Source organism: Schlesneria sphaerica (assembly GCF_044336245.1).
GTDB classification, from domain to species: domain Bacteria; phylum Planctomycetota; class Planctomycetia; order Planctomycetales; family Planctomycetaceae; genus Schlesneria; species Schlesneria sphaerica.
Genome location: NZ_CP172346.1, coordinates 2,329,777 through 2,445,119, shown reverse-complemented (window position 1 = coordinate 2,445,119; position 115,343 = coordinate 2,329,777). Strand labels below are relative to the sequence as shown.

Here is a 115,343-nt window from a genome sequence, read left to right as displayed (position 1 = left end):
TTCAGGACACTGAAACGAGATCTGGTTGGGCAGGCCGACCATCATGGCATGGACCTCTTCGGCCGTGCCGGATGCGAGCAGGCGACCGCCGCAGATCAATAGAAAGGAATCGGTGATGGATTCAATTTCATGAAGCAGGTGGCTGGCAAACAGCAGGCTTTTCCCCTGGCCAATCCAGTCCTTTAAAACCAGCGTCAGCTCGTGCCGGCCGATCGGGTCCAGGCCGTTGAACGGTTCATCCAGAATCAGGAACTCGGGATCATGCGCGATGGCCTGTGCCAGCTTGGTCCGCTGCCGCATGCCTCGTGAGTAGCTGGAAATAGGGCGGTGCATGGCGTAGGTCATACCGACCAGTTCCAGCGATGTTTCCGCCGCCGACTTAGCCGCATGAGCGGACATCCCCTGTAGCTGCTGCAGGTAACGGACCCATTCATAGCCTGAGACGTCTGAGTACATTCCTTCGCCGCCGGGACAGTAACCGAGCTGACGGAACAATTGAACGTTGTTGCGGGGGGAACGACCCATCACCCGGACAGTTCCCAGTGTGGGACGGAGCTGGCCCGTAATCAGGTTCAGCAGGGTGGACTTCCCCGAACCATTCGGGCCCAGCAGGCCATAGGCACCAGGCTCCAGCGTCAACGTGAAATCATTGACTCCGATGACCTTGCCATACAGTTTTGTGACGTTGTGAAGTTCGATCATACACGGGTTGTCGTCAACAGGAACAAGTGGAAAGGGTCATGACGGCTGCTGATAGACGATGCCTCAACAGTCAGCGGCTTACACACGCATCGGTGCCGAAATTCGATAGTACGTGACGCCGAGAGAGATGCTCGTTAACAGGACCAGAATTGCGATCGAGGCCACGACATCCTCGAACTGATCAAAGCCGAACACCCAGCTCTGGACGCGACCCAGGGTGTGATAGAGCGACAGGTGAGTCCAGGCGGATTCACTCGGGACAGCGACTTCGGCCTCGGGAAAGGGGAACTGCTGATGCCGGGCGGCCTGTTGAGCGTTGAACCCTTCTGCAGACGTCACGGCCCCATAGGTAAACCAGCCGAGGATCCAGACGGCGAACCAGGCGAATCCCGCGTACCGGCTTTCTTTCGTCAGGGAGGAAATACAAAGTGCCAGCGCCGATGTCGGAAGAATAAGGACGAGTGTAGCACCGATGATGCGGAGAGGCAGATCCCAGGTCGTCAAGACGACACTGATGCTGGGAGACAACATGACTCCGATGAAGTAGAGGACCAGCGCGGGAACGCCTGAAATGAGGCAGAGGAATGTCCAGAGGCTTCCCATCTTCCCCAGCACGTACTCGCTGCGGGTGAGGGGGCGTGAGAAGTACAGCAGGAACGCGCGCGAGCGGATGTCCTGCGAGATCAGCGGTGGAGAGATCAGGCCCACGACAAGGACCATCAGGACTGCCTGTGGATAACGAAAGAACATCTGAAGTAACCCGGCCCAGAACAGATGACGACTTTCCGTCAGGTCATCGCTCCGTACGGCTTCCTGGATCACGTCAATGGGCGGGGAGGGGGGGAAGTTGCGCAGCAACTGCCGCAGAAGCTGCTGCCATTCGGGATATTGCGTCGCCTGCTCCCAGAGAAAGAAACCAAACCCAAACCAGACCGCAGGCAGCCATGCGAAGAACAGCATCCGCTTCAGCCATTGACTCTGCCAGGCCCGTTGGACGCCGACTTGCGAAATCACCATCCAGCGACTCCACCCCGATGTCCGGACGCCCGACCACCCTCGGTAACCCAGGTGGTGGACTCCCCGTCCGGCACCCACCCCCGATCGATGCGCGGGGGCGGCACCAACCTCTGGTGAAGGTGACGTCGGGGCTTCATTGCCGGTACTTGCGGACATCCTACGACTCTCCTCGTATGGCATTCAGGAAGATTTCTTCCAGAGTGTTGCGCGCGGGGGTCATGGATCGAACTCCCACGCCGCATTCCGTCGCCACCTGCCAGGCCGTCTGTGTGAGTTCGTCCGGATTTCCTTTCAGTACGAGATGCCCATGTGCGGGTTGTGTAACCTCGATGCCCCGTTCGCGAAATCGCTCCACCATCACCTCAGAGGGACCGGCGAGTCGCAGTTCCAGTGCGGGAATGGTTGCGCGACTCAGCTCCGTCAATGTCTGGGAAACTTGTACCCGTCCCCCCGCGAGGATCACGACAGAATCGCTGATCGACTGGACGTCAGGAAGAATATGAGTACAGAGCAGAACACCTTTTCCTTTGTTTTTCGCAAGCAGTCGGATGCGGTTGAGCATCACCAGTCGTTCCTCAGGATCGAGTCCCGAAGTCGGCTCATCCAGGATGAGGATCGGCGGATCATGAACGATCGCCTGGGCAAATCGAAGTTTCTGCCGCATCCCCGTGGAGTACGTCTCGACGGTTCGGTAACGCTCCTGCGCCAGACCGCAGAAGTCGAGCGTTTCGTGGGCCCGTCGCAAGGCTTCGATGGCCGGGATCTGCGAAAGCTGGGCGACAAACTGCACACTCTCGATCCCCGTCATGCCGTACAGGAAGCAATCATCTTCCGGCATGTAACCGACGAGACCGCGTATCTGGCGCGACTGGCGTCCAAGTTCGAAGTCGAGAAAGCGTCCGTGGCCACTGGTCGTGCGAACCAGTCCCAGCAGCACCTTGATCAGTGTGGTCTTGCCAGCACCGTTCGGACCCAGCAGGCCGGTGATCCCCGCCTGAATCTGCAGCGAAACACGATCCAATGCCCGAAATCGGCCATAGTACTTCGTGATTTCTACGAGGTCGATCAGCACCGTCATAAGTTGAGCGATCGTCTTACAGGGGGGACTTCGATGTCGCCATTCGATAACACATCGTGTCAGGCCAATCGTCCGAATGCAATCGTCAGCATCCTGATGGAGACGCGACTACAGGAAACATATCGCCCTGAGTCAGGTTCCACGCAAACCCAACATGGTTAGTCCAAGAATGGCTTTTCCCGGCAGTCCGCCATTCCGCCACTTGGCTGTCGCAATCTGCGGAAATACCCACAACACAAATTCCAGTCTGAATCCTTCGCGAATTAGATTATTTCGAAGACGGAATGTCTATTGACGGTGTCAGCATCGAGTCGGAAGATATCTGAAGCCTCTTCGATCAATCCTGTATCCAGAGACAGTCGAGCCAGACCCGCACCAGGAAATTATCATGAAGCGGCTCAAGATCGTCGGAGTGGTTTTGCTGGTCTTATCCGGTCTGGCTGCCATGCTGATCCCCGCTGTTCAAGCCGCACGACAGGCCGCTCGTCAAAGCCAAAGTCACTGTCGCTTGAAACAACTTGGATTGGCCCTGCACAATTACCAGGGGACTTACGGCGTCTTCCCACCGGCATACACAGTGGATGCCGATGGGAGTCCGCTACACAGTTGGCGGACACTGATTCTGCCCTATCTCGACGAGCAGAAGCTTTACGACTCGATCGATCTCGCAAAACCCTGGAACGACGCCGCGAACGAACCAGCCCGCAAAACCGCCGTCCGTGTGTATCAAAGCCCGTGGGGGGCTGAAGATTCAACCCGTACTCCCTTCCTGGCAATGGTGACCCCTGAAAGCGTGCTACGGCCGGTGCAGTCGTGCAAACTTGAAGATGTCACCGATGGGGCTTCGATGACTCTGATGCTCATTGAAGTCCCGACTGACCAGATGGGGGACTGGATCTCTCCGGTCGACGCCGACGATGAAACATTACGCAAGCTGGCAAGCACCACAAAGTCACCTTCTGCCAAGGGGCCTGGTATCTTGCTAGTGGATAGCTCGGTTCGGAACCTCGATTACAAGACTCCCTACGATCAGCTTCGCGCGTTAGTGACGGTAAGTGGTCGCGATGCGGCCGACGGTTTCTGATGCGTTTAACGCTGAAAAAACGGAGCTGATTGAACAATTGGTGAGATCTGGAGAAAAGCCAGCATGAGCAGGTTTCTTGAATACGTTGTAGCGACGCTTGTTATTGGACTTGTCGTAGTGGTGCTATGGCCAGCGACTCGCGGAAGTAGGGAACCTTCGCGACGAACACATTGCAAGAACAATCTGAAGGCAATCGGCCTGGCTCTGTACAACTACCACGACAAGTACAACTCATTTCCTCCTGCGTACACGGTGGATAAGGATGGGAATCCGCTGCACAGCTGGCGGACGCTGCTTCTCCCCTACCTTGATCAACAACCACTCTACGACAAGATTGATCTCTCCAAGCCATGGAACGACCCAGTCAACGCCGAAGCGTGTGAAACACCCGCGCCGGTCTATCGATGCCCATCTGCCCCCGTAGAAAAGTTGACAAATACGACCTATCTGGCAGTGGTGACTCCATACAGCGTCATGCGGCCTGGACAGTCCTGCTCGCTCGGGGATGTTACGGATGGGATGGCCACGACGTTGATCGTGATTGAAGTTCCATCCGACCAAGCCGTTCACTGGATGTCACCGGTGGATGCGGATGAAAAGGTCGTGCGGGAGTTGGTACAGACCAAAAAAACGCCCCATAACAAAGGAGGACACATTGCACTTGTAGATGGCTCTGTTCGACTCCTGGAAAACAAGACGCCGTACGATCAGGTTCGCGCTTTGGTGACTGTGGATGGGAAAGAAATCGTCAGAGATTTCTGAGCCATCCAGTTCACGACCTACCTCATTGAGGCTATGGGGTAGCGACGATCGACGTCGCATGGCAACCCGGCCTGCGTGTCGACATCAGAGAATGGACTTTCAGAAGGAAATCAGAATGCTCAAACATTGGCCGATGCTACTCGTTCTGGCCGTCGTGAGCCTCTTTGCGATTTCGATGTTACCGGACGTCTCACGTGGACGCGAAGCCGGACGTCGAACTGTATGCAGGAATAATCACAAACAGATTGCGCTTGCACTCCACAAATACCATGACACCTACTTCACCTTCCCACCCGCGTACACCGTGGATGGCGATGGGCGACCTCTGCATAGTTGGCGTACGCTGATTTTACCCTACCTCGATCAGCAGGAACTCTACGAGTCGATCGACCTCTCCAAGCCATGGAACGACCCTGTCAACGCAGCGGCGCGTCAAACGGCTGTCGGCGCCTACATGTGCCCATTCGTATCATCAAAAGAGGCTTCGACAACGTATCTGGCGGTGGTGACACCGACGAGTGCTCTACGGCGCGCCGAATCGTGTGGAATCAAAGCCATTACTGACGGCACATCGGATACAGTTCTGGTTGTTGAGGTACCCCTCAGTGAATCTGTGAGTTGGATTTCGCCATCCGACGCAGACGAACGGTTACTGCAGTCAGTGTGGAACTCGGCGAAGGTTTCACACGTGGGAGGTGGCCATGTCCTTTTCGCGGATGGCTCTGTGAGGCTGGTCAGTATCAATATGCCGTTTGAGACTCTACAAGGCCTCATCAGTGTCAGCGGGGGAGAACGCATCGGTGAGTTCTAAGCTGGGTTCGGCACTCGCCCATACGGCCGACCTGTTTCGCTGTCCTGTTCGCATCACCCCTTCATCGATCGTTTCCATGGGAAGAGTTCGTACAGGGCGAGTGGGATCAGCCAGCTTGTCCATGCCGACGAAACATAGATCCACTCCTGTTCGTAACGAACGAGCGAAGCGAAACCGGCCACGACTCTCAGGACGATCGCAGAACAGAGCAGCAGAAAACAACGCGACATCCACCTTCCATGCGATACAAACCTGCGCTGGACGGCGGATCGCCATCCCATCGCGGCGGACAGTCCGGTCAGCAGTGCCAGAACGGAAAAGCCCGCTGCGGGGACCGGGCCCAAGTCAACGTACTGCGCCATCCATAATCCACTCGGGGTGAGAACGAGCAGGATGAACAGACACTGGATTCTTCCGAGCATGCGATGCCATTTCGGCCAGCGCCTGCGGAACCGGTCGCTGATGAGGATCAGTCCAAGGATCAGTCCAAGGATCAGTGTCACCGGGCCAGAAATCAGATGCGCATAGAAGGCCTATTCGTAGCTGCCGAAGAAGTAGGACTGACGACCCAGCAGAAAATCAGAATCGAAGTTGGGGGGAAAGTAATCGGGATAATTGAGCAGAATACCGACCGTGACGCGGACGAAAAGCACCAACGCCAGGAAGGGCAGAACTCGTCGCAGATGGAACGGGGGGCGCGGTGTCGCGGTTGGTAGCGAGGTCCTCGCGGTAGGTGACAATCCGCGGGATTCAGGTAGGGCGTCTTTCATTGCAGTCTCGCCTGAGGCCATTCCATCCCCGTCGGTGCTGCACCACGTTACTTTGAGGGGTCGAGCAGCAGTTTCAGTGTGGGGCGGGTGCGTGCTCGTTCAAAAGCGGCGAGCGATTCGTTTAGTGGATAGGTGGCATCGATGAGCGATTCGACATCGATCCGCTGTTCAGCGAGGGCTCGGATCGCAGGGGGAAACGGACCACATCGCGATCCAACAACCGTGATTTCATCAATGACTAATGGAGCAAGCGAGAGTTGCTGGGTTCCTGCCACTGTCGTTTTCAGCACCAGTGTGCCACGAGGTTTCAACAGCTTGAGTGCTGTCTCGAACCCCGTCGCCGAACCGGTGCAGTCGACGACGAAGTCGGCCTGCCGGGCCATTTCGATTTCACTGACGATCGCCGTGGGGATCCCATGATCGGACAGAAGCTTCAGCTTTTGCGGATGCTTTCCGACGGTGGTCAATCGGCAGCCGGTCTGGGCAAGCACCTGCGAGCAGAGATTTCCTAATCGTCCATCGCCGAGAACGATGACGGTATGGCTTTGGTTCACGGAAATCTGATCGAGAATCTGAAAGGCGGCGGCGAGAGGTTCAACAAAGACCGCGTGTTCGGTGGAAACACTCTCTGGGACGAGATGCAGATTATGCTCGGGGACGGCGACATATTCGGCGAAGGCACCATCATGGTTCAAGATTCCCAGCACGCTGCGGTGCGGGCAATGTGTCGGGATCCCTTGTTGGCAGGTTTCACACTCGCCGCAAGCACAATTGATTTCACCCACGACCCGCTGTCCCTGAAACCGTCCCGATTCGGCAATCCCGACAAACTCGTGGCCGAGAATCCCCTGATAGCCCATGTAGCCTTGGACCAGTTGCAGGTCGGTCTCACACAGGCCGGCTTTGATGACCCGGACGAGAACCTCACCCTTTTGCGGCGATGGGATCGGACGATCCACGACTTCCAAACCCCGTTCGCTCAGAACTACAGCGCGCATCATGAAATCTCACTGGTGATCAAATCCGGCTCGCTGCCGATGGTCGCATCTTACGAATTGCAAAGGTTCGTCACTACTGCTCGTTCATTCCTGCCACGAGACGATGACGGGACAGAGCGCGTAAGTTCTCGATAGGGAGCACGGGATGCGCGATCTCCCGGCAAAGCGTTGAGGTCGTTACCACAAGTCTGGAAATCCTCCCTACCACTTGAACTGGACAGTCCATATCATGCGAACGCCCAAAGTCAAATCGCATTGAAGTATTGCCTGGTTGACTGGCCAAATCGGATCGCTGAATTCGCGAATCGCGCCGCGGCCGGATTCCTGCTTCAAGTAAACCATCACCCTGTCGAGTGTGTGCTGCATTTCCTTGTTTCCGTCTCCGGAGGTGAGATCTCAGCGATTGCGCTCATGATGAAGTTCATTCCAACAAGGACCGAAAGATTGGAGGACTGCCAATGACGGGAGCCAAGTCGCCAGAAGAATTCACCCCGACCGACCTCCCCGAGTCGGCTCGTCCTGCGGAATCGGCAGGCCTCGCTGCGGAAATAAAATCTGACGTAACGTCGGTGAGTCCCGCCTCTGCCGACGAAACGACCTCTGCAAATGTCGCGGGTATCAATCCGCAGCCGACACCGGCAGTCGAGGAGAACGCAACGTCGGTTTGCTCGAATGAGAACGGAAAACAGTTCAGCCATGTCAAAGACGTGCTGAATGACCCCGTCACTTTGCATATGCGTCCCGCCTCGACGCTGTTGCGAATGGATCAGACGATTGCGGCATCGCTGGAGTTGATTCGATCACGGCAGGACGTGGGACGCATCATTTATTTCTACGTCGTCGACGACCAGCATCGTCTGCAGGGAGTGGTCACGACACGGAAGCTGCTGCTGAGCTCACCCGAGACCACAATCGGTGCCGTCATGTCGCCTCATACAGTGGCCATTCCTTCCACCGCCAGTGTGCTCGAGGCGTGCGAGTTCTTTACTCAACATAAATTGCTGGCCTTTCCTGTCGTCGACGCTGAGCAGAAGGTCGTTGGAGTTGTAGACGTCGATCTCTACACGGAAGAAATCCGTGAGATTGAACGGCGGCAGGATAGCGATGACCTGTTCCAGCTGATCGGGGTTCATCTTTCGGAAGCCGCTCAGGGAAACGCGCGACTGGCCTTCATGGGGCGGTTCCCCTGGTTGCTGTGTAACGTCCTTGGCGGAATGCTGTCGGCGCTGATCGCTGATGCGTATGACGATGTTTCGACATTGGTTGTCGTGGCCCCATTTATTGCACTCGTGACCGCGCTGGCCGAGAGCGTCAGTATTCAGTCGGTCAGTCTGGCTCTGCAGGCGCTGCATGCACACCCCCCGAAGTGGACGACGTTTATTCGACTGGTCGGACTGGAACTGCTGGTAGGGCTTCTGCTGGGGGTGGCCTGCGGTCTGACGGTCGGGGCCGTGGCGTTGATCTGGAAGGGAAATCTGGTTGTTGCCGTCAGTCTCTTTCTGGGGATTGTCGGTGGAGTGGTGACCTCCGCAGGAGTGGGACTCGCAATCCCCTACGTCTTGCGCCTGTTCCGCCGGGATCCGCAACTGGCCTCGGGACCCATCGCTCTCGCGCTGAGCGACGTGGTCACGCTGCTCTGCTATTTCAACCTCGGTCGATGGCTGTTGACGTGACGATCTGAAACTTCTGATTCGTCAAGTACCCTGGCGCGTCAGATCAATATTCTCTTTTGCACTCGCCGTGAACTTGCGCTAGACTTCTCGCTTCCCGCCCTCAGCGACGGACGTCGAATGCAGGTCTGCGACGACGAGTCCGCGTTGGAGCGGCCGGGGAAGCAGCCTGATTCCGAGGTGTCAGTCCTTGGTCGGGCGATCGGTTTAACACGAAGTTAAGTCGCCTTTACGCACGGAAAATTGAATGCATTCTCAACGCCTCGACGAACTATTGACGCAGTTTCCTCGACATCGAATTGCTGTGCTGGGTGACTTCTTTCTGGACAAGTACCTCGAAGTCTCACCCGAGCTGGCAGAACCGAGTCTGGAAACGGGCCGGGTCGCTCATCAGGTCCTGGCACTGCGTCGATCGCCTGGTGCTGCGGGAACCGTTGTCAACAATCTGGCGGCACTCGGTGCGGCTCAACTGCATGCGATTGGTGCCGTCGGTGACGATGGAGAAGCGTTTGATCTGTGCAAAGGATTGAATCAGATCGGCTGTTCGACCGACGGTCTGTTGCGATGTCCTGAACTGATGACGCCGACGTACCTTAAGCCTCATGATCAGAATGTCGCGGGACTTGAGGGAGAACATTCGAGATACGACACCAAGAACCGCGTTCCGACGCCGCAGGCGATCGTCGATCGTATCGCCGCCGAACTGGAACGGGTCCTACCGCAGGTGGACGCTCTGCTGATTATGGACCAGGTCGAAATCGCTGATTGCGGTGTCGTGACGACGCGATTGCGGGACCGTGTCGCCGAATTGGCTCGACGATTCAGTAATGTCATCTTTTGGGCCGACAGCCGTCGGTTCATTCGATCCTTCCGCAATACGATGATCAAAGCGAATCAGTTCGAGGCCGTGCATCGGCTGAACCCGGCTGTGGGAGAAGAAGTTTCGGCTGAGGAACTCCGCCTGCTCGTTCCCCAGTTGCGAACGGAAAACCAGGCTACTGTGTTTGTCACCTACGGTGAGCGGGGGATCTGGGTGAGTGATCCGGAAGTCACGCTGGTACCGGGTGTGAAAGTGCGGGGGCCGATCGATCCAACGGGGGCGGGGGATAGTGCTTCGGCCGGTGCGGTGATGTCCTTGTGTAGCGGTGCGACGGCCGCCGAAGCGGCGCTGGTCGCGAACCTGGTTGCCTCCATCACGGTCCAGCAATTGGGCACCACCGGCACGGCCTCGCCCGATCAGGTTCGGGCAGCCCTGCAGGAGTGGCATTCCCAGCAGGGACAGTCATAGACGGGTCGCTCGCGTCTCGGCTCTATAGTGAATGTCAGTGCCGGGGACAAGAACCCAGGCGCACTGCCGTGTTGATGTGGGTGTCTCCTCAAGTACGTGGAGTGTTCTACGGGTGTTGTAACCCCGGATGAGGGACAGGGATCAGGACCGGCCGACAAGAGGGTGAATGAACTCCAGGGCCGCTTCGGATTCGGGACGCAGGAAGTCGAAGTCACATCCTTCATCTGCCTGGAGCACGTGGTCAATATACAGTTTGGGGTAGCCTCGCAGATGCCTGGACGTGGGGGCTTTCCAGGCGGCTCGTCGCCGTTCGAGCTCCGTGGCATCGACGAGCAGTTCCAGGCTCCGGCCGGCGACATCGAGCTGGATCAGGTCACCATCCTGGACCAGTGCCAGATTTCCTCCCATAGCCGCTTCGGGCGTGACATGCAGCACAACGGTTCCGAACGCAGTGCCACTCATGCGAGAATCGCTGATCCGGACGAGATCGGCGATACCGGCCTGCAGCAGCTTGCTGGGGACAGGAATCGAACCCCACTCGGGGAATCCGGGAACTCCTTTCGGGCCTGCATTCTGGAGTACCAGCACACTGTCACCCGTCACCGGCAGGTCCGGAGCATCGATCCGGTTGAGCATATCTTCGTAATCACGGAAGACGAGTGCCGGGCCGACATGCTTCAGAAGGTGCGGCGAGGCGGCAGAGGCCTTGATGATGGCTCCGTTGGGGGCGAGGTTGCCCTTCAACACTGCGAGAGATCCGCCGGAAAGGAGGGGCTGCTCTGCGGAAACGATCACCTTGCGATCGAAACTGCGGGAACGGGCAATGTTTTCTCCCAGCGTTCGGCCGCTGACGGTCATTTCATCGAGATGCAACAGGGAACGGATTTCAGCAAGCACGGCCGAGACTCCACCCGCCGAATCGAAGGCGTCCATCAGGTGGCTTCCCGATGGCATCAGGTTGACCAGGAACGGGGTCGACTTCGAGAGTTCGTCGAATCGTTCCAGCGGCAGTCGAATTCCGCGACGTCCGGCCATCGCAATCAGGTGGACGATTGCATTTGTCGATCCACCCAGAGCGAGCAGTGTCCGGATCGCATTGTCAAAGGCCTTTGGTGTCAGAATGCGCGATGGACGCAGGTCTTCGCGGACGAGCTGCACGATCCGGCGCCCTGTTGCTGTCGCTGCCTGAAGTCGTCGCGCGTCGGTCGCGGGGATCGAGGCCGTGCCGGGCAACATCATTCCCAGGGCTTCGGAGAGGGATGTCATCGTGGACGCCGTCCCCATCGTATTGCAGGCCCCGACACCGCAGCCGTAGCTGGCTTCGATCTCGTGCCATTCTTCCAGAGACAGCCGTCCCGCACGCCGGTCGTCCGAATACTTCCACAGGTCCGTCCCGGAACCAACGGAGTTGCCTCTCCAATGACCAATCGCTCGCGGCCCACCATTGATCTGAATCGCGGGGAGGTCGGCACTGGCGGCGGCCATCAACTGGGCGGGGGTGGTCTTGTCACAATTGCACAGCAGCACGACACCGTCGATGGGGTTGGCGCGCAACGTTTCTTCGACGTCCATGGCCATCAGGTTGCGATAGAGCATCGCCGATGGCTTCATGAATTCCTCACCCAGAGAAATCGTGGGAAACTCCAGCGGCAATCCCCCTTCCAGCAGCACGCCCCTTTTCACCGCATCGGCCACGTCACGCAGGTTGCCGTTGCAGTTGTTCAGCTCACTCCAGCTGTTGGCGAGACCGATCACCGGTTTGCCGAGATAATCGTCCGGGTTGAGACCCATGGCTCGCAGAGCAGATCGGTTTTGAAATGCCAGTTCCTCGCGTCCACCAAACCACTGAGCGCTTCTGTATTTCATCTGTGTGGACACGTAATGGCCGCTTTGCCTGCTAGGGAGTCGGGATGGGTCACTGCTGAGAGAAACGAATTTAATAGATCGTCTTTGGCCGCGAAACAGTGTCACTGTTCCTTTGCTCAAGTGACGCCTGCATCCCTTTCCATCACCCTGAACGGATTAGGCGGTCCGGGATCGACGGCGGAAGCATCATTTTTCTGGAAAAATCGGTATATTCGGGACTCTCCACGAACTTCCCGCATCCCTCCTCGCCGCCGATCGAACGCAGTCCATTTTGTTCAGGTATAACGATACCGTAGAGTAGGCAAACTCTCACCACGTGTTCGGTGGCCGGTTTAGGTTTCGACATCAGAGATTCAGCGATGAAGCAAGACTGGACGGAAAAGCTGTTGAGTTGGTGGCAAGGCCGGACAGGTCCTCGAGCGGCGCGTCGGTCTCATTCCCGCGGGCCCTCATACGGAGCCGCCTCCGGGGCACTCATCTCTCACCTCGAAGTGCTGGAATCACGTCGTCTGCTGACAAACCTGATTCATGTCACGGTCGAAGACGGAGCAATCAGGCTGGTGGATCAGGCGGGACGGTCTGCCCAGGACGGGGATGCCTTTCAGATCACCTTCACCGCAACTCAGGTGACTCTGACCGGGACGAACGGGACGCAGTTTGAGGTCGCTGGTCAAAAGGTCTCCACCTACACGGCGGCCATTACCCAGCCGGTTTCGATTTCGATGCACCTGCATTCCCGCGGCAATACGGTCTCTGTGACAGGGGACGGAACGGCCAGTCTGAAGTCGCTGTCGGTGAATTTTGGTCACGCACGAGGGGACAATTCCATGAATCTGACGAAGGTCATCGCCGATTCGATCTCGATTCGTGGCGGCCGGGGCAACGACTCGGTGAACATCGTCCAATCGACAGTCCGGAACAACCTTTCGGCGGAATTGGGCTTCCGCAGCGGTGACCTGCTGGATCTGGACCGGAGTACGGTTGAGGGGAATGTTCGGGATACGGTCAGCCAGCTCGTGATCGACCACTCGACAATCTCCGGGTCCCTGAATTCCCGTCAGTTTGGACGAAACAGTTCCTTCAAGACGATTGCCAGCACCTACGACGGTGCCGTGACGTTGCGAATGGGAGGTGACAGCGTCATCGGAATGTATGGGTCTCCCGAAGGGCCGAATCGATTTAACAGTTCACAAACAGTGATCGGTCTTCGGCGATATCAGACGACGATTTATCAGGCCACGAATTCGGTTGTGAACGCGGAATCACCACGATTGAGGAACGTGAACGTGACTCAATTGTCGGCAACGTTCACACCGCCGACGGTGACACCGCTGGCGGCCGCCACGAACACTCCCATCATCACCGGGACGTATGATTCCGTGAAGTCGCCCGTACTGACTGTGGCGGTCAACGGAAAGACGTACAAACTGGGGACCGATTCACAATTGACGTCTCCCTCCGCTGGCAAATGGTCATTGAATCTGTCGGGGGCTCCCCTGACGGCCAGAACGACGACCGTCACCGCAACCAGTTATGACGTGAATGGGAATAAGCTGTCGGGGACGGGGACGGTCACGAATGAACAGTTCATCATCGACAGCTATCTGACCGCGAACAACCTGACCGCCACAAGAACCGCTACTGGCCTGACCTATGTGATTACGACAGCCGGGGGGGGCGAAGTTCCGACGAACGGTCAGACGGTGAAGGCTACTTACACCGGGTATGTGCTGAATTCGGATGGAACGCAGGGAACCCAGTTTGACTCCAACACGACGACCGGGTTCTCGTTTGTCCTCGGAGCCGGCACGGTGATCAAAGGGTGGGACGAAGCGTTCAAGCGGTTACCGGTGGGAACCTCCGCTCGACTGCTGATTCCGTCTTCCCTGGCCTATGGAACGGGTTCACGCACGAACATCCCGGCGAACAGCATTTTGATTTTCGACGTGACGCTGGTATCAGCGGTGTAGTTTGAGGAACCGACGTCCCGTCCCGGATTTCTGGCCTGCAAACCGCGGTGAGAAAAGACTTGAGCTCTCTTTTCTTCCCCAATCTCCAGTTCACATTGATTCGTCAGGATGCGTGGCTGGACGCTGGCTGAGGCTCATGCGGTCCCAGAAAAACTGTCCGAAGGAACCCGCGTTGACGAAACGGGAGGCAAAAGGAAGGGGAATTGGGGATCGTGGACTTGCGCCGCCCGGGACCTGCTCTTGACGAGCAGGGCAGAATTCACCTCAGAAGAAAGGCCGCTACGAGTGGCACAATCCATCGTGCCGAACGTCAGTGTCTGCTTTGAACAGAACTGGGGGCGTCGCATCAGACGTGGACTCGCAGTCGTTCACTGAGACTGCAAGTCCTGACTGATCAATCGAGAGTTAGAACTTGTGGCCGACCTGGGGGCCGTTCTTGGTCTGAGTCAGGATTTCCGGACCGGATTCGGTAATCAGCAGCGTGTGTTCGAACTGAGCGGACAAAGAGAGATCCATGGTTCGGACGGTCCATTTGTCGCGCGTGTCGAGCATGGTTCGCCACGTGCCGAGGTTCAGCATCGGCTCGACGGTGAAGCACATGCCAGGCTCGATGACAACCTGGGGTGCACCCGATCGCGGAACGTAATGAGGAACTCCGGGTTCCTGGTGGAATTCTCGTCCGAGCCCGTGGCCCTGGTATTCCTGTACGACTGCCAGACCATTAGCGCGAGCGAATCGTTCAATCGCATGACCGATGTCGCTGATCTTGCCAAAAGGCTGGATCGCCTTAATTCCCAGGTACATGGAATCAAAAGTGACCTGCACCAGACGTCGGGCTTCCTGCGAGACGTTTCCAATCAGGAACGTTTCGGAGGAATCCCCGTGCCAGCCATCGACGATGGTGGTGAGATCGATGTTCACGATATCGCCGTCGCGCAGTGGCATTTTGTTGGGGATGCCGTGGCAGACGACTTCGTTCACGCTGGCGCAGAGGCTGTTCGGGTAATTCTTGTAGCCAAGACAGGCGGGAATGTGGCCATGATCCATCGTGTACTCGTACACGATCTTGTCGAGTTCCAGAGTCGTGACGCCTGCCTTGACGAGAGGACGAACGTGGTCCATCAACTCGGCGTTAAATCGACCCGCTGCACGCAGGCCTTCCTGCTCTTCTTCTTTCAAGTAGAGCGGACACTTCGATTGTGGCTTGCGGCGCAACACGTTCATGGTTCTCAAACATTCACTCCCGACCGGTCGCGGACGACGGTCAACGACTTCCCGTGGCAACAGTCATCTGAATCATTACCGCAACAGTGTCATACGGCAAGTAGCATTTCGCAAGCCAAGTTTCGCCACGTCCTGCTGCTTTTTTACAAACAAACGGAGACCAAACAACGTGAAATCCAGCTCCAGATGGTTACGGTCGGAACGGTAAACGACTGAAATCTCACGTTCTGAATCGTTTACGATGGGAGGCCGAAGCCCGAGGTGTTATTGGGACCGGATAGGGAACCTCATGGCAAGATGTCGCAGATCGACGAAGAGCACAGGCTGCTTCGGTGTGTGCAACCTGTGCTCTCGAAAAATCTCAGACTGTCCCGGATGAGTTTCCGCTTAGCGCAGAAATATCCACAACATTGACTGCTTCAGGGTTGTGGAACGCCGATGCAGGCTAACCATGGCAAGTCGTGTGCTGATGCACTTCGGATTCGGGCGCTGACTGACAGCCGTTCTGCGATGCCTTCCAAGCCTGGTAAGCGTCGTGGTCTCCGATCACGATCTCGAATCCCAGGTCCGCGACCATCTTGAAATCGTCTTCCGCCGGCTGACCTTTAGTGGTCAGGTAGTCGCTCACGAACATCGAGTTAGCTGCGTAAAGGCTCATCGCCTGCATCGATCGCAGATTCACTTCCCGCCCGCCGGACACGCGGAGTTCGACAGCGGGGTTCGCCATCCGGAACATACAGAGTGTTTTCAGGCAGTAGCGAGGGTTCAGGTCCCACTTCCGTTCGAGCGGAGTCCCGTCGATGGAGTGCAGGAAGTTGACCGGTGTCGAATGAACTCCCAGTCCCCGCAGTTCAAACGCGACATCCACCAGATCCTGTTCGCTCTCACCCATCCCCACGATCAGTCCACTGCACAGTTCCATCCCGGCGTTTCGGACGGCCTTTAAGGTCTTGAGGCGATCCTCGTACGTGTGGGTTGAGCAGATGGTGTCGTGGAACGTACGGCTGGTATTCAGGTTATGATTGATGCGATCAACGCCCGCTTTTTGCAGGGTTTCGGCTTGTTCGGGCTGCAAAAGTCCCAGGCAGCAGCAGATGTGCAGCCCGTATTTTTCCTTGATCTTGGTGACAGTTTGAGCAATGTGATCGACTTCGCGATTGCTGGGGCCACGGCCCGAGGCAACGATGCAGTAGGTGCGGGCCTGCGAAGCCACAGCACGCTCGGCACCTTCCATCAGCTTGGCTTCGTTCAGCAGGGCGTAGCGAGGAATGTCGGCTTCAGACAGGATCGACTGCGAGCAGTATCCGCAGTCTTCGGGGCAGAGGCCGCTTTTGGCATTCTTCAGGAAATAGAGGTGAACGCGTTTGCCGAAATGCTTCCGCCGAACGCGATAAGTCGCCGCGAGCAGGTCGAGAATCTCATCATCGTCTGACTGCAGGATGGCGAGTCCTTCGTCGACGGTCAGTTCGTGTCCGTCCAGAATTCGGGTAGCAAGGTCATTCCAGCGGTCTGCAGCCAGCGAGCAATCCATCAACAAACTTCCTTCGAGCAACACGTTCTCATCAAGAGGCGGAATTCTAATCGTCAAACCACCCTTCAGAACAGGCAACCGTCGCCGGACGGGGGATTTTTGCTGGCGGTCCGTTGAAATCCGAGGCCCCATCGGGCCGGGCAGGACGTTGCCAATCTGACGCAGAGATCGAAGTGATTAGTGGACCTCCCGGAAGTCGTGCCACCCGTTTGAAGAATTCTTTGCGACAAAAAATCTTGACGTCTTGTTGTGCGGCTTGTATGCTCGTGCTTTTGAATCTCTGGGATGGCGGAACGACATTCAGGGCTTCTCGAGTTTCCCATGTTGTCTACGGGTGAAGTCGGAGATTTCAGGATCCCAGGCGATCGATCGAATAACAGATGGCTCGATGTCCCAACTCCAGATTCTTTACAGCGCGAGTTCTTGGCAGGGGCCGGAATGGGTCAGCACTGAGGGGCTGCCGTGGTTCTCTCCGAAAGAACAACGCCTTGAGCGACATTTGAATCAGATTTTTGAACCAGATTGAAGTTGCTCAACCTGCTCAAATTGAGCAACTTCAGATGCTGGTTTTGCACATGAAAACAGGGATGTTGCTCAACTTGTTCAACTTGCTCAATCATTTTTTTTCAGCGGTGTCGAATCCTCATTGAACCATTTTCGACGGCCGGGACGACGCAGTATCGCCGCATGCGTGCTGTGTGAACTGTTCGCCCTGATGAAAAGGAAGTAGCGAGGGCGAGCGAGCCCAGCCGCAGTCCGCCCTGGAGGGGGGGGACCCCACTGCTGGAGGCTTCGGCGTGGGATATTTGTCGCCGGCAGACTGACGTCAGGTACGGCAGGCGATTTCGAGGTCGGGGCTGTCAGGTGAGGATTGAAAGAGGGGCAATCGGGAGTGGCATGGCATAATGGTTGCTCTTTTCCGCCCGGTCCGACGGATCTGGTGTCGGGGGAGCGGGATTGACCCGTTTGTTATTGACAAATAAACTGCGCTGCGCAAGGAAGTTACGTCGCAATTTATGGGTCGATCCGGCGGCTTTCGCCTTTTCAGGGGCGATCGTCTGCTGCGGACACGGAGAATCTCCCTGTCACGTTGGCAGTCGCTGGATGGAGCCCGTCATCGACGTAGCGCGTCAGGAACACCTGCTGAAACTCGTGTACCAGCGTATGACATTGGTCCAAGTTTGACTTGGGGATATTGCCTGGGGCCACGCAGCTCGTAACTCAACGGATGAATTATGCAAATCCTGGATAAAGTCGGCGATACCTTCAATCTGGTCCTGGGCGGAACCGAACGGTTCATCACCAATCTCTTTGGTTCGTCCAACGAACGCCGCGTCCGAAACATCGGATTTTCGCGAGATAAAAGCGGAAATACGGTGATTCTGCCAGGATCCTTTCTCGACCGCATTAATCAGCTAGAGCCGGAACTGGAAAAACTCAGTGACGGTGAATTGCGGGAAACCGCCAGCAAAATGCGGAAGCGACTCGCCGCCGGCGAAACGCTCGACATGCTGCTGCCCGAAGCCTTTGCGTCCGTTCGAGAAGCGGGCAAACGCTATCTGAAGATGCGTCATTACGACGTGCAGATGGTCGGGGGATACATCCTGCATAAAGGGATGATCGCCGAAATGGCCACCGGGGAAGGTAAAACGCTGGTCGCGTCACTTCCCGCCTTTCTGAATGCACTTGCCGGTTCGGTTCACGTCATCACCGTCAACGATTACCTGGCACAGCGCGATATGGAGTGGATGGGGCCGCTGCACATGGGGCTGGGGCTTACCATCGGTGCCATTCAGTCGAATATGGATCCGTACGAGCGAAAACAGGCGTATGCTTGTGACATCACCTACGGCACCAATAACGAATTCGGTTTCGATTACCTTCGCGACAACATGAAAATGTTTGCCGAAGAGCAGGTGCAGGGGAAGCTGACCTACGCCATCATCGACGAAATCGACAACATCCTGATCGACGAAGCCCGTACTCCGTTGATCATCTCGGGGAAGGCTCATGGTGATATCACCCGCTTTCCAAAAGCGGACAAGATCGCCCGACAACTGCAGCGCGACCTCCACTTTGAAGTCAAAGAGAAAGAGCACACCTGTCACCTGACGGAAGCAGGCGTTCGATACGCAGAAGAACTGGCGGGCGTCGAGAGTTTCTACACCGCCGGGAACATGGAGTGGCCGCACCTGCTCGACAACGCTCTGCGGGCTCACCACCTCTACAAACGGGATGTGAACTACATCGTACGAGCAGATGAAATCATCATCGTCGATGAGCACACCGGGCGTATGATGGAAGGCCGTCAATGGAGTGATGGACTTCATCAGGCCGTCGAGGCCAAAGAAGGGGTCCGGATCAAGGAAGAGACGCAGACGCTGGCGACCATCACGCTGCAGAATTTCTTCAAGCTCTACAAAAAGCTCTCGGGGATGACCGGTACCGCCATGACCGAGGCGGCCGAGTTCGTCAAGATTTACAATCTGGACGTGATCACCGTTCCAACAAATCGGCCGCTCAAACGAATCACGTTCCCCGATGCCGTTTACCGAACGGAACGGGAAAAGTGGGATGCGGTGGTCGAAGAGATCAAGGAAGTGCATCAGACCGGACGTCCCGTGCTGCTGGGAACCGTGTCGATTGAGAACTCCGAGAAACTCAGTCACAAACTGACGAAGAACGGCGTCAAGCACAAACTGCTGAACGCCAAACCTGAATATGCCGAACGTGAAGCGGAAACGATTGCTCAGGCAGGCCGCCTGAATGCGGTCACGATCGCGACCAATATGGCAGGCCGCGGTACCGACATTATTCTCGGGGGAAACCCTGAGTATCTCGCTTGGGATGAACTCAAGCAGATGAAAAACGAAGATGGCCGTCCCCTGTATCCCTCACGTCTTGACGTTCCCAAATCGGTCTGGAACGAACTGACGAAAAAGATCGCTCAGCGCGAAGGGATGGAAGACGAAGGGCACACTGTCGCGGAACTTGGCGGTCTGCACGTGATCGGCACGGAACGGCATGACTCGCGTCGTATTGATCTTCAGTTGCGCGGGCGAGCGGGACGTCAGGGAGACAATGGCTCCAGCCGTTTCTTCGTCTCACTCGAAGACGATCTGATGCGGAAGTTCGGTGGCGAGTGGGTCAAAGACTGGCTGTCACGCCTGGGAATGCAGGAAGGTGAGCGGATCGAGAGTAAGCTCGTCACCCGCCAGATCGAAAGCTCGCAGAAGAAAGTCGAAGAACGCTTCTTCGAACAGCGAAAGCACCTGCTCGAATATGACGAAGTGATGGACGAGCAGCGAAAGCGAGTCTATTCCTACCGCCAATCCGTCTTGGAAGGTGCAGACTGCCGTTCGTTGATTCTGTCGATGATCGACAAGCAGGTCGAACAGAAGACCGAGTATTTCCTGAAACCGTCCTACCGATGGGAAACCGTCGTTGCCTGGGTCAAACAGCAATGCGGTCTCGACCTGAAGCTCCGTGAAATTCGGGACATGCACGCGGACCAGTTGATTGGTTATCTGAAAGATCGGTCTGAACGTCAGGCTTACGAAACGATTCGGGAACAGGTCGAAGACAGTATTCCGGAAGGTGTCGACGCCCGTGAACAGAACTGGCAGGCACTTTCACGCTGGGTGAACACGACCTACGGCTTGAATACCAACGAGCGTGAATTGCGGAAGGTGGCCTTCCTCATCGACGGGGATGCCGATTCGCTGGATACCGGCAAGCTGCATCAGCATCTCTACGATCGGGCCCTCGAATCGATTAACCGGTTTGACTTTTCGCCAGTCGAAGTCTTCCTCAATGAGAAATGGGGCGCGCAGTCGCTGGCAGAATGGTTGCATCAGCAGTATGGGATCCAACTTGAGCCCTCAAAATTCGAAGGCGGCTCGCCCGAATCGGCGGCCGAACTGATTTCCAACGCGATCCGTGACCTGTACCACCGCAAAGAAGTCGAATTCCCCGTTTCCGTCGGTCTGTCTCACTATATGCAGGAGCATAACGGAGTCACCCGCTACAACCGGGAAGAATTGGCACGCTGGGCCAGTAACCGCTTTGACATCTCGATGTCGAAGGAAGACATCGAATCAAAGTCGAAAGCCGATATTACTCAGCAGTTGCTGAAGACCAGTGACCAGTTCGACGCTCAGGGCAAGCAGGCTGCCGCACGACTGGAAGAACTGCTGACGGCGGCCTTCGGACCACGACATCAGAAGTCGCAAGGGAAGAAGGGGGCGGAATCGACGACGCAGCGTGACGTTGTCAGCGCGACCGCGGTGAAGCCACTGGTCGACTGGGCAAATGCCGAATTCGGAACGGAACTGGTTGCCGAAGACGTTGCTCACCAGGGGCGTGCCCTTGTGGAAATGGATCTGCGCAGCAAGTTTGAGCGGAAATATCGGTATGAAATTCATCATGCCGAACGTTCCGTCGTGCTGGATACACTGGATACCGCCTGGAAAGATCACCTGTATTACATGGACCAGTTGAAGTCCGGTATCGGACTGGTCGGATATGCACAGAAGGATCCAAAGGTTGAGTATCGACGGGAAGGGATGCGGGCATTTGAACAGATGTGGGACCGCATTGCCTCGCAGGTGACCGGAACCATATTCCGGATCGCTGTCGAGATCCCAGAACCGACCGCCGATCGCTGGCAAATTACCTCGCAGGTGCATCAATCGCCTGTGGATGACATTCCAGACGACCATCCTGCACTCGAACAGAATGCAGGCGATCGTTCCTCGGCGAGCGGCGCGAATCGCGGGGCTCCTGCGGTCGAACCGATTCGAAACTATGGAAACAAAGTCGGACGCAACGATCCCTGCCCCTGCGGCAGTGGAAAGAAGTTCAAGAAATGTCACGGTGCGTCGTAAACGGCGGATCGTCTGATTGAGAAAATTATGTCGGGATCGCAATCCGGGGAGACTCTCTCCGGATTGTTCCCGTTTTCATTGCTTCTGAGATCGCGATACCTGGCCAGTGGCAAACAGCGACTGCAACCGGGTGTCGCCCCTGCGAACTGCCTGTAGCCAAAAAAGGGAGAGGATGCCCTTCGTCTTCAGTTGGCTTTTGAACGGCCTCTACCTGCTGCTCATCACGGCAGTTGCTCCGATCTTGCTCTACCGTCGCGTCACTGCCGGAAAATACCGGCGCGGCTGGAATGAAAAGCTGACTGGACGGCTTACGCGGCAAAACCCCGAGAGGATGTGTATCTGGTTTCACGCGGTCAGCGTGGGCGAGGTCCTTCAATTACAAAAAGTTCTCGACGAGACTTTACTGCGATTTCCTGAAGCCGAACTGTTCATCACTGTGACCACCGAGACGGGGTATGATGTCGCTCGCGAAAAGTACGCGCGTCACACCGTTTCCTTTTTTCCACTCGATTTCAGTTGGGCCGTCGGACGGGCTCTGACAGAGATTAAACCTGCCGCGATCGTCCTCGTCGAACTTGAGCTGTGGCCGAATCTGGTGCTGACGGCGAAACGCCGCGGTATTCCCTTGATTCTGATCAATGGCCGCATGGGGGCGAAAAGCTTCAAAGGCTATTCACGGATCAGGCCCCTGATGGCCCGATTGCTCTCTTGCTTCGACGTGCTGGCCGTCCAGGCGGAGACCTATGCCGAGCGACTGCGGACACTCGGTGCACCAGCGGACCGCGTCACGGTCACCGGCAACATCAAGTTTGATCGGGCAGAATCGAATCGAGCCAATCCCAAGACAGAGGAACTGCGTCGCGCATTCCACTTGGATCCGGCTGCACCAACTTTCATCGCCGGAAGCACCCAGGATCCCGAAGAATCCTGCGCCATTGATGCCTGGCAGGGATTGCGTCCGCAGTTTCCACAGCTGCAACTGATTCTTGTTCCTCGTCATAAAGAGCGGTTTGACGAGGTTGCGGAACTGGTCCGTCAACGACAATTTCGACTGGTACGCCGCAGTGAAGTGATTGCTGCAGACGTGCCGCAGAAAGACGATGTAGCGGGGACGGATGAGCCTGTGATCCGTTTACTCGACACGATCGGCGAACTGGGGGCCTGTTGGGGGCTGGCGGATATCGCTTTCGTCGGCGGCAGTCTGACCAATCGGGGCGGTCAGAACATGATCGAGCCAGCCGGATATGGAGCTGCCGTTCTTTTCGGCCCGAACACCTGGAACTTCAAAGATGTGACAGAGGCATTGTTGTCGCATCAGGCGGCCCGTGTGATCCGGGGTCCCGAAGAACTCAGGGAAACCGTTGAGGAACTGTTAAAGAATCCTGACGAGATGCGTCGGATGGGCGAGGCGGCCAGTCAATTTGTGGCGACACAGCGCGGAGCGACTGAGAGGACGGTGAACCTGATCGCCGAGGTGATCTCGTCGCGCGGTGATAACCGATTGCTGCCGGTTGATGAAGCGACCAAAAAGAAAACGTTCTGGCTTGTCCTGAAGACGGCTCTGCTGGCACTCGTCCTGATCTTCATTGGACGTCGTGCGTATCAATTGTGGGAGGCGGCTCCTCCGCAGCAGATTCGGATCCACTTCGGGTGGCTCATCGCAGCTGCCGGTTGTTATCTCGTGAGCTGGCTTCCTTCCGTCTGGCTCTGGCGAGCGATGCTCGTCGGGATGGGGCAGCCTCTCGACTGGTGGACCGCTTTGCGCGCTTACTACGTCGGTCACCTGGGAAAATATGTTCCTGGAAAAGCACTTGTTCTCGTGATTCGAGGCTCTCTCGCAAAAGAGGCTCAGGTGAATCCTTTGCTGGGCGGGGTGACCGCGGCCTACGAGACATTGATCTTCATGGCCACGGGGGCTGCCATCAGTCTGGCACTCGCTCCGGTTGTCTTTCCGGCGACGATGGAGGGGTGGTGGCCCGGGCAACTGGAAGGAATCGGGAAGTCGCCATTTCTGTTCCCGGGGTTGGTTGCCGCGGCAACTCTGGCGACAACCCCACTCAGCAGTTGGTTATTCACTCGCCTTGGTCGCAAGGCCCTGGCAGCCCAAATGCCGTCCACCGAAAAGGCTCCGGCGATTACGGCAGGATTGATTTCCCAAGGGGTGATGCTGACCTGTTTCGGTTGGGGACTGCAGGGGCTGAGTCTGGGATGTGTTCTGCAGTCGATGTCAGACGTCCCACTGCAGGTCGCTCAATTCCCCGTCTGGCTGGCCGCTTGCGCTCTCTCCACAGTAGGGGGATTTGTCGTTCTGCTCGCACCGGGAGGAATCGGCGTACGGGAAGGGCTGTTGATCGAAGTCTTGAAGGATCAGCCGCAGATTGGTCCGACGGTAGCACTTGTGGCCGCGGGATTGCTGCGCGTCGTGTGGTTTGTCACCGAGTTACTTGGAGCGGCCCTGTTCTGGTTTGCTGGTCGAGGGCGACAAACGAAAGAGTAAAAGAATAGCTGTCCCGAGTGTCCGGCAGCATGGTTGTGCTCGACCTCATTCAGGCAGTTGACGCGTCCCAAAGTAGGACCAGTGGCAGAACCCGATGAGACAGCGTCGGTTCCTAGGGACCGAGCTGGGCTTCGTTTCGCAACTGCATCGCGCGCGAACGAAGTTCTTCGTCCGGAACCATTTGTTTGGGCTGCAGGTCAAAGTTGAAGACCCGGCGATCGGTGACGCGGTGCGGGAGAAAGTTGTCAGAGAAAAATTCGATGACGGGCCACTGGTACCACGGAGCCGGAACGGTGACGAGGTCCGTTTTGGTCTCGTACCCATCCTTGATCAGGGTCACCTGACGGGTTCCATACCAGATGAAGTCCGCGGAGGCGGGGGTGTAACCGATTTCTTTGCCATCCAGGAGAGCCATCGCTCCGGGGGGATTCGAAACGACTGTCAGTCGGCGGCTGACACAACCTGTCTCCAGCAGAGCAAGGCTCATGAAAGCGCATGTCAGTCCACCCCGGAAGCACCACTTCCAGGTCGCTTTGATTTGCTGTGAAGTTTTATTGGGTGGAATCATGGCGACGCCGCGAAGTGAACCTCTGCTTACGAGCGATTCGGGGCACCCCGAAACACATTGTCGATGAACGCGCGAAGTATAGAAAGTGATGAAAAACCGTCCTATAGCAGTTGTAAGTGATTCTGCAGTGGCTCTTTACGCATACGACCACCCTTGAGAGGAACGCCGGTGTCCGAAATGGGACTGAGCTGCTGGCTTACTGACGATCTCGGCGATCAGGTTCCAGGGGGATGGCTGGAGCGGAAGAGATTCGGGATTTAGGAGAGCGCTGCTCTCAACGGCTCCCTCCGAATTTTGCATGACGTATTGCCCTGCGAGTAGAACGGTTCCGGCACCACTGACAGTGGTTCCGGACTTTATTGTGAGTGATTCACTGGTCCGATAGGATACGCGGATGAACCGAAAGCCTCCCTATCAATCGTCTGGTCGGCGTTACGAATCGTCTCGGCAGCCCGTCCGTATTCGTCGCGAGTTACTTGAGCAGCGGCCGCTGTGTCCTCCGGAAAATGTCACGTTACCCGCGGTCGAAGTCCGGCTGGGGGGGGCCTTGTGGCATCCTTTTGTCTTCCGAAAGCAGCTCGGACAAGTTTCACGCGATGCGCAGCCGGGCGATATGGTCGAGCTGTTTTCGCCAAGCGGCGAAGTCGTCGGCTATGGCCTCTTCAATCCCGAGGCCGAGATTGCTGTCCGAGTCCTCCGAACGGGGATGCGTCGGCCCGACGACGCCTGGTGGAGCGAAAAACTGGCTCAGGCCGTTTCACTGAGACGTGACACCCTAAAGCTGGACAAGGAGTCTGAGGCCTATCGTCTCATCCACGCCGAGGCTGACGGCTTTCCGGGTCTCGTGGTGGATCGGTTCGGAGATGTGCTCGTCGCCGAATGTTACTCTCTGGGGATGTATCAGCGAGCCGAAGCGATTCTGGCACAGCTCGACATCCTCGCAGGAACCAAACATGGAGTCCTTCGCGCGGCACCCATGTCTCAGGATCACGAAGGTTTCACTGCGGACCCCTATGGTTCTGCCGATGTTCCCGCGAAGATGACGATCGTCGAGCACGGGACCAAATTTCGCGTGAACTTTGCAGGTGGACACAAGACCGGTTTTTATTGTGACCAGCGGGAAAACCGCAAACGTCTGGCGGAACTGGTCGAAGGCAAGTCTGTACTGGATCTCTGCTGCTACACGGGCGGATTCGCACTGCAGGCCAAAAAGCTGGGCAATGCTGGCGAAGTGACAGGAGTGGAACTTGACGAAGAGACCGTTCTGCTGGCCCGGGAAAACGCCAAGATCAATCAGGTGAAAATCAATTTCACCCAGGCGGAAGTCTTCGGCTACATGCGCGACATGCTGCGGAATAATCGCAAGTTCGATGTCGTCATTCTGGATCCTCCCAAGCTGATCCGCAGCCGGTCGGAAGCGGAAGAAGGCCGTCACAAGTATTTCGATTTGAATCGCCTCGCGATGCAGTTGGTGAATCCGGGGGGAATCCTGCTGACTTGCAGCTGCTCGGGACTGCTGGATATGCAGGAATTTACCCGGATTGTGAATGCGGCTCCGGAAGTTGGTCGTCGAGGGCAGATCTTTGCCAAGGGAGGTGCGGCACCCGACCACCCCATCTCAACGAACTGCCCTGAGACAGAGTACCTGAAAACCATCTGGCTGCGTCTGGACTGACCGGGGCCGTGTTGAGGCGTAGAGCGCCGGTGACTCTTGAAACGTCCAGAGTGTGAATGAAGAATGGGCATTCGATGCCACGTTTTGCTGTTAAATGACTCTTCGTCGGTTCGCGCGAAACGAATCGATCCGCGATGCTACTGGGAAAAATGCCAATGAATCGTCCGGTCTTTGCAGTCTTGTTAACCGTGTTCGTCGCCACCCAGTCTTATCAGGTCATGGCTGCCGATCCCGCCAGCCCCCTGGGTTTGCCTCCGGTCGTCCATCCGAAAGACAACCCTCCCACGCCCGAGAAAATCTCGCTGGGAAAGCAGCTCTATTTTGATGCTCGCCTGTCGGCGGATAACAAAGTCTCCTGTGCGACCTGCCATGATCCGGCCAAGGGATACAGCAACGGTGACCAGTTCGCGACCGGGGTCGAAGGAAAAAAAGGGGGACGTAATTCCCCGACGGTCATCAATGCGGCGCTTCAGGCATTTCAGTTCTGGGATGGCCGAGCCCGCACCCTGGAAGAACAGGCGCTCGGACCCGTGCAGAATCCTGTGGAGATGAACATGCAGATCGACCAGGTGGTTCAGAAGCTCAACGGCATCGAAGGCTATCGCACCCAGTTCCAGAAGGTGTTCGGCACCGATGTCACTGCGGACGGGATTGCCAAGGCGATTGCGACATACGAACGAACCATCCTTTCGGGTGACGCGCCGTATGATCGATTCAAAGCAGGTGACAAAAACGCTCTGTCGGAATCCGCTCAGCGTGGCATGAAGCTCTTCTTCGGGAAAGCCAACTGTTCCTCATGCCATTCAGGTCCTAACTTCACGGACAATGGTTTCCATAACATTGCCCTGCCAGGGTCAGACGAAGGCCGGTTTGCCATCAGCAAGTCCCTCGGTGACACGGGTTCTTTCAAGACCCCGACGCTGCGTGAGATTGCCCGGACCGCCCCCTATATGCACGACGGAAGTCTGAAGACCCTGGAGGAAGTGGTCGATCACTACGCTAAAGGTGGGACGCCGGGACCCTACAGCGACGAGGAAGTCTATCCGCTGAAGCTGACCGCCGAAGAAACAGCAGACCTGGTCAACTTCCTCAAAGAGGGACTGAGTAGCGCCAGTTACCCCGAGCATGCCGCTCCGGAACTGCCGCAGTAGAGCCGCAAAGACGTCGTTATGACGTGCGTGGTGTCGGACTCATAAATGTCCGTTCTGTTCCCGCCTGCAATTAACGAGTATTGACCGTGAGTGAACCTGAAAAAGAGATTGTTTCGCTGAAAGAGATGCCTCGCAAGCAGCGCCGTGTTCTCGGTGTCCTGCTGGAAAAGGCATTTACTGTTCCGGACCAGTATCCACTGACGCTTAAAGCGACGACAACAGGATGCAACCAGAAGAATAATCGCGATCCCATTTCCAACTATGTCGAAGACGACGTCATGGAAACGCTGGCGGCACTGCAGCTTCGGGGACTGGTCGCATGCCTGCACACGGAAAGTGGTCGAACCGAACGCTATCGCCACTACATGCGGCACAAGACCAATCTGAACGAGCAACAGCTTGCCATCATGACAGAGCTGATGCTGAGGGGAAAGCAGCAACTCGGTGAACTGCGGACGCGGGCCAGCCGGATGGTGCCGATTGAGACCCAGGAAGATCTTCGCCGCGAGCTTCAGTCGCTGATGGCCCAGGGGCTGGTCCGATCGAATGGACCGCTGGAGCGACGGGGGATCGAAGTGGACCACGACCTTTATCCAATCAACGAAAATCATGAGCCGCTGGCGGAGTATCGGGCGGAAGAGGCCGATGGGCCGGTCGTCAGCTCAGCCAGCGCACCGGCTGCAACTCGTCCGACAGTCAGGCCCGTTGAAGAGGTCGGGGCGGCGCAGCTCGAAAAGATGAGCAGTCTGGAAAACACGATCCGCGAACTCCGCGATGAAGTGGCCTCCGTCCGTTCGGACTTCCGGGCTCTGGAAGACCGATTCGAGGATCTGCGCCGCCAGTTAGGCGGCTAGAGAACGCTATGCCCAGTATCATTCTCGCCACATTGAATGCTCGCTACATCCATTGTGCGTTTGGACTGCGTTACCTCTGGGCAAACCTGGGTGAACTAAAAGATGACGCCTCGCTGCTTGAGTTCACGACTCAGCAGCCGACGCTGGAAATCCTGGATGCCATCCTTGAGCAGCAGCCAAGGATCGTGGGGTTTGGCGTCTATATTTGGAATATCGAAGAAACCACGCGACTGATCGCCGATTTGAAACGCGTCCGGCCAGACATCGTCGTCGTGCTCGGGGGCCCCGAAGTCAGCTACGAGTCAGAAGGCCAGCCCATCGTCGGACTGGCGGACCATGTTATCGGCGGCGAGGCCGATCTGGCGTTCGCGTCGTTCTGCCGCGAGTATCTTGCTGCTTCTGAGACCAATGATTGTACGTTGAAAATCGGCAGGCCTCATACGGCAACCGCACCGCTCCCTGCACTCAACGAACTGACGTTGCCTTACGACCTTTATTCTGACGAGGACATTGCTCATCGGGTGATCTACGTTGAAGCGTCGCGGGGATGTCCCTTCACTTGTGAATTCTGCCTGTCCGCACTGGAGATCCCGGTCAGGCAATTCCCGCTGGAGGACTTTCTGGCCGCGATCGACAAACTGCTGCGCAGGGGGGCTCGCCAATTCAAGTTTGTCGACCGGACTTTCAATCTGAATTTGCGGGTCAGTCGAACAATTCTCGAGTTCTTTCTGGAGCGTTACCAGCCAGGGCTGTTCCTGCATTTTGAGATGATTCCTGACCGGCTGCCCGAAGCTCTCAAGCAACTGATCACACGGTTTCCGGCGGGGGCCTTGCAGTTTGAAGTGGGCATTCAGACCTTCAACCCTGATGTCTGCAAGCTCATCAGCCGCCAACAGGACAACGAGCAGGCTGAACAGAATTTGAACTGGCTGAGAAATGAGACCGGGGTCCACATTCATGCAGACCTGATCGTGGGATTGCCGGGTGAGACTCTCGAGAGCTTCGGAGAGGGATTCGATCGTCTGGTCGCCCTGCGACCTCATGAGATCCAGGTCGGCATCCTCAAGCGACTTCGCGGTACTCCCATCGTCCGACATGATGAAGAGTGGAGAATGGTTTACAGCCCTCATCCCCCCTACGAAATCCTGTCGAACAAGCTGCTAGGCTATGCTGCCGTGCAGGAACTGCGCCGGTTTGCGAAGTATTGGGACGCCATTGCCAACAGCGGCAACTTTGTCGAAACGCTGCCACTTGTCTGGATGGAGCCCGCCGAGACGGCTCATCTTGAAAGTGCAGGGCGACAGGAAGCTGGGACCACCATGACAGGTTCCCCGTTCCACGAGTTCCGCCAACTGGTGGCCTGGTTGTTCGCGGAAGAGCGGAAAACACACGGAATTGCGCTGGGCCGCTTACTCGAACTGCTGATGCAGTATCTGACAGAACGACGGGGTTGGTCTGCGGATGTGGTTGCTGCGTCCCTTTGGCGAGACTACCAGCGGGGTGGCCGTAGCGATAAGCCAAAGTGCCTGCGGCCCTATCTGGATGCCAACTTGCAAAGCCCCTCGCCCTCGTTGGTCCGACGGGATGGCAGCCCCAAACGGCAGTCACGCCATCATACGGCGTGAGAGCGAACTACGGAGACTTCCCTTCTGCCGTACTGATTCGGTCGATGACTTCAGAAAAAGGAGTATCACTGAGACTAAGTGCCTTCAGAATATTCGCAAGGACGATCAGCGCATCGCACGCGACGTACTCGTGACGAAACCAGACACGCCCATCGCCCGAGAAAGCTGCGGCAGCCTGGCGGTCGACCAATGACCGCAACAGAGAACTGTTGGACTCACCTCCATCGACAGCGGTGGCATCGCGGCCTGTGAGCCAGACCCGCGCGTCAGAGATGAGCGACGTCGCCATGATGAACTGGGCGGAAAGGTGATCCCGTTGCGTAATTTCGACCAGCAGGCGAGCGATTTCTTTCACCGTGACGAGCCGTCCCTGATCGGTGAAAAAGGCGCAGTGTTGACCATCTTCGTCGACGACGACCCCCAGGTGATGTCGTCCGTCCACGACCCCTTTTGCGATTCGCTGAAGGTCGGGATCGAGCGGATTAAGCAGATCGCGTTTGCGGGTCGGAAGCGGGATGGGTGTGAGCTCACAAGGCAATCGCGTGAAGATCTGTTTGACTGTTCGTTGGGTTTGTCGGGATGAAGTTCCGAAAGCGACCCGCAAGGGGCGGAGTGCGTGGAAATGCTCGGTTAGACTCGCTTCATACAGGGCGTGAGGGTGTACAGGAGTGTGTCCACCGATCTGCCGCGTCTGCCTTCCGATCCCTGTATTGACGATCGACTCCATCCTGACCAGATCCGACTGTGAAAAGGGCATTCCTCCCTGATCGAGTAACTCAAATCCTGTCATTGCGATATCGCAGCCTGCACCGGTGACGAACAATCCTGCTCGGGCACCCGATTGCTGGAGATGAAACGAAAGGACCGTCAGTCCCGTCTGTCCGAGATCAATGACGGGGCATCCCATCCTTCGCAGTCCCAGGACAACACCGGTCACGATATCAGGTGACGAGGGGCGTTCGTCAAAGCCCACCACGACTTGCGGCCCGCGAGTCGCCGGTTTCCCGATGGGTATTTGGGGGTCGCTGGCAACCGAAGAGCGGCCGTCGTCGGGGGGGAGGGCAATCAGTGGTTTGTCGTCCCACAGCATTGCGGCAAGGGCCTCGCCCCACGCGATGGCTCGATTCCGCGTGAGTTCGTTGAGGTAGACTCCCCGCACCGACTCGTCAGTCAGCAATGAAGTGCGGACCACCGGACGACGGACTTCGGCCGCGGGGGATGAAAGATTCTGACTAGGGGGTGGAACCGTGCTCCCCTGGTCGAACCGATGAGGACAGTCGCGGCATTTGGAATAGAAGGCCGCAATTCGTGCCAGATGAATACTGCGCGGGATCGAATACAGTTCGCCAGGGCAGGTATAGGAAATCGGGCCCACGGGTGCGGGAAGTTTCGTTGAAGAAGTTCCCGGTTCAGTCATTGCGGTCGATTCCTGACTCGTTCGAAACTTCCTGAGATGGGGTGATGTCTGCCGTCCGTGACGCTTCCGGCGCGGGTGCGGAAGTGACTTCATTGATCGCAGGATCTGCTTGCGTTTCGTGGCCTGCGGTTTCGTCTTGAGTTTCGACAGGGGGGAGCAAAGGGGAGGACACGACGACTGGTGGACTTTGATTTGTGTATCCCTCGAGGGCGTCAATCATCCGTCCCAACTGGGCAATCATCAAGGGGACGTCGAAATCGAGAGTTCGCTGAAGCGTGCTGGTCCGCGCGCGGTACTCATTGGCCTCTCTGGAGGCTTCGACCATCCACTTCCACGTGACCTCCTGCTTTTCCCGGACGTATTCCATCCGCATTTTTGCTCTCTCGAAGGCCTTCTTCTCTTCAATGCAGTCTGACCGATGTCCGGCAACGGTCCGCAGGCGGCATGTTTCGAAGGCAGTCCGGGTTGTTGCGACACGGTCGTAGGCCCGGCGTTCCTGCTCCTTCCAGTAGTTTGGACGATCGAGCTCCAACCAGGCGACCGTTCGCTCTATCTTCTGTCTGAGATCACTCAGAGCGGTGGTGGAACGTTCCTGGAAAAGGATTAACGCAGCACGAACATCTCTTAACGCGTCAACGGAATGAATGTTTGCACTTTGCTGGCCGGACATGGATGGGCAGGCCTCGACTTCGAAACTTGGATAAGCATCGCTTGGCGGAAAAAGGGGAGCGAATCGAGCATCGCCTTCTAAGGATAGGGTCTACTTCTGAGAAAGATACTCCTCAATCCTTTCTGCTTTACGCAGTAGGTAAGGGACATGAGTCTCATTGGCTTCAATGAAGCGGGCCAGCAGTTTGAGGTGCTGTGAGAACTCGTCGGCAAATTTCAGGTGCTCTTGATCTCGCCAGGTCTGGCTGAGGGAGTTCAGTTGGGTGTTCACTGTGACGAGTCGGCCTTGCAGTTCGTTGGTGAACTCGCGCAGTAGCGAGGCAAACCTCCTCAATTCGGCTGGATCAACGATTGCTTGCGACATTGAAAGACTCCTGTTTGAGAGCTGAACGACCGCTATCATTTTCGTATATGCTGCAATTTCGACTCACCGAAATCGGCTTCCAGTGATCAAAATCTCATTAAAGACTATTCAGACCGCCGATGAACGGGTACAGAAATACGTGCACCGACTCTTTCTGCTTTAATTGCGCCTTTCTTTGACGGCGTAAGAGTATTTCTCTTGAACGATTCGATGTTGGAAGGTAGGGTAAAACGCTCTCCATTATCTCAATAACCTTAATTCGCCCAAAATCCCATCGAGGCCGCGGCATGACGTTTGCGCGATTTCTCAGTCGTTTATGTGTTCTCTTTGTCGTGGTATCTGTCGCTGCTGGCTGTGGGTCTAACAAACCGAGAGCATACCCGGTAACAGGCAAGGTGACGGGGGCTGAGAAGCCATTGAAGGGTATCATCATTCGGTTTCAGCCGGTCGATGGCGAGAAAGGCGTTTTCTCGTCAGGGACGATCAAGGATGACGGGGGATACGACCTGACGACGACAGATGGTCGGCGCGGGGCATTGCCCGGTAAGTACAAAGTAGTATTCGCTTTGGGTTCAGGTGCCATGCAGGAAGCCATGGCAAAAATGTCGAAATCTCCGAAGAAAAAATCCGGCCCTCAGATGATGCGTCCAGGAATGAAGGCCCCCCCAGGCGGCTTCAGTTCGGTCGGCGGCGGAGGGGCTCCTGAATTTGACACGCCATATCCTGCCAGTTATGGGTCCGCTGAGACGACTCCACAAGAAGTCGAAGTCAAAGCGGGGACCAATAACATCGATATCGCGATTCAGAAATAGTTGGAATTATTTGATTGCGCTCTTTTTGGCGGTAGTGTTTGTAACTTTTTCTTTTTTCGGGGTAGGTGCTCTATGATGAAACGATTGCGCGTTCAGCAGCAATCATGGGCGAGAGCGTTCACATTGATAGAACTTCTTGTCGTGATTGCCATTATCGCGGTGTTGATTGCCTTGCTGCTGCCAGCAGTACAGCAGGCACGCGAAGCCGCACGGCGGACCCAGTGCAAAAACAATCTGAAGCAACTCGGATTGGCCATGCACAACTATCACGACACGCATCTGATTTTCCCCAACAACCGGATGGCAAGCATCCAGAACGGGAATAACTTTAACAACAACTGCTATTCCTCTCTGGGATGGACCTTTCAGCTTCTCCCATACTTCGACCAAGCGCCTCTGTTTAACTCCGTCAATACAGCTTTCTGTGCGACTGCAAACCGAGGTGGCGACAGTCTCTACGGAAACAACGCCCAACCTGTTGCTGTGACCGCACGAAACACAGTCCTGACCGGACTGCTCTGCCCCAGCAATCCACAGCCCAATATTGTTTCCGGTGGTTCCTATAACGACAGCAGCTGGGACGATGGGATTACCGGTGCCCGTACTGACTACGTGGGGAACCTGGGATTCATGAACTCGGGTCACCGTGACTGTCCGATCGCCGATTATCCCGGTGTCGAGTGGGCACAGGCATGGGACATCAGCATTCTGCCCCTCCAGGGACACAACGGCGTTTTTGGCTTCCAGGGCTCGATCAATCTCAGCAAGATCACCGATGGTACGACGAATACCATCATGATCATGGAATCAATGCACTGGCGAGACAAGAACGTCAAAGATCAACTCTTCGGTGATTCACACTGGATGGGCCCCTGGGCAATCCACAGTCTTGAAATGCCCATCAATACGCAGCCTGCGGGAGACTATCGCTGCGATCAGATGAGCAGCAACCATACGGGTGGGGCACAGGCCCTGCTGTGTGATGGTTCGGTCCGATTCATCTCGGAAAACATCGGTAACTCGGTGCGACTGGCTCTCGCAACACGCGGTAAGAGCGACCCATTGGGTGAATTCTAAACCGGGCCGCTGTTCCGTCGAGTTTCCGTAGTCGATTGATCCCACGAGGTGAATGGCACCTCGTGGGAACTCTCATTCTACGGCTGCGCTCGACCACCGTGTTTTTTGAGTCCAGAAGTCGAATATGTCGAAGCCCAGACGACAGGCCCACGTGCCCGATGCAGGTTTAATTTCCTGCCCGGCTCGTGTGATCCTGATGATCATCACTGCGCTCGTCAGTGGTTGTGATAAGTCTCCCAAGTCGGCAGCTCCCGTTGAAGTGACGTCGACGCCTGCGCTCCCGGTTCGGGTACGCGTTTCGCAGAATCTTCCTTTGGATCGCCTCCGCAGGATCGAGTCCGTCAGTAGTGACCTCGGCCGGATCCGCTTTGCTTCGGTGGCAGCGTCGACAGGACTCGAGTTTACCTATTCAAACGGAAACGAAGGCCGCCGTCTGATGTCCGAGGGGACAGGTGGAGGCTGCGGGTGGCTCGATTTTGATCGTGACGGCAACTGGGATTTGTATCTGGGACAAGGGGGTGTCGCAGACGCCGACACAACCGACGACCAGCCCTCTGACGTACTCTATCGGAACGTCGACGGACGTTTTGTTGATGTCTCGCTGGCAGCGGGGATCGTGGAGAAGCGGTACGGGCAGGGGGTCGCGATTGGAGACCTGGACAACGACGGCTTCGATGACGTTTTCGTAACGAACATCGGAGGAAACGTCATGTGGCATAACCAGGGTGACGGTTCTTTCCGTGTCCTGTCTGACTGGAGCGAGGTGGAGTGGCAGGGATGGAGTACGACCGCCGCCTGGGCTGATCTGGACCTGGATGGGGATCTGGATTTGTACGTGTGCAACTACTGCGACTTTTCCCCTCGAAATCCGGTCATCTGTCGAAACGCTGGAGGGAAGCCGGTTCAGTGTCAGCCAAATCAGGTTGACCCTGTCGCGGACCACTATTTCGAGAACCTCGGTGATGGGCGGTTCCGGGAATGTGCTCAGGACCGGGGACTGGCAGGACCGGGAAACCGTGCACTCGGCGTTGTCGTCGCCGATTTCACTGGGGATGAGCGTCCAGAGTTGATCGTCGCAAATGATGCCACAGCAAACTTTCTGTTTGTAGAGCAGCAACCGGGAAAGTATGTCGATCTCGCCTCTCGCTTCGGCTGTGCGCTCGATGCAAATGGGCGTGCTCAGGCGAATATGGGAATCGCCATCGGTGACTACGATCGTAACGGGCTGCTGGATATCTACATCACGCACTTTGAAGGGGAGTGGAATACGCTGTATGCCAACGACGGAGAGAGCGGATTTCATGATGCCAGCGCGGAAACGAATGGAATTGAAGTGACACTGCCGTGGGTCGGGTTCGGAGTTGTCTGGCAGGACTTCGACCTCGACGGGGATGACGAGCTTTTCATCGCGAATGGTCACATCGATGACTTGGGGCGGGCGAGAGTCGTGGCCATGCCACCTCAACTGTTGACATTCGATGGTCAACACTGGAATGACGTCAGTGCCGACTCGGGTGAATACTTCGGACAGCTTCAAGTGGGACGGGCAGCAGCCGAAGCCGACTTTGACGGGGATGGAGACATGGATATCGCTGTCATTCATCAGAATACCCCCATGGAACTGCTGGAAAATCAGTCCCGATCTGGCCATTGGCTCGCTGTGGAGTTTACGGGGCGCAAAGTCAATCGCCGTGGGATTGGGGCCCGAGTCACCTTGAAGCAGAATGGGAAGACGCTGGTTCAGGAACTTGCAGGGGGTGTCGGCTACTGTTCCAGTCGGCAACCTCGCCTCGTCTTCGGGCTGGGAGAGTCAACTTCCCCCTGCGACTTATTGATTCGCTGGCCGGGAGGAATGCTGCAGGAACTTCGCGTGGACAACGTCGACCAGCTTGTCACCATCATTGAACCCCAAGCGGGCGGAAGCACCTTGACTGCGGGGAGCACGTCCGAGTGAGCCTTCCTGAATCTCTCAAACAACGGATTCTTACCCTGGTTTGCACCGGGGCCGCTTTCCTTGCCGGATGTCGCGCTGACGTCGCGGAACTGGTCCAGGGTAAGGGGCCTTCTGAATCGAAAGATGACGTACCACCGGCCCTGGCGACATCGGAACGAAAGTCGGTTTTCGCCGAGTTTGCCAGTACGAAATCAGTGTCAGAGAGTTCTGCACATCTGGCGGACTCGTCACGGCCGGCGATTCGATTCATCGACCGGGCTGAGTCGTTAGGAGTCAACTTCGTCTACCAGAACGGTGCTCGCGGTGAACAATTGATGATGGAGGCAACTGGGGGAGGTGTGGGCTGGCTCGACTATGATCGCGATGGCTGGCCGGACTTGTTTTTCGGGCAGGGGGGCGAGCCATGGCGACCCGCTGGACCTGATCAACCCCGAGACGAACTGTTTCGCAATCGAGATGGCACTGACTTTGAGAATGTCACCACGAACGCCGGGATCGATGATCGAGCCTACGGCCAAGGTGTCTGCGTGGGTGACTATGACAACGATGGCTTCGCCGATTTGTTTATTACAAATTTTGGCGAGAGTCGGTTATTCCATAACAGGGGCGACGGAACGTTTCACGAGGTGACACGTGAATCTCAAATCCATGAAACACTCTGGAGTACTTCTGCCGCGTGGAGCGACATTGATCGGGATGGCGACCTCGACTTATATGTCTGCCGGTACTGTCAATACGATGTCAACAATCCTCGTCCGTGTATGGACAAGGAAGGCCGTCCCTCGATCTGTCATCCTCAGCAAGTCGATCCAGAGCCCGATGAATTCTACCTGAACCTGGGCGACGGAACGTTCCGTGCTGCCGCTCAGGAACTGGGGCTTTACGGAGAAAATAATCGTGCGTTGGGAGTCCTGATCGCCGATTTAAACAATGACCGCTGGCCCGAAATTTTCGTCGCCAATGATACGAGTTCCAATTTTCAGTTTGTGGGTACGGAAGGCAATGACTTCGTCAATCTGGCGACGGTGCTTGGCTGTGCCTTGAGTTCAGAAGGAGTTCCCCAGGCGAATATGGGAATCGCCTGTGCGGATTATGATCGAAATGGCTACCTCGATCTTTACGTGACCCACTTTTCCGCAGAATGGAATACGCTGTACGCGAACGACGGTCCAGCGGGTTTCTCAGACCGTACAGCACTCGTCGGCCTGGTGGCCCCCACGATGCCCATGCTCGGCTTTGGAACGACGATGCACGATTTCAATGGTGACGGTTGGCTGGAAGTCTTCGTCGCCAATGGCCATATCAATGACCGCCGAACGGAAGGTTCGGGATATGCTCAGCCTCTTCAGTTGTTTTCCTTTAACGGTCGCTCGTGGGACGACGTGGGGAAGACGGCCGGGCCCATATTCCAGAAGTCGCTCGTCGGACGTGGCGTTGCAGTCGGTGACTATGACCGTGACGGGAAGATTGATGTTGTTTGTGTCACTCATAACACCCCTTCGCTGATCCTGCACAATGAATCCGAGGGGGCGCGAGTTCTTCAGATCGACTGCATCGGCCGAATCAGTAATCGCCAGGCGTTCGGCACGCGCGCGACGATCCATGCGGGTGGCCAGCAGTATATCGCCGAAATATTCGGGGGCGGAAGCTACTGTTCGTCGCAGGAGTTGACGATCACATTCGGCCTCGATCCCTCCATAGCGAGTGTTGATGTTGAGTTGGTGTGGCCCAGCGGGATCACTCAGGCATTACACAACGTCGCTACGCCACAGCGAATCACGGTACTCGAACCACTCGACAGCGATTCCGGTTCATCCATCAGGACTTTCGAAAATCGTGCCCCCTGACGCAACACCCATTCGGGACTCTCGACCGCGTTTCGCGCAGCATGTGAAGAAATTTGCGGGCGCTGTGCTATTGCTGGCGGGGATGGGTGCATTACTTTGGGGGGGCGTGACCTGGATGTATTTTTCTCAGGTCGAAGCTGCGCGAAGTGCCTGCCAGAAATGGGAGTCGGAGCGGAACTGGTCCAAGTTGCTTGTGGCGGCGCAGGAGTGGCGGCGGCTGGAACCAAATCGTCGAGATGCCATGCAAGCGGGGGCCACTGCCAGTCGCGAATTGCGTCAACCCAATTCGGTTTTCGAGTTTTTGAAGGATCACCCTGCTGAGACGAAGGGAGATGTCCCCTGGTTAAGTATGCTCGCCAGTGCACAAATGGGACCGCTGAAAGATCCTCTCACCGGTTTGAGCACCCTGCAGAAAGTGTTGACGCTGGACCCAAAAGAAACAGAAGTTCGGCGTCGAATCATTTTCTTCTATGCAGTCATGGTGCAACCCGTTGAACTGCTCGCGGTGGTCCGTGATTCAGCGGAAAACGAGGCGGATCTACCGGAATTTTATGCTTATGCCTTTCTGGCGGATGGGCTGAAACTCAGCAATGCCTTGGAGCGGATCAAGGGTTGGATGCGAGGAGATCGGGACGAGCCGATGATGGTTGCGTACGCACTGAATTCGGCACGAAACCTGGATGGTGGTGTTCCTCCGATGGATGAAGCAGAAGCAACGAAGCTGCGGCACTCGCAGGCACTTCGGGCAAGCTACCTGCAACAGCTTCGGGAGATGTTTCCAGAGAATCACCATGTGCTGGCGTACGATCTTGGGCAGGCCGTGAGTAACGGCCGGACAGTCATGTGTGCCGAACTGTTGTCGCGCGCAACTGCGGTGGCGGATGGTGACTACCGCTTCTGGCGAGCTCGAGGCTGGCTTTTCCTGAAAGCGGGTGACTTCGTCGAAGCACAGCGGGCGTTTGACGAGGCCTTGAAGTTGCATCCGATTGACTGGCGAACACGCTATTATCTGGCTGACCTGAACAGGCGAAATCGTCGGCTCGATGTCGCTGACCAGGAGTATCAACTTGCTGCGGAAGGGAAGGAGTTGGAATCAGAATTCCTGGCTGCTTCCGACGTACAACATATACCGCACGAACTGTTTGACCGGCTGCGGGTGTTTGCGGGGAAATGCGGGGACGAACTTGTGGCACAGCGATTGGAGGTTTTGTTGAGCACATCGAAGACAGGTCGTGCGTCCCCAAGCGTCGTTCCCAATCGTCGTCGTCAGGCCGCGTCGCAACAACTTCAGACACTCAAGCGGGAATTTCCCTGAAACCAATGTGTGTTTGCACCAGAGGGACAGAACATTTTCCCACTCTTGCCGTAAATGAATCTCATGTCCTCGCAGCAATCAACCGCCAATTCACCTCGAAAAAGCCAACGACATCGCTGGCTGTGGCTTGCTGGCATCCTGCCTCTTGTTGCACTGGGGGTGTGGGGTGGCTGGGAGTGGTCGATTCACCGCTTTACCGAGTCCTGTCGTGTGGCACAGGAGGAACATCGCTGGAATGACTTGGAAGGAATCTCGCGTCGCTGGAGCTGGTATGATCCATCGTCGGCGGAACCATGGGTCTACCTGGCAGATGCCGTCCAGCATCAGGAACGATACGTTGAAGCGGCCGAGTATCTGGCGCGTGTGCCGCAGCACAGCCCGGAGTACCTGCCGGCTCAACTGGGGCGAGCAAAGATTCTGTTCGGACCCGCCAATCGCCCGTTCGATGGTGAGGATGCTTGTCGCGAGATCCTGTCGCACGAGCCGTTGGTGGGTGGTGCCCACGAACTGCTGATCCAGTTCTACGCGGTCACGCTGCAGCGTACAAAGTTACGGGAGCAAGTGAAATCGGCGATTCAGGTGGGGCGTGAACCCCGGGATGCATTCGTATATTACTTTCTCATTGACACACTCAGGCTGGGTGAAGGGGTGTCGCTGAACGGACTTTGGTTGAACTCATATCCCGACGACGAGATTCTTTCGGTCGCGCAAATGCTGCACGGGGACGACGCCGCGCACAGTTATGTGGCGTCGCCAGAAAGCGTTGCCGACGACATGCTGAGCTCTCTCGGGACACCGGATCAGCGGACAACGGAATCGAATGCGGTCGCGGATGCTGGTATTTCGACGCTGACAATTAAGGAACATGCCGCCCGCCAGTTGCTGGAACGCTTTCCCCACAATGCGAACCTGCTGGCTTATCTGGCTGACCAGGAACTTGCCAAGGGGAATGTCGACCAAGTGATTAAGCTCCTGGCGCAAACTCAACCCGACACAGAAGCGGACCCGCGATTCTGGCGATTCAAGGGATGGGTCCACTTTACGCGGAAAGAGTATCCAGAGGCTGAAAGTGCATATCGGAAAGCCCTTTCGATTCATCCACTCGATTGGCTGACGATGCACCGTCTTGCTGAAATTCTGCGAATTCGAGGACTGACGGACGAGGTCACGCGACTCGAAAAGCTGGTCGACCGTGCCCATGAACTTCGGCCTCGAATTCGCGAGCTGCGAAACGTGCGCGATTCGCCGGTGCCTCTTCTCAAGGAAATCGGTCGTTTTGCGCGTGACGCAGGGGACTCGCTGATTGCCGACGCACTGACAAAACGACTCGGGTCTCTTGAGTAGTCTCAGGCGACCCACTTGTACGAGTCTCATCGGATCATCTGCATTACTTCAGAAATCGGGAGATGGCAGTCAAGATTTTGCGGTGCCTTTCCGCGTTGTCTTGGTTCCCGAGTTGCTCGTACGCGACCGAGAGGCGGCGACGCAACTCCATCTGGGTGGGCTCACATTGCAGCGATTCTTCCGCCAGTTCCAAGCCCCGTTCCAGGTCCCCTTGATGCCACGCGGCCTCGGCCCGCAGTTTGTAATAAAGGCCCTTCCTTTTATCTTTTTGCAGGAGGATCTCAACTTCGCGGTCGACCTCGTTCCATGCGGAGCGAGCGGAAAGGGCCCCCGTGAGAAGCTCTCGCGCGTCGACTCGACCGGGTGCGAGTTCTAAAGCCCGCGTCGCGAATTTCTCGACATCGGACCACTTCCCTAGACGACTATGAAACCAGGCCAGGCTTTCCCAGATCTCTGGATCTTCGGGAAGCATGTCTGTCAGCTCTTGCAGTGTCGCAATCGCTCGTTCAAGTTCTGCCGGTTTTCGCACCTGTTTTCGATCTGTTCGCACAGACATAGCCTCGGCCCGACGAATCTCCCATTCCGGGACGCCTGACATCAGAACTTCAGCGAGACGATCTGGCGACTCTTGATCAAGCTTTTCCTGGGGGCGTCTTAAGATGCGATGATCTGTAAATGCGGTATGGGGGATGTCTGATGCATCAAACCGGGGCATATGACAGCCGACGCAGCTTTTGCCAATTCGCTCGGCGACCGCCTCTGAACATTGCGGCTGGTTCTCGGAGTGACAGGCGGCACATTTCTGGTCGAACGCAGTCGAAGGATTGCCACTGGGCAGTGCATGTGGATTATGACAGGAGATGCACCCCATCTTGCCATGACTTTTTTGATAGCAGGTGCTCGTCAGCATCTGTTCGGATTGTGAAACAGCAGTACGTTCTCCGGGAGGACTCGATAATATGACGTAGATATCACTCAATCGATCACCGGGACGGAAGTCGGAAGCACGTCGTCCGTAGCGCAGAGATGTTCTTGCTGCGTGAAAGTGACATTGGTGGCAGACGGCATCACGTCGCTCGGGGTCAAGATCGCCGGGATTGACGATTCGATCCTCTCCCTTGAAGTTGTCAGGTTGCTGATGGTGTGCGACATGAGACGCGCCGGGGCCATGGCACCGTTCACAACTGATGGCATGCTCTACAATCGGCGCCTCTCGGTTCCATGAGTCAGGCGACGCCTCGATGTTCATCTGTCCGATGTGACAGGCGAGACACCGTTCTGTCAGCAGCCGGTCAAATCGCTGGTGCATTCCGGGTAAGTAACCCGGTGACAGATCCCAGCGACTTTTGGCTGTGTACCAACTGATGGGCGACATGAAGTAACGGTCACCTCGGCGATAGGCATACGAGCGGCCATGTCGACCAGAGCCGATTGCGAGTTCCATCGCAACCGCGAAGTCATAGAGGGTTTCTTCGTCACGATCAATCAGTTCTTCATGATGGACGATGCCCGTCGCGTCCTTTTCAACACGATACTGCTTGTCATCGGCCGTGATAAACTTCGCGGTTTCACCATAGGCCTCGATTTCGGGAACGGTCGAAAGACTTCCGCTGGACCTTCCCATGGGATGTTGCGCGAACTGATCCGCGATCTCGCGGTGACACGTCGCGCAGGTCGCCGATCCGGCATAGTCCAATTCACGCGGAGAGGGCTTGGGGATGGACGGACTTGAGATCGTGAGTTCAGGGCTCTGTGCAGGGCCATTGGAACTGGGCGAACCACAGCCAGCGAAAAGAGTCACGGCAACCGCAATCCAAGGCCAGTCGAAAAGGGAGACACGCATTCCTGCCCGGCTCCACCCGCAGGCAGTCTGGAGAACATTTGAGTTCCCCTTTGTCAGGTGGGTGAAAACCAATCGCGAAAGACCGACTGTTCTCGCGCGGTCAAACCGTGGTCCATTGTGCATGAAGATCGGTCTCGGAGCGAAATGCAAGAAGAGAGTCAAAATCGACACATGCGATGTATTACGTGAATAGCCTTCACCGACGGAGATCCTATCTGGAAAACGTGGCTGACGCGTTTCAATACTCGATTCGGCTGACGTCGAATTTTATTTTGGTGATCTGTAATCCACGTTAATTCAGAGAGGTATCGGTTGGGAAGAAACACTCCGTCGTTAACCGGACGCCGAAATCTGATTCCCCGCCAGATGCAGCATCTCAAGGATTTCTGCCCGGAGATTCATAAACTCTGGGTCCGTTCGTCTGCGAGGACGAGGGAACGGGACGGGGATGACTGCTTCCAGACGACCGGGGCGGTGCGTCATGATCGCGATGCGATCGCAGAGGTAGATTGCTTCATCAATGTCATGTGTGACCAGAACCATCGTCGTGTCGCTCTTCTCCCACACGCGCAGGATTTCGTCCTGCATCCGAATCCGAGTGAATTGATCCAGGGCGCCGAGCGGTTCATCAAGCAATAGGAAATCCGGATGACTGATGAGTGCGCGGGCCAGAGCAACGCGTTGGGCCATTCCACCCGAGATCTGTGATGGATAACAGTCCGCAAACTCAGTCAGGCCCATGAGCTCCATGTAGTCTGCAGCAGCCGTCGGATGTTTCTTGCGTCCACCGCAGGCGATGAGGCCCGCTTCAATATTTCGGCGAACTGTCAGCCAGGGAAACAAGCAGTGACTTTGAAAAATCAAACCTCGTTGGGCACTCGGACCAGTGACTCGCTCGGAACCCACCCAGACCCCACCGGACGTCGCCTGGTCGAGACCGGCGATCAGGCGAAGCACGGTTGACTTGCCACAACCGCTGGGGCCAAGAAGCGCGACGATCTCACCCGGATTCACCGTAAGGTTCATATCGCTGATGGCCTGGACCGAGCCGAATGTGCGACGGAGTTGCCGGATCTCGAGTGTCTCACCTGTTCTTTCCGACGCGAGTCGAGACGGAATCGTTACCATTTGACAACCCCCTTTTGCCATCGCAGGAAGTGGTCGCGGGCCATGAACAGAAGTGTCATGAGGCTTGAGAAAAAGATCGCCATAATCAGCAGTGAAGCGTAGACCTTACCGTATTCCGCGTATCCTTTTTGCCACTGGATATACCAGCCGAGCCCGGCTTTGACACCTACTGTTTCCGCCACGATCAGGGTAAGGAATGAGGCACCCAGGCCCTGAAACAATCCGAGAAAAATGTTCGGCAACGCAGCCGGAATCGCCACGTTGAAAATCAAATAAAGGCGGCTCGCACCCATCGTTCGAGCGACATCCAGGTATGAAAGCGGAACATGAGAAATTCCTGCGGCAGTCAGCATGGTCATTGGAAACCAGACTGCAAATGCGATCAAAGCCGCGCCGCTGAAGAATGACAACGAGGCCGGGAAGAGTGTCATCACGAGAGGGACCAGTGCCGTCGCGGGTACCGGTCCGATGGTCTTCAGAACGGGCGTGAGCCAGTACCTCGCAATCGAGAACCACCCGATCAGAACGCCTGTTACTAAGCCGGCAGTGACGCCGGCCAGATAGCCGCACGCGAGCAGTCGCAGCGAGTGCCAGGTGCTCTCTAGCAGGATCTTGCGATCTTCGATGAGCGACCCGAGTACTTCATCCGGGCTGGGAAAAAAAGGGTGTGGCAGAGAACGCCATTTGGCCGTCAGCAAATCACAGCCGCCCAGGATGGCTACCGCCCCTGCGACAAGAGGAGCGTAGTAACGCACACGCGGTTGAAGGGGGGGGAAGCCGAACTGAAGAAGCCACGCGCTCGAAGACCCGAAAAGGATGACTATCAGCAGGAGGGGGTAAGGGTGCTGCCACTGTGGGAGGTTTGCCATCCATGCAATCGATGGCGATGTTTGATTGGGGAGTACAAGATGCAATATCAACGCCACGACTGACGCCACGACCGGTGATGCGCCAGGCAGGTTCAATTCGTTACGATTGATACGTGTATCTTGAGACCATTTGCCGGTCGCTGTCTCATCACCCTCTCGTGACGTGGCCGGCAAGGGGCTTACTTCGGGAGCTTCTGTGGTCATTGTCTCACTATTCGATGCAGCAGCGGCAGCAACACAGGCAGTCTTTGTTCAATTCAAAGAGTGCCACAAAACCTTCCGGAGACAATTTCGGAGCCCTTCCGCCATCGGCGATCTTCTCGACCTCCAATTGATTAATCCACTCGTCAGTAACTCCCTCCAGGTCCAGCCATGCCCGCTTCGTCAGCTCATCAACGTTGGTTGACTCTTTCAGCAGGCCCGCCCGTTTCATCTCGCTGGCGGCGTTCTCGATACTCTGCCGGCAACTTGAGACGCCGGGCATGTACTTCAGTTGGGAAATGGCCTGGGCATTGATCTCTGTTGATGCGGCGATGTAATTCTTTTCGACTGCGAGCGTGGCGGCCGCGATGGTGTTTTCTTCAACCCAGCGCGACGCTTTCAGAAACGCTCGGGTCACCTTTGCTGCTGCGGCAGGGTTCGCGCGGGCCAGTTTACCGCTGACGACGGCAGCACAGCAGTACTCCTCGCTATACGGTGCATCGGTCGCCTGGTCGGCAATCGTTCGCACGATCCCTTTGCCGACCAGAATCGTCCCGATCGGGTCGGAAGTACAGACGGCATCGACAAGTCCTTTTTCGACGGCCAGTCCTAATTCTGCCGGGGGATAAGGGATCCACTGGACGTCGTCACTTTCGGGACGGGGATCGATTCCGTGAGCAGCCAGAACCCGACATGAGAACAGGTATGGGGGACTACCAATGTGGGTCGCGACGCCAATTTTCTTGCCCTTGAGCTCGGCAGGTGACTTGATGTCCGAGTTCGCGGCCACTTGCAGCCGCAGGCAGCCCGTATGGATGCCACCCGTGATCTTCATATCAACACCCTGCTCGATCGGCTTCAGCAGATACATGATCAGTGTGTGATTTGCATCGAAACTTCCCGTCCCCAAACCTTCGCGCAGGCCGTCCCAGTCGGTCTTCACCAGTTCTACATCCAGACCTTCTTCGGTGTAGAATCCTTTTTCCTGAGCTACGAACATAGGTGCTTCGCAGGTCAGCCCCAGATAGGCAACTTTCAGTTTTGTCCGTCCATCGGCCGTCGTGGGGGAAGATTCACCACTGCATCCAATCGCGCCGGCCAACAGGCCGACCGCTCCAAGCAATGGTAAAACGCGGCACGAGAACGAACGCTTCATGAATCACCTCTGTATACGGTTCGCTTCAGGGGGAATTTCAGGCACGAAATTGTCTGTCAGCAACGTCGCAGGCAACAAGGAGGAGTCAGCCCGAGACAAGATCGGTTTTGATTTCCGGCGCCGTCAGGTCGAGTTTCGCTTCTGATTTGTTCGGGATTGGTTGGTTTTGAGTCTTACGTGAATCCAGATAGATCTCAACAAGATTGGTTACCGGTCCGACAATGAATAACGCGTGGTAGAGAGAATGAACATCTCGGAACGCGATTCTCAGGAATGTTTCCATGACCGCCACGAGGATGGCAACAGCTGTCTGACTTTTCCAGCCCCGTGTCGTGGTTTTTGGGTCTGTGATCATGAAGAAGATATACAACTGGAACATGGGGCTGGTGATCGGGGCGATCTCTGCCTGCCATGGATGACCCGTGATGTAACTTCTCAGGAACGCCAGCGGAACAAAGGCTGCGATGAAAGCCGCCGGGATATGGAAGCGGCCCAGCCGATACATGATCAGGCCACCCAGAATCCAGATCGTCAGGACGGCGATACCATTGTTTCCCGCCTGGACCGTCAGACTTGCAACATGTGCGGGGGCCAGAAAGAGCATCATCGTGACGCCGAAGTTCGTCGGATTCCATAGGTGTCTGTTACCAATCCGCAGTACATATTTTGATGTGATTGAGATCAAGCTGCACAGCACGAACGGCCACAGCAAAGAGGACTTAATCAGAATTCCCGCACTGATCCCCGAGATATACGCACTTGCCAAGTGAGGCCATTTGCCCCAGAAAAAACGTCCCAGTACAAGCTCGCACACAATCGTCGTGGCGATGGCCAGGAACGTGGGCGAATACTCCATAATCGCGCCCCCACTGGCTGCGACCAGCCATGGCGGGGCGGGATGATTCTCGAGAATACTGAATACGGCATCTCCGACTGCAAGAATGCAAGTGATCAGCAGAGGGGCCTGGAACCGCATGTCACGCGAAATCAATCGCCACCAGACCGCCAGCAGCACGGCCAGCAGCATGATCACGGCAATGACACGAGGTGCAATCGGATCAAGGGGGTAGCCGGTCAGTTGAGCGAAGACCTCGCCCACCCGGGTCCCGATAATTCCCACATTCCAGTAGTAGCCCGCCACGAGCACAATCGTGGCCAGGACCCGTGCGGCGAATGCAGGCCAACCTGGGGCTTCACATGTTTGAGGTTTAGGCTGCGTGATGGGGCGGGTTTCGCTGCTCATTTTGCAGCCTCCTTCGAATCAATCTCACGGACGAGGTGCACCACACCCGTTTCCGGAGCATCGATTTGTGTTGTGCGGCCTGATGGCCATTTAATTCGAACCTCTTTCAACTTTGCCTGTTCGCCGAGACCGAAATGAACGCGCGACATGCTCTGAGAAGCATAGGCGTCGCCAGCGGTGGTGACTTGTGACTGCTGACGCGTCGTTCCTTCCTGCCCTTGAACCCAATGCAGGGTGACTGTCGCACCGACGCCGCCGCGATTGCTCCATCCCTGCTCATTGCCTGGTCGAGCACCTCCCTCAAGGTGGAACTGCACCCAGTCTCGACCCGGCGAAATCGTATTGCGGTAGAAGAGCACCGGACCTTGTTGATTGGCGATGGCAACGTCGAGGATCCCTCGGTTGGAGAAGTCACTGAAAACGACGGCTCGACCGTCGTAGACGTCAGTGACTCCCACTGCGGCAGCGATATCCGTGAAGTCCCCCCCTTTGTTGAGCCACACACACTTCGGCTGGTAGCCGGACAGACTTTGCTCGCCGATGGGGGGCCAGTAAGTCGCTTCGCCGATCAGGCCTTTCAGCCCGCCTGCAATCTTTCCGTAGTCATACCAGTAGCTTTTCCCTTTGCTGGCCGAGATATAGCCATTGGTCAGGTACAGGTCGAGCCAGCCGTCGTTGTTCAGGTCTCCAAACTTAGCGCCCCAACTCCAGCCTCCCCGCTCGACGTTAACGGCACTGGCTTGATTGAGGAAGCGGGGGGCACCGCGGGTGCTTTCACCTGTGGGAACCCAGAGATTGTTTCCTTGAACCAGATTTCCAGGCTCGGTGATGTTCGTGATGTACAGGGCCTGTTGCCCGTCATTGAAGATGTCACCCAGCCCGACACTCATCCCACTTTTGGGAGTCACGCCGATACCCGTTTCGTAGCCGATTTCCTCGAATCGCTTACCCTCACGGTTGGCATAAAATTCTGAGACCCCGTAATCATTTGCCAGGATGAGGTCCGGATAACCGGTGCCGCAGATGTCTGCTGCCACGACACCTAACGTCCAGCGAGTACTCTGGATTCCCATTTCACTAGTGACATCCTGGAATTTCCCGTCACCGAGGTTGCGCAGCAGATATTTTCGTCCTCCATTGCGGGCGTATTCGAATGATTCAGGCATAATTTGCGTGGTCTTTAGGTTCCATAGATCCACCTCTTCAGACCAGTAACCGGCCAGGAACAGGTCGAGCCGACCGTCGCGATCGTAGTCGAACCAGCACGCCGCGTTTGCATTGACCCAGGCGGGTAGACCAGATCCCTCGGTCACTCGGACGAAGCCTTTGCCCTCGTTGTTACGAAATAGTTCCGGGCGACCCCACTTGTAGACGAACAGGTCGACATAGCCATCGTTGTCATAGTCGGCAGCGAGTGAGCCCATGGAGGCACCCGTTCCCGGCTGGTTCAAGTCAGCGACACCCAGACTGGATGCAACGTCTTCAAATGTGCCGTCTCCGCGGTTTCGATAGAGTGCGTTTTGGCTGCCCGCTTTACTCGATACGACGTAGAGGTCATCGTAGCGATCGTTATCAAAATCAAAGACCGTCGCTGCAGCGCCCATTGCGTTTACAATAGGCATGATGTGAGACAGCTTGGGATCAAGTTCGGCGGCGGCGTGCCGGAACGAGATACCGACTTGCTCCGCAGCCTCAGTCAGGCAGAAGCCATAACGGCGGAGTGCCTCGGCTTCTTCCAGCGTGGCTGCTGACGGCGATGCGTTCCCTGTCAGCCGGGCCCAGGGTTGAGATCGGTTTCCTTCAGACCCACGGAACGCCACCCATCCCAGCATTCCCAGGAAGAGAACGGTGATCACAATTTGCTTCAAGGATTGACTCACTGATTCCCTCCTTTCTTGCTTTGCCGAGGATGTTTGAAGTGACGCAGCCCTTGTTCGAAGACTTGAGGTGTCACATATCGAGTGTGGTACTGCTGCCAGTCCTCAGGGTGTCGCTGATAAACGGGATCATCTTCGAGCTGTCCGGGTGGAGTGTCGTAGCCAGGCATATCGTGCGCAGGTAACGGAAGTACGGTTTTTCCAAAGCGTGTGTTGAAGTCACCGTCCTTGACCCACCCATCAGCGATCCATACGTAATTTCGCTTCCAACCCGCAGGTGGATCTGGGGGGGCGTAAAAAAATAGTGTCATTTCATCGCCCGCGTTCATAATAACATATCGATCGTCGATCACCTGCAGCAATTCGTCAATCTCGCCATATCGAGTGTGATATCCGATCAGGTCCCGCCATGATTGGCCTCGAGAGACGATCTGATTGTAATGAGGAAGTTCGGGCGAGCTGGGATTTGCCTGAGTCATTGCCAGGATTCCTCGGTGATTGAGTGAAGCACTCGTGGCGGTGAGAATCTGACGACGTTCGGGTGACGATTCGTACCCTTGAGCGACCCGCAACGAATCCCAATAGATCTCCAGATTGGTCCGCAGGCGGAACCGGCGCGGTGGGATGCTCGCCTCGCCGACGAGGCCATCCAGCCGAAGCAGAATCGTCTTGTTTTTTCCTGTTGGAAATCCGATCTGATCACGGACGACGCGCCATTGCCCGTTGTCGTCAGGAACTTCGAGCGCCAGACCTTGTGGTTTGGCATGCTGTCCCTGTTCGATGGCATAGTTGACCGAACTGTCCGTCGGGTGCATCCAACCACGAGCCACCAGCCAGACAGGTCCTTCCTTCGGGGTGTCGTCGCCAAGCTCAATCTCAACCCAGTGATCAGTAGCGACTCCCTGATACTGGCCACGCTGAATATGATCGAAATAGACGCCGTCGTTGGCTTGCAGGTCCGCAGTTGCATCACGGCCCTGATCATCCGTCACGCGCGCCACATTGACCGGGGGGGATGTCAGAATGAGATTCGGCTCGGTCGGCTGCATGAAGAAACGTTCGTCGACGAACATTTCCGAGTTCTCCGGATGGTCGACCACCATCAGGGCCAGGTAATCGAAAAAGTGGGTCTCCCACAAGTTGGCATTCACTCGCAGTTCATACTGACCATTCTGAACGCCCAGCAGGTTGCCGGGGACATTCACCCAATCCGTCGTTTGCAGGAATCCCCCCTTGTCCGAGGCATTGATATACATCCCCAGCGGGGTACTCCACATGAAGTCTGTGACAAATTCAATCTGATCGCCATTTCGAGCGAACAGAAATGGACAGGATCCCTTCAGCCGCTGCTGAGCAACAACCGTCTGGTTAATCGCGGAATTGAACTCAAACTGGATCGTGCCGTTGGGCCATTGAATCTTGACCACCTCGGCCTGAGGTCGATCGCCCAGTCCAACGTGTACCGCAGGGGATTGAATCGGAACTTTGACGACGTGCGTCCCTGCTCGAACTTCAACGTCACCGCCGATCGCGAAGGAATTGATGCGGTTGTCTCCCTTCCCTTCCGGGCTGGCATGAGGCCGAACGGTCAGCCAGTGATACTGGTATCGACCGCTGCTGCGCAATTGAACTGGATGCCCATTCTCGTCCAGTCCGAGCAAGGCGAGTCGGCCAGTTCCATCGAGATCCGCGGCAGCCGTTATTCGCGGAGGAAGTTCATTTGTCAGTAAGTGTACATTTCCATGGCCCGTTCCCAGCCACAACGTACTCGTCTGACTGCCACTGACGACGAAATCGAGGACACCGTTATTGTCGAGGTCGGCCACAAGCAGTTGCGGGGATTGATCAGGTGCAGAGGTCGGTGTCCCGTCCCAGCGAGTGATTTCTCTGATCTGCCATTCGGCCTGCTTATGGCGATCTGAGAAGGCCAGCAGCGTTCCGTCATCCCGAAGAGCGATGATGTCGAAAATGCCGTCATCCGTCACATCACCGACCGAGATTGTCAGGTACTTGCCTGCCGGCGGTGGCGTCAACCATGCCTTGAATTGACCGGACCGATCGTTCGAAAAGACTCGCAAGGCGCCGTCGGAGTCGACCAGTCCTGCATCCGGGGCTCCGTCGTGGTCAAAGTCGGCCCAAGTGAAGATCACGGGGCCTGAGAGTTCGTTGAAGATTGTCTGAGATGTCCAGGTTCCGTCGAAATTATTGCGAAGGAACTGGGGTGGGCCGGTAGTGCGGGAGATGAGTAAGTCGACATCACCATCAAGGTCGACGTCAGCGGCCAGTGCTGAAAAGTTTGCGGCGTTCAGTTCGATGTCTGGCAGGCCCGTCTTGCTCGTGACATCGACCCAGGTGGTCGCATTCTCCTGCTGGAAAAATCTCAGTCCCCCTGGACCAGTCACAAGCAGATCTGTTTTCTGGTCATTGTTCCAGTCGATTGGCACCAGTCCTGTATTGGAAACGGGAATCGAGGGGAGTACCCCATCGTCTCCAATCCGTCGGACTTCCTTTTCGTTTGCCACAAAGACGACGGGTAATCCTTCAGCGGACAGCCAGACGGGTTGCAGAGCAGACCACCGTCCCTCTGGAGTTCCGGAGATGTCGGAAGCCGTAAACTTCAAGTCGGGATCATAGGGAGCGGGCGAGTGCTGAAGATCCGGAATTGTGCGAAAGCTTTGAAGTGAAGTTCCGGCCAATTCGTCTTTTGGCTGGACCTCAGCAACGTCCGTCACGTACCTCGGCTCGGCCTTCAGCACGTTATCAAATCGGAGCAGTCGCGGGACAAGCGTTGGCCCGAGAGTGCCAGCCAAAAGGGGCTGAATGTCGTTCCATTCTCGTCGGGTCCGGTCCAGCCATTTGGGACTCAGTTCGTTAAATCGGACGACCGTGTCGTCCACGACCTTTCGATCAGCGGCTCGCACGGCTTTGCGAAGCCGGTCAATCAGCACTCGTAAATTTTGAGGGCTTTCCGCGAGAATCCCATCCAGGAGTTTTTGATATTCCTCGTCGCTATCAAGTTCCTGTTCCTGCTCAACAATCTGGGCGAGAAGGTAGAGGGCCTTCACATCCGTCGGATCCTGGCTCAATGCCTGGCGAAGATGTTTTTTCGCTTCGGTGAACTGACCTTGCCGCTGTCGGAGCAGACCGAGCAGTTTCTGAATTTCGGGGTCATTCGGTTGAAGTTTGTCAGCACGCTCAAGATCGCTTGCCGCTTCTTCCATTCGTCCCGTTCGTAGATATAACAAGCCACGGTTGGCCCAGGCTGCGGGTTCACTGGGAATGAGGGTCACTGCACGGGTCAAATTGGGTTCAGCGGTCTGTGGCAGGTCCGCATCCAGTGCTGCGACGCCGAGTTGAAACGCGCGAACATATTCTTCGTACTCGGGGGGGCGTGCGGGTGCTGGTTTCGTCTTGTTCCAGAACAGGAATCCGACGCCAGCAATGAGCAGCGTCAAAATGCCGAGTAAAACGAATCGCGGACGAGGGTCATGCGAAGTCGGGGGCGGACTCAAATCCATGGTTGTCGTCGGGGACCTCTCGTATGAAGTTGCCGAAAGGCAGCAAAACCCCAGGCCAGATGGGCTGGCGAGTGATTGTCGTGCGGGTTGTCAGTAAAACGGATTCCTTAGATCCTACCCCGCAACGACGTGCCTCGAAAGAGTCACGAAGGGCATCGTAGTGCGATGGTGAATGCCGTTCAGATGAGTTGGCCTTGACTTGAGCAGGACAGGGGGGCCCGCAGCAGCTTCAGTCGACGAATGTGCATTGTCTGCCATGCGAGTTTGGTGGATCAGTGCCGCGAGAATCAGGATCTTCGTTTGAGTTGGGCGGGGATTCCGTACTTTGGTGCAAGCGTGATTTGCGGATTCACGTCAATCCTGGCATTTGGAAGCAAGGTAAAGTGATACTTTTGCCCCACCGTGGCCAGCAGAATTGCCGCTTCCATCATCGCGAAAGTGTTGCCGATACAAATGCGGGGGCCGCCGCCAAACGGAAAATAAGCATACTTTGGGATACGTTTGGCGAGTCCGTCTTCCCAGCGCTCGGGCTGGAACTGGTCGGGGTTGGAGAACCATCGGGCGTCGCGGTGATTAACCCACTGGCTGATGAAGACCGTGTAACCTTTTCTCACACGGTATCCCCCGAGATCCATATCACGAGTCGCCTCACGACCGATGAGATAGACCGGCGGATACACGCGCATCGCTTCCGTGATAACTGCATCCGTGTAGGGCATGCTGGACAGATCCTCGGGTGTCGGTGGTCTGCCTCCGAGCACCCGTTGCCACTCTTCGACGAGCTTGCGTTCGACTTCGGGGTGTTGTGAGATCAGGTACCAGCTCCACGACAGCGTTAACGAGGTTGTCTCGTGTCCTGCCAAATAGAGCGTCATCAATTCGTCGCGCAATTGCTTGTGCGACATCCGCGTCCCATCTTCATCCTGGGCTGAGACAAGTCTCGAAAGCAGATCGTCACCAGAGTGTCCTCGTAAACGACCTGCCTCAATGTAGCCGTCCACAACTGAGAATAGCTCTTTGACGGCATGATTCAGTTTGCGATTCGATCCGACCGGAAGCCAGCGAGGGGGTTTGAGCAGGGTTCGGATTCGGATACTCATCAGGTCGAAGGCGATTCGCAATGGTTCCGTGAACCGGGCGCGATCACCCGGATCGTCCAGTCCAAAGAGAGTTTTCAGCGCGATTGCGCTGGTCAGTGAAGTGAATTCTGCGTGGATGTCCACTTCAGCCCCTGGCTTCCATTTCGCCAGCATGGCCTCCGTCAAGTCAGACATGATCGGGGCATAGGACTGAACACGCTGCTTCAGAAACGCGGGTTGACTGAGTCTGCGCTGCCGCAACCAGAGTTCCCCTTCACTGGTCACCAGACCATTTCCGAGCACCGGCTTGTACGAACGGGCTCCGAAATGCTTGATGTAGTGCTTCGCCTGCGTCACCAGGACTTCTTCTATCAGATCCGGGTTGCTGATGAGAAAGATTCGCCGGGTGCCAAATCGAATACTGGCGACATCACCATAGTCATGGGCAAGCTGGCGGAAGAAATCAAGACGTCCCTGAGTGAACTGGCGCAAGTTCCCACCAATCCACGTCCCTTTGGGGCCCGGTGGTAATGCGGTACTGGACATCTTTCAAATTCCTCCTTGTCACTTCGAATGCCTGTCCCGTGCGGAGTTGTTCGCCCCTCTCGCATTCCCGCCCTTGCGTCCGAATGATTGACTCACGGCAGTCGGCATGGTGATGGGGACTGCGCTAAGACAATTGCACAAAGACAATTGCACAGAAACCTGACGTTCGTTTCCGATCGGCAAGCAGATTTCTATAGGCATGGGAAGCGTAGTGGAACGATGAGGCACCGTGAAGGGCGTCGCTGACGACAGCGGTTTACGGGTGCCGTTCTGGAAGATGGGAAAGAGAGAAGGAGGGCGAAGTGATTCGGAGGCGAGGGTGAAAACGAACAAGCGGAGGCTTTCGCCCCCGCTTGTCGGAATTCAGTTCCAGTACACTCATGTCTGGATGAGACTTTTCGTCACCGCAGCTCTTGAGGCTGCATGCGGCAGATCAGGGCGATCTTAGAACTCGCCAACAACTTCACCGCAGTTGCGAGTGGACAGAGCACCCAGCGTCACGGCAGAGATGTTCTCGCTCAGGAATCGGACCGAACCGTCGCACATGAGTACTTGGCTGCCACCGATGTGGAACGAGTAGATTTCGCTGTCGTTGGTTCGATTCATCGCATAGGGGGTAGCGGCTGTGGTGAGGTTGCATGGGCCGCTTGGCACAGTACAGCTAGCCTTTCCAGTGATCGTTCCGTCGATGGTGGCACCGTCCAGGCTGTAACCACCCTGAATGTCCGCCCAGCCCCATCCGTCCTTGACGGTAGGGATGCCACCGTTCGTGGTGGCTCGACCTGCACGATAAAGTTGGGGACGGCCAGCGTCTTCCACCGCCATCAGCGTGTTTGACATTCCGTCGGTGATGTCAGAAATGCGGGTTGAAGCAAACTTTTTCAGTCCACCGTCCCACTCGTACTTGGTGGGTGAGGGAGGATTGCTGGAATTGATTGTCGCCGTGTTGGTAGCCATTCCCACTGGTGGAGTTGGCAAGCCATGGCTCAGAAAGAATGCTGGGCGGACCGAGTTCATTGAGCCGTAGTCACAAGCACCGTATCCGGCAGCGGGCCAAGGATAGTTGACGTTCATGATGTCAGGTGTGGGAATTGATCGTCCCGACGGGGCAGATGGGCAGACGAAAACGCTTAACTTGGCGCTCGTCGCGGGGATGTTAGCTGGATTGTCCCAGCTCACATTGAAATTGTAAATGTTATACAGAGGGGTCTGATCGAAGAATGGAAGACACATTGTCGTCCAGCTTGTCTGAAAGATGACGGGGCCAGGAGGGCCTGCAAGGTCAATTCGTGCTGGAGGGAATACACCGTGAGTGCTTTCATAGTTAAACAGTGCTAGTCCCATTTGCTTCATATTGTTCTTGCACTGAGTGCGGCGAGCTGCTTCGCGAGCTTGCTGGACGGCGGGCAAAAGCAATGCAATCAAGACTGCGATAATGGCAATCACTACGAGAAGTTCGATCAGCGTGAAACCTCGCGAACGAATCTTAGTTACTGGACGGGACATTCAATTTCCTCAATAACGATTAACGGTGAATTGTGTAAATTCGGAAGATAATACGGGGACTAGTGCAGTTCATCCAAACTCGACGAACTGGGGCAAGTACTTTAGGGGCCTCGTGATCTGTTGGGCCGCAGACTTACCGCCTGAATTCTCTTGTTCGGAAAGATTTGGTGTCGGAGCGTCAGTTATCGCCCGGAAACCATTCGGGGGGGAGTAGCGGTGATTTCGAACGGTTCAAGCACATTCTTGGTTGGCTCGACTTCCACGACCAGGTCGGATTTTTTCGGATCCTGGTACTTCTTCGGCAGCAGCTCTGGTCCGTAGTCGGGCTCGCGAAGATTTGGATTGAGCGGCTTGGCCCAAGAGATCGTCACCGTGTACTCACCTGGCTCTGCTCCGTCGAACTGTCGTTGTGTCGTCAGGCGGAAAGCTCCATCTGGGCCAACGACCGCGGAAGCGGGTTGTGCGTCACTATCCTTGGGAACGAACAGGACGTTTGCGAACTCGGCGGGTTCGCCGTTCACGAAGACACTTCCCTCAACGGGGTAAATGCCTTCGCTGACGCCTGTCGAGCTGAAACATCCGAGATTCGCGACGCAGATTCCAGCCACGATGCTGGCGGAAATCAGTCTTTGCAAGCGTGGAAACATCGTCTCTGAACAAGCTCCTCAAATAAACCTTGATCGATCTGGAGGTCCGGCGAATCATCACACTCGCCGGGGGCTGCCATTGAGCCGGGAATACTAGGATCGGTTTGTTAAGAAGTTGTTAAGAAACTGTGAAATTGCGGATAAGCCGCGAAGAGAGCCATCGAACTCCGTGTTGGCGAGAGCCGATCGGGCGAGCCTGCGACGGTGATCAAGCCTTCATTGCTTGAGGGCTGGCGCAACGCTTGGGTCTCGCGGGCATGGGAAGGAAGTTTGACGAAACTGACACGGGGCGGAGGTCGTCAATGAATGAGCCCCCTTCCGGTCACTTCCGGCAGGGGGCTCAGGTTACAGATTTCGGTGCTTGCGAGTGAGATTGCTTTGCGCGTCATCAGGATATTGGGATTGATGGTCGCGCAAATTCGTCAGAATAGCAGGGATTCAGTCCAGTTTCGTCGCAAACACGTAGAATTCGGTTGGTTCGTCTTTCTTGAAATCATTGTCGCTGGCAATGACGACAACGCGTCTGCCATCAGGCAGCACTGGTCCCAGTGCAATTCCTTCGATTTTTTCGGGGAATTGGTCTCCAGCCAGTCCCAGTTCGGGTGCCAGCAGGTCGAGGAACAGTCGTTTGGCAACCGGTTGTACGCCCGCTGGAATTCCGGTTGAGGGGAGTTTTTCGAGTGAGCTGATGTCGGTCGCGTGAGTCAGGTCAATGTCATAAACACGCTTTGCTTTCGCCTCGGATCCAGGCTTTCCATCTCGTTCGATGACCAGCAGGCGGTTTGGCGACACCCACTCAATTTCACTGCAACCGTGTGATTTGTCTTCGAGTTGGTACAGGAACTCGCGGGATTTGCTGGTGACAAGGTCGTGTTCCCAAATCCGGACGTTCGTTCCCACACGCTTGTTCTGTGCATTGAGCCCACCGTCCTGAATGAGCGGGCTTTGGAGAATGGCGAACAACTTTCGATCGTCACCGCTGAGGGCAAGGCCTTCCCACCCTCGGTTGGCCTGGCGGCCTGACAAATTTCGAGGAGGGAGTTCTTGTTCGGGCGAACCGCTGGGGAATTGGATCTCGTATTTTTTCGGTGTCGGCAGCACCTGGATCAGTTTGCCCGAGCCGTCGAAGTGGCGAACTGACGGACCGTACTCGTCCGCAATGAAGTAGCTCCCTGACTTTGTGGCCCGGATTCCTTCGGGGTCCATGCGCAGGCTGTTTGAGGGTTGAGACGTGTTGAATTGAGTTGATCGGCCGACGTAGTTCACACCCTTGTCGTTGGTGAGGAAATGTGTTCCCACCAGCCGAACTTTCACCGGTTCACTGGCAGCAGGGTCTACGGGAATTTCGACAACCTGGAAGCGGCAGCGGTAAGACGTGGCGCCGTCACCAGGTCCCCGGTCAGGGATCATCACATAGCGATCGCCAGTTCCCAGCCAGGCAATTCCCGAACCGAGTCCACCGAGTTGATTCTGGGGTGTTCCGTCCTCCTGCAAGGCCGTTTCCCCTGAGAGATCCGTCGCGGTGGGGGAGAGGCTGGCCCGACCAACAAGAGAAATCGATTGGGCCTGGCAATGCGTGCCAGCAATGAGGTTCGCCATCAGACTGGCGATCAGTCCCCAGCAGTAGCGTTGATTCAACATCGTAAATTTCCATCAAGAAAGCAGAAGGCAAGGCTCCTGTCAGACAAGTCCGTCTGACCGAGTCGAAAACGGGGCAGATGATTGTCACAGACTAACTGATTGACAAGTGTCAGGAAGCGACCGCAGTCAAGAAACCGATGGTCACAGGAAGAAGCGGTCGCCCAAAGTGAGACATCTAAACGATTTACTCCGATTCGCTGTCATTGATTATTCCCGAATTAAAGAAACCACCAATGCGCAAGGAGAGGCCGCGGTAGGTCGCGATTGACTCATCGAATTGCCCAGACGGATTGACTCAAGTACGTCATTGAATGCGTCATCTCCATCGTGAGGAATTTAGCGGCGTGTACATAATGGTAAGAAACAACCGTTTACATGTGAGCGTGGTAAGATGACTCATCCATACTATCGGTTTGTCTCTTTTAATGATCTGGACAGATGGTGACTGTAGAGGACTTCATGAGCTCAGATTCATGTTACCAACCCAGGCTTCAGAAGTGATTGATAAGATTAGTGTGCGCTGGCGTAATACGCGTTTGGTAGTCCAGCGTAAGTGATCGTTCCGCCTTCGGGTCCCGCCAGCGGGCCGACATCAATTTGCCAGTCGGAATGGGAGATGACTTCGAGGTTGTGCTCGATCACCAGGACGGAATGTCCTTCGGACACGAGCCTTCTGAGAACGTGGAGCAGTTGCTGGATATCGGCGGCGTGGAGTCCCGACGTGGGCTCATCCAGGACGAAAAGAGTGTGGCCGCTCATCGCATTGGATTTCGCCAGTTCCGTTCCGAGTTTGACCCGCTGTGCTTCTCCGCCCGACAGTGTTGCCGCTGACTGTCCAAGTTTGAGATACCCGAGGCCAAGTTCATTGAACACCGTCAGGGACTGTGCCAGTCGGGGAAAGTTTTCGAAGAATTTCGCGGCTTCATCGAGGCTCATTTCCAGCACGTCAGCGACAGATCGTCCTCGGTAAAGGATCGATAACGATGCTGGTGAAAATCGTCGACCATGACATTCGGGGCAGCGAACCCTCCAGTCCGAGAACTGCTTTTCATCAATGGGAGTCTCGCCTCGTCCATGGCAGACGCGACAGCGGGCTGCCGGCACTGTCAGACTGAAGTTTCGCGAAGTGAATCCCAGTCGCCTCGATTCTTTCGTCCTCGCGAAGACCCAGCGAACTTCGTCCCACAATCCGGAATAGGTGGCGGGTGTTGATCGGGAGGATCGACCAAGAGGCGACTGATCGATGCGAACCAGCCGCGTGAGTTGATCGACACCCTCCAGCTTGCGATAGGGGACAGCCGTGATGTTACGCTCACCGAGTGATTGGCGGATTGCAGGAACCAGGGTCTGCATTATGAGAGACGACTTGCCTGAACCACTGACGCCTGTAACGCTGACGATTTTTGTTAAAGGAATTTCGACGGTGACGTCTTTCAGGTTATGCAGCGATGCCCCTTCGAGCCGGATGAGTGGCGTGAATGCATCCTTTGCCTCATTCTCTGGGCCGGACTTGGACTTCTGACGTGTTGATTTTGCGGAAATTTCTGTTCGTGCACGCAGAAATTGGCCGGTGATTGATCCAGGGATCCGGAGTATGTCGTCGGGACTTCCTGCGGCGAGAAGTTGTCCTCCCAGTGATCCCGCACCCGGTCCCAGATCGATTACATAGTCCGCGGTGCGAACGACTTCCAGGTCGTGTTCAACCAGCACGACTGTGTTGCCAGCATCGCGCAGCGTCAGTAGTGATTTCATTAACCGCTTTGTGTCGCTGCTGTGCAGGCCGGCCGTCGGTTCGTCCAGGATATAGCAGACGCCGTTCAACTCACTTCCAAGGCATGCTGCCAATCGGGTCCGTTGCAACTCACCTGCCGAAAGGGTTTCGCAACCTCGGTCGAGCGTCAGATATCCGAGCCCCACTTCGAGCAAAAATGTCAGTCTCGATTCGATTTCCGGAAGAATATGTCGGGCCGCCAGTCGCTCCGCTTCCGTGACGGTTTCAGCAGATGAGCTTTGCGTATCACTGGGAGTCTGGGCGAAACGGTGGTGCCAGCTCTGGATTTGTTCGAGGGCCCGTTCTGGCACCATCGAACAGAATTGTGCGATGTTGATCCCGTCGATATGGACTGCTCGAGGAAGGGCCCCCAGACGAGTCCCCAGGCAGGCATCGCATGTGCGTCTGGCTTCGGTTTCACGTTTGGAACGGAAAGGGTGGAGTTTCCGCTTCTGTTTTGACTCGGCTCGATCGCACGATGCCGGAACGTTCTGGAGTGGAAGTTGGTTCCCCTCCGGAATTGTCGATTCGTCTGAAGTCTCTGAAAGGTGGGTGAGTTCGCCAAGTCCGTGGCAGGTCGAGCAGGCGCCGGCGTGACTGTTGAAACTGAATGAGCGTGATTCAACAGGAGGAAAACTGAGATCGCATCCGGGGCAGGCAAGGTAGTTGCTATAAAGCCGGTCATGCCATTGGCCGTCGATCTCTTCCGAGATGACACATTGTCCGTGGCCCAGTTGAAGGGCAAGATCGACGGATTCTTCCAGTCGAGACTCGACACCCCGTTTCAGGATCAGACGGTCAATCACAATGTCAATATCGTGTGGTCCCGCTTTTTCCAGAGCTGGTGGAGTCGCAGCGTCGACGAGTACACCATCGACCCTGGCCCGGACGTACCCATCCTTCACGATACGCGAGAAAACGTCGGCGTGTGCTCCGGACTGATCCCGCACGATCGGAGATAGAACCATAACTTTCTGACGCTCGAGGCTCTGTGTAATTCGATTGACGATTTCGGTCCTCGATTGCGCCACGACACGTTGACCACATTGCGGACAGTGGAGCTTGCCGACGCGGGCGTAAAGAATGCGGAGATAGTCATAAATGTCAGAGGCCGTTGCGACTGTCGAGCGTCGTCTTGCCCCCGACATCTGCTGCGATACCGATAAGACCGGAGGCAGTCCTTCGATGAAGTCGACGTCAGGTCGCTCGGTCTCCTGCAGGAGGGTGCGTGAATTTGACGAAACCGACGACAGATATCTTCGCCGTCCTTCGGCGAAGATCGTGTCGAATGCAAGCGAGCTCTTTCCACTCCCGCTGACCCCGGTGATCACCGTCAATTTTCCGGTGGGAATCTCCACATTGAGGTTACGCAAATTGTGCGTCCGGGCGCCCACGATCTGGATCGTGGAATGAGGCGGGAAGGGGGAACTCTCAAGTGGGTGTTGCATGCGGGCTTCTGCAGTTCGAGGGATTCAGCTCGGTAAACAGCGGCTCGGCCGTTTCCTGAGAGAGCGATAGTATATCGCATCGATCGGGGGAACTTCAGTTCGGTGCAGGCAATCGCTGACGGGATGCATGTTCAGTGGATCTTTCGAAACATCGACATCCTGTGGGACGATCGTCCCTGTTTGAATGTCATATCAGTGGTTGGTGATGTGAGTGGGGTCGTTCGAGTCTTGATTCACGAAAACCGACCGGCACTTCTCAAAACCGCGGCACTCGTTTGGTCGCAGGCTCCGCGATTGTTATTCTTCCTCCATCGTAGCGTGCGATGGAGCTCGGCTTTCACATCGACGGTAGAACATCTGTTTGGATGATTCTTCGCGTGTGTATTCAGGTGAGCTTCCGACGGCGGAGCCGACTGAATTTGCGAGCCGCGAGCGCAAGCGATCGGTTCTTGGTTTACGGGCAGCGGCACACAGTGGTGCTTCTCGATCCGGGGCGGTGCTTCGGATTTCCAAGAGGATTGCCATCGGGAGGCGCTCCCTGCTGCCAACGATTCACGAGCAAGGTCACGCAGGGTGATTGAGCCGTATTGCATAGCCGTTAACAGGAGCCACACAGACCGATGGCCGCAGAACAATCCGAAGAGCTTTCTAACAAAAAACAACAGATTCGCGAACAGGCCCATGCCAATCGAAACGCTCAGGAGAACAAAGATGAACTGAGCCGTGAGATTGTCGCACGGTGCATGAGTTTGCCTGAATACAAGAACGCGCAGACGGTGTTGTTCTATATCGATGTTCGCAGTGAAGTTCGCACGCGTAACGACCTCGTCAATGCACTCTCCAGCGGAAAAAAAATCGTTGTCCCCTACTGCGTTGACGGTGAACTCGAATTATTCCATCTGGAAAATTATGACGAACTGGCGATCGGCATGTACAAGATTCTAGAGCCGAAGGAAGAGCTTCGTTCTGTTTCGTCAAAGAAAGTTGATGTCAAAGACATCGACCTGATCATCGTGCCGGGAGTGGCTTTCGATCGTCGTGGCGGGAGAACCGGTCACGGGAAAGGTTATTACGACAAGTTGCTCGAACACGCTCGTCCTGACACGCCACTGGTCGCGCTGGCATTCGAATGCCAGATGTTCGATGAAATTCCGATGCAGGAGCACGACGTGTTCATGGATAAAGTCGTGACCGAGAAGGCAAGCTACGACGGTCTTGGACGTAAGTAGAACTTTCCATCCCCTTTTCCCCAAAGAGCACCTGACGTGACCACATTGTCTGACGCGATTGTTGAAGATACCTACGCCGAGGGGTTTCGCAGCATCTATGCGGAGGTGCTCATCACCGCGCGAGACCGTACGTGGCTGGATCACGCCTGTAACGCCGCGACCGGCCATGCCTCCAGCAGTATATTCTGTGAGTGCGAAGCGGGCATTGATCGCTACGTTGGTCCTGGGGGGGACGAATCGTTTCCTACGCCGGATGGACGTCCTGGTGCGATCGTGCAGTTTCACGTGCCTCGGTTTAAGAAAGACCGCGAGAAGTTGCTGGAAAAAGTACTTTTGCATCGGCTGAGTCAAAATGTACTGACATGCCCGACGGCTTCCTGTTTCAACCTGATCGACTCGGACCCCTACTTTAAGCTCGGGCGTAAAATTGCCTTGTTTGGTGACGGGCATCAGTTCCGTGACCACCGCTATGGTCGCAAGGTTTGGGGGCTGCCAATTATGGGGGGGGAGTTTATCATTGACCGTCGGTTCGGATTTTCCGACGGAGTGATGGGGGGAAACCTGTGGTTCTTCGCGGAATCGCTGGATGCGTCACTGGCCGCTGCAGAACTGGGGGTCGCGGCACTGGCAAAAGTTCCCGGGACAATTGCTCCGTTTCCAGGGGGGATCGCGGCGAGCGGCTCGAAGGCGGGCAGTGCTTACTCTTTTCTGTTTGCCAGTACCAATCACCCGTTCTGTCCAACGCTCCGTAAGAAACTCGGGGACCAGTCACAGGTGCCTGAAGGGGTGAACTCCATCATGGAGATCATCATCAACGGTCGCGATCTGGCCACTGTCTCCGCGGGCACGCAGGCCATCATTGACGCAACCCGAAATAGCCCTGGACTGAAGAAAATCTCGGCAGGCAATTATGGTGGACGATTGGGGAAGAGCTTCATCTACCTTCGTCCAGAACTGCATACCTGAGTTGCAGACGTTTCTCGCATAAAGCGTAAACGCCACAGGCACTCGAATAGGATTCGAGTGCCTGTGGCGTTCAAGTGCTACTTTATGGTCTTCAAGACCAGAATCATTTCATCTCGTATTCCGTTTCTTTCGCGGCATCGCCATCGAACGACTTCCGGAATGATTCGGCAGCGGCTGTGACCGTCTTCTCCGGTCCCGTCAGACGCAGGAAGTAAACGCCCTTATCGGGGATTGCGAGGACGACGCTGACAGAGCGATAGCCTGGCATGGGAGTCTTTTTGCCAGCAAAGGGGCCGCCAGAGGATTGCAGGTAGGTCCCGGTAATATCATTGACATAATACTTACCCTGCTCGCATTCTCCCCGGCTGAGCTTGATTTTACGCCCTTCTGCTGTGAACTGATCAATCCATCGCTTGAAGTTCGCGTCGATTCCCCCGCCGTCACCTTCGAACGAAGAAATGACCAGTTCCGTGGCTGGTTTGTCACCTTCAGCGGGTGGGAGCTTGAATTGGCCGAGGCGAAGATTGTTAGAAGGCTTTTCCTGTTTCCAGTCTGCCGGGACTTTCAGCTTGATGGCTTTAATGGTCACGGATTTGGTCTCGCCCGACTCGCTCTCCTGAGCAAATGCGGGAGCAAGCCGGTGGGAAGTCGGGAGGCCCGACACAACGCAGACAAAGAGCGCAAAAGTGAGAGAAGCGTGCTTCCAGTTGGTCATTGAATATCCTTTCGCAAGAGGCCGAAGGTGTCCTGAGGTTTACCAGAGCGACAGGGGTCGCAGCTGCACCAGTATGTCGTTCTGATTCTCAGCTTGCCATCCCGTGGCGGGATATCGTGGGACATCTCCACTTGCCACTGAAGTGGGGCGGGAATGTCGCGAGTGACTCACTGGCCGAACAGGAAACCTCCGTTCAGCGGTCAGCCAGCATTCTCATTCCGGGGACCTGTTGCCATCAGGCGGTGTCATTCAGCGGAGAGAGGTAACAGGTGTAAACGGAGGAGTCGCCGTGTGGCCCTCTTCATCAATTTGTGAGAGTTCCACCTGGGGTTCGAAAGGTCGGGAAAGATTCCAGGCCGTCTCATGGCCATCTGCGTAACCCGACTGATAACCGAAGTACCAGCAACTATAAAAAGCCCACAGCGAAAGTGGGGCAGCCCAAAAGATCCAGCCGTGACTCGCCATCGCCAAGTCTCCCGCGTCAGTTGATCAAGTTGGTGACTTCATTTCCCTTCAAGGTCAATTCAATCTTCCGCGTTGTCCACGTCTACCCCAACGAGTGTGTGGCGTCAATACGATACTGAGCTGGCCGCGTGGTATTGTCTGAAGCGACACCAAAGAAAAGGGCTCGGTAACCTTTTCGGTTAGCGAGCCCGCTCTTTCATCCGTGGGATGTGAGGACTCAGTCGAGTCGCTTCACTCGGATGTTCTTGAAATGGACGGTGCTGCCCGGATCATGAGCCTGCAGTGCGAACGTTCCTTTGTCGATCTTGCGGGTGAAGTCTGCACCAGCGACCTTGTCATCGGGTTCGGTGTAGTCAACAACAACTTTGTCGTTGATCTTGACGATGATTCGCTTCCCTTTCACGATCACTGTCTCGGTGTACCATTCGTGATCGGGGACATGTTTCTCCAGCACGTCGACCACGCCGTACAGACTTCCGGTACGCTTGGGGTCACCCTGAGTGTTGTTAACCTGAGCTTCGAACCCGTATTTCGGCCATCCCTCAGGCTGGAACTTGGTGTGGAAGTAGATCCCGCCATTGCTGTTGGGCTCTGTCTTGACGTCGGCCCGGAATTCAAAGTTCGTGAAGGGCTTGTCATCACCCACATAGAACAGGTGGCTGCGGGAGCCGTTGGCGACGATGGCGCCGTCCTTGATTTTCCAGCTTTCGGGGCTTTCGTTGATCTTCCAGCCATCGAATGATTTGCCGTCGAACAGTTGGATGAAACCATCCTTGTCCGGTTCAGCAGCCCACCCCAGAGTGCTCAGCGAGACGATCGCCAATGCCACCAATCCAAGAAAACTTTTCATAACATTCCTGTCTGCTCAGAAGTCAAATCCAAGTCAATGTCAGTGGGTCGGCACATGCTTCCCCCGAACAGAGTCTAGTTTGGCGGAAGAATCCACGCGTGTAAACGCATTCGCGCGAGGAAGCGCCCCTCAGAGATGAAAAGTGATTCCTGGTCCGCCGGGAATCAGCCCGGGCGGGGGAACAATCACCCTCGAAGCGGATTGGCAATGAAACCGCAGGCGGAACGATAAGGCTCGCTGCAAGCCGACACGGGATTGCACGTTGTTAACGCTGGCGGCCGTGGCGGACTATCCGTGACGTACGCTGACTCGAAACTGGAACGGAGAGGTCATTCCTCCCAGCACAATAATGTTGTCGCCGAAGTCCAGAACTTTTTCCTGTTCGTCCGAAGGGCCGCCAATCACGGTGTCGTTCACCAGGATTCCCAGTGACGATCCCATATCTCTCACGACGATCTTGCCGTTTTCCATGTCGATCATCGCGTGATTGCGTGAGACATTGTAGGGCTGACGGTCTTCCAGAAAGAGGTCATTGCCATCCGATTGCCGCCGATCACGCTGCGACGATGATCGGCCGATTCGGAATGGGAAATTCGTAATGGGTAGTGACGCGTGAGGCAACGATGACGCGGCAGTCCGGGTTAACGGATAGAGGGTGGCCGTCAGTGCCTCGACCGGTCGAATGGCCGTTGTGAGACACTGCTCGCGCGAGGTCAAATCCTTCAGTCGTTCCAGGATCGAATGGATATAAGCGTTCACTTCGGTCGGAACGGAACTCAGCGCCTGTTCAAACTCATCCCGGGTGATGGCAGAAAGACGGGCAGGCTTAATCACCCGCGCAGAAACTGTGTGCGGCGTTTCGGTGAGAAGGCTCAATTCACCAAAGACTTCGCCAGGACCGAGTTGCGCCTCCCGGTCATTAGAATCAAACGTGCCACGTCGAAGCTCTACGGCACCCGAATGAATAAGGTAGGCTTTCTTGGAAAGATCCCCGGGCATGAATACGACCGCCCCTGCGGGGTACTCGTAATGTTCCATAAAAACCACCTCCGAAGAACAGAACGTAACCTTCATTCAAGTGACTAACAAGAATGAAAGCTGACGACCTGAGTACGGGTCAAATCAGATACGGAAACTTCGAATCCTGCAACCGCAAAATTGCATTTTCCTGGCAGTGGCAACGTATCATCATTGAATCTGTTTTGCCACTCTTTGGTTGTCGAAAAATGCGTTATTGGACGTTTCCCGACTCGGTTTCGAGCGAATAGATACAGTTGCCTCTTTACTGTTCGCGTGTTTATTAACTTTGTTTGAAAACAGCCTGAAGTTGGCAGGTGCCGTAGTGGGCTCAGTCTGAGGAAAGGGGGAGATGACTTTCCACTCTGCTGAAGTTAGACTCGACTTATTGGTCCCCACGCGCCGGTCCCCTGGTTTTCGACAGTGAGGTGATTTTGGATGAATGGAGTTGGGGCATGTGTCACGTGGGTAACTTCTTCGACGAAATCGACGTCTTGGAAGCGTTTCCCGTAAAGACTCGCGTGATCGAGAAACAGACGGCCAGCCGATTCTCACGAGGGGCCGATCTGTTTGTAGCGGTCGTAATTGGCGTTGACTTAGGATATTCTGCAAAGCTCACGGGCTCGTTTAAGAAGTCTTCAGGACTCACAAACTTTTGCAGTAATTCAGGAGCCGATGCCTGATGTCAGCTTGGCTCGCCAATCACTTTTTCAATCCCGGGTTTGTCGCGGGGGGCGCACTCCTTGTCGCCCTTCCGATCGCCATTCACCTCATCAATCGAGTGCAGTATCGGCGAGTTCGATTTGCAGCGATGGAGTTTCTGCTGCAAAGTCAGAAACGGAATCAGCGGCGCCTGCTGCTGGAGCAGCTGTTGTTGTTGCTGCTTCGCATCTTGATTGTGATCGGGTTGGTCCTGCTAATCTCCAGGTTGATCCTCAATCCTGCGCAGATGTCGATTTTTCGCGGCGCTCAAACTCATCATCTCGTCCTGATCGATGACAGCTTGTCGATGAAAGAGAGATGGGAAGATACGAGTGGCTTTGAGCAGGCGATCAAGGTCGTCAACCAGATTGCAGCGGGGGGAGCGCAACAGCCCAATACTCAGAAGCTGACCTTGCTGAGGCTTTCACAGCCTGAGCAGCCGTTCTTCGTTGAGAGGAATGTCAACGAAGACTTTGTTGCGGAACTGCTTGCCAAACTCGATCCACAGACATTTAAGTGCACGAACCAGTCACTCGATTTAACGACGGGCCTGCTGGAGGCGAAGAAGTTCTTCGCGGAAGACAATGGCAACATCCATCATCTTCACGTGATCTCTGATTTTCGCGAGCGTGACTGGCGGGATCAGAAGGCCATTACTTCGGCCATTGAAGGGCTCGCCGAGAACGGGGTTTCGGTCAATCTTGTCCGTGCAGTTCCTGAAGCTCATGCCAACCTGACAGTTGTTGAACTGACCGGTGACATCCAGGTCGCTGCCGTTGATGTTCCGCTGCGAATGCGTGTCACGGTCAAGAACAATGGCTCGCAGGTCGCGTCGAATGTGCGCCTTTCCGTTTCTGATAACAACAACAAACTTCCCACGAGTGTTCTGCTGGAGAAAATCGAACCGCAGACGGAGGTCACTCAGGAGTTCGAAATTCGACTGGCCACTCCGTCGACGCACAAGATTCGAGTCAGTCTGGATTCAGATGCACTGTCGGAAGATAACGACCGGTCCATCGCGGTCGACGTACCGCAGGCTGTCTCGGTGCTGCTGGTCGACGGTGATTCGTCGGGAGATGCGGCTTCGTACATCGCAGACGCAATTGCAGCGGATCCCAAGGCCACGGGTTACCTGGCCACGATTGAGAGTGTCGAAGCCCTTCGTCGCCGTCCACTGGATGGCTTCGCCTGTATCTACCTCATAAACGTCCCGGAATTGCCCGCCGATTCCATCGATGCGCTCGAACGTTACGTCGCTGACGGGGGGGGATTGGCGTGGTTCGTAGGAGAGTCGATCCGGCCCGCACATTACAACTCAGAGCTTTACCGGAACGGGACGGGGTTATTCCCGATTCCGCTGGAGAGTGCTCCGAAGGAATTGATTCTTGATCCGACCAGTCCTGGCGCAGACATCCTGACATCGAAACACCCGCTGTTCCGAATCTTTGCGGGTGAGGATAACGCGCTGGTGAAACTCGTTCGAATCTTTCAGTTTATGCCCGCGGCAAAAGACTGGGTGCGCGACGATCAGGTCCGGATGGACCGTGTGCAAACCATGGCGTCGCTGCGAAGCAAGGATTCGCTTTTCCTGGAGCACCGCTTTGGAAAAGGGCGGGTAATCACGTGTCTCACGACGGCTCAACCTGACTGGAACAACTGGGCGACCGATAACAGTTTTGTCGTCGTCCAACTGGAACTCGTCAAATCTCTCGCACGAACGGATCGCATCCCCGAACAGCGACAAGTCGGTGAGCCCATCGTCCTGGCCCTCGATCCCGCAGAGTACTCAGATTCTGTTGAAATTGAAACGCCCGGCGAAGAGGGCGATCGAATGACAAGACTGCAGGCATCACCCGAAAGTGCCGGTGAAACCGGTGGGCAGGGGCAATCCGAGGACGGAACTCTTACCCAGGGAATTGAAGCTCCGGTGGCAAACGATGGATCGCTGAATTTGAGAGCTGTCTTTCGAAACACCGACCAGCCCGGAGTCTATACCGTTCGATTGTTGAAACAGAGCCAGGCAAGCGAAGAGAGACTCATTGCCTTCAACACGGCCCCGGGCGAAGGGGAGCTGGCTTTGGCGACTTCGGCGGATCTGCGAAAGCGAATGGGGAACGCCTCTGGCGCCACTATTCAGGAATTCGGGCGTTTGGACTGGGTCGAAGGACGCGAGGCCGGATCAGAAATTCGGCAGTGGCTCTTGTGGTTGCTGGGAACTCTTTTCGTGCTTGAGCAAGCTCTGGCCTACAAACTGAGTTATCATCCACCGCAAGCAGTCAAGACGCTGAAATTCTCAGAATGAATGGAATCGTAAAATGGACGACGCAAGTATCCATCCCGGGCAGCCTGATCGCGATCGGCTGATTTGTCCTCACTCAAGTGGCCATTGAGGAACAACGTTTTGATAAGGTTGAGGGATTGGCTTTCTTGTTTCACAGATCTCCTGAATGAGACCCGTTGATGTTTGATCTCAACCCAGGATCGATGCTTTCCGTTGTTGCCGCGGTCGACACGGCCACGCTGACGGTGCGTGAGTTCGACTGGCCAACAACGTCCCTGGGCTGGCTGCTCTTAATTGGCGGTTCGGTGCTGTTTGTGGCATGGTCGATCTGGCTCTATCTTCGCGACACAGCGGACCTTCGCTGGTATTGGCGAGTCTGGTTAATCCTGCTGCGCGTCGGCATCCTCGCATCGCTGCTCGTGATTGCCCTGAATCCCTCAGACCGGACCCAGAAAGAATCCTACCGACCGTCTCGTGTTGGCATCCTGGTGGACACTTCTCTTTCCATGCGGCATCCCGCGGGAAATCCATCCGAGCGTGAGTCTCCCGGCACCGCCACCGGTCCTTCAAGGGCGGACGAAGTCAAACGGCTGCTTGTGACATCGAATCTTGTCGAGACACTGCGAAAGCAGCATGAGGTGAGCATCTTCACTTACGATTCGGGACTGGTCGGTCCCCATCGGGTCTTCCCCCGCACGGGAGGTGAATCGACCAGCAACGGTGATGTCGTACCGGAATCGGAATCACCACTGGACTGGGAGGAACTGCTGCGGCCTCGCGGTCTCGAGTCACGATTGGGGGAAAGCCTCGATGAACTGATTCGTCTCTCTGCAGGTAAGACCCTGTCGGGACTTGTCGTCATGACGGACGGTGCGTCCAATGCCGGGATCGATCCCGCGACGACACACGACCGAGCCATCGCCACCAAGTCCCGTTTGATTGCTGTCGGCACGGGAACAACCGAGCAACCTGTGAATCTGGCGGTCTCTGAAATCGCCTCACCTACGGATGTCCAGATGGGCGATCCTTTCGAAATCACTGCCTTCATTCAGGGGAATGGTTTGGCAGGACGAGAGGTCGACGTGGAACTGTTGATGAAGTCTGGGGCGGACGTTGAGCCTGTTGCAGTCGAACGGAAAAAGGCCACGCTGCTGGAGGATTCACTCCCGGTGGAGGTCAAGTTCTCGCGAAATCCCACCGAAGCGGGGCGAGTGACCTACGTCGTTCGAGCATCTACGCCCAACCGAATCGCGGAGTTCAATTCACAGGACAACGAATTGTCCTTCACCGTCAACACGTTCGATCGACCTACTCGCGTTTTGCTGGTCGCCGGGGGGCCAATGCGAGATTACCAGTTCGTCCGTAACCTTCTGTTCCGGCACAAGTCATTCGATGTCGATGTCTATCTGCAGTCCGGAGGGCCCGGGACGAGTCAGGAATCGAACAGGTTGCTCACCGCATTTCCCGCAGCCAAAGAAGAACTGTACGAGTACGACGTCGTGATGGCGTTTGACCCGGATTGGAAGAGTATCCCGGCCGAGTCTTTCAAAACTCTGTCAGACTGGGTCAGTCTCGAAGGGGGAGGATTGATCCTCGTTGCCGGCGACGTGAATACACCCACCCTGGCGGGGATGAGTGATGCTGCTGCTTCCGGAGCGGCGGGGGACGAGGCATACCGGCCATTACTCGAACTCTATCCTGTTTTCCTCAGCTCCTACTTCACCTCGTCTCGTTTTGACCAGGACTCCACACAGCCATGGCCCGTTAAGTTTAGCAAAGAGGGGCAAAGTCTGGGGTTCCTCCAATTGACCGACGACCCCGTCACTTCTGCCGCTCGCTGGAAAGCATTCCCCGGAATTTATCGCTGCTACCCCACGAATGGGCATAAGGCCGGTGCGAAGGTCTACGCGAACTTTTCGGACCCCCGTGCCGCAGGTGAGCCCCCCGTCTTGATGGCGGGGCAACCACTGAGCAAAGGCTTTGTTTTCTACCTTGGCAGTGCAGAGATGTGGCGGCTGCGGTCGGTGAGCGAAGACGACTATGACCGGTTCTGGATTAAGACCATTCGCGAAGTGGGACAAGGTCGCTCCAAACGCGGCACCAAGCGAGGCCTGCTGATGCCAGACAGTCGAAAACTGCTGATCGGTCAGACGCTGCGCGTACGAGCACGTGTCCTCGACGCGAAATATGATCCCCTCGAAGCGGAAACAGTGACCCTGGATATCCACGACCCTGCTGGAAAACCACTCACTCCGCCCCGTCAATTGCGTCGTGATCCTTCCAGTCCCGGTGTTTTCACGGGTGATTTTCGTGTCAGCCTGCCCGGTACCTACAAGCTCGATTTACTGCTTCCGGATTCGCGCGAGCGTGTCACCGACGAAATCGTGGTTGCGCTGCCAAAGCTGGAAGATGAGAATATCCGGCAGAACGTCAGGTTGCTGACCGACCTCGTTCGCGATACCGGGGGGAAGTACCTGACTGTGGACGAAGCGATTGTCGAACTGCCAGGCCTGTTGCCTGACCGGGGGGAACAGTTCTATGTCCCCGAACGTCTGAGAACGCTGTGGGATCGTCAGTGGGTGATGTACCTGCTGGTCTCGATTCTTTCGATCGAGTGGCTGACGAGAAAGATCCTGAAGCTGGCCTGACGGCTGGCTCAGGCCAGCGATTCCGCATCCCCAGAAGTTAAAAGCTCAAGAGCGGTCCATGACTACGCCGAACCAACTTCCCGCTGAAGCTCTTTCTATCCTTGATCAGCTCAAGTCACGAATCCGTTCCTATGTATTCTGGGAAGGGCTGGCTCTCGTCGTTGTCGTACTCGGCGTACTCTTCTGGTCCAGTTTCGCCTTTGACTGGGCCTATTTTCAGCTCAGTCACCTGGAGCTTCCTCGCTGGTTTCGCGCAGCCGTCTTAATCGCCGGAATTTCACTCGTCACTTTGGGGGCCTGTTCGTGGATCGGGCTGCGGTTGTTTCGCGGGTTCCGCACCAAGGCACTCGCGCTGGTCCTTGAACGGCGATTTCCCGAACTGGACGATCGACTGATAACGGCCGTTGAAGCGTCTGAAGGTCTCCTTGAGACGGATTCGCCCGTCACTGCGGCCATGTTGCAGCGGACACTGAAGGATGTCACCAGTACGGCATCCCGGCTGGATCTGGGTTCAGTTTTTGACAGTCGCCCTCTTCGCCGAGCGATTGTCGGCGCCGTTGTTCTGGTTGCATCGGTCTTCGGAATGATGGTGGTGGACTCCGCGGCGATGGAACGCTGGGCCGCCGGCTATTTGGGACTGAAGGATGGCTACTGGACCCGGGAAACCGAACTGGTAATGAAAGTCGTGGTTCAACCTGGGGACCGAGTTCGGGATTTTGTGGAAGGCCACTATCGACATCCGAAAGGGGGGGACCTCACGGTCGTTGTTGAAGTGCCGGAAGGAAAAAAGCCCCCCCGCCGAATTCGACTCGACAGCCAGATGGGGCGCCGTACAACCCAGATCTGGCTGACCCCTTCTGCCGATCAGGTCTTCCGACATACGTTTGTCGGATTGATTGAAGGGGCTCAACTTTGGGTCTCTGGAGGGGACTACCGCCATTCAGATCCTTACCTTGTCGACGTTGTTCCGCCCCCGGAGGTCACTCGGGTGACGCTGCACAGTCTGTTCCCGGAATATACGGGTCTTAACACCGTTAGCAGTGCTGGTGTGGAACGGACATCGAACGAGCTGAATGGCTCTCAGATTTCGCTTCCATTGCAGACCGACTTCATCCTGGAGATTACTGCCAACAAACCGCTGACTCAGGCCAGAATCGAAGGGGATGTTGGACCTGATCGGTGGGAGATCACGCTCACTCACGGTGCGACTGGTGCTCCGGAAGCGTTGATTTCGATGAAATCTCAAGATGGCAAGACTCAACTTCAACTTCCGATCGTCGTCGGAGCTGGACAACCGCAGTTCTGGTCGAACGACCGCCTCACGTTCTCGATGCCGTTCATCTTGAGAGCGGATGCCGCCGCCATACTCCCCGGTCTATTGAGTGCCGCATCGGCCGCCGGAACGTCTCCCCTCTTGCCACTGCCGATGCCTCCGGACAGCCTTGTGCGAATTACGCTCGAGGATGTCGATCAGATCACCAGTTCCACACCAGCCCGCTTCACAATCAACGGGATCGTAGATCAACCCCCTGTGATCGAGTCACGGCTGAAGGGGATCGGCACCTCAATTACTCGCAAGGCCAGAATTCCGATCGCTGGAACCATCACAGACGACTATGGGATCGCGAATGCAGAGTTTGAGTTCCGGGTAGACGACGCTCAGGAATGGCAGAAGCGTTCATTTGCGGCACCACCTCTGCCGGATTCGAGAGAGTTCACGCTGAAGCGCGCTGAAAACGAGGAATTTGAGCGGTTCGATGTACTTCCGCTAGATCTATCGACGAAGCAGCGACTGACGCTCACGGTCTCTGCCCTTGATGGCTGCACGGTGTCGGACGGTGGCCCGCTCCAGCCAGTGGATCCTAACGCGGTGGGGGATGCAGCTCCTGCCCCGAGTGCCGCTCACCGCTCGCAGGGTATCAAGTTCACCTTCACGATTATTCCCGAAGAAGAACTTCTTTCGATGCTGTACGGCCGGGAACTGAATCTGCGCAAACGTGTCGAACAGATCATTTCCGAGTGTAAAGGAACACTTCAGGAGTTGCGTACTCAGCACGAAAAACTGCTCGATTCAGGACTCAAGGGTTCGCAGAGTTCTGAGCAGATCAGTCAGATGATCAAGGCCAATTCACAAGGTTTGAATGCAGCAGCAGATCGGTCGCTCCATGGCATTCGCAAGAACGCGATCGAGACAGTTGGTGTCGAATCCGCATTTGCCGATATCCGCGAAGAGCTGATCAACAATGCGGCAGATACGCCAGCCATGCTGGAACGGCTTGATCGACGAATCCTGTCACCACTCAATGCCATCAACATGACCAACTTTCCCAGCCTCGACAGTTCTTTAGGGCTCTTCAGATTGGCGCTCGATAAGAGCACGAATCCCGCATCCTCGCTGGAGACGTCAATCGATCAGTTGTCCACGTTGATCGCCCGGTTAGAAGAGGTGCTTGGTGAAATGGCCGAAATGGCTCGTTTCGACGCGGTTCTGGAAGAACTCAAGAAGACGATTAACGACGAACTCAAGCTGCTCGAGGAAACCAAGCGAAAGCGTAAGGAAAGAGCGATCCGGGCACTGGAGTGACCGACGGGTGGGCCCGGTGCCGGGAGGTCCGCGAGAGAGACACAGAATAGCACTGGCCCGAGCGTTCCGGAAACGGAAAACTCGGGCCGCCTGCTTCAACGGAACTTCACTCGGGTAGCTGGTGAGTTCGGCCTTTCCCCGCATTGAGCCGTTCGAACTGCCCGGAGAGAAGAACCAGCTTTTCAGATGTGACCTTCACCGCGGCTTCTGCGTCTGCAACTTGCTTTTGAAGTTCTGGAGTGATCACCGCTTCGGCCGCTGCTTTATCCAATGTGGTCTTGGCCACAGCGGCGGCTTCCGTTGCCAGCTTGAGTTTGTCTGTGCATTCGGTCACTGACAGCTCCGCCTTTTTAGTCTCTTCTGCAGCTTTCTCTCGAGAAGCTTTCGCCTTATTCAATGCAGCGACCGCTGCGCTCAGGGCCTCTTCCCCGGCTTTGAGCTGCTGATTCGCCTTAGCAGCAGCATCCATCTCTTCCTTCAACCGGTCTGCTAGTGTGTCGAGGTTCTTCCTGGCTGAGGCGGCGGCCTCTTTCAGACTGGCATCGTCGGGACTGGCAGCCAGGGCCGCGTCTGCCTTTTCAGCATCCTTCTTCGCAACTTCAGCCGCTTCGGTTGCGGTTTTCACTTTTGCTTTGTGTTCGCTTGCTGCCTGAAGTGCGGCATCCTTCGCTTTTGCTGCATTCGAGTGCGCCACCTGGGCGGCAGTCAATTCTCCCTCTGATGTCTCAAACGCTTTCCGTCTGGCGTTGAGTTCCGCCTCTGCCTGGGTCTTTGATTTCGTCAGGCGCTCGACTTGGGAGGAGGTGTCTGCCAAGACTTGGGCGGCGGATTCTTCCGCTTTCTTCCGTTCGGCAATTTGCCGGTTCAGCGATTCGAGGTTCGTCGCAGCCTGCTTGGCTGCGGCTTCTGCGGAGGCTTTCGACTGAGCGGCAATTGCGATCTGTTGTTCGAGTGGAGGTGGGTTAGTCAAAAGCTGGCTGACAATGGCTCCATCTTTGGCGTTCCAGACGCGGACGATCCCCGACAGATCGCCTGCCAGCAGAAAATCGTTCTCGGAATCGAATGTCACTTCCATTCCGATATCCGTCAGTCCTCCAAAAGCGCGAATCGCTGTCCCGTTGAAGTCCCAGAGCTTCGCCGTATTGTCGCGACCGGTGGAAGCGATGCGGTTGTCACGAGAGATCTCGATCCCCGTGACGCCTCCTCCGTGTGCACCCCAGTTTTTAATCAGGGTTCCATTCTGCATTTCCCACAACCGAATGGTCGTATCTTCACTGCACGAGGCCAGAATATTGCTATCGGGTGACCAACTGACATCGCTCAGTGCTGCGGTATGTCCGGTCAGTACGTAGAACTCTCGGCCGGTGAATGCTTCCCACACGATCAGGCCATTGCTGCGATCGGCAGTTGCCAGCAAGACGCCATCGGGGCTGAACTCCAGCGCCGTGATCCAGTCGGTGTGTTTGTTTTTCTCGTAGAGTAATTCTCCGGTCGATGTATCGTAAACGCGTACGATTTTCTTGGGGCCACCCAGAGCCACCTGCGTATGGTCTGGGCTGATATCGGCGGCCAGAACAACGTCATACTCAGAACCAACCTCGGCGACTCGCTTGCCCGATTTGACATCCCACAAGACCACCTTGCCCGAGTGGGCTCCGCGTCCACCCCCCGCGAGCAGCCACTGTCCATTGCGACTGAACTTCAGGACGTGTGCCACTCCTTCTGGGAAGGGGAGAATCCCCGCGACTTCGCTTGTCCTCGTGTCATACAGAATGACTTGCTTGTGTCCCGCCACTGCGACGAGTGGCGACCATGGGTTTGCGGCGAGGGCCGTGATGCCATTACCGCGCTGGGAAATGACTACAGGCTCGAGCGGGAGGTTCTCGGGCATCGGAGCTGGGCCGGCAGGACGCTGATTGGAGACCGTCACCATTGCAACGGCCACGTTCTTTTTCGCCTTGGCTTTACTGCCACTGTTTTCGAGAGCCCCCCCCTCGATCCATTTCCGAATTAATTCGAGTTGCTCGTCAGGCAGCTTGGGCTGCTGCGGAGGCATCTTGGGTTCAGATAAGTGTGCTACGACGAGGTAAAGCTGACTTTGCGAAGCGTCACCATCGGTGTGGATCACTTCACCGGAAGCGCCCCCTTGCATGGCCAGGCCGTAGTTGTCGAGAACCAGATCCCCTTTTTTGTCATTCGTGTTGTGGCAGGAACCACATTTTTCACGAAAGATGGGCAGAATATGCTGATCGAACGTGATCTTTTCTTCTTTGGGTGCCGCCTTCTCTTCCGCCTGGGTAGATCCCGAAAACAGACTGAGTGCGACCAGACAGATAGCGAAGGAACGCATAACCAATCACTCCACGAATTCATCGGGTCACGAGGACCGCAAAACTGGATTGCGAGAGTCGCATTAAGTGAGCTTCTCGCAGATCAGGTGTTTTCAATTACCGGCCACTCTCGTATGTCGATTGGACAGGATGAGAGGGGGGGGAGTGCCGGGGCGGGGGGGCAACCCCATCAACCCCGGCACCCAGGTTTGCTCGCCCTGGTCGGCTAATGGTTGAACAGGAACTCGCGGCTGTTGAGAAGTGCCCAGAAGATATCTTCGAGCGAACGCTTAATGTCGTTCCCTTCGGCAAACAGTGGCCGCAAAGCGCTAATCTCGTCAGGGGTTGGCTTCCGGCTGAGACAGCGAATATAGAGCCGTTCAACGATCTGTTCCGGGGTGAGGTTTTCGCCCTGCAAGCTTGCGACCAAGCCTCCCTGAACAATCTTCTGGTTCGATGTTTCGCCATTGAGGAGATGAAGCGCTTGTGAAAGCGTCGGTTCCATTTTGACTTCACACGAACAGGCCGTCTCGCGCGTGGCGCGCCCGAACGTCGTCAGAAAGTAGGTGCTGGTTGCGCCGTCGGCGATCTGGACCGCTCGTGCTCCCACAGGCAGTAATGGAAACTTATCCTGGGTGGACGTGACCTGGCTGATGATATCCAGCATCGACTCGGCCTTGATGCGTCGTAGCGTTTGCGAGGCGAAGTTGCGTTCGTCCGTGGCGTTGCTGGCGTTCTTTTCGGTCGAACGCTGATAGGCCTCTGACCGGCAAATGTCCCGTACCAATGACTTGAAGTTGTAATTTGATTCTGTGAACCGTCGCGCAAGTTCGACAAGGAGTGGTTCGTTCGATGCGGGGTTACTGACGCGGACATCGTCGACAGGCTCCACAATCCCGATACCGAAGAAGTGGTGCCAGATCCGGTTCACGAAGTTCTGAGCAAAGTAGGGATTTTTGGGAGAAGCAAGCCATTCGGCCAGGACTTCACGTCGATCCTTTCCGGCGACATCGGCAGGGCCACCTCCGAGGAACTCGGGAAGCATGACGCGACCGCCGACGGGATGATTGACTTCGCCACCTCCCGCGTTGAAGACAATTGTCTCACGATAATCTTCACCTTGTTTACGCCCCACTTGCCTGAAAAATGCGGCGAACGAGTAGTAGTCATCCATCGTCCAGCGATCAAACGGGTGGTTGTGACACTGGGTGCACTGGATGCGCATTCCCATGAAGATCTGAGCGACGTTCTCACTGACTTTCAGCACGTCAGGTTCGATCTGATAGAAGTTGGTCGCAGGATTCTTGAACGTACCACCGCTGGCCCCCAGAATGTCTCGAACCATTTTGTCGAGCGGCACGTTGTCGGCGATCTGTTCGCTGAGCCAGGTGTAATAAAGCGTGATCGATTTCGGACTCGTCTGAATCGAGGAACGCATCATCAGCCATTCGGCCCATTTGCTGACCCACAGTTCTGTGAATTCCTTGCGGTTTAGCAGCTCATCGATCAGCTTGTCACGCTTGTCGGGCTCGGCACTGGTAATAAATCGCGTGTATTCCGCTTCCGAGGGGACTTGTCCTACCAGGTCGACATAAACGCGACGCAGGAAGGCTTCGTCGGCTGCCTTCACGGATGGATCGATTCGCAGCTTCTTCAGTTTCTGATTGACCAACTCGTCAATGTAGTTGACCTGGGGTTTTGAAACGTCTTCGTAGACCAACCCTTTCGGCAATACCACGAAGTGGGAGCCAACGGTGAATGTGGCAAAGCGAGCCATGACGAAGGCTTCACCGCGTGCTCCGGCCGTGATGATTCCATCCTGTGAAATTGAGGCTGAGGTGTCATTATTGGAAAGATACAGAGCCAGTGAGGTGACGTCCCGATCCGTTCCGTCAGAGTATTTGGCTCGTGCAGTGACTGCCTGCTGAGCCCCTTCACCGTCGAGGACTCCATCGCGTGGATAAATCTCCAGGCCAATGCATGTGGCGACGTTTGCGGGATCGCTGGGACAGCCGGCCGAGATCCAGTCGATGACGGTATTGCAGATTTCAGAGTCTCTCTCGAATCGCTTTCCCCCCGTATGAGGGACGACGCCAACCGATTTTTCGATGATCAGACTGGCTTCGGGAATACTCAGGTCAATGCGGCGACCGGGAAGTTCACGCGTAATCCGCTGGTAATCTCCATCGGGATCGTACCCGAACAGGGACAGGCGAAAGCCATCCTTCCCACGTGCTGCTCCGTGACAGCTTCCTGTGTTGCAACCGGTCTTCATCCAGACAGGCATGACGTCGAGTTTAAAACTGATGGGCCGCGATTCCGCTGCTCGTTCGACCTTCACGGGGATCGTTTGGGACTTACCGCCATATTCGACTTTCAGTTCGGTCTGCCCGTCGGCGACGGGATGGAACGTCGTCCCCTCACGGCGACAGAGTGCGGGGTTTGCCAAGGTGAATTTGGCTTCTTTGCCAATATCACGCGTGATTCCATCCGCTTGGACTGCCTGGACCACGACGCGTTGCCGGTCGCTGTGGGTCGTGAGGTTCACTTCGGGAGGGTAGACATTAATTTGTACCAGCGGCGAATCTGCTGCCATCAAGTTTTGACAGAGAGTCAGCATCGCGCACGTCAGCAACGGTACAAGAGGTGAGAACCGAGGCATTTCATTGTCCCTAATATTTCGTCGACAAGCTCACTGACCGCCAGCGGGCTTTGAGTCAGGGCTAGCGGCAGATCCATTCAGAGCTTTAACGCGTTGTTCCTGTTCAAGTCGCAGTTGCTCCAGCCGCGTTAATCGCTTGACCGGGGCGGCCGTGGGTTCTGGCGTCGCTGCGGGGGCGGCCTGCGCTACGGGTACAGGTGCGGCCTTCGGAGGTAACGGTTTGTCGACCCGAATTTGACCTGTCCCGATGTTATGAATGACTGGCTCGCCGTTTTCTGTTACGACCGCCTGGCAGAAGAGACTTTTGTTGACCCCTTCAGGGGCGTCGGCTTCGGCTTTCACCTTGAAAATCAGCTCTTTGGCGTCCTTGTTGAATGTCATTGCGGTCGTCGTGATTTTGTTGGGCAGGCCCAGCAACTGCACGGTCGCATCCCCTTCGAATTCTTTGGCCGTTTCCAGTTTGACGACGAGATCTGTCTCGGCACCAAGTTCAACTGCGGCCGCCTCATAGGTGAATCGGAAATAGGGCTCGGCGACACGCAGTGTGACGAATGGCGAGCAGACCATGACTGGGCCATTGCCGACCGTGGCTTCTCCCCGCACAGTGATCTTGTGATCCTTGACCTGTGCATTCCCCGCTGCATTGATCGAAATCAGTGCCTCGGACTGTCCTTCGGGGATGGAAACCTCACGGCTGGAGTTAACGCCATTAGGGTTCAGCACAAGCTCAATTTTGATCGGAGCAGTGAAGTCGGGGGCGCGCGTTGCGACCACCTTCAGCGACATCTGTCCCCCTTGGACGAGCGGGACTTTCGGTTCGACAATCTGAAGCGTGAACGGAATTTTCTGTGTCACGACCGTGGCGAGCGAGTATGTCGGTTCTGTCCAGAAGGGAATATTGTTCAGTCCCCGGACCAGAACGGTTGGAAGGCGAACTTCACCTCGTGGGGGATTGGGGTTGGCAGGGTCTGTCAGCGATCCCACGATTTGAGAGAACCGCCCGGACATCGGGGCATCCGGGGAAGCGGCAAGGATGACTTGGGCCAAGCCCTGGTCGGCTGCCATTCCGAAGGACTCGACGGTGACGCCTTCAGGCAGATTCAGTCCTGTGAAATCGAGATGGCCGCCAAAGGCGACTCGGTTGGCGTTGATTAGCAGCGGGAAGCGATTTCCCTGGGGAATCGCGAGTTTCGGCTCTACGTACTGCACAAATTCGTTGACACCCAGCAAGGCTTCCGGCACGAGCGGACTGACTTCAATGCGATAGTGGAACGCACTGCCTCCCCGTCGCAGGTGGTCTCTGACCTCAAGAAAATATTGGCCATCTTCGGGGACCGCGAAACGGATGAAGCTATCCGGTCCATTACTATCGTCGTTGCTGGCGATCGCTCCGCCCTGCGCGTTGTAGAGAATGAGAATCGGATCCAGTTCCGATCGCAATCGTCGAGCCCAGACATGGATTTCCAGCGTCTGCCCCTTGGTCGCAGTAAAACCAAAAAAATCCACATCCGTTTTCGATGAGAGTGCTCCGTTAAACGCGACGGGTGCGGCTGCTTTGGTCGCCTGAGCAATCGTCTCGTTCGGTTCCTGCTCGATGGAGTTTTCCAGGTCAACAACTCGGAAGCGGTTGCCCGAGGGAGAAATCCCCTTGTCGTCCGTCGCAAAGACGGCATACTCCGGATCGACATTCGCGGGAAGTTCGACTTCCCGTTCGAACTCGCCGCTGACGTCGCCCATAAATCGGACTGCGAGCTTCTGTCCTGGCTTGCCTCCGGCTGGGACAATCGCCAGGGGACGAGGATAGTTTCCGATGTGGCATCGGTAATAGCAGGCACCGTTTCCGCCGTAGCTGCTTTCACGGATTTGAATCACGTATTTTCCGTCAGCAGGAGCGATGATCGAGGCCACGCCGTCCTGCCAGATCAGAGCCGCATCGTCGCTTGTCGCCAATTCAAAACGCGATTCGTTCAGAATGGCGACATACGGATCGAAGAACGTATCGCCCAATCGGATCCCTTCGACCTCGGCCGTAATGCGATCCCCTTTTTTTGCCTCGATCAGGAAATAATCCACATCCTCATTCTGGATGATTCCCTCGACCGTCACGTTGCCGGCGACAATCTGTGGTTGCTTGAAATCGCTGTTCGGTTCGACCTCGGCAACCGTTGGCAAGGCGCTGACCCGGAATGTTCGTAAATCAGATAGACCACTTCCCGTCCGGATCCGACAGTGCTTGGTTCCCAGCACGCAATCCGGTGCAATCTTGAGTTTCGCCTTGACCTGGCTGCCATTTACGACGGTGAACTGGGTGACTTCGATCCCCGGTTCGTAAATCATCAGTTCCAGAGCGTCTTCGAGGCGCTGACCATTGAAGGAGAGTTCAGTCTCGATTCCTCGCTGGGCACCACGAGGGAGGATACTCGAAAGAACCGGACTTGCGGCATAGGTAGGGGACGCAACCAGTACAAGCACCAGCGTCAGGACTGCACGCATATCATCGATCTCGCAAATTCGGGCGAAGCGCAATGACGTTGCTCAATTGGCGCGCGCCAGTGGCAGCAACAGTCGGCGGGGGCGGGTAACGGGGAACAAAGAGCCTGAGTCCACTGAGGTCTTTGCAATGTGGTCTGGAGGCGGACATCCTGTCACACCCGGTCATTCTCTATCAGGATGCAATGATCGCCTGCTCTGCGGGGCGACGTGGCAAACCGTTTTCGATTTCCCGCGTCAGCCATTCCGCACGAGCGATTTGTGTTCATTCGCATACTCGCGTGAATCCTCGCCGAAGGTCTGCGAGAATCGTTCGATCAGGCGAGGAGTTCTTTGATGACTTTTCCGCCGTCGACGATCTCGATCGGACGATCACCGGGTGCCATGAGTTCCTTATCCGCGACGATTCCCATGCAATGGTAGACCGTCGTAAAGAGATCTTCTGGGCCAACCGGATTGTCTTCGGGTTCGGAGGCGGTGGAGTTGGATGATCCGTAGATGTAACCACCTTTGATCCCTCCTCCGGCCAGCGCGACGCTGAAGACCTTCGGATAGTGATCACGGCCTGCCTGTGCGTTGATCTTCGGGGTTCTGCCGAACTCTGAAGAGACCATCACGAGCGTTTCTTTCAGGAGTCCCGTGCGATCCAGATCATTGATCAGAGTGGAAAACGCCTGGTCAAATGCTGGCATCTGGTTGCGGAATCCGGCGACGATACCGGTGTGCATGTCCCATCCGCCGTACGTCAGGTTGACCAGACGAACTCCTGCCTGGACAAGTCGTCTGGCCAGCAGCATTCGCGCACCCGCCGTGTTTCGACCATATTCGTCGCGGATCTGAGCGGGTTCTTTTTCGATGTCAAACGCCTCGCGCGCGGCAGGAGAACTGATCAGGCTGTAGGCCCGGTCGTAGAAGGTGTCCATCGCGGTCAGGTCGTCGGATTTTTCCTTTTTCTGGAAATGGGCATTCACCGCTTCGAGGGCCGAACGACGGGTCGCAAAGCGACTTTCATCCACGCCACCCGGCAGGTCGAGGTCGCGGACTTTGAAGCCGCCGTCCGCGGGATCACTCCCGAGACTGAACGGGGCAAATGCGGAACTCAAATAACCGCTGCCAGCGAACTCAGTCGGCATGTTTGGAATGCAGACATACGGGGGAAGGTTGTTGCGGGGCCCGTATTCATGGCTCACGACCGAACCGATACAGGGGTAGATCAGCGCAGGACTGGGGCGATAACCCGTAAACATGTTGTGAGTGCCTCGCTCGTGCGCGGCTTCACCATGAGTCATTGAGCGGATAATGGTGAGCTTGTCGGCGACTTGGGCGGTCTTGGCGAGGGTATCACCGAAGACTTCGCCGCTAATCTTCGTGGCGATCTGTCCCATCTCGCCTCGGTATTCGATCGGGGCGTATGGCTTTGGATCGAAAGATTCCTGATGCGCGATTCCGCCCGGCAGAAAAATATGGATGATGGACTTTGCGGTGCTTTCAAAACTTTTGTAGTCTTTGAGGTCACCGTATGCCGTACTTCGCAGCAGTTGTGGCAGCGTGAGCCCTGCACCTGCCAGAACGCCCAGGGAGAGAAATCCACGACGATTCATACGGTCGAAATGACCAGGATTACAGCTCGGCATTCGAAATTCTCCGCGAAAACCGGTGAAAGCAATGTTCAGCAAAGTCTGGGAACGGACCGGGCGACTGTCACAGTCGCAATGCCGGATACATCTACCTTGTCAGTGAACATCAGCGGGTTACAAAACATTCGGCGAGGAATTCGTGTTTTTCAGGAATTCTCAGTAATTTGGCAGGCAGCAGTGGCGGGAGTACATGGTTAGCGCTGGTGGACAGATATACTCAACCAGCTACTTAGGCTAACCAACACACATCGGAATCGTCAAGTGTGTGCTGAGCCGGAATAATCCGTCAGGACTTCCTTTCGGCAGGGTTTTACAGCACGGGCTGTCGCGATCGCCCGTTCGCTCGCCACCTGGGTATTACCTCCCGCGCGATGGGCTCGTCTGAATATTCGGTCGTTTCCTGGGGGGGACATCGGCTTGGGTGCTGATGTGCGCCCGGGACGGGGGAATTTTCCGTCACACAACGATAATAAAGGGACTGGAGTCCTTCCCGTTAAAGTCTACAGTTCTATCATTGATATCTGCTTGCTAAGATGTCGTAGCGGGGCAGATGACTTTTCATCGCCAGGGCATTGGACCACTGCCTGTATCCAAGCAACATGAAAGAGTGTGGCTGGACTTGTGCCGACGCGGCTGATGGTGAGAGAAAGTGGTTGGTTCCTGTAGAACGAAGAAGTAGAAAGAGCTGAGAAGTCAGCAAGTGACCATTCGGCCCATGGATGCTGTACGGGGTAGAAGCCCCCGTCTCCCGTGTACGAAGGTCTCAATTCAAGAGAGTCGGCTCACCCGACGTGATTCTGATGCAGTTGCCCTCCAGATGCGGTGCGACTGCAACGGGTTTGAGTGACAGAACAAAGTGGCATTAAGACGCCCAACCACTGAGCGGCATAAAGACCGCTCTAGAACGAAGGATTTCCCATGACAGATCACGTGAATCAAGTGACAGACGCTTCCGAAGCGGATGATTCCACTCTGAATGTTTCGGTGCCCAAAGCGGCCGCACACGTCGAAATTCAAGCTGGCGACCAGGCTGATTACGAAGAAGACTTTGATGGCGACTCCGAAGAACAGGGATCGATTCAGGGGGATTTGACTCCAAACGATATCTTCGGACTCGATCCACTCGACGTTCTGACTCTCGAAGAATTGGCAGACTATCTCAAGGTTTCCACTTCCGCCGTCCATCGCATGATGAAAGAGCAGAAGCTCCCCGGGCGGAATTTCGGTGGCGATTGGCGATTTCTGCGGGACGCCGTTGCGAACTGGCTCCGCTGTCAGGAAGCTCCCGCACAGGAGCAGAAGAAAGCTCGCGACGATTACTCGAAAAGTCAGTCGAGTCAGTCCAGCGATTCAGAAACGAGTCGCTTCAGTCGTCCGCCGCAACGAAGTTATCAGGATGACCAGTCCGGTGGCGAGTACCGCTCCCGCCAGCGGTTTTCAGAAGGGGGCGAGCAGTACGGCAAACGGAGCGGTGGGCAGTACGGGTCAAACCAGTACGGTTCCGGTCAATACGGCTCCGGAGGGTACGGCGGCGGTCAGTACGGTGGCGGTCAAGGTGGTTCAGGAAACTACGGTTCGGGGGGGTACTCTCCCCCACCTCGACGCCAGTTCCGTAGCGGACAGGAAGGTGGAGGTAGTTACGGGTCAGGAGGCGAAGGAGGTTACGGAGGTGGTCGCCGCTTCGGAGGAGGTGAAGGCTATTCGGGTGGCGACCAGCAATTCGGTGGACCCAAACGAAAGAATAAGCGTCAGGTCTTCGACAACGAACGGGGCAAGCGACTGGACCGACGCCGTGACGTGGACTCGGGCGAAGGGCTTCCGGGCGCCAAGGAGTGATCTGACTCGGTTAAGCAGTAGAGGAGAGGCTGGGGCACCCACTCGGCCTTCGGTCCTCAACGCATAAGAAGTGTGTGGAGTCGACGATCGGGAGGAAAACTTACCCCGGTCAGTTTCCTGGTGGTCTATGAGAACGCATGGCAGTCGTCATGCGTTTTTTTACGCGCCGACCTGCTGGCTTAGGCGCCTCGGGTTAAGCTGCAGGTTTGCAGTGACCACAGTTTTCACACGATACTGCCGCCAGGATTCAACGCCGCCAGGATTCAACTTCGCAATGGCCTCAGGGTCAGCAAAAGAACCACCGACCGGGCTTCACCCAAAAATCCCCCTGTGGAAATGAACGAGGGCGTTCCGGTCAGGACTCTCACCGTCACCAACGCTCTGGAAGTACGATGCATCATCAACTGATTCCGACTTGCTATCATCGTTCACTTGGACCTTACAGCCCAGTGCTGAAAGTGCGGAGTGCTGACACCGTTTCTACAACCACAGTCGATGCTGCTGGAGCGGATCAGACGGGTGAAGCTGTGACTCCCCGCGGCAATCCGCAGACGGGGCCGATTCATGTCGCAGAAGCAGAACCCGGCGATACGCTGAGGGTGACACTTGATCGAATTCGTCCCAATCGCAGCAAAGGATGGGCGCGATCCGTTGTCGCTCCGAATGTTGTCGACCCGACATACGTGGGACAATTACCTGAGGCGCCACTGGCAGAATGGACGATTGATGAAGAGGAAGGGACGGTCACACTGACGTCTCCGCCGAATCAACTCGGCAAGTTGACGATTCCCCTTGAGCCCATGCTCGGCTGCTTCGGTGTGGCTCCTTTTCGGCAGCAGGCGATCTCAACCGCGACTTCCGGAGAACACGGTGGGAACATGGACTACCGCGGCTTTGTTGCCGGGACCACTGTTTATTTTCCTGTGTTTGAACCGGGAGGACTGTTCTTCCTGGGGGACGGGCATGCTGCGCAGGGAGACGGAGAAATTGCGGGAACGGGTATCGAAATTTCCATGGACGTGACAGTCACGCTCACCGTTCTGAAAGGTAAGTCGATCGGGTGGCCGCGAGGTGAAAACTCTGACTTCATTTTCACTGTTGGCAACGCCCGTCCGCTAGACCAATGCCTGCAACACGCGACGACAGAGATGCTTCGCTGGCTGCAGCAGGACTACGGCCTCGACGCGATCTCTGCCAACCTGCTGCTCAGCCAGTGCGTCCGGTATGACCTGGGGAATATGTTTGATCCTGCGTACACGATGGTCTGCAAAGTTCCCCGCAAGTACCTTCCGAACCGAAATCTCAGACCGACGACCTGACGAATCGTGCTGTCGAAGTGGATTGAGTGACGCATCTGGATGGTGAAATTGGAAGCATCCAGATGCGGCGCTCTACAGGTTCCGATTGTGTTCCCGGCGACTAGGCCTCGTCCGATTTCAACGCTTCGATTTTGGCAAGCACCTTGGGGATGTGTTCATCGACTTTAACTCGGGCCCAGACGGCGACGATCGTCCCGTTCTTGTCGATCAGAAATGTTGAACGCTGGATTCCCATCGATTTCTTGCCGTACATGTTCTTTTCAACCCAGGCACCATACTTTTCCGCGACTGCGTGGTCTTCATCGGAGAGCAATGGAAATGGGAGTGAAAACTTGTCAGCGAATTTTTGATGAGAATCGACAGGATCAGTACTGACCCCGAGAATCACGGTGTCGGCAGATTGAAACGCTGCAAATTCATCGCGAAATCCGCACGCCTGCCGCGTACAACCGGGGGTGTCGTCGCGAGGGTAAAAGTAGAGTACTACATTCTGCTTTCCCTTGAACTGACTCAGTTTTGTCCGCCCTTTCGGGAATGTGGGCAGATCAAAGGGGGGGGCTTTATCCCCTACTGCAGGCCTGGTGGTCTCAGCCATGTTGAGTTTTCCTCGTGTGAGATAAGTGACGTACCAGTACCGGGTCTGACTTCAGCAACGCCTGGCTATGTGCACTGGACGTGGGATGAGCGGCGGATGACTCGGCGAGACGCTGTTTTAGCCAGCCCGTTGGGAAAAGGATATCTTGATGCAAGTACTTCCGGTATTGGACATCCTCGGCGGGGAAGTCGTTCGTGGCGTTGCTGGTCGGAGGGCGGAGTATCGCAGGATTGAAAGCCGACTCAGCAGCAGTTCTGATCCAGTGTCGATTGCGCGAAGGTTGCGAGAATCGTTCGGTTTCGACCGCTTTTATGTTGCCGATCTCGATGGGATCATGCAGCAGAAACCGCATTATGACGTATATCGCCATCTTTGTGACGAGCGGTTCAAGCTGCTGATCGACGCAGGTGTCTGCGACTTCGCAGGGACCCAGGCCCTGGCGCGAGCAGGCGATGTGGAGATTGTTCTGGGGCTTGAGACGACACCCTCACCCCAATCCGTGCGGCAACTCGCGAAGAGCGTGCCGAACATCACTTTCAGTCTCGACCTGCTCAATGGCGTCCCCCGTTTTGCGGGAAATGTTGGTGGCTGGAGTCAACGTCCTCAGGAGATCGCTGCCCAAGTGGTCGAAGCGGGGGGTCGATCCCTGATTGTGCTCGATCTGGCAGACGTAGGTATGTCAACCGGGGGATCGACGGACCTGCTTTGCCGGTTCATTCGTCGTGAGTTTCCCGACGTGGAACTGATCAGCGGTGGTGGGGTGCGCAGCCGATCAGACCTGTTGCGGTTTCGCGAACTGGGCGTCGATTCCGTCCTTGTCGCATCTGCACTGCATGACGGGCGGTTAGATTCGACGGACCTCTGTGGACTCTAGGTCCCAACGCACGCCAGCCAGGGCAGCTGTCGTCAGCAGTCGAGGGTGTTGTCCAGCTCCCATTGAGTCACGTAGCTGGAGAAATCCCTCCACTCTGCATGCTTGAGTTTGAGGAATCCGGTCACGAATTCCGGGCCCAGTCCCGCGGTCAGGATCGTATCTCGTTCCAGGGCTCGCAACGAATCGAGCAGATTGTCGGGAAGGATCCGCAGTCCTTCGGGAATGCGATCGAGGTAGGCGTTTGATTCCGATGGAGGCCCCGGGTGACGGCGGTGGTCGATTCCATCCATCCCCGCTTCGAGCAGAGCCGCAGCCATGATGTAGGGGTTGGCTGCCCCGTCCGCCAACCGCAATTCGAATCGACCGCCGTCGGGAATACGGATCATGTGGGTACGGTTATTCCCTGCGTAGCTGATCGTATTCGGGGACCAGGTGGCTCCGGAACTGGTTCCCCGTGCATGGATGCGGCGATACGAATTCACGGTGGGGTTCACGATGGCCGAAATCGCCTCGGCGGAGTTGAGAACCCCACCCAGGAATTCATAGGCCAGGGGGGACAGTCCGAGATCGTTACGGGCGTCGTGGAAAAGGTTGACTTTCCGCTCTTTGTCCCAGACGGAAACGTGAATATGGCAGCCGTTTCCGGTCAGGCGAGAGAAGGGCTTGGGCATGAACGTCGCCCGCAGCCCATGCTGTTCGGCAATCGACCGGACGAGAAACTTAAAGAAGGTCTGTTGATCCGCCGTGCGGAGTGCTTCGCTGTATTTCCAATTGATTTCGAACTGTCCGTTGGCATCTTCATGATCGTTCTGGTACGGCTCCCAGCCGAGCTTCTCAATCGCATCACAGATTTCGGAGATGACGTCATAGCGACGAAGCAAGGCCTGCTGGTCGTAGCAGGGCTTCCTCTGATCATCCAATTTGTCACCGATCTGCTTTCCGTCGGGACTGAGCAGGAAGAATTCGCATTCGACCCCGGTTCGCATTTCAAACCCTCGGGCAGCAGCCCGGCCGATCGACTTTTTGAGGACATTGCGGGGGCCTTGTGCAAGTGGCTTCCCTTCCATCATCAAGTCAGCCGCCAGCCATCCGACTTCGGGTTTCCAGGGAAGCTGAATCAGACTTGCCGGGTCAGGCAGGGCATAAATATCTGGGTCGGCTGGAGTCAGGTCGAGCCAGGTGGCGAAGCCGGCGAAAGGCGCTCCCTTCTCGGAGACTTCTGAGATGGCGCTGGCCGGGATCAGCTTCGACCGGGATGTCCCGACGAGGTCGGAGAATGACACCAGGAAATAACGTATCCCCAGCTCGTTTGCGGTTTGCTGCAGGTTCATGATCGCGTCTTTCGATTCATGTACGTCGTCGATCGCCGCGAGCAGCAGTCGAGGACGTTCTCAGTTCGTATCGCCCACGAGTGGCGGGCGCCAGGTCTTCAGTTTCAGGTGCGGTTCAAAGCGAGGAGCGCGCTCCGACGAACCTTGACGAACACCAATCGCGATTCAGGAATCGTTTAATAAGTCCGCGACTGCGGCTTTCAGGAACAACTGATCTTGCAGATGCTTCGATGGATTTCCGGCGCGATGGCCCCAGATCGAAGGGATCGGGCGGAATTCCGCGTTGGGCATCTTTCTGGCCTCAATCAGGCTGTCTTCGGGAGTGAAGTAAAGATCCGTCTGGCCCGGGATGATGAACGTTTTCGCGGTGATCGATGCCAGGGCCTTGTCCAGGTCGCCCTGGAAGACGTCATTATCACTGATGTCAGAATGCAACCATGTCTGCAGCATGGACAGCAGATTATTGGCGTCGCGACGCAGGAAGCTCGCTTCCCAATCCCGGACCAGAAAGTCTTCCAGCGAGGTGTAGCCGAGACTCAGGTAGACGTGTTCGCGGTAAAAAGCCTGTGAGAGAGCCCAGCCAGCATAGACGCGGCCAAAGGCTCGCAAGCCCTTTTCGGGATGTGTTCGGAAGTATCCCTCCACAAAGTTGGGATCGGTGGTCAATGTCGCCCGCAGGCCTTCCAGAAAGACCTGATTGTGGGGCGAGGTTCTGGCTGACGTGCAGACGGCCGCGATCCGCTCGACCGAGTCAGGAAAGAGTGCGCCCCAGTGAAGTGCCTGCTGGGCTCCCATTGACCAGCCGTATGCCATTGCCAGTCGGGTGATGCCGAACACCTCTGCCAGCATTCGCCGCTGTGCGATGACATTGTCAACATGGGAAATGAACGGAAATGGATGTCCAGGGGGAAAAGGGCTGTTGGAAGGGGAGGTGGACAAGCCATTTCCGAGCATGTTCGGGATGACGATGAAGTAGCGTGTGGAATCAAGGATGCTGTCAGGCCCCCCGATCAGCCACTCGATGTCCATATGCTGTGCCCCGTACGAAGTGGGGTAGAGCACGACATTGGAGCGATCTCGGTTGAGGTTCCCGTAGGTCTTGTAGGCCAGCTGAAGCTCTGGAACGACAACTCCACATTTGAGCGTAAAGTCGGGAAGCCGGAAGATCTGATAGTTCGAAGCGGCCAGGGGAGGGGAGGCCGGGGCACTCAAGAGGCTTCCTCCCGCTTTTCAGTGCCGAGGGAGCGGACGACCGAACGATTGGCGGCGACGTAATTCGGGGCCAGGTGTGCCAGCTTCTGTTTGAGTTCTCCGTGGGCCTTAGGCAACTGAAAAAAGGGGATCGAAGGATAGAGGTGATGTTCTGTGTGGTAGGGCATATTCCACATCAGCAGCCGTACCGGAAAGCTCGCCAGTGTCGTGCGGGTATTCGTCAGTCCATTTTCGTCATCACTACAGCCAGTGTGCTCTGCAATCAGAATGGCTCGCAGCAATGGCTGAGCGAGGAACGTGGGCAGGAAGAAACAGTACAGCGCGTAAGGGTAACCCAATACGACGGAGATGATTCCCGCCACGTACACCGCCGATTGCAACCCGGCGGAAAGGGAGATTTTGCGACGGGCATTCTCGGGGACGAAGGGGTAGCTGCTGGTTTGACCGGTCACAAGTCGGGCGAACATCAGAGGGCGGTAGAGCCAGAAGGGGATGCCGCTGATTTCCAGCAGGTATTGGATTACCGTTTGTGGTTTAGGAGACATCAGCTCGGGATCGCGATTCGCATCCTGTGTGTAGCGATGATGCCAAGTGTGATAGTAGCGGTAGTAGGTGAAGTTATAGTAACTGAGTAAACCGGCGATCCAGCCGAAGATTTCGTTGTAGATCGGGGTCGCAAAAGCAGTCTTGTGAACACACTCATGCATGGGAGCGAACATCGTGACCAATGCAAATCCCTGCAGCAGCATCGCGGGAATCATCAGATACCAGTGGGGCATAGCCCGCCAGACCAGCAAGCCCGCACCAATGATGATGGCGAGATGGGTTCCGAATCGCAGAAACCCCTGCAGATCAGATCTTTGGCTGAGGGCTCGCACGGTGGCAATTTCGAGGGCTCCGCGGCCAGGTAGTGCCGAGGTACCCATGTCGATTGAGTCAAGGCTTGAAGCCGCATCAGAAGCCATCAGCTACTCCCACGAACACTCACCTGAACGGAATCAATCGCGGATTCGCACTAGTATCTGCATGTTTACTAACGTGATAAGACGGGAGTCTCTACCACCATATTTAGCTTTGTATAATTTCAGATTCAGCGTAATCAGGTGCTTATGAGGCGACAAGCGATTTCCTGCACGATTGTTGGGTGACTTCGGCTTCCCGCACTGGCGCTGATTGCCTCGGTTCGTGCGACGTCTTTCCCGCGCAGCGACGGAGATTTTCATCACTGAACAAGGACTGGTGGACGTCGGGTTGCGATCTTTCTGGATGCCACAGATGCCCCCCCACTTTGGGTGGCACTGATGGCACTGACTTGATCGGTGTTGAAGGAGATTGTCGATGACCCGGTGCGGGTGCCTCGTCGTGCAGTCCTTCGCCTGACGCAGGCCTGCGTCAGGCGAAGGACTGCATCTGCAGGAAACCTTTTTTGAGATTTTTCCCAGATTCGCAATCGCCATTGAAACCGTTTAAAGTGATGGCGGGTATTGATTTCGGAGGGGTGATCAGCTCGTGGACGATCGGGAACTCGCCGAACGCTGTTTGACCGGTGACCAATCGGCCATCCGTGAGTTCGTTGCGCGCTTCGAGGGTCCTGTGCTGGCCATTTGTCTTCGGCAACTCAGGCATCGCGAGGACGCGGAAGACGTCGCGCAGCAGACAATGGTGCGTGCGATCAGGCATCTTCATCACTGGGATCAACTACGGTCTCTGGATCCCTGGGTGCTGACGATCGCCGTCAATCGCTGTCGAACGCATCTTTCACAGCGAAAAGTACGTCCCCGCAGTTTCGATCCTGCGATTGACTCTCCTTCGCGCGAACAGCGTCTGGGGACGGCGGATTTGTCCGAAGAACTGCACCTGGCACTCAGAAAATTACGTGACGAATATCGAACGTGCTTCATTCTGTTCTATCAGCAGGAACTGAGTATCGCTGAAGTTGCGGAAGCCATGAATTGTCCCGAAGGGACAGTCAAAACGTGGCTGCACCGGGCTCGTCGAGAACTCGGACAACTGCTGATCGAACGCGGCGTCGTGACAAAGGACGGATATGAACTGCACCGAATTTAATAAAGAATTTGAGCAGTCTCTCGAGACTTCCCAACCGCTGGACTCGACGGCGCGAGAGCATCTTTCCGTCTGTCCTTCGTGTCGGGCATTTTGCGAATATCAGCAGCAACTCGACGATGCGATCGATGCGTGGAGATCGGGGTCCGGTTTAGAAGCATTGTACGAGCTTCCGCCACAACACATGGAGGGACTGGTGGATATGCTGCGGCGAGCGGCACCTCCCACGCGTCTGGCTGATTTCGTTCTGCATCAACTTGGGGAACTTGAGCCGGCTGAAGCAGGGGCATCGGAATTGCCGAGGCCCCTCCGTCGAGTCGCCGCAGTCCATACTCATCGCCGGGAGTCACGTTCGGCACCAGGATTTTTCGCGTCGCGAGCCATCCTTTTCGCATCGACGGTCGCGGCGGTCTGTCTGGTGGTTACCGTTCTCGTTTCCATCGGCAGGAAGGAACAAATCCAACAGGTCGCGAGTCAGTCTCCCGCAGTTCCCGTTGAATTCACTTCCCCATCTCCGGTGATCGTGGCTGCTCCGCAAGACGGACTTGTCACTGCGGATGTTTCAGAAACACTGACGGCGGTCTTGTCGGATATTCGGTCCGAGTACCAAGTGCTGGCGACCGAGACAACGTTGGCCGCTCGTGAGTTTGCCAGCGTCATGCCAGTCAGACCCATTTCCCTGAACCTGAGAAAACCAGAACCGGAGACTTTGGAATCGGTCGATTCGAAATCCTCTGCGGTCGATGCTACCCGGATACTGAGTCCCATCAGCACCCGGGTCGAATCAGCACTCGGTTTCCTTTGGAACACGGTTCCGAGTTCGGTTCCTGCCGGCTGAAGGACGTCTCGCGCAGCTGACGTTATTGAATTTGAACCGATTGTGGCGGTGTGAGGGGCAGAAATGCGATTGGAAGTTTCTAGACCAGATCGCAAAGTCCAAGGTAGACGCTCATGTTAAATCATTGGTCGATGACGTGTTGCTGGTTGCTGCTGGTCAGCTTGAACTTCAGCTTATCCCTGTGGGCCTCGGAACCGCGGTCCGCAATGGATCTCGTCTCTGCGGATACCGCACTTTGTCTGGAGATCACCGGTCTCGAACAGGCATGGGGAGACTTAGAGTCAGGTCCGCTGGTGGAGCGGCTGCGAGCATTCCCGCCATTTCAGCGATTGCTGGAAAGTCCTGGCTTTCAGCAGTGGCAGGCGCTGAACCAGCATGTGGTCAATCAGACGGGGACGACGATTTCTGCGGCACTTCGCCAGCTATTCGCCCGTTCGCTTGTTGTTGCCATCGAACTGGATGTCACAGGGCGTCCCCGTGGGATTCTCATCGGAGAGGCGCACGACGAGGCCGCAGTTCGTGCTGCCATTGCCGCCTGGCAAAAGCTGGAGCCGAACACGGTGGTGACCAAGAAGACCCACCATGGCGCTAGCTATTTCGAACGTTCACGTCAGAAGACTTCGAAGGACACTCTTTACTTTGCCGTCGCGGATCGATGGTTCGCTATTTCTGATCACGAGACGCTGCTGCATGACGTTATTGATCGATTCACTGCGGGAGCCGACGGTGCCGCTGCGTCAGGCTCGTTGAAATCGATGCCGCAGTCCGTGAAGTACAGCGAGGCTCGCAATCGTTTAAAGGACGACGCTTTCGCTTACGTGCACATCAACGCCCGTGCGTGGGATCATGGAATCGAGGAATCGTCAAGGGGCGACAAGGATCTGGAGAATCTGTCGGCGATCTGGAAGGGTGTTGACTGGGTCTCAGCGAGCCTTCACCTCGATCAGGGGATTGTGTTTGAAGCGGTGGTGAATCTCGACGCCGAACAACTTCCTCCCCACTGGACACAATTCGTAACGCAACCAGTAGCCGAGTCTTCGTGGCTACAGCAGATCCCGCCGGAGTCGCTGCTGGCATTCGCGGGCGGTTTCGATCTGGCGCCACTGGTGCGATTTGCGTTTTCTCAGATTCCACCGGGCGAACGCGCTGAAATCGCTCTGATGTGCCGCGTCACGCAGAGTCTTTTTGGGGGATATGATCTCCTCGAGACAATCATTCCCGCACTGGGCCGTGATTTTGGCGGTTTCGTGACGATCCGGACCAATAGTACATCGGGAAAGACCACGCTGGACGGTGCCGTTGGCTTTTCGTTGGGCTCTCTGGCTGAAGAGCCGCTGCTGTCGGGGCTGGACCAGGGGCTCGAAGCGGGCCTCAGGCTGCTGGCCGCTTATCACTCCGCTCAGGGGAACTCCATCGTTACGGTAAAGCGGGAGGAAAAAGACGCCGTCCGCGTTCGAACGTTGGCGGGAGAAGCTCCTTTTCCGATTGCTTACGGACTGAAACAAGACAAGCTCATCGTTGCGGGATCGTCGGATCAACTGCAAACGTCGTTAGAGACTTTGGGGCAACCTCAGTCGGTGGGGCGGTTGCACGATCATGCACGTCGATTCTTCCCGGGTTCCCACCAACTCATCTGGCTGGACTGTGTGAGAACACGGGAAGTGCTGGCGAAGAGTGGACCGGAACTGGCCAGTTCGCTCACGTTTGAAGCGGTAGAAGAGACTGCACGGCTGAAAAGGCGATTTGAAAAAGTCAGGCCGCTGCTGTCGGTCGTTGATTCCCTGTTTCTCGCTGGCAAGCTTGAGCCCGATCGAATCTCGCTGATTTTTGGCGGAGGCTTTGATCAACCCTGAGGTTGCACCTCGTGAAAACCAGCCGCCTGCCGGAACTGTTGGCCGCGCAGGTCCGATTTAAGTGTCGTCTTCCCGCATGACATAAAACCGGGACTGGCATCGCCGGCGAGGGCTGTTGTGTTGGGAATTGGCAGCTCTGCCGAAGGTGGCTTAGGATCGGGTTGATTGATTTTCTGGGTTGAATTTGACGCGATTTTGGTGAACCTCGTACAACGACCCCTTGTCTGTTAAGCTGGTTTATCCAAAATGAACTTGCACAGTGGTGTTTCGATTCGAGTCGAATCGGATTTCCTCGCACAAGTGACTGAACAACCATACCCGCGAAATGAACTTTGGAGTCTGCTATTTCTGCCGCCGTCTCTACCCCCAGTTCAAAAAATCGATTGCAGCGCAGTCTGGAAGATGCCTGCCACATAGCCAAACTGTGCGAAGAGTATCGCGGTAAGGATACGGTGGTACTCGACTTGACCGGTGTCACACCGATCATGGACTTCTTCGTGATCACGACCGGAACCAGTACGCGCCAGATGCATGCACTCAGTGACGAAGTCCGGGTGCAGATGAAAGCTCGTGGACACAAACCACCCGCAACCGAAGGATACGAGCAGAGTTCCTGGATTCTGCAGGACTGGGGCGACATCGTGTTGCACTCATTTCTGCCAGAAGCGCGCGAGCTTTACGACTTGGAAGGACTTTGGGCCGACTCGAAGCGGGTTGACTGGCGAGCCGTCGTCGCGGCAGCTCCTCGTTAATTCGATGTCCCTCTGCTGATCAGTCTGGTAGGATGACTTCCTGAGCCTGTGCGACATGAGTTGGTGGGGGATTTTCCGGAGAGAATCTCCCCCGAGTGGCGACTCCCGGGGATGAGACCATGACGGCTGCTGCACCCTTCCGGATCGGATTGACTCGCGATTTTCTCAAACCTGATGGGACAATTGGCTTCGGCGATATTGGACTGTCCTTACTGGATGACGCACCGAACATCCATTGGGAATTTCTTGCCGAACATCGACCGGTTCTCGGTCCGGAGCAGATCGCTGGCCTGAACGGTTTGCTGGCCCTTTCACCAAAAATCACGGCTGAGACTCTTAAAGGGGCCCGGGAGCTCAGCATCATCGCCCGGTTCGGGGTTGGCTATGACAACGTCGATGTGTCTGCCTGTACTGACGCAGGCGTCATGCTGACGATCACACCGGATGGCGTAAGGCGTCCCGTCGCGGTTTCAGCGATGACCCTGCTGCTCGCACTGTCTCACAAGCTGCTGATTAAAGACCGATTGACCCGTGCCGGACAGTGGCACGACAAACTTAACCACATGGGGCAAGGTGTCAGTGGAAGGACGCTGGGGGTCATTGGTGTCGGGAACATCGGCCGTGAGATTTTCCGCCTCGCCTCGCCGTTCGAAATGCGTCACCTTGGTTTTGATCCCTACCTGAATGCGCCGGTGGAATGTGTGGAACTGGTGTCGCTGGATACGCTGCTGCGAGAGTCGGACTACGTGGTTGTCTGCTGTGCATTGACTCCGGAAACGAAGCACTTGCTCAATGCAAGCCGACTTCGGTTGATGAAGCCCAATGCCTACCTCATCAATGTGGCGCGAGGACCCATTGTCGAGCAGACTGCACTGGTGCAGGCACTGGCCGGTGGTCAAATCGCGGGAGCGGGACTCGACGTGTTTGATGTGGAGCCCATCCCGCCAGACGACCCGCTGCTCGCACTCGATAACGTTATTCTTTCACCACATGCCATCTGCTGGACTGACGAGTGCTTCCAGAATATGGGACGCAGTGCCTGTCAGAGTCTGATCGACGTGGCCAGCGGACGAACTCCGGCGCACATCGTCAACCGCGATGTCCTGACGAGCATTGAGCTGGTTCGAAAGCTGGAACAGCATCACTGCGCGGCGGCAAATTCGAGCCGGTCCTCTTAGCTTCTTCCTGAGCTGGATGCATGCTGGATAAATTGGTGGCGACGGCCATGATCCGCGCCAGCGCGCCCGATCCGAAGGCGTGATGGAGTTGTCCAGCTCGGATAACCCCATCCGCCTTCGATTCATGGGGCCCCCCTGCGAGTGAGTCGCATGACGAGTTAGTCGCATGAAGAGTGCAGACCGCTTTGCTATAACGAGCGAAGGACAACCGGACTGAAACGAGGAAGTCTGTTGAAGTCCTGCCGCACACCGCCAGAGGCTGATCGCACTTTTCACGAGAGAATTTTGATGCCGCGTCGAGGATTTGACCTGCTGGTGGAATTCCTGATCCACCGACATCGGTTCCTGGTGGGCATCGCATTTCTACTGACAGTGCTCGCCATTCGCCCGGCGAGTCGGCTGGCATTCGACCAGTCCATCGAGTCGCTCTATGCGGCGAAGAACGTCCGTTTGCAGGACTATTCTGAAGGGAAACGCTGGTTCGGAGGGGACGAATTTGTCTTCGTCGCTTACAGTGATCCGGATCTGTTCTCAGATGACGCACAGACCCGCTTGGAGGAATTGGCGAACCGACTTGAACAGGTTCCCGGTGTTGTGGAAGGGAGCGTTCAAAGTCTCGATCGCACTCTCGCGATGGAACGGCTTCCGTTCCTGAAGCACAGGCGTGAAGAACTGCTTGACTTCAGCCGGGGAATATTGCTCGGAGATGACAATCAGACGACTGCGGTCGCGGTCAGATTACTAGAACCGAGCCAATCTCCCGTAACCCGGGATGAGTCCCTCGCTCAGATTCAGAAAATTGCGAATGAACAGCCCCTGCCGACGTACGTCGTTGGTGAACCGGTTCTGGTTCATGACATGTTCCGCTATGCCCAGGAAGATGGAGAGTGGATGGGTTGGGCCGCGTCTGTATTGCTCATCCTCGTAATTCTGTTTTTCCTTCGCAGCCTTCGGTCAATTATCCTGCCTTTCGTTATCGTGCAGTGTGCCATCCTGTGGACGAAAGCCGTGCTGTTCCAGAGCGGTATGCAGTTGAGCATGGTCAGCTCGATCCTGGGGTCTCTCGTCACCATTGTCGGCGTCTCGACCGTTGTTTACATGTCGCTTTACTATCGGAAAATGCGCGAGCAGGCGGATCGAGTGAACGCGTTTCGGCAGACGCTCCACGTCATTGGAATGGACATTTTCTGGGTTTGTCTGACGACGGCCGTGGGCTTCGGCGCCCAATTATCCAGTCGGCTGCACCCGGTCCGTTCGTTTGGCCTGACAATGGTGATTGGTTCGTTGTTCGTGCTGGTGGCCATGATCCTTGTTCTGCCCGCTGGTTTTCTGCTGGGGGCCGAGGGAGGAACGCTCCGCAAACCTCGTGGCGATCGTCAGATGAACCAATCTCTTGAGGGGCTTGCCAAATGGGTTCTGCTGCATCCCTATCATGTCTGGATCACATGCGCAATTCTCATGGCGTGGGGCGTGATGGGACTGTTCCGGCTGAAGATCGAAACCGACTTCAGCAAGAATTTTCGAGCGACAAGTCCCGTGGTTCGTGGTCTGGATTTTATTGAGACACGGTTAGGAGGAACCGGTGCCTGGGAAGTCAATTTTCCTGCACCTGATTCCCTGAACGATGAGCACCTTGAGAAGGTCGCTCGACTGGCACAGTCGCTACGTGAAATCCCGGGAGAGGACGGTCCTGCTCTGACTAAAGTTCTGGCGGTGACGGATGGTCTGGAGTTAATTCCCACGATTCCCTTGCTCGCTGGAACAACCGAGGCGAAAGCCAATCACTTGAACCGAGTACAACCGGAATTTATTCCCAGTTTGTACAACGCCGAAGCAGGGCGAATGCGGATCATGCTGCGTGCGTACGAACGTCAATCATCGGAAGCAAAGCAACAACTGATCGAACGAGTCAAAACGCTCGCGCAGACGGAATTTCCTGAGGCGAAAGTGACCGGGCTGTTCGTGCTGCTGACGTTTCTGATTGAAAGTCTGCTGGCAGATCAATGGACTGATATCATGCTGGGGGGATCCTGCCTGATTGCCGTGATGTCGGTGGCCTATCGCAGTCTCTGGATGGGCTTTGTTTCACTTGTCCCCAACATCATTCCCATTGTGCTCCTGTTGGGGGGGATGGGATGGCTGGGTTTCCCGGTGAATATCGGAACGGCAATGATTTCCAGCGATACGATGGGACTGACGATCCATGACAGCATTTTCTACCTCTCCGCATTTCTGCGTGCCCGTCGGTCGGGGCTTGATTTTCCGACATCACTCCATCACGTTCAATCCGAAGTGCGCCAACCGCTCCTCTATTCGAACATTGCATTGATTGTTGGCTTCCTCGTTCTGGCAACGTCTCACTTTGTCCCTCTGATTTACTTTGGTGTGATTGTCAGTGTTGCCATTGCAGGAGGGCTTGCCGTCAATCTGCTCCTGTTGCCACTCTTACTGCAATTGGGAGAGCGCTTCGAGAAGGCAGTTCCCGAGGCAGATGAGCCGAGTCCCGCTTCCAGTTTGTAATCATTGCCCTGCCGAAACGCGTAGTGTGAGGCGATTCATTCCTGATCTCTGGTCGCGGCGAGTGTGTCCGGTGCGCCGCTGCCCTGGTTTGGGTCCATCCGGTTTTCGTGCCTGTTGATTCTGAGGCTACGCGGCCAATGATGTGATCCCTGATGCGGATTAGACTATCCCGTTCCCGAAAATGAGCTGTCAAAGGAGCTTTTCTGGTGGATAACAGCCTGGCGACACGAGTGGCGGTAGCGATCGTTCTGACAATTCAGGCGGGGCTGATCGCCGACGACTGGCCACATTGGCGCGGTCCCTATCGGAATGGGCATCTCAATGAGAAGTCAGGATGGAACGGTCAGACCTGGCTTGCCGACAAGCCTGACTGGACCCTGGAAGTCGGGGAGGGAGCCAGTTCGCCGCTGGTGGTCGGTCCGTCTGTTTTCGCGCTGGGCTGGGCCGAAGGGAACGACACGCTGCGATGTCTGGACGCCGCCACTGGAAAAACGGTCTGGTCTGTCGCACGCCCTGCCCCGCAATGGGGGCGTTTTCACGACGGTGATGAGGGAATGTATTCGGGGGCCTGTTCCACTCCCGAATATGATTCGGAGACAAAGTTTATTTATACGTTGGGAGTTGACGGAGATCTGATCTGCCGTGACACCCGAAACAGTGGAAAAACGGTGTGGGAGATTAACCTCTACGAGACTTACCACGTCAAGAAAAGGCCTCGGCTGACGCGTGCTCCTCAGCGCGACTACGGTTATACATCAAGCCCGCTCGTGCATGGTGACTGGTTGCTGGTCGAAGTCGGTGCCGACTCGGGATGCCTCAAAGCCTTCGACAAGCGAACCGGACAGCTCATCTGGTCCTCGGAGTGCGTCGACCCCGCTGGGCACAACGGCGGGCCGGTGCTGATCACTGTCGAATCCGTTCCTTGCGTGGGGCTGTTCACCGTCAATGGACTGGTCGTCATCCGCCTGGACGAGGGGCACGAAGGAAAAACTGTCGGAACTTATCCCTGGATTACTGACTTCGCGAATAACGTCGCTTCACTGGCGGTCCACGAAGACAATTTGCTGATTACCTCGCAGTACAATCACAAGTCGATCTGTCGATTGAAGGTTACCCTCAGCGGGATCGAAAAAGTCTGGGAAGCGGACTATTCCTCAAAAGTTTGCACCCCAATTATTCACAAGGGCTTTGTCTACTTTACGTGGCAACGTCTGCGATGCCTGGACTGGGAGACGGGCGAGCAGAAATGGGAAGGGGGGAGCTTCAGTGATCCCGGTTCCTGTATTGTCACCAGTGATGACCGCCTGATTGTCTATGGTTTCAACGGCAGGCTGGCTCTCGTCGAAACGGCGGTTCGATCGCCTGAAGAGTATGTCGAACTTTCGGTTCAGGAGCGACTTTTCCGAACTGAGGCCTGGCCCCACGTTGTCATGTCCGGCGGCCGCATCTTTTGCCGTGACCGCCTCGGAAATCTCGCCTGTTTCCGCGTCGTCGATTGAGGGGGCTCTACACGGCAGGACAGATCCGCAGTGACGACACCGGCCTGCGACCCGGTTCAACAGTGTCGAATTGTTGATTCTTTACGCCAGGATTTCACTGATAGGGACACCCCCTTGCGAGATTTCGACGGGGCGGTTTGTGTGATCGGGAACTCTTCGTTCGGGGTCAATCCCCAGGGTCTGGTAGATCGTCGCAATCAGATCGGCGGGGCGGACGGGTTTATCTTTCACGTAGGCCGCCTGAGAGTCAGAAGAACCATGGATGGTTCCCCCCTTGATGCCAGCTCCCGCAAGCAGGGATCCGAAGCAGTTCGTCCAGTGATCGCGCCCGGCATTACCATTGATTCGAGGAGTGCGACCCATTTCGCTCGTGATCACGACCAGCGTTTCGTCCATCAGTCCGCTGGACTGCAGGTCCTGCATTAAGGCGGAAATCGTCTGATCGAACCCGGGTAGTTTATTCTGCTTCAGGATATTGAAATTGTTGGTGTGTGTGTCCCAGGCATCGTAATCGACATTGACGGGACCCCAGTACAAGTCCCAGGTGACGTTGACGAAACGGACACCGGCCTGAATCAGCCTGCGGGCGATGAGGGTCGAATTTCCGAAAAGGGTTCGTCCATAGCGCTCGACAATTCGAGGGTCTTCCTGTGTCAGATCGAAGGCCCGTCGCATCTTCGATGACGTCAGGATATCGAACGCCTGCTGCTGATTCCGCTGAAAGGTAGAGGCAGTGAGGATCTGGTCCGCTCGCCGTCGTTCCTCGTCAATCTGATTCAGTAGTGACCGCCGTTGATTCAAACGATCAATGGTCATTCCCTCCTGGAGCGATGTGCTGGGCAGGACGGGCTCGCCTCGAACAATCTGTGGATTCCCTGGAAGCGGGTCAAAAGAGGTCTTGTCGTAATAGGGCTGACATTCGGTCGTCAGCGCGTCGTAACGCTTCCCCAGGAATCCGCCGTACGGTCCAGCACGGCGAAATGCCTGACCCCAGCCGAGCCAATTCGGCATGTAGACGTACTGGGGCAATTCTGCTTGCGCGCCGCTTAGATATTGCAGCACGGATCCGATACTGGGGGGATCGGTTTCGCGCGGGTGTTGGTCAGGAGGGAGCATGTCGTAACCGGTAAAACAGGGAAGGCAGTTGTGACAACCCGCCTTGTGGTTCACCGACCGGATGAACGCAAACTGGTGAGCCCACTGAGCGAACTGCGGCAGGTGCTCGCAAACATTGATTCCCGGCACCGATGTGGGAATCGGCTTGAATTCCCCCCGGACCTCGGCGGGGGCATCCGGCTTCAGGTCGTACATGTCCTGAGTTGCAGCGCCACCCAGCAGGAAAATGAAAATGACGTTCTTCGCTTTGGCGTCGTGTACCAGACCTGCATTTTCGGCAGCCAGAATCTGTGGAAGTCCGAAACCACCTAATGCGGAAAGTGCCCCGGCTTTCAGGGTCTGCCGGCGTGTAATACCATCACAACAACGACGCGGACTTCCAAGCAGATTCAGCATGGGGATCTCGCCGCAAGAGGGACCGATCTGTACGCATCAATAGGTTTTGATTATACTTGTTGTGCGGGGTTCATCCAGTGAATTCGCATCGAACTATGCGCGGTTGGGGCTAAGGAGTTCTTCCCGAAAGTCGATGAAGAGTGGGAATTGAAGAGCAAGACAGCCCAACGACGATAAAATAATCAAAATAGAGAAACTCCCGCAGCACTTCAGCGGCGAGCTACGTGAACTTTCAGCAAGACAACAAGCAATATGCCCAATTCGCCTCGTTCTCGCTGTAACGGCCCGAAACCCACGCGGCGTGAAATTCTCCGCATGGGATTAACCGGTTTTGCTGGCCTGACCCTGAGCGACATTCTCAGGCTTCAGGCGACCGCCGCTGAACCTGCGACGACGTCGACCTCGGGGGATCGTCCAGCCATTATTCTGGTCTGGCTGCGCGGCGGGGCCAGTCATCTGGAAACGTTTGACTGCAAACCCGAAGCATCGCTCGATTATCGCGGACCGTTCCAACCGATTTCGACGAACGTTCCGGGGATCGAAATCGGGGAACACCTCCCACTGCTTTCACGAATTGCTGACCGATACACACTGCTGCGATCGGTGGCGCATACGGGAGGTGGACATCCCGCAGGTTCACTTCAGGTGCTGGCCGGTGACACAGATCCCCAAGACAAACTTGTTCCGATTCTGCCCGACTGGATGACCGTCGCCAGCAGTTTTCTCTCCGATCCCAAACGGGGGATTCCAAACTACGTTGCTGTCAATCCGATAGACAATTACGACAACTTTACGATTGCAGGACCGACGTATCTCGGCCCTTCGCGGGAAGCATTCAAGGTCGTCGGCGATCCCAACGCACCCGATTTCCGAGTCCCCAATATCGGCATGCGGGATGAGAGCGCTTTGCACGTGCTAAATTCGCGTTCATCGCTGAAAGCGAATCTTGATCGCATGCTGCGGCGGGTTGATCAGTCCGGTGTGATGGACGCCATCGATAAGTTTGATGAACAGGCCATCAATCTTTTGACGAACCCCGCAGCGAGGACGGCGTTTGATCTTTCGCTCGAACCCGACTCGGTGCGAGACCGCTATGGTCGCAATCAGTGGGGACAGCAATGCCTGATGGCGCGACGTCTGGTGGAAGCGGGGGTGGATATCGTGGCGACCGAGTTTGACGGCCCTCTGTGCGGGCGCGTTCAGAACTGGGACGATCACGCGGTCAACCAGCATGTCTTCGATGCATTGAGTTTTCGTCTACCGACATTGGATCAGGCTGTCTCGGCTCTGATTGAAGATGTCTACGCTCGCGGGCTCGATCGCCGTGTGATGGTGATCGTGACCGGCGAGTTTGGTCGGACACCGCGGATCTCGTATGTCGCCAGCAGCGGCGGAGGTGTGGCGAGTGCTCCTGCGGGAACGGTTCAACCGGGGCGTGATCACTGGCCGAATGCCAACTCGATGCTCTTCGCAGGTGGTGGAATTCGCACGGGGCAGATTATCGGAGCAACGGACGCGCGAGGTGAAAATCCGGTTTCGCGTCGAGTCAGTCCTGCCGACTTTCTGGCTACGATCTATCGACACCTGGGGATCGATTACAAGCACGCATCGATCCTCAACTTTGCTGGTCGTCCGGTTCCGATCGTCGAGAACGGAGAGGCAATTCCCGAACTGACTCGAGCATAAAGTTTGATGGAACGACTTTTCGCGTTCAGGGCCAGTGCTTTGCCGCGTCCAGTCGCAGGGCACGAATGGCGAGTGAGAACCATTCGATGTGAGGGCTAAGTCGCGGGCTGGGTCTGACGGATGTCATCACTTCAGCATGGCCGCACTCAAGCGGCGGGTAACGCGTTCGAAGTCTAGTCGATGGTTACCAGGGAACTTCCATCAGGTTGACGATTTTGCGCGCCATGGAATTGAGGTTGTCTTCCATAGCTGTCGCGAGAGATTGCCCCAATTCGGGAGAGAACTCGGCCTGGCCCGTCAGCGGAATGAGCTCGGGCGTGAGCGGCAATTCCTGCTCAGCGATCAGTTCGCCTGTTCGCAAATCTTCCCAGCGAACCTGAACCATCAGCGTGATTTGCAGTTCGCGAGGGTCGTCTTGAGCTGTTTCCCCCAGGACATCTTTTCGAAATCCAACGATCTTGCCGGTCAATCGCGTATCGGCATTTCGACCTTTCGATAGTCGATAATGCGAACGTTTTGTGATTTCCTTTTGGACCGCTTCCGTCAGTTGATACTCGATCCCCTGTCGATTCGTGGTGTTTTCGAAAATCGGGACTGCAACCGACTTGATGTCGGTTCGAAAGTCATTGCCGACCGTGTAACCACAGCCGGACACCAACATTGCCAGCACCACACTCAACCAGTTCCAGTTGCGTGAAGTCACGCGGATACCGCATCTCCGCTCGCCATCCAAATGATGAGCGTCTGACCGGGAAGCCTGTTCGCGAACAACGATCATCCCAGCCGGATGTGGGGTCATCCAGGTACTGCGGGGCGCAATGGTTGGTTCGTTATTCATCGCTGGATTTCACGATTTCTAGAGGCGTGCTCGCCCAGGCTTATTCGGTTCCATTTCACGGGCTTCCGATTCAGATCCCGGAGGCAATCTGTCGGGCGTCTGGTCATCGTCCCCCCAGCTGTTTCTGCGTCGAGGCGGATTCACCGGCTCTTCGGCTGGAGCTTCTTCTTCGTACATTTCTTCGTCTTCAACGACTTCGTCCTCCGCCTCGTCTTCGGATGTTTCCGAAAGGCGTTTCGGAGCCGTACCAGTCGACTTTGCCGTCTTGCTGCGTGGCCCACCGACAAGTGGATAGTTCTTCAGGCGATATGTGAAATTTTTAGGGACAATATTGTCAAAGACCGTGGTCTTCTTCTGATCGATGGGCGACAGGAACGCGGCGCCACTGGCATATTCAGGGCCAAGTTCGACGAGTTTGGCGCGAGCGAGTTTCGCGTACTGAGAATTGGGGAATTTATCGATCACCTGATGGCAATAAATCGCTGCGGCTTTCTTGTTTCCTTTACGCAACCAGAACTTGGCCTGTGACCAGTCAATGAGTGCCTTGGCATCTTCGATTCGTGCCAGTTCGCTCTGAATCCGGTCTTTCTCAGGCAGATTTGGATACAGTCTGACCGTTGCCTCTTTGAGCTTCTGAGCTTCTTCCAGGGTGCGTGTTTCGTAGTCGGGGCCCTGATAGGACATCAGCTTGACGTGGGAGCCCAGAAGGAATGCGTTCTGCACGTGCGGACTGTTAGGGAACGTCTCGCGCAACATCTGAAAGTAGCGATCCGCTTCGATATAGTTCCCTTTTCTCGCGTGGTAACTGGCGACCAGCATCATGGCGTCGTCAGCCAGCGGCCCGGTCGGATCATTCATCCAGACGGCGGAAAGTGCGGCCACACCGTTTCCGGGTGTGTCGAACAACGGTTCTTTCTTGTTCGTCAGATTAGGGACAAAGACGAATCGAGATTTCGCCGTGTGCGGCTTTTCCTCGGAGGGGAGTTTCTTGTTCGGGTCTTCGAAATTGACCTGTTCGATTTCATCGAGTTTTGCCACTTCCGGAAAGTCGAGCCAGAGGCGGCCGACTTTGAACATGCGCTCGCTCACCACATTCAGGTGGCGTGTCGAAGGATATTCTTTCAGCAGGACGGCGTAGATGTCGTGAGCACGGGAGTAGTTGTCGAGTTGCCAGGCCGCCTCGGCCTCCATAAACAGGGCATCTTCGCGAATTTCGCTCTTCTTGAATTTCTTGCCAACCTTCTTGAACGCCTTTTGGGCTTCAAGGAACTTCTCTTCTTTATAGAGTTCAGTGGCGGCCAGGTATTCTTCGGTACCCGCGATCGGCTTCAGCGACTTGCCGGAAAGTGACAGCTCCTCTTCGTCGCTCTCTTCTTTCTGTCTGCGGAAGACATTGCGTAGAGCTCGTTCTGTCGGCCCCTGGACGCGGTCGATGTTCGGATACGTTTCTTTCAGCAGCGCCGATTTTTCCCATGGGGTAGCGCAGCCTGAAATCAGTACGAACAACACGACTCCACAGACCCATGGTCTGCGTGTGCTTAAGATCCGGCGATAGATGGTTGTGTTGTCCATGGTCGTCCATGACCGAGACGCAGCCGGTCGGCTGGTTGAGTGCTCGCTGTATTAGTGGTCGAGGTATTTCAACATTTTTGGCCGTTTGCCCATGACGTGGCAGATGGCTGACGTCGTAATCCGTTTCAGTTCTTTGAGCTGAGCCGGTGTCAGATTCAGTCGTTTCCAGTCGGTTTCACTCTCACTCGACAGCAGCCGCATTGCAGCGGCGGCACCTGCGTGAACAGCGATTTGTGTGTATCCCTCTCTTTGACAATCCGGACAGATGAGTCCCCCTTCCGAGACCCAGTACCCAAACGTTCTGCCGGCTGTCAGTTCCGCGCCGCATGCGACACAGTTTTCCAGATCTGGCAGTTGCCCAATTTCTCGCAGTAAAACAAGTTCAAAACGGATCACACCGAGCAACATGGTTTCTGAATTCTGAAACAGATTCAGAGCATCTTGCGCGGCGGAATATAAAACAGGATGTGGATCGTAATCTTCAGTGAGTGCTAACAGGATTTCAGCCAGGTAATAGCCAGCGTAAAGGCAGGCTAAATCACGTTCTTGAGGGTGGAACCGCGTAACGAGTTTGGCTTCAGTGAGGAGATCTAAACCAGACGTGTTCTTGCGGAGGAAGACTATCTGACATGTCGAGAGAAGGTCAAGAGCGGATTCAAACGGCCCTTTCAGCCTTCGCCCCCCTTTCGCCAACGCCGATATCTTGCCAAAGTCACGCGTAAAAATGACGACGATCCGGCTGGATTCGCTGTAGTCTGTGACCCGTAACAGTAGTCCCTCTGACTTTTCGCTCGACATCGGTCCGCGTTCTTCTCTCAAGTGGTCCGTCAATTTGTGAGATCAGTTTCGATGCGAGAACGATTCACCATTGAGATCGGCGCGAACATCGGTGGCGGGGATCCCTACGACCGGAAGTGGTTCACGAGCCGGTCTCGCTTCATCGTCGACTGCCACAGTATCGATGGGTACACCGTCCACCTGTTGCCGCAACAGTAGATAGCTGATCGTTGCTGCAGACCAGAAAAAACTGCTGCCGACGGCACCGACTGCCAGGCGAAGCAGGAACGAGAGTGGCGAGAAGAGCGCAGAGGTGGCTCGCTCATTGCCGCTACCCCAGGCGGCGCTCGACAGGGCACACCAGATTGTCGTGTCCGCGAACAGATGGGCGAGCGATATCAATACGGTGCCTGCTCCGAAACTGACTGCGATGAAACTTAAGACGTACCAGGGTTTTGAAGTCATTCCACTGTAGGCTCGACTCAACGCACCGAAGCTGTCGCAGTCATCCGTCGCCACAGCAGCGACCATCAGGGGCCAGCCTACAGTGGTCACGAGCAGCAGAAATGCCATTGCGCCAGCCAGAATGAGAATGAAGGGTGAACTCAGCAACAGCCAGGCCTGACCAACCCAAGGAAGCCGCCCAATCAGTCCGATGATTGCGATGAGAAGCCCGGCAATGAGCGTCGCGAACAGCGGCGTAAGGGGGGCCATGATCGCCGAATACCACCGTCGCACGCTGTATTGAAGAGCCGCCTGGATGGAAGATTCGCGGTGGCCGCCGAACAGGATCGCAGCGCGACGACAGATCACGGTACCCGCCAGTGACCACAAGCCGAGGGCGAAAGCGAACGAAAACAGAGCCTTTGTCCGATAGCCCCAACTCACATCAGATGAAAGTATGGTCCTGGCAGGATGAAAGACGCTCGTCCAGGGCCACAGGAATGACTGCAGCGTGAAAGCACGGGCAACGATCTGAGACCTGTTCGGCAGGGCGACATGGGATTCGATCAATTCACCCGTGCTAGTCTGCTCGATTGCGATGCGAGGGACATCGACCGAATCAGCCGTTCTGACAACGTCGCCTGCCAGCCATTGAGCGGCGAAGAAGAGAAACGTCGCCGCCATCGAGATCGCGATTGAACCCGGCGACAGGGCGATGCGCGCTGCCTGCAGCAGTTGGAATGCGCGCATTTGCCGCAGGAAAGGGTATCGACCGACAGAAACGTCACGAGGCATTCTTATTCCCTTAATAACTCGGGGGATGATTCCTGGCCCGAGACTGCCTTCCTTTTGCAATCTTGATCACGACAGCCGTTGAGCGTTTCTGACTCGAGTCGATTCCAGGTGAAGTATGGTCTTCTTCTGCTCGTCGGGCTCCCGAGAGAAACGTTAAGCGGCTTTCTTCAGCATCTGGGTGAAATAGTCAAGTACCCCCTGGGCATCGACTTCCGTCAGGGCGTCCACGTTGTTGTGCCAGGCGGGTCGGTGCCGGCGATCAAAAATTGTCATTCCCCGGGTCAGTTGTCCTTCGGTTTCGACATCGACGGACAATGTGGCTCGCTTGAAAAGCCTGGGTTGCGAGATTGCGGACAGTGCCGTGATCTCGGGTAACCAGACACCTTCTACTCCAAGATATTGACGGTGAGCCCGCATCGAGAAGGGAAGGAGATGACGCAGGAAGGCACCGTAACGATTCGATTCCGACAGATTGAGTCGGTCCAGTTGATCGAAGGTCAGCATCGCCCGGTGACTGACGTCGCGGGGGACGATCAGCTTCATTGTTGGCGATTTCAGGACCACCTTGGCCGCCTCGGGATGATGGAACACATTAAATTCGGCGACCGCGGTGACGTCTCCTTCGCTGGTGACGGTCCCGGCCAGGCAAACCAGACTTCGAAGACTGCCGAGAAAACTGGCGTCGCGGTCAGCTGCGAGTGCCACGTTGCTGAGCGGTCCCAGTGTCAGGAGAGTGATCTCATCGGGAAATTCCCGAGCGAGTTCCGTCATGAGCTTTGCAGCGTCGCGGGGATGATGGAGATCAGCGACAGCGACGGGAAGTTCGCCTAAGCCATCTGGTCCGTGGAGGAGCCGTTGCTGATTCAGCCATTCGGGACTGGGGTCGACGGATTCGGCTTCGAGCATCCGCTGTGCTGCTTCGGCCTGGCCGATCCGGGGCCACTTGGGCGGATCGAGAGCTTCCACAATCGCTTGCAGATTTCTGCCTGCCTGTACTGCAGAAACGGTCCCTCCGACCGCAGTCAGTGCGATGACGTCGAGATCGGGATCCGCCAATGCCAGCGCAATGGCCAGCGCATCTCCGATTCCTGGATCCGCATCAATGATGATTTTCTGTGGCATGGATCATGTCTCTTCCTATGAGGCTGGTTTGCCATTCAACTCTCGCCGTCAGACTTGCACGTCCCGAGAAAAAGGGGACTCAAGGTCCCGCGTGCAGTCGTCTGAGCACCATCGCCGCACCGACCAATTGTTGGCCCTGTGTCGCTGCCGGGGCAACGGCTCCGTTGTGCACAGATCGTAGGCCGTCGCGCTGAACCGTTCAATCCCTTGTTGTGGCTTGCGTTGAATCAAGTCATTTCATCGCCAGTGTTTGAATTCGAACCAGGAGTAACAGGTGACACACGACACACAGAGTCGTCATCACCAGGGCAGCCGAAGCGAAAAATGCGTCGGAAGGGCCGCGAAACAGGCTTATTCCCATGATAATTCCAAAGTAAACTCCAATCGTCAGCCCGAAGGCGACCGCGACGGCGCCCCACCTGACAATCAGTGCTGCAAGTGGAGCGAAGTGCGGTGGCAAAAGGAACAACAGAACGACGCACCAGCCGCCATGTTCGTTCTGCAGTAAGCTGTAGAAGTCGCTTCTTCCCGATACGGTGGTCAGCGTGACGGTCAGGAGTACCAGCGGGCCGGGAAACCATCCCAGGAGGGATCCCAAAAATTTGGAATAGACAATCCTGACAGGTGACTGAGGCAACATCAGCAGTGCGGCTAACGTCTGGCTACGAATTTCGTTGTGCATGGCTTGCGCCAGGGCCATCGCAGCGTCGATCGCAATCGCCAGCGACAGGAGCATTTGGCAAAGACCAACTGCCCCATTCGGGCCGAACGAAGCGTCAAGAAAATGGTCGAATCCAAAAACAATCAAGCATAGACTCAAGTAGAACCCAAATCGGACGAAGATCGTGCCGATTCCTCCTGACACGAAATGAAAATCTTTCCAGACAAAGGGATTTGGCCACGGCCGTCCGGCATTGAATTGCAAGAAGGCTCGCTGGCGTGCCACGAGTCCCCGGGATGATGCTTCGGTTGATGTGGCTAAGGAGGCGGTCCCGAACAGCAACCAGGCCAGACCAGACAGGACGAATCCCAGCAAGACGTTCGAGATGACCTGGAAGCTCCAGATCGACTGGCCGAAACCTGTGGTGAGGATTTCCCCCATTTTTAAAAAGATACACAGGTTTTCCATACTTTCCAGGAACGCCCTCCACATCGAAATCGAGGTGGTAGCGGTCACCCCCTGAATCGTACTCTTCGCCAGCTTAATGAGAATCAGCTTCGCGATGAGCGGGACCAGGAAGTAAATCGAAAGGCCGACAATCATCATCGAGCTGGCGGTTCGATTTCGAGATGCCAGAGTGGAACAGAGAAGCCCCATCCCCGCGAGAAAAACCATATAAGCGACCAGAGCCAGCGTGATGGCCTGGACTTGCAGTGTTGTGACTCCCCCCATTGTGACGGAAAGCAACATAAAGGGGTACTGTGCTGCTACAAGCAGGATTGCCTGCCAGAATCGCCCGATGGACTTGCCTGCCAGGATTCCAAGCGGACTGACACCCGCCATCAGCATCAGTCCCAGGGTATCCTCTTCTTTTTCTTCAGTAATGGATGTTGAGAAATAACTGAGTCCCAGTAACGTGATGAAGGCCAGATCCAGAAACGCGATCCCCTGAAAGAAACGCAGACCGGGAGCCCCAAACCTGTTCTGCGTTGACAACGCAAAACAGAGAGAAACATAGATTGATCCCACCAACCCCAAACGACACAGGTGCGTCGGCCAGTTGCGGGCATCAATCCGCAGTGACCGTTCAAGGAGTGCGAAAGCGCCGTGGAACATGCAAGACTCCCATCGACGGAAAGGGTACTTCTCGGCAGTCTTCAATCCGACCTCAGTTGTACCGGGCGACGGAGGCCGAGCCGTCCAGTTCAGCGCCAACTTCACCTGCAGCTGACATGGGTAGATAAGTTCTGCTGGCCGCATCTCATGGTGTCCAGAAGGGCGGAATACTTCAACAGTTGTTTTGTGTTTTTAAGACATTTAGTCTTGTTGTTGACTTCAGGGGAGACGACGGTGACGTCAGGATTGGGCTTCCAATAATCGGTTAAGACCGTGGGGTGCGGGCGAGAGCAGCCTTCTGCCCCCCATCCGGTTACAATCGGTCGATCGGATTGTGCTCATCACCGCAGGGAGACCTCAAATGCAGTTGTACCGGTTGAGTCTGGCAGTCATCTTTTCAGCGATTCTGGCGGGGGATTGTCTAGGCGACGACAATTCGTCGGTTCATTCCGGCCGACCACGTAAAGTACTGGTAGGAGATTACTCTGCGAAAGCGTTGGCAATCGTAAACGAAAAAGGGGACATCGAGTGGCAGACTCCGATTCGCAATATTCATGATGCTGCGAAGTTGGCGAATGGAAACATCCTGTTCCAAACCGACTGGACCGAGATCGTGGAAATGACCCCGGACTATAAAATCGTCTGGAAGTACGATGCCGCGAAGCAGAATGGGAACGAGGGGAAGCGAGTCGAAGTTCACGCGTTTCAGCGGCTTGCCAATGGTAGCACGATGATCGTCGAAAGTGGCCCGGCCCGGATCATCGAGGTCGACGCCATGGGCAAACTTCTCAAAGAAGTTCCTCTGCAAGTCGAACATCGAAATCCCCACACCGATACGCGACTGGTTCGCAAGCTCGATAACGGCAATTACCTCGTCGCACACGAAGGGGACAATCAGGTTGTCAGAGAATATGACGAGAAGGGGAAGGTCGTCTGGGAGTACAAAACAGGGACGAAGGTCTATTCCGCACTCCGGCTCAAAAATGGCAACACATTGATCGGAATGGGAGATGGTCACCGCGTCATCGAAGTTGACAAACAGGGCAAAACCGTCTGGTCGGTCGAAGAAAAAGAGCTTCCGGGAATCACTCTGGCGTGGGTGACAATGGTGGAGAGACTCGCCAATGGCAACACGCTGATCGTCAACTGCCATGCCGGCGAAGCAAACCCGCAGCTTGTCGAAATCGATCCTCAGAAGAAGGTTGTCTGGACATTCAAGGATTTCCGACGCTTTGGCAACAGCCTTCCGGTGGCCAGGATCATCGAGTAGCTCGACATCTGAAATATGTGACAAGCCAACGGATACAGAGAGTCACGAACACGATCGGTCCAACGAGATAGGAGATCAGGAAGCAAATCAGCCAGATGAACTGTGCGGCTTGCATTCCGATCAGGCGTTCAACGAAGGTTGACAGAGAATCATCTTGCCTGCCAGGAAGATCAAGCGCCAGTGAGGCGATACTGCTCGTGATCACCATGGCGATCAGCCAAATTAGGATGAAGCCAGCGATCTTATAGCGGCCCGAGAATTTAGGCATCACAGATCCCCGATCTGAGAATAGATCAATTCGCTCGCTGCTCAGCAGCGATTGCGCATTCAAATCTCGAGCGAGTCCGGCGTCGTCAAATACAGCATCCCGAATGCGGTTGGCCGACGATTTTCCACCGACATGAACTCGTCGCGGTACGGGTTGATCGGTCGTTCTGACGGATGATTTCCATAGAGTCAGAATTGACGCCTCCCATAGTCAAATGCGAACTACGGGAGGCTGCTTGTCGTTATCAACTGTCGCAATCGGCATTAAGCGGGCACGTGAGACGCAACAGCCCGCCTAACTGTGCATAAGTCGTTCGCTTGATCAGCAGGGTGTCCGATGGAAATGGACATGCTTCCAGCCACTGGACGCCTTCTGCCAGATTCGGGTTTCCATAGCGGCCACTGACAGAGGTGCGCCGTTGCCGTCGAGCTTCTGGACGAGTCGAATATAGGTGACCACAGCAGAATCCCCCATCACGCGGACGTGAGGCGAGGCGATTGAGGACTGCTTGGCTGGCTTGGTGGCGCTGGCGGGCAGGTCGAAGTAAAACTTGTGAAAAGGCATTCCGGTGACCAGATGCCCCAGTGCTTCGGGTTCGAAGCAGGTGATTGATTCGTCGCAGAGCGAGACGTAGGTTGCCCAGTCCCCTTTATCGATCGCGTGCAGCAGTTTTTGGCTGAGTTCCAGAAGCTCTACTTCAGCAGACATCCGTCATATTCCTTGTGTACAAAATTGGGATCATTCGATCGGCCGCCCGATGAGGTTGCCGTGGGTGTCGCAGAGGGTGTGCTGAAATTTCTCCACACCAGGTCTCCACATTCCCCGTATGACTCGCTCGATCATGCGAGTTAAGGTCACACAGCATAATGAACCTTTTGCCGACAGGGAACGAGCGACCGGACGCATTTTTCCCTCAAAATGGGGTCGGGTTTCGACTCTCACAAATTTCCGTCGCCAATACTGTTTCAATTTTTGTCAATTAGTGTCATCTTATCGCCATTCAGACGGAATGCCTTGAAGCGGCTGAGGCGTGAGGCTGCTGCCGGGACCTGTCACTGCGGTGTCGTGCTGTTGCGCAGAAGGGAAGGACATGGGAACATCGTCTACGGCCAGATTCTGGCGCACACAGGCAACGCTGGCACGAACCCACTCCCTGTGGCTGATTTGTGTCAGTCTGGCGTGGGGAGTTTTCTCGTCGTCGGCACTCGCAGTGGATGTTTCCGACTATAAGTGGGGATTCAACGGCAAGGTGGCGCCGCACCGATTCAACGTCCTGTCGGTGCTTGTGAACAATCCTACACCTCAACCTTTTGAGGGAAATATCTATCTGCGGAAGTCGCTGGGGGGAGCGGGGACTGTGGATGCGACGCTGGTCGAGTCCGTGACCCTGTCGCCCAACTCGTCAAAGTGGGTTCAGTTTTACCCGTATATCGTCAGTGAAGGCTCTTACAGAAGCGAGTCCTGGCGAGTTTCGTACAAGGGGGGCTATTACGATCTGCCAGAACCACGCTTCGCCAAATATCAGCGAGTGATTCT

Annotated in this window: 82 protein-coding genes (2 of these 82 only partly in view); 37 read left to right on the top strand and 45 right to left on the bottom strand. The window is 55.9% G+C overall.

The annotated features are described in order from the left end of the window. The 3 genes from ACGY09_RS08970 to ACGY09_RS08960 form a co-directional block, all read right to left on the bottom strand. Positions 1-702, bottom strand: partial view of an ABC transporter ATP-binding protein gene (locus ACGY09_RS08970; RefSeq protein ID WP_397571280.1) — the 5' portion only. 225 nt of this gene lie to the left of the window's left edge; the window shows 702 of its 927 coding nt (coding positions 1-702); its start codon is at positions 700-702; the stop codon falls past the left edge of the window. A 78-nt stretch (positions 703-780) separates the two neighbouring features. After that, on the bottom strand, positions 781-1,875 hold the full coding sequence (locus tag ACGY09_RS08965) for an ABC transporter permease (protein ID WP_397571279.1): 1,095 nt from the start codon (positions 1,873-1,875) through the stop codon (positions 781-783). A gap of 1 nt (position 1,876) precedes the next feature. Then, the gene (locus ACGY09_RS08960; RefSeq protein WP_397571278.1) at positions 1,877-2,797 is read right to left on the bottom strand and encodes an ABC transporter ATP-binding protein; all 921 of its coding nucleotides are present in this window, start codon (positions 2,795-2,797) and stop codon (positions 1,877-1,879) included. Positions 2,798-3,185: 388 nt separating this feature from the next. On the opposite strand from ACGY09_RS08960, the gene ACGY09_RS08955 reads away from it, so the two are divergent. The 3 genes from ACGY09_RS08955 (at position 3,186) to ACGY09_RS08945 (ending at position 5,454) form a co-directional block, all read left to right on the top strand. After that, entirely contained in the window at positions 3,186-3,881 is a 696-nt protein-coding gene (locus ACGY09_RS08955) for a DUF1559 domain-containing protein (RefSeq protein ID WP_397571277.1), read from the top strand. A 63-nt stretch (positions 3,882-3,944) separates the two neighbouring features. Further along, complete coding sequence (locus ACGY09_RS08950) at positions 3,945-4,643, top strand: DUF1559 domain-containing protein (protein WP_397571276.1); 699 nt, start codon at positions 3,945-3,947, stop codon at positions 4,641-4,643. A gap of 115 nt (positions 4,644-4,758) precedes the next feature. Next, complete coding sequence (locus ACGY09_RS08945) at positions 4,759-5,454, top strand: DUF1559 domain-containing protein (RefSeq protein WP_397571275.1); 696 nt, start codon at positions 4,759-4,761, stop codon at positions 5,452-5,454. Between the two features lie 53 nt (positions 5,455-5,507). Here ACGY09_RS08945 and ACGY09_RS08940 read toward each other — a convergent pair whose 3' ends face one another. Genes ACGY09_RS08940 through ACGY09_RS08930 form a run of 3 tightly spaced genes read right to left on the bottom strand, consistent with a single transcriptional unit; the run spans position 5,508 to position 7,225 of the window. Then, on the bottom strand, positions 5,508-5,969 hold the full coding sequence (locus ACGY09_RS08940) for a DUF2306 domain-containing protein (RefSeq protein WP_397571863.1): 462 nt from the start codon (positions 5,967-5,969) through the stop codon (positions 5,508-5,510). An 18-nt stretch (positions 5,970-5,987) separates the two neighbouring features. After that, a complete protein-coding gene (locus tag ACGY09_RS08935; RefSeq protein WP_397571274.1) occupies positions 5,988-6,224 on the bottom strand; it encodes a hypothetical protein in 237 nt (78 codons plus the stop codon). Between the two features lie 47 nt (positions 6,225-6,271). Further along, positions 6,272-7,225 carry an alcohol dehydrogenase catalytic domain-containing protein gene (locus ACGY09_RS08930; RefSeq protein WP_397571273.1) on the bottom strand — a complete coding sequence of 318 codons (954 nt, stop codon included), beginning with the start codon at positions 7,223-7,225 and terminating at the stop codon, positions 6,272-6,274. 455 nt (positions 7,226-7,680) lie between these two features. Here ACGY09_RS08930 and ACGY09_RS08925 point away from each other — a divergent pair, with 455 nt between their 5' ends. Continuing rightward, a complete protein-coding gene (locus tag ACGY09_RS08925; RefSeq protein WP_397571272.1) occupies positions 7,681-8,895 on the top strand; it encodes a magnesium transporter in 1,215 nt (404 codons plus the stop codon). A 244-nt stretch (positions 8,896-9,139) separates the two neighbouring features. Beyond that, entirely contained in the window at positions 9,140-10,180 is a 1,041-nt protein-coding gene (locus ACGY09_RS08920) for a bifunctional heptose 7-phosphate kinase/heptose 1-phosphate adenyltransferase (protein ID WP_397571271.1), read from the top strand. A 141-nt stretch (positions 10,181-10,321) separates the two neighbouring features. Here the strand turns inward: ACGY09_RS08920 and ACGY09_RS08915 are convergent, their stop codons facing one another. Beyond that, positions 10,322-12,046, bottom strand: coding sequence for an IlvD/Edd family dehydratase (locus ACGY09_RS08915; RefSeq protein WP_397571270.1), 1,725 nt, complete (start codon positions 12,044-12,046; stop codon positions 10,322-10,324). Between the two features lie 359 nt (positions 12,047-12,405). On the opposite strand from ACGY09_RS08915, the gene ACGY09_RS08910 reads away from it, so the two are divergent. Next, a complete protein-coding gene (locus ACGY09_RS08910) occupies positions 12,406-14,016 on the top strand; it encodes an FKBP-type peptidyl-prolyl cis-trans isomerase (protein WP_397571269.1) in 1,611 nt (536 codons plus the stop codon). Between the two features lie 405 nt (positions 14,017-14,421). Here the strand turns inward: ACGY09_RS08910 and map are convergent, their stop codons facing one another. Further along, positions 14,422-15,240: a type I methionyl aminopeptidase gene (map, locus tag ACGY09_RS08905; protein ID WP_397571268.1), complete on the bottom strand. Its 819-nt coding sequence runs from the start codon at positions 15,238-15,240 to the stop codon at positions 14,422-14,424. A 445-nt stretch (positions 15,241-15,685) separates the two neighbouring features. After that, positions 15,686-16,771, bottom strand: coding sequence for a biotin synthase BioB (gene bioB / locus ACGY09_RS08900; protein WP_373650636.1), 1,086 nt, complete (start codon positions 16,769-16,771; stop codon positions 15,686-15,688). Positions 16,772-18,006: 1,235 nt separating this feature from the next. Here bioB and secA point away from each other — a divergent pair. Together secA and ACGY09_RS08890 are read left to right on the top strand one after the other, a co-directional pair. Beyond that, positions 18,007-21,657 carry a preprotein translocase subunit SecA gene (secA, locus tag ACGY09_RS08895; RefSeq protein WP_397571267.1) on the top strand — a complete coding sequence of 1,217 codons (3,651 nt, stop codon included), beginning with the start codon at positions 18,007-18,009 and terminating at the stop codon, positions 21,655-21,657. Positions 21,658-21,829: 172 nt separating this feature from the next. After that, complete coding sequence (locus ACGY09_RS08890) at positions 21,830-24,154, top strand: glycosyltransferase N-terminal domain-containing protein (RefSeq protein ID WP_397571266.1); 2,325 nt, start codon at positions 21,830-21,832, stop codon at positions 24,152-24,154. 112 nt (positions 24,155-24,266) lie between these two features. On the opposite strand, the gene ACGY09_RS08885 is transcribed toward ACGY09_RS08890, so the two are convergent. Then, positions 24,267-24,722, bottom strand: a complete 456-nt coding sequence (locus ACGY09_RS08885) for a PEGA domain-containing protein (RefSeq protein ID WP_373650639.1) — start codon at positions 24,720-24,722, stop codon at positions 24,267-24,269. A 394-nt stretch (positions 24,723-25,116) separates the two neighbouring features. Between ACGY09_RS08885 and ACGY09_RS08880 the strand changes: the two genes are divergently transcribed. From ACGY09_RS08880 to ACGY09_RS08865, 4 genes are all read left to right on the top strand, one after another. Further along, positions 25,117-26,397, top strand: coding sequence for a class I SAM-dependent rRNA methyltransferase (locus tag ACGY09_RS08880; RefSeq protein WP_397571265.1), 1,281 nt, complete (start codon positions 25,117-25,119; stop codon positions 26,395-26,397). Positions 26,398-26,552: 155 nt separating this feature from the next. Next, a complete protein-coding gene (locus ACGY09_RS08875) occupies positions 26,553-27,548 on the top strand; it encodes a cytochrome-c peroxidase (protein ID WP_397571264.1) in 996 nt (331 codons plus the stop codon). A gap of 86 nt (positions 27,549-27,634) precedes the next feature. Beyond that, complete coding sequence (locus tag ACGY09_RS08870) at positions 27,635-28,402, top strand: DUF480 domain-containing protein (protein WP_397571263.1); 768 nt, start codon at positions 27,635-27,637, stop codon at positions 28,400-28,402. 8 nt (positions 28,403-28,410) lie between these two features. After that, positions 28,411-30,027, top strand: coding sequence for a DUF4080 domain-containing protein (locus tag ACGY09_RS08865; RefSeq protein ID WP_397571262.1), 1,617 nt, complete (start codon positions 28,411-28,413; stop codon positions 30,025-30,027). Between the two features lie 7 nt (positions 30,028-30,034). On the opposite strand, the gene ACGY09_RS08860 is transcribed toward ACGY09_RS08865, so the two are convergent. From ACGY09_RS08860 to ACGY09_RS08850, 3 genes are all read right to left on the bottom strand, one after another. Continuing rightward, positions 30,035-31,444, bottom strand: a complete 1,410-nt coding sequence (locus tag ACGY09_RS08860; protein ID WP_397571261.1) for a hypothetical protein — start codon at positions 31,442-31,444, stop codon at positions 30,035-30,037. After that, positions 31,437-32,114, bottom strand: a complete 678-nt coding sequence (locus ACGY09_RS08855) for a hypothetical protein (RefSeq protein ID WP_397571260.1) — start codon at positions 32,112-32,114, stop codon at positions 31,437-31,439. The genes ACGY09_RS08860 and ACGY09_RS08855 overlap by 8 nt, the downstream gene beginning before the upstream one ends. Positions 32,115-32,204: 90 nt before the next feature. Further along, positions 32,205-32,477 carry a WXG100 family type VII secretion target gene (locus ACGY09_RS08850; protein WP_373650646.1) on the bottom strand — a complete coding sequence of 91 codons (273 nt, stop codon included), beginning with the start codon at positions 32,475-32,477 and terminating at the stop codon, positions 32,205-32,207. Positions 32,478-32,764: 287 nt separating this feature from the next. Between ACGY09_RS08850 and ACGY09_RS08845 the strand changes: the two genes are divergently transcribed. The 6 genes from ACGY09_RS08845 (at position 32,765) to ACGY09_RS08820 (ending at position 40,826) form a co-directional block, all read left to right on the top strand. Continuing rightward, positions 32,765-33,289 (top strand): hypothetical protein, encoded by a 525-nt coding sequence (locus tag ACGY09_RS08845; protein ID WP_397571259.1) that lies wholly within the window; start codon positions 32,765-32,767, stop codon positions 33,287-33,289. A 72-nt stretch (positions 33,290-33,361) separates the two neighbouring features. Beyond that, positions 33,362-34,366, top strand: coding sequence for a DUF1559 domain-containing protein (locus tag ACGY09_RS08840; protein WP_373650648.1), 1,005 nt, complete (start codon positions 33,362-33,364; stop codon positions 34,364-34,366). A 124-nt stretch (positions 34,367-34,490) separates the two neighbouring features. After that, the gene (locus tag ACGY09_RS08835; protein ID WP_397571258.1) at positions 34,491-36,320 is read left to right on the top strand and encodes a CRTAC1 family protein; all 1,830 of its coding nucleotides are present in this window, start codon (positions 34,491-34,493) and stop codon (positions 36,318-36,320) included. After that, positions 36,317-38,167 carry a CRTAC1 family protein gene (locus ACGY09_RS08830; protein ID WP_373650650.1) on the top strand — a complete coding sequence of 617 codons (1,851 nt, stop codon included), beginning with the start codon at positions 36,317-36,319 and terminating at the stop codon, positions 38,165-38,167. Before ACGY09_RS08835 ends, ACGY09_RS08830 begins: the two co-directional genes overlap by 4 nt. After that, positions 38,157-39,482 (top strand): tetratricopeptide repeat protein, encoded by a 1,326-nt coding sequence (locus tag ACGY09_RS08825; protein ID WP_397571257.1) that lies wholly within the window; start codon positions 38,157-38,159, stop codon positions 39,480-39,482. The genes ACGY09_RS08830 and ACGY09_RS08825 overlap by 11 nt, the downstream gene beginning before the upstream one ends. 63 nt (positions 39,483-39,545) lie before the next feature. Next, entirely contained in the window at positions 39,546-40,826 is a 1,281-nt protein-coding gene (locus ACGY09_RS08820) for a tetratricopeptide repeat protein (protein WP_397571256.1), read from the top strand. Positions 40,827-40,869: 43 nt separating this feature from the next. Here the strand turns inward: ACGY09_RS08820 and ACGY09_RS08815 are convergent, their stop codons facing one another. The 12 genes from ACGY09_RS08815 to ACGY09_RS08760 form a co-directional block, all read right to left on the bottom strand. After that, positions 40,870-42,669: a multiheme c-type cytochrome gene (locus ACGY09_RS08815; RefSeq protein ID WP_397571255.1), complete on the bottom strand. Its 1,800-nt coding sequence runs from the start codon at positions 42,667-42,669 to the stop codon at positions 40,870-40,872. A gap of 333 nt (positions 42,670-43,002) precedes the next feature. After that, positions 43,003-43,797 carry an ABC transporter ATP-binding protein gene (locus ACGY09_RS08810; protein WP_397571254.1) on the bottom strand — a complete coding sequence of 265 codons (795 nt, stop codon included), beginning with the start codon at positions 43,795-43,797 and terminating at the stop codon, positions 43,003-43,005. Next, positions 43,791-44,666 (bottom strand): ABC transporter permease, encoded by an 876-nt coding sequence (locus ACGY09_RS08805; protein ID WP_373650655.1) that lies wholly within the window; start codon positions 44,664-44,666, stop codon positions 43,791-43,793. Before ACGY09_RS08805 ends, ACGY09_RS08810 begins: the two co-directional genes overlap by 7 nt. A gap of 211 nt (positions 44,667-44,877) precedes the next feature. Beyond that, positions 44,878-46,023, bottom strand: coding sequence for an ABC transporter substrate-binding protein (locus tag ACGY09_RS08800; RefSeq protein ID WP_373650656.1), 1,146 nt, complete (start codon positions 46,021-46,023; stop codon positions 44,878-44,880). An 85-nt stretch (positions 46,024-46,108) separates the two neighbouring features. Then, a complete protein-coding gene (locus ACGY09_RS08795; RefSeq protein WP_373650657.1) occupies positions 46,109-47,266 on the bottom strand; it encodes a hypothetical protein in 1,158 nt (385 codons plus the stop codon). After that, on the bottom strand, positions 47,263-49,146 hold the full coding sequence (locus ACGY09_RS08790; protein ID WP_397571253.1) for a CRTAC1 family protein: 1,884 nt from the start codon (positions 49,144-49,146) through the stop codon (positions 47,263-47,265). Before ACGY09_RS08790 ends, ACGY09_RS08795 begins: the two co-directional genes overlap by 4 nt. Continuing rightward, entirely contained in the window at positions 49,143-52,661 is a 3,519-nt protein-coding gene (locus tag ACGY09_RS08785) for an FG-GAP-like repeat-containing protein (RefSeq protein ID WP_397571252.1), read from the bottom strand. Before ACGY09_RS08785 ends, ACGY09_RS08790 begins: the two co-directional genes overlap by 4 nt. 287 nt (positions 52,662-52,948) lie before the next feature. Continuing rightward, the gene (locus ACGY09_RS08780) at positions 52,949-54,286 is read right to left on the bottom strand and encodes a cytochrome P450 (RefSeq protein ID WP_397571251.1); all 1,338 of its coding nucleotides are present in this window, start codon (positions 54,284-54,286) and stop codon (positions 52,949-52,951) included. A 444-nt stretch (positions 54,287-54,730) separates the two neighbouring features. After that, the gene (locus ACGY09_RS08775) at positions 54,731-55,792 is read right to left on the bottom strand and encodes a DUF1559 domain-containing protein (protein WP_373650661.1); all 1,062 of its coding nucleotides are present in this window, start codon (positions 55,790-55,792) and stop codon (positions 54,731-54,733) included. Positions 55,793-55,974: 182 nt separating this feature from the next. Continuing rightward, positions 55,975-56,439 carry a hypothetical protein gene (locus ACGY09_RS08770; RefSeq protein ID WP_373650662.1) on the bottom strand — a complete coding sequence of 155 codons (465 nt, stop codon included), beginning with the start codon at positions 56,437-56,439 and terminating at the stop codon, positions 55,975-55,977. Between the two features lie 438 nt (positions 56,440-56,877). Then, positions 56,878-58,080, bottom strand: coding sequence for an esterase-like activity of phytase family protein (locus ACGY09_RS08765; RefSeq protein WP_397571250.1), 1,203 nt, complete (start codon positions 58,078-58,080; stop codon positions 56,878-56,880). A gap of 510 nt (positions 58,081-58,590) precedes the next feature. Beyond that, positions 58,591-61,299 (bottom strand): excinuclease ABC subunit UvrA, encoded by a 2,709-nt coding sequence (locus ACGY09_RS08760; RefSeq protein WP_397571249.1) that lies wholly within the window; start codon positions 61,297-61,299, stop codon positions 58,591-58,593. A 620-nt stretch (positions 61,300-61,919) separates the two neighbouring features. On the opposite strand from ACGY09_RS08760, the gene ACGY09_RS08755 reads away from it, so the two are divergent. Further along, a complete protein-coding gene (locus tag ACGY09_RS08755; protein WP_397571248.1) occupies positions 61,920-62,528 on the top strand; it encodes a 5-formyltetrahydrofolate cyclo-ligase in 609 nt (202 codons plus the stop codon). 36 nt (positions 62,529-62,564) lie between these two features. Continuing rightward, the gene (gene fhcD, locus ACGY09_RS08750; RefSeq protein ID WP_397571247.1) at positions 62,565-63,494 is read left to right on the top strand and encodes a formylmethanofuran--tetrahydromethanopterin N-formyltransferase; all 930 of its coding nucleotides are present in this window, start codon (positions 62,565-62,567) and stop codon (positions 63,492-63,494) included. Between the two features lie 103 nt (positions 63,495-63,597). On the opposite strand, the gene ACGY09_RS08745 is transcribed toward fhcD, so the two are convergent. The 4 genes from ACGY09_RS08745 to ACGY09_RS08730 form a co-directional block, all read right to left on the bottom strand. Next, a complete protein-coding gene (locus tag ACGY09_RS08745; RefSeq protein WP_373650667.1) occupies positions 63,598-64,209 on the bottom strand; it encodes a hypothetical protein in 612 nt (203 codons plus the stop codon). Positions 64,210-64,458: 249 nt separating this feature from the next. After that, on the bottom strand, positions 64,459-64,674 hold the full coding sequence (locus ACGY09_RS08740) for a hypothetical protein (RefSeq protein ID WP_373650668.1): 216 nt from the start codon (positions 64,672-64,674) through the stop codon (positions 64,459-64,461). Positions 64,675-64,891: 217 nt separating this feature from the next. Next, positions 64,892-65,524, bottom strand: coding sequence for a DUF1080 domain-containing protein (locus ACGY09_RS08735; RefSeq protein ID WP_397571246.1), 633 nt, complete (start codon positions 65,522-65,524; stop codon positions 64,892-64,894). A gap of 288 nt (positions 65,525-65,812) precedes the next feature. Beyond that, positions 65,813-66,562, bottom strand: a complete 750-nt coding sequence (locus ACGY09_RS08730) for a cyclic nucleotide-binding domain-containing protein (RefSeq protein ID WP_373650670.1) — start codon at positions 66,560-66,562, stop codon at positions 65,813-65,815. 434 nt (positions 66,563-66,996) lie between these two features. Between ACGY09_RS08730 and ACGY09_RS08725 the strand changes: the two genes are divergently transcribed. The 4 genes from ACGY09_RS08725 (at position 66,997) to ACGY09_RS08710 (ending at position 74,756) form a co-directional block, all read left to right on the top strand. After that, entirely contained in the window at positions 66,997-67,224 is a 228-nt protein-coding gene (locus tag ACGY09_RS08725) for a hypothetical protein (protein WP_397571245.1), read from the top strand. Beyond that, positions 67,224-69,545 (top strand): BatA domain-containing protein, encoded by a 2,322-nt coding sequence (locus ACGY09_RS08720; protein WP_397571244.1) that lies wholly within the window; start codon positions 67,224-67,226, stop codon positions 69,543-69,545. The genes ACGY09_RS08725 and ACGY09_RS08720 overlap by 1 nt, the downstream gene beginning before the upstream one ends. Positions 69,546-69,703: 158 nt before the next feature. After that, positions 69,704-72,172: a hypothetical protein gene (locus ACGY09_RS08715; RefSeq protein ID WP_373650672.1), complete on the top strand. Its 2,469-nt coding sequence runs from the start codon at positions 69,704-69,706 to the stop codon at positions 72,170-72,172. A gap of 58 nt (positions 72,173-72,230) precedes the next feature. Then, a complete protein-coding gene (locus tag ACGY09_RS08710) occupies positions 72,231-74,756 on the top strand; it encodes a hypothetical protein (protein WP_397571243.1) in 2,526 nt (841 codons plus the stop codon). A gap of 106 nt (positions 74,757-74,862) precedes the next feature. Here ACGY09_RS08710 and ACGY09_RS08705 read toward each other — a convergent pair whose 3' ends face one another. The 4 genes from ACGY09_RS08705 to ACGY09_RS08690 all read right to left on the bottom strand — a co-directional run bounded on the left by ACGY09_RS08705 (position 74,863) and on the right by ACGY09_RS08690 (position 83,872). Then, positions 74,863-77,106 (bottom strand): c-type cytochrome domain-containing protein, encoded by a 2,244-nt coding sequence (locus ACGY09_RS08705; RefSeq protein ID WP_397571242.1) that lies wholly within the window; start codon positions 77,104-77,106, stop codon positions 74,863-74,865. A 206-nt stretch (positions 77,107-77,312) separates the two neighbouring features. Further along, positions 77,313-79,682, bottom strand: coding sequence for a DUF1549 and DUF1553 domain-containing protein (locus ACGY09_RS08700; protein WP_397571241.1), 2,370 nt, complete (start codon positions 79,680-79,682; stop codon positions 77,313-77,315). 96 nt (positions 79,683-79,778) lie between these two features. Next, positions 79,779-82,241, bottom strand: coding sequence for a PPC domain-containing protein (locus ACGY09_RS08695; RefSeq protein ID WP_397571240.1), 2,463 nt, complete (start codon positions 82,239-82,241; stop codon positions 79,779-79,781). A 314-nt stretch (positions 82,242-82,555) separates the two neighbouring features. Further along, positions 82,556-83,872 (bottom strand): DUF1501 domain-containing protein, encoded by a 1,317-nt coding sequence (locus ACGY09_RS08690; protein WP_397571239.1) that lies wholly within the window; start codon positions 83,870-83,872, stop codon positions 82,556-82,558. Positions 83,873-84,793: 921 nt separating this feature from the next. Here ACGY09_RS08690 and ACGY09_RS08685 point away from each other — a divergent pair. Then, entirely contained in the window at positions 84,794-85,711 is a 918-nt protein-coding gene (locus tag ACGY09_RS08685; RefSeq protein WP_397571238.1) for a helix-turn-helix domain-containing protein, read from the top strand. A gap of 392 nt (positions 85,712-86,103) precedes the next feature. Continuing rightward, positions 86,104-87,030: an acetamidase/formamidase family protein gene (locus ACGY09_RS08680; RefSeq protein ID WP_397571237.1), complete on the top strand. Its 927-nt coding sequence runs from the start codon at positions 86,104-86,106 to the stop codon at positions 87,028-87,030. Positions 87,031-87,130: 100 nt separating this feature from the next. Here ACGY09_RS08680 and bcp read toward each other — a convergent pair whose 3' ends face one another. Continuing rightward, positions 87,131-87,625 (bottom strand): thioredoxin-dependent thiol peroxidase, encoded by a 495-nt coding sequence (gene bcp, locus ACGY09_RS08675; RefSeq protein WP_397571236.1) that lies wholly within the window; start codon positions 87,623-87,625, stop codon positions 87,131-87,133. A gap of 148 nt (positions 87,626-87,773) precedes the next feature. Here bcp and ACGY09_RS08670 point away from each other — a divergent pair, with 148 nt between their 5' ends. Continuing rightward, positions 87,774-88,499, top strand: coding sequence for a HisA/HisF-related TIM barrel protein (locus ACGY09_RS08670; protein ID WP_397571235.1), 726 nt, complete (start codon positions 87,774-87,776; stop codon positions 88,497-88,499). Positions 88,500-88,531: 32 nt separating this feature from the next. Here the strand turns inward: ACGY09_RS08670 and glnT are convergent, their stop codons facing one another. The 3 genes from glnT to ACGY09_RS08655 form a co-directional block, all read right to left on the bottom strand. Further along, complete coding sequence (gene glnT / locus ACGY09_RS08665) at positions 88,532-89,830, bottom strand: type III glutamate--ammonia ligase (RefSeq protein WP_373650682.1); 1,299 nt, start codon at positions 89,828-89,830, stop codon at positions 88,532-88,534. A 165-nt stretch (positions 89,831-89,995) separates the two neighbouring features. After that, a complete protein-coding gene (locus ACGY09_RS08660) occupies positions 89,996-91,042 on the bottom strand; it encodes an alpha/beta fold hydrolase (RefSeq protein WP_397571234.1) in 1,047 nt (348 codons plus the stop codon). Then, on the bottom strand, positions 91,039-92,007 hold the full coding sequence (locus ACGY09_RS08655; RefSeq protein ID WP_373650684.1) for a fatty acid desaturase: 969 nt from the start codon (positions 92,005-92,007) through the stop codon (positions 91,039-91,041). The genes ACGY09_RS08660 and ACGY09_RS08655 overlap by 4 nt, the downstream gene beginning before the upstream one ends. Positions 92,008-92,551: 544 nt before the next feature. Here ACGY09_RS08655 and ACGY09_RS08650 point away from each other — a divergent pair. From ACGY09_RS08650 to ACGY09_RS08620, 7 genes are all read left to right on the top strand, one after another. Beyond that, on the top strand, positions 92,552-93,109 hold the full coding sequence (locus tag ACGY09_RS08650; protein WP_397571233.1) for an RNA polymerase sigma factor: 558 nt from the start codon (positions 92,552-92,554) through the stop codon (positions 93,107-93,109). Then, positions 93,090-93,944: a hypothetical protein gene (locus ACGY09_RS08645; protein ID WP_373650685.1), complete on the top strand. Its 855-nt coding sequence runs from the start codon at positions 93,090-93,092 to the stop codon at positions 93,942-93,944. The genes ACGY09_RS08650 and ACGY09_RS08645 overlap by 20 nt, the downstream gene beginning before the upstream one ends. 113 nt (positions 93,945-94,057) lie before the next feature. Next, positions 94,058-95,797, top strand: a complete 1,740-nt coding sequence (locus tag ACGY09_RS08640) for a hypothetical protein (protein ID WP_397571232.1) — start codon at positions 94,058-94,060, stop codon at positions 95,795-95,797. 332 nt (positions 95,798-96,129) lie between these two features. Further along, complete coding sequence (gene rsfS, locus ACGY09_RS08635; protein WP_397571231.1) at positions 96,130-96,549, top strand: ribosome silencing factor; 420 nt, start codon at positions 96,130-96,132, stop codon at positions 96,547-96,549. Positions 96,550-96,668: 119 nt separating this feature from the next. Continuing rightward, on the top strand, positions 96,669-97,727 hold the full coding sequence (locus tag ACGY09_RS08630; protein ID WP_397571230.1) for an NAD(P)-dependent oxidoreductase: 1,059 nt from the start codon (positions 96,669-96,671) through the stop codon (positions 97,725-97,727). A gap of 288 nt (positions 97,728-98,015) precedes the next feature. Next, the gene (locus ACGY09_RS08625) at positions 98,016-100,247 is read left to right on the top strand and encodes an RND family transporter (RefSeq protein WP_397571229.1); all 2,232 of its coding nucleotides are present in this window, start codon (positions 98,016-98,018) and stop codon (positions 100,245-100,247) included. 206 nt (positions 100,248-100,453) lie between these two features. Further along, positions 100,454-101,746 (top strand): PQQ-binding-like beta-propeller repeat protein, encoded by a 1,293-nt coding sequence (locus ACGY09_RS08620; RefSeq protein WP_397571228.1) that lies wholly within the window; start codon positions 100,454-100,456, stop codon positions 101,744-101,746. 81 nt (positions 101,747-101,827) lie between these two features. On the opposite strand, the gene ACGY09_RS08615 is transcribed toward ACGY09_RS08620, so the two are convergent. After that, the gene (locus ACGY09_RS08615; RefSeq protein ID WP_397571227.1) at positions 101,828-103,258 is read right to left on the bottom strand and encodes a DUF1501 domain-containing protein; all 1,431 of its coding nucleotides are present in this window, start codon (positions 103,256-103,258) and stop codon (positions 101,828-101,830) included. 315 nt (positions 103,259-103,573) lie between these two features. On the opposite strand from ACGY09_RS08615, the gene ACGY09_RS08610 reads away from it, so the two are divergent. After that, complete coding sequence (locus ACGY09_RS08610) at positions 103,574-104,944, top strand: DUF1501 domain-containing protein (RefSeq protein ID WP_373650692.1); 1,371 nt, start codon at positions 103,574-103,576, stop codon at positions 104,942-104,944. Between the two features lie 184 nt (positions 104,945-105,128). Here ACGY09_RS08610 and ACGY09_RS08605 read toward each other — a convergent pair whose 3' ends face one another. The 6 genes from ACGY09_RS08605 to ACGY09_RS08580 form a co-directional block, all read right to left on the bottom strand. Continuing rightward, entirely contained in the window at positions 105,129-105,782 is a 654-nt protein-coding gene (locus tag ACGY09_RS08605) for an LptE family protein (protein ID WP_373650693.1), read from the bottom strand. Positions 105,783-105,800: 18 nt separating this feature from the next. Continuing rightward, positions 105,801-107,354, bottom strand: a complete 1,554-nt coding sequence (locus tag ACGY09_RS08600) for a tetratricopeptide repeat protein (protein ID WP_373650694.1) — start codon at positions 107,352-107,354, stop codon at positions 105,801-105,803. Between the two features lie 51 nt (positions 107,355-107,405). After that, positions 107,406-108,152 (bottom strand): DNA repair protein RecO, encoded by a 747-nt coding sequence (recO, locus tag ACGY09_RS08595; protein WP_373650695.1) that lies wholly within the window; start codon positions 108,150-108,152, stop codon positions 107,406-107,408. A gap of 42 nt (positions 108,153-108,194) precedes the next feature. Continuing rightward, on the bottom strand, positions 108,195-109,370 hold the full coding sequence (locus ACGY09_RS08590; protein ID WP_397571226.1) for a hypothetical protein: 1,176 nt from the start codon (positions 109,368-109,370) through the stop codon (positions 108,195-108,197). Between the two features lie 153 nt (positions 109,371-109,523). Continuing rightward, a complete protein-coding gene (locus tag ACGY09_RS08585) occupies positions 109,524-110,492 on the bottom strand; it encodes a nucleoside hydrolase (protein ID WP_397571225.1) in 969 nt (322 codons plus the stop codon). 232 nt (positions 110,493-110,724) lie between these two features. Further along, entirely contained in the window at positions 110,725-112,269 is a 1,545-nt protein-coding gene (locus ACGY09_RS08580; RefSeq protein ID WP_397571224.1) for an ABC transporter permease, read from the bottom strand. A gap of 361 nt (positions 112,270-112,630) precedes the next feature. Between ACGY09_RS08580 and ACGY09_RS08575 the strand changes: the two genes are divergently transcribed. Next, on the top strand, positions 112,631-113,539 hold the full coding sequence (locus tag ACGY09_RS08575) for a PQQ-binding-like beta-propeller repeat protein (RefSeq protein ID WP_397571223.1): 909 nt from the start codon (positions 112,631-112,633) through the stop codon (positions 113,537-113,539). 589 nt (positions 113,540-114,128) lie between these two features. Here ACGY09_RS08575 and ACGY09_RS08570 read toward each other — a convergent pair. After that, positions 114,129-114,515: a DUF4440 domain-containing protein gene (locus tag ACGY09_RS08570; RefSeq protein WP_397571222.1), complete on the bottom strand. Its 387-nt coding sequence runs from the start codon at positions 114,513-114,515 to the stop codon at positions 114,129-114,131. A 382-nt stretch (positions 114,516-114,897) separates the two neighbouring features. Between ACGY09_RS08570 and ACGY09_RS08565 the strand changes: the two genes are divergently transcribed. Continuing rightward, a protein-coding gene (locus ACGY09_RS08565; protein WP_397571221.1) for a hypothetical protein crosses the window boundary here: on the top strand, positions 114,898-115,343 show its 5' end (the start). It continues 1,483 nt past the right edge of the window; 446 of the gene's 1,929 nt are visible here — the first part of the coding sequence; the start codon lies at positions 114,898-114,900; its stop codon lies off the right edge, out of view.

Excerpts from the sequence above, each read along its gene's own strand:
- ACGY09_RS08965 (WP_397571279.1), bottom strand. The coding sequence starts at position 1,875 with ATGTCCGCAAGTACCGGCAATGAAGCCCCGACGTCACCTTCACCAGAG.
- ACGY09_RS08960 (WP_397571278.1), bottom strand. The coding sequence starts at position 2,797 with ATGACGGTGCTGATCGACCTCGTAGAAATCACGAAGTACTATGGCCGA.
- ACGY09_RS08955 (WP_397571277.1), top strand. The coding sequence starts at position 3,186 with ATGAAGCGGCTCAAGATCGTCGGAGTGGTTTTGCTGGTCTTATCCGGT.
- ACGY09_RS08950 (WP_397571276.1), top strand. The coding sequence starts at position 3,945 with ATGAGCAGGTTTCTTGAATACGTTGTAGCGACGCTTGTTATTGGACTT.
- ACGY09_RS08945 (WP_397571275.1), top strand. The coding sequence starts at position 4,759 with ATGCTCAAACATTGGCCGATGCTACTCGTTCTGGCCGTCGTGAGCCTC.
- ACGY09_RS08935 (WP_397571274.1), bottom strand. The coding sequence starts at position 6,224 with ATGAAAGACGCCCTACCTGAATCCCGCGGATTGTCACCTACCGCGAGG.
- ACGY09_RS08930 (WP_397571273.1), bottom strand. The coding sequence starts at position 7,225 with ATGATGCGCGCTGTAGTTCTGAGCGAACGGGGTTTGGAAGTCGTGGAT.
- ACGY09_RS08925 (WP_397571272.1), top strand. The coding sequence starts at position 7,681 with ATGACGGGAGCCAAGTCGCCAGAAGAATTCACCCCGACCGACCTCCCC.
- ACGY09_RS08920 (WP_397571271.1), top strand. The coding sequence starts at position 9,140 with ATGCATTCTCAACGCCTCGACGAACTATTGACGCAGTTTCCTCGACAT.
- ACGY09_RS08915 (WP_397571270.1), bottom strand. The coding sequence starts at position 12,046 with ATGAAATACAGAAGCGCTCAGTGGTTTGGTGGACGCGAGGAACTGGCA.
- ACGY09_RS08910 (WP_397571269.1), top strand. The coding sequence starts at position 12,406 with ATGAAGCAAGACTGGACGGAAAAGCTGTTGAGTTGGTGGCAAGGCCGG.
- map (WP_397571268.1), bottom strand. The coding sequence starts at position 15,240 with ATGAACGTGTTGCGCCGCAAGCCACAATCGAAGTGTCCGCTCTACTTG.
- bioB (WP_373650636.1), bottom strand. The coding sequence starts at position 16,771 with ATGGATTGCTCGCTGGCTGCAGACCGCTGGAATGACCTTGCTACCCGA.
- secA (WP_397571267.1), top strand. The coding sequence starts at position 18,007 with ATGCAAATCCTGGATAAAGTCGGCGATACCTTCAATCTGGTCCTGGGC.
- ACGY09_RS08890 (WP_397571266.1), top strand. The coding sequence starts at position 21,830 with ATGCCCTTCGTCTTCAGTTGGCTTTTGAACGGCCTCTACCTGCTGCTC.
- ACGY09_RS08885 (WP_373650639.1), bottom strand. The coding sequence starts at position 24,722 with ATGATTCCACCCAATAAAACTTCACAGCAAATCAAAGCGACCTGGAAG.
- ACGY09_RS08880 (WP_397571265.1), top strand. The coding sequence starts at position 25,117 with ATGAACCGAAAGCCTCCCTATCAATCGTCTGGTCGGCGTTACGAATCG.
- ACGY09_RS08875 (WP_397571264.1), top strand. The coding sequence starts at position 26,553 with ATGAATCGTCCGGTCTTTGCAGTCTTGTTAACCGTGTTCGTCGCCACC.
- ACGY09_RS08865 (WP_397571262.1), top strand. The coding sequence starts at position 28,411 with ATGCCCAGTATCATTCTCGCCACATTGAATGCTCGCTACATCCATTGT.
- ACGY09_RS08860 (WP_397571261.1), bottom strand. The coding sequence starts at position 31,444 with ATGACTGAACCGGGAACTTCTTCAACGAAACTTCCCGCACCCGTGGGC.
- ACGY09_RS08855 (WP_397571260.1), bottom strand. The coding sequence starts at position 32,114 with ATGTCCGGCCAGCAAAGTGCAAACATTCATTCCGTTGACGCGTTAAGA.
- ACGY09_RS08850 (WP_373650646.1), bottom strand. The coding sequence starts at position 32,477 with ATGTCGCAAGCAATCGTTGATCCAGCCGAATTGAGGAGGTTTGCCTCG.
- ACGY09_RS08845 (WP_397571259.1), top strand. The coding sequence starts at position 32,765 with ATGACGTTTGCGCGATTTCTCAGTCGTTTATGTGTTCTCTTTGTCGTG.
- ACGY09_RS08840 (WP_373650648.1), top strand. The coding sequence starts at position 33,362 with ATGATGAAACGATTGCGCGTTCAGCAGCAATCATGGGCGAGAGCGTTC.
- ACGY09_RS08835 (WP_397571258.1), top strand. The coding sequence starts at position 34,491 with ATGTCGAAGCCCAGACGACAGGCCCACGTGCCCGATGCAGGTTTAATT.
- ACGY09_RS08820 (WP_397571256.1), top strand. The coding sequence starts at position 39,546 with ATGTCCTCGCAGCAATCAACCGCCAATTCACCTCGAAAAAGCCAACGA.
- ACGY09_RS08815 (WP_397571255.1), bottom strand. The coding sequence starts at position 42,669 with ATGCGTGTCTCCCTTTTCGACTGGCCTTGGATTGCGGTTGCCGTGACT.
- ACGY09_RS08810 (WP_397571254.1), bottom strand. The coding sequence starts at position 43,797 with ATGGTAACGATTCCGTCTCGACTCGCGTCGGAAAGAACAGGTGAGACA.
- ACGY09_RS08805 (WP_373650655.1), bottom strand. The coding sequence starts at position 44,666 with ATGGCAAACCTCCCACAGTGGCAGCACCCTTACCCCCTCCTGCTGATA.
- ACGY09_RS08800 (WP_373650656.1), bottom strand. The coding sequence starts at position 46,023 with ATGAAGCGTTCGTTCTCGTGCCGCGTTTTACCATTGCTTGGAGCGGTC.
- ACGY09_RS08795 (WP_373650657.1), bottom strand. The coding sequence starts at position 47,266 with ATGAGCAGCGAAACCCGCCCCATCACGCAGCCTAAACCTCAAACATGT.
- ACGY09_RS08785 (WP_397571252.1), bottom strand. The coding sequence starts at position 52,661 with ATGGATTTGAGTCCGCCCCCGACTTCGCATGACCCTCGTCCGCGATTC.
- ACGY09_RS08780 (WP_397571251.1), bottom strand. The coding sequence starts at position 54,286 with ATGTCCAGTACCGCATTACCACCGGGCCCCAAAGGGACGTGGATTGGT.
- ACGY09_RS08775 (WP_373650661.1), bottom strand. The coding sequence starts at position 55,792 with ATGTCCCGTCCAGTAACTAAGATTCGTTCGCGAGGTTTCACGCTGATC.
- ACGY09_RS08770 (WP_373650662.1), bottom strand. The coding sequence starts at position 56,439 with ATGTTTCCACGCTTGCAAAGACTGATTTCCGCCAGCATCGTGGCTGGA.
- ACGY09_RS08765 (WP_397571250.1), bottom strand. The coding sequence starts at position 58,080 with ATGTTGAATCAACGCTACTGCTGGGGACTGATCGCCAGTCTGATGGCG.
- ACGY09_RS08760 (WP_397571249.1), bottom strand. The coding sequence starts at position 61,299 with ATGCAACACCCACTTGAGAGTTCCCCCTTCCCGCCTCATTCCACGATC.
- ACGY09_RS08755 (WP_397571248.1), top strand. The coding sequence starts at position 61,920 with ATGGCCGCAGAACAATCCGAAGAGCTTTCTAACAAAAAACAACAGATT.
- ACGY09_RS08745 (WP_373650667.1), bottom strand. The coding sequence starts at position 64,209 with ATGACCAACTGGAAGCACGCTTCTCTCACTTTTGCGCTCTTTGTCTGC.
- ACGY09_RS08740 (WP_373650668.1), bottom strand. The coding sequence starts at position 64,674 with ATGGCGAGTCACGGCTGGATCTTTTGGGCTGCCCCACTTTCGCTGTGG.
- ACGY09_RS08735 (WP_397571246.1), bottom strand. The coding sequence starts at position 65,524 with ATGAAAAGTTTTCTTGGATTGGTGGCATTGGCGATCGTCTCGCTGAGC.
- ACGY09_RS08730 (WP_373650670.1), bottom strand. The coding sequence starts at position 66,562 with ATGGAACATTACGAGTACCCCGCAGGGGCGGTCGTATTCATGCCCGGG.
- ACGY09_RS08725 (WP_397571245.1), top strand. The coding sequence starts at position 66,997 with ATGTGTCACGTGGGTAACTTCTTCGACGAAATCGACGTCTTGGAAGCG.
- ACGY09_RS08720 (WP_397571244.1), top strand. The coding sequence starts at position 67,224 with ATGTCAGCTTGGCTCGCCAATCACTTTTTCAATCCCGGGTTTGTCGCG.
- ACGY09_RS08715 (WP_373650672.1), top strand. The coding sequence starts at position 69,704 with ATGTTTGATCTCAACCCAGGATCGATGCTTTCCGTTGTTGCCGCGGTC.
- ACGY09_RS08710 (WP_397571243.1), top strand. The coding sequence starts at position 72,231 with ATGACTACGCCGAACCAACTTCCCGCTGAAGCTCTTTCTATCCTTGAT.
- ACGY09_RS08705 (WP_397571242.1), bottom strand. The coding sequence starts at position 77,106 with ATGCGTTCCTTCGCTATCTGTCTGGTCGCACTCAGTCTGTTTTCGGGA.
- ACGY09_RS08700 (WP_397571241.1), bottom strand. The coding sequence starts at position 79,682 with ATGGCAGCAGATTCGCCGCTGGTACAAATTAATGTCTACCCTCCCGAA.
- ACGY09_RS08695 (WP_397571240.1), bottom strand. The coding sequence starts at position 82,241 with ATGCGTGCAGTCCTGACGCTGGTGCTTGTACTGGTTGCGTCCCCTACC.
- ACGY09_RS08690 (WP_397571239.1), bottom strand. The coding sequence starts at position 83,872 with ATGCCGAGCTGTAATCCTGGTCATTTCGACCGTATGAATCGTCGTGGA.
- ACGY09_RS08685 (WP_397571238.1), top strand. The coding sequence starts at position 84,794 with ATGACAGATCACGTGAATCAAGTGACAGACGCTTCCGAAGCGGATGAT.
- ACGY09_RS08680 (WP_397571237.1), top strand. The coding sequence starts at position 86,104 with ATGCATCATCAACTGATTCCGACTTGCTATCATCGTTCACTTGGACCT.
- bcp (WP_397571236.1), bottom strand. The coding sequence starts at position 87,625 with ATGGCTGAGACCACCAGGCCTGCAGTAGGGGATAAAGCCCCCCCCTTT.
- ACGY09_RS08670 (WP_397571235.1), top strand. The coding sequence starts at position 87,774 with ATGCAAGTACTTCCGGTATTGGACATCCTCGGCGGGGAAGTCGTTCGT.
- glnT (WP_373650682.1), bottom strand. The coding sequence starts at position 89,830 with ATGAACCTGCAGCAAACCGCAAACGAGCTGGGGATACGTTATTTCCTG.
- ACGY09_RS08655 (WP_373650684.1), bottom strand. The coding sequence starts at position 92,007 with ATGGCTTCTGATGCGGCTTCAAGCCTTGACTCAATCGACATGGGTACC.
- ACGY09_RS08645 (WP_373650685.1), top strand. The coding sequence starts at position 93,090 with ATGAACTGCACCGAATTTAATAAAGAATTTGAGCAGTCTCTCGAGACT.
- ACGY09_RS08640 (WP_397571232.1), top strand. The coding sequence starts at position 94,058 with ATGTTAAATCATTGGTCGATGACGTGTTGCTGGTTGCTGCTGGTCAGC.
- ACGY09_RS08630 (WP_397571230.1), top strand. The coding sequence starts at position 96,669 with ATGACGGCTGCTGCACCCTTCCGGATCGGATTGACTCGCGATTTTCTC.
- ACGY09_RS08625 (WP_397571229.1), top strand. The coding sequence starts at position 98,016 with ATGCCGCGTCGAGGATTTGACCTGCTGGTGGAATTCCTGATCCACCGA.
- ACGY09_RS08615 (WP_397571227.1), bottom strand. The coding sequence starts at position 103,258 with ATGCTGAATCTGCTTGGAAGTCCGCGTCGTTGTTGTGATGGTATTACA.
- ACGY09_RS08610 (WP_373650692.1), top strand. The coding sequence starts at position 103,574 with ATGGGATTAACCGGTTTTGCTGGCCTGACCCTGAGCGACATTCTCAGG.
- ACGY09_RS08605 (WP_373650693.1), bottom strand. The coding sequence starts at position 105,782 with ATGAATAACGAACCAACCATTGCGCCCCGCAGTACCTGGATGACCCCA.
- ACGY09_RS08600 (WP_373650694.1), bottom strand. The coding sequence starts at position 107,354 with ATGGACAACACAACCATCTATCGCCGGATCTTAAGCACACGCAGACCA.
- recO (WP_373650695.1), bottom strand. The coding sequence starts at position 108,152 with ATGTCGAGCGAAAAGTCAGAGGGACTACTGTTACGGGTCACAGACTAC.
- ACGY09_RS08590 (WP_397571226.1), bottom strand. The coding sequence starts at position 109,370 with ATGCCTCGTGACGTTTCTGTCGGTCGATACCCTTTCCTGCGGCAAATG.
- ACGY09_RS08585 (WP_397571225.1), bottom strand. The coding sequence starts at position 110,492 with ATGCCACAGAAAATCATCATTGATGCGGATCCAGGAATCGGAGATGCG.
- ACGY09_RS08580 (WP_397571224.1), bottom strand. The coding sequence starts at position 112,269 with ATGTTCCACGGCGCTTTCGCACTCCTTGAACGGTCACTGCGGATTGAT.
- ACGY09_RS08575 (WP_397571223.1), top strand. The coding sequence starts at position 112,631 with ATGCAGTTGTACCGGTTGAGTCTGGCAGTCATCTTTTCAGCGATTCTG.
- ACGY09_RS08570 (WP_397571222.1), bottom strand. The coding sequence starts at position 114,515 with ATGTCTGCTGAAGTAGAGCTTCTGGAACTCAGCCAAAAACTGCTGCAC.